General features: G+C 61.2%; 117 protein-coding genes and 2 pseudogenes (2 of these 119 only partly in view). 72 read left to right on the top strand and 47 right to left on the bottom strand.

Going from position 1 to position 110,074, the window contains the following annotated elements; translation table 11 throughout:
- Positions 1-28 carry the beginning of a TetR/AcrR family transcriptional regulator gene (locus QF043_RS20275; RefSeq protein ID WP_305458668.1) on the bottom strand. The gene continues 551 nt to the left of window position 1, outside the view, so 28 of the gene's 579 nt are visible here — the first part of the coding sequence; it begins with the start codon at positions 26-28; the stop codon falls past the left edge of the window.
- 134 nt (positions 29-162) lie between these two features.
- Between QF043_RS20275 and QF043_RS20270 the strand changes: the two genes are divergently transcribed.
- Together QF043_RS20270 and QF043_RS20265 are read left to right on the top strand one after the other, a co-directional pair.
- Positions 163-807 (top strand): GntR family transcriptional regulator, encoded by a 645-nt coding sequence (locus QF043_RS20270; protein ID WP_307419950.1) that lies wholly within the window; start codon positions 163-165, stop codon positions 805-807.
- Between the two features lie 15 nt (positions 808-822).
- Entirely contained in the window at positions 823-1,671 is an 849-nt protein-coding gene (locus QF043_RS20265; protein ID WP_099490042.1) for a DUF1989 domain-containing protein, read from the top strand.
- A gap of 19 nt (positions 1,672-1,690) precedes the next feature.
- Here the strand turns inward: QF043_RS20265 and QF043_RS20260 are convergent, their stop codons facing one another.
- Positions 1,691-1,858, bottom strand: a complete 168-nt coding sequence (locus tag QF043_RS20260; protein ID WP_017136085.1) for a DUF2897 family protein — start codon at positions 1,856-1,858, stop codon at positions 1,691-1,693.
- 111 nt (positions 1,859-1,969) lie between these two features.
- Positions 1,970-3,334: an ethanolamine permease gene (gene eat / locus QF043_RS20255; protein ID WP_307419949.1), complete on the bottom strand. Its 1,365-nt coding sequence runs from the start codon at positions 3,332-3,334 to the stop codon at positions 1,970-1,972.
- A gap of 414 nt (positions 3,335-3,748) precedes the next feature.
- On the opposite strand from eat, the gene kdpF reads away from it, so the two are divergent.
- The 6 genes from kdpF (at position 3,749) to QF043_RS20225 (ending at position 11,828) form a co-directional block, all read left to right on the top strand.
- Complete coding sequence (gene kdpF, locus QF043_RS20250) at positions 3,749-3,838, top strand: K(+)-transporting ATPase subunit F (RefSeq protein WP_003218754.1); 90 nt, start codon at positions 3,749-3,751, stop codon at positions 3,836-3,838.
- A gap of 9 nt (positions 3,839-3,847) precedes the next feature.
- Entirely contained in the window at positions 3,848-5,548 is a 1,701-nt protein-coding gene (gene kdpA / locus QF043_RS20245) for a potassium-transporting ATPase subunit KdpA (RefSeq protein WP_307419948.1), read from the top strand.
- A gap of 21 nt (positions 5,549-5,569) precedes the next feature.
- A complete protein-coding gene (kdpB, locus tag QF043_RS20240; protein ID WP_373460716.1) occupies positions 5,570-7,627 on the top strand; it encodes a potassium-transporting ATPase subunit KdpB in 2,058 nt (685 codons plus the stop codon).
- A 139-nt stretch (positions 7,628-7,766) separates the two neighbouring features.
- The gene (gene kdpC / locus QF043_RS20235) at positions 7,767-8,312 is read left to right on the top strand and encodes a potassium-transporting ATPase subunit KdpC (RefSeq protein WP_307419946.1); all 546 of its coding nucleotides are present in this window, start codon (positions 7,767-7,769) and stop codon (positions 8,310-8,312) included.
- Positions 8,313-8,449: 137 nt separating this feature from the next.
- Positions 8,450-11,101 (top strand): sensor histidine kinase KdpD, encoded by a 2,652-nt coding sequence (locus QF043_RS20230; protein ID WP_307419944.1) that lies wholly within the window; start codon positions 8,450-8,452, stop codon positions 11,099-11,101.
- Between the two features lie 37 nt (positions 11,102-11,138).
- Positions 11,139-11,828: a response regulator gene (locus QF043_RS20225; protein ID WP_307419943.1), complete on the top strand. Its 690-nt coding sequence runs from the start codon at positions 11,139-11,141 to the stop codon at positions 11,826-11,828.
- Between the two features lie 132 nt (positions 11,829-11,960).
- On the opposite strand, the gene QF043_RS20220 is transcribed toward QF043_RS20225, so the two are convergent.
- Positions 11,961-12,998, bottom strand: coding sequence for a patatin-like phospholipase family protein (locus tag QF043_RS20220; RefSeq protein WP_099549110.1), 1,038 nt, complete (start codon positions 12,996-12,998; stop codon positions 11,961-11,963).
- A 237-nt stretch (positions 12,999-13,235) separates the two neighbouring features.
- Between QF043_RS20220 and QF043_RS20215 the strand changes: the two genes are divergently transcribed.
- From QF043_RS20215 to QF043_RS20205, 3 genes are all read left to right on the top strand, one after another.
- Positions 13,236-13,514 (top strand): hypothetical protein, encoded by a 279-nt coding sequence (locus QF043_RS20215; RefSeq protein WP_010176194.1) that lies wholly within the window; start codon positions 13,236-13,238, stop codon positions 13,512-13,514.
- 42 nt (positions 13,515-13,556) lie between these two features.
- Positions 13,557-14,318: a CHAD domain-containing protein gene (locus QF043_RS20210; protein WP_307419942.1), complete on the top strand. Its 762-nt coding sequence runs from the start codon at positions 13,557-13,559 to the stop codon at positions 14,316-14,318.
- 90 nt (positions 14,319-14,408) lie between these two features.
- Complete coding sequence (locus QF043_RS20205) at positions 14,409-15,206, top strand: acyl-CoA thioesterase II (protein ID WP_307419941.1); 798 nt, start codon at positions 14,409-14,411, stop codon at positions 15,204-15,206.
- A gap of 5 nt (positions 15,207-15,211) precedes the next feature.
- Here QF043_RS20205 and QF043_RS20200 read toward each other — a convergent pair.
- The 3 genes and pseudogenes from QF043_RS20200 to QF043_RS20190 form a co-directional block, all read right to left on the bottom strand.
- Positions 15,212-15,460: pseudogene (locus QF043_RS20200) on the bottom strand (terminase); the annotation flags it as partial.
- Between the two features lie 109 nt (positions 15,461-15,569).
- Positions 15,570-17,051: a methyl-accepting chemotaxis protein gene (locus QF043_RS20195; RefSeq protein WP_307419940.1), complete on the bottom strand. Its 1,482-nt coding sequence runs from the start codon at positions 17,049-17,051 to the stop codon at positions 15,570-15,572.
- A 96-nt stretch (positions 17,052-17,147) separates the two neighbouring features.
- The gene (locus QF043_RS20190; protein ID WP_307419939.1) at positions 17,148-17,954 is read right to left on the bottom strand and encodes a TatD family hydrolase; all 807 of its coding nucleotides are present in this window, start codon (positions 17,952-17,954) and stop codon (positions 17,148-17,150) included.
- 236 nt (positions 17,955-18,190) lie between these two features.
- Here QF043_RS20190 and QF043_RS20185 point away from each other — a divergent pair, with 236 nt between their 5' ends.
- From QF043_RS20185 to QF043_RS20175, 3 genes are all read left to right on the top strand, one after another.
- Positions 18,191-19,612 (top strand): transglycosylase SLT domain-containing protein, encoded by a 1,422-nt coding sequence (locus QF043_RS20185; protein WP_307419938.1) that lies wholly within the window; start codon positions 18,191-18,193, stop codon positions 19,610-19,612.
- 103 nt (positions 19,613-19,715) lie between these two features.
- Positions 19,716-20,150: a DoxX family protein gene (locus tag QF043_RS20180; RefSeq protein ID WP_056857202.1), complete on the top strand. Its 435-nt coding sequence runs from the start codon at positions 19,716-19,718 to the stop codon at positions 20,148-20,150.
- A 260-nt stretch (positions 20,151-20,410) separates the two neighbouring features.
- Positions 20,411-20,719: a hypothetical protein gene (locus QF043_RS20175; protein ID WP_056857201.1), complete on the top strand. Its 309-nt coding sequence runs from the start codon at positions 20,411-20,413 to the stop codon at positions 20,717-20,719.
- A 7-nt stretch (positions 20,720-20,726) separates the two neighbouring features.
- On the opposite strand, the gene QF043_RS20170 is transcribed toward QF043_RS20175, so the two are convergent.
- From QF043_RS20170 to QF043_RS20160, 3 genes are read right to left on the bottom strand one after another with little or no spacing between them, the layout of a single operon-like run.
- A complete protein-coding gene (locus QF043_RS20170) occupies positions 20,727-22,448 on the bottom strand; it encodes a Gldg family protein (RefSeq protein ID WP_307419937.1) in 1,722 nt (573 codons plus the stop codon).
- A gap of 15 nt (positions 22,449-22,463) precedes the next feature.
- Positions 22,464-23,189, bottom strand: a complete 726-nt coding sequence (locus QF043_RS20165) for an ABC-2 transporter permease (protein WP_307419935.1) — start codon at positions 23,187-23,189, stop codon at positions 22,464-22,466.
- Positions 23,186-24,112 (bottom strand): ABC transporter ATP-binding protein, encoded by a 927-nt coding sequence (locus tag QF043_RS20160; protein WP_307421454.1) that lies wholly within the window; start codon positions 24,110-24,112, stop codon positions 23,186-23,188. Before QF043_RS20160 ends, QF043_RS20165 begins: the two co-directional genes overlap by 4 nt.
- A 238-nt stretch (positions 24,113-24,350) precedes the next feature.
- Here QF043_RS20160 and QF043_RS20155 point away from each other — a divergent pair, with 238 nt between their 5' ends.
- Together QF043_RS20155 and greB are read left to right on the top strand one after the other, a co-directional pair.
- Positions 24,351-25,451 carry a hypothetical protein gene (locus tag QF043_RS20155; RefSeq protein ID WP_307419934.1) on the top strand — a complete coding sequence of 367 codons (1,101 nt, stop codon included), beginning with the start codon at positions 24,351-24,353 and terminating at the stop codon, positions 25,449-25,451.
- 126 nt (positions 25,452-25,577) lie between these two features.
- Positions 25,578-26,051, top strand: a complete 474-nt coding sequence (greB, locus tag QF043_RS20150) for a transcription elongation factor GreB (RefSeq protein WP_307419933.1) — start codon at positions 25,578-25,580, stop codon at positions 26,049-26,051.
- Between the two features lie 43 nt (positions 26,052-26,094).
- Here the strand turns inward: greB and QF043_RS20145 are convergent, their stop codons facing one another.
- A complete protein-coding gene (locus QF043_RS20145) occupies positions 26,095-28,605 on the bottom strand; it encodes an ABC transporter permease (protein ID WP_307419932.1) in 2,511 nt (836 codons plus the stop codon).
- Positions 28,605-29,288: an ABC transporter ATP-binding protein gene (locus QF043_RS20140; protein WP_058422833.1), complete on the bottom strand. Its 684-nt coding sequence runs from the start codon at positions 29,286-29,288 to the stop codon at positions 28,605-28,607. Before QF043_RS20140 ends, QF043_RS20145 begins: the two co-directional genes overlap by 1 nt.
- 10 nt (positions 29,289-29,298) lie before the next feature.
- Between QF043_RS20140 and QF043_RS20135 the strand changes: the two genes are divergently transcribed.
- The 3 genes from QF043_RS20135 to QF043_RS20125 all read left to right on the top strand — a co-directional run bounded on the left by QF043_RS20135 (position 29,299) and on the right by QF043_RS20125 (position 31,309).
- Complete coding sequence (locus QF043_RS20135; RefSeq protein WP_307419931.1) at positions 29,299-29,904, top strand: arylesterase; 606 nt, start codon at positions 29,299-29,301, stop codon at positions 29,902-29,904.
- 58 nt (positions 29,905-29,962) lie between these two features.
- Positions 29,963-30,253, top strand: a complete 291-nt coding sequence (locus QF043_RS20130; RefSeq protein ID WP_017136142.1) for a hypothetical protein — start codon at positions 29,963-29,965, stop codon at positions 30,251-30,253.
- Between the two features lie 84 nt (positions 30,254-30,337).
- Positions 30,338-31,309, top strand: coding sequence for a L,D-transpeptidase family protein (locus tag QF043_RS20125; protein ID WP_219268071.1), 972 nt, complete (start codon positions 30,338-30,340; stop codon positions 31,307-31,309).
- A gap of 135 nt (positions 31,310-31,444) precedes the next feature.
- Here QF043_RS20125 and oprI read toward each other — a convergent pair whose 3' ends face one another.
- Positions 31,445-31,696 carry an outer membrane lipoprotei OprI gene (oprI, locus tag QF043_RS20120; protein ID WP_003172710.1) on the bottom strand — a complete coding sequence of 84 codons (252 nt, stop codon included), beginning with the start codon at positions 31,694-31,696 and terminating at the stop codon, positions 31,445-31,447.
- Positions 31,697-32,319: 623 nt separating this feature from the next.
- Here oprI and QF043_RS20115 point away from each other — a divergent pair.
- Positions 32,320-32,601, top strand: coding sequence for a GNAT family N-acetyltransferase (locus QF043_RS20115; RefSeq protein ID WP_003189869.1), 282 nt, complete (start codon positions 32,320-32,322; stop codon positions 32,599-32,601).
- Positions 32,602-32,715: 114 nt separating this feature from the next.
- Here the strand turns inward: QF043_RS20115 and QF043_RS20110 are convergent, their stop codons facing one another.
- Positions 32,716-33,792: a 3-deoxy-7-phosphoheptulonate synthase gene (locus tag QF043_RS20110; protein ID WP_307419929.1), complete on the bottom strand. Its 1,077-nt coding sequence runs from the start codon at positions 33,790-33,792 to the stop codon at positions 32,716-32,718.
- A 130-nt stretch (positions 33,793-33,922) separates the two neighbouring features.
- Positions 33,923-34,357, bottom strand: coding sequence for a PilZ domain-containing protein (locus QF043_RS20105; protein WP_307419928.1), 435 nt, complete (start codon positions 34,355-34,357; stop codon positions 33,923-33,925).
- Between QF043_RS20105 and QF043_RS20100 the strand changes: the two genes are divergently transcribed.
- From QF043_RS20100 to cysB, 5 genes are all read left to right on the top strand, one after another.
- Positions 34,356-34,742, top strand: coding sequence for a co-chaperone YbbN (locus QF043_RS20100; protein WP_065929723.1), 387 nt, complete (start codon positions 34,356-34,358; stop codon positions 34,740-34,742). The two genes, QF043_RS20105 and QF043_RS20100, sit on opposite strands and share 2 nt — an antisense overlap.
- Positions 34,739-35,692: a putative 2-dehydropantoate 2-reductase gene (locus tag QF043_RS20095; RefSeq protein ID WP_307419926.1), complete on the top strand. Its 954-nt coding sequence runs from the start codon at positions 34,739-34,741 to the stop codon at positions 35,690-35,692. The genes QF043_RS20100 and QF043_RS20095 overlap by 4 nt, the downstream gene beginning before the upstream one ends.
- 16 nt (positions 35,693-35,708) lie before the next feature.
- Positions 35,709-36,626: a 5'-nucleotidase gene (locus QF043_RS20090; RefSeq protein ID WP_307419925.1), complete on the top strand. Its 918-nt coding sequence runs from the start codon at positions 35,709-35,711 to the stop codon at positions 36,624-36,626.
- Positions 36,627-36,674: 48 nt separating this feature from the next.
- Entirely contained in the window at positions 36,675-37,175 is a 501-nt protein-coding gene (locus QF043_RS20085) for a universal stress protein (RefSeq protein WP_307419924.1), read from the top strand.
- Positions 37,176-37,277: 102 nt separating this feature from the next.
- The gene (gene cysB / locus QF043_RS20080) at positions 37,278-38,252 is read left to right on the top strand and encodes an HTH-type transcriptional regulator CysB (RefSeq protein WP_003189876.1); all 975 of its coding nucleotides are present in this window, start codon (positions 37,278-37,280) and stop codon (positions 38,250-38,252) included.
- Between the two features lie 119 nt (positions 38,253-38,371).
- On the opposite strand, the gene QF043_RS20075 is transcribed toward cysB, so the two are convergent.
- Positions 38,372-38,854 carry a GreA/GreB family elongation factor gene (locus tag QF043_RS20075; RefSeq protein WP_307419922.1) on the bottom strand — a complete coding sequence of 161 codons (483 nt, stop codon included), beginning with the start codon at positions 38,852-38,854 and terminating at the stop codon, positions 38,372-38,374.
- Positions 38,855-38,866: 12 nt separating this feature from the next.
- Positions 38,867-39,247, bottom strand: coding sequence for a hypothetical protein (locus tag QF043_RS20070; protein ID WP_307419921.1), 381 nt, complete (start codon positions 39,245-39,247; stop codon positions 38,867-38,869).
- A 132-nt stretch (positions 39,248-39,379) separates the two neighbouring features.
- Here QF043_RS20070 and earP point away from each other — a divergent pair, with 132 nt between their 5' ends.
- Together earP and QF043_RS20060 are read left to right on the top strand one after the other, a co-directional pair.
- Positions 39,380-40,513: an elongation factor P maturation arginine rhamnosyltransferase EarP gene (gene earP / locus QF043_RS20065; protein ID WP_307419920.1), complete on the top strand. Its 1,134-nt coding sequence runs from the start codon at positions 39,380-39,382 to the stop codon at positions 40,511-40,513.
- A gap of 49 nt (positions 40,514-40,562) precedes the next feature.
- Entirely contained in the window at positions 40,563-41,132 is a 570-nt protein-coding gene (locus QF043_RS20060; RefSeq protein WP_307419919.1) for an elongation factor P, read from the top strand.
- Positions 41,133-41,201: 69 nt separating this feature from the next.
- On the opposite strand, the gene QF043_RS20055 is transcribed toward QF043_RS20060, so the two are convergent.
- From QF043_RS20055 to QF043_RS20045, 3 genes are all read right to left on the bottom strand, one after another.
- Positions 41,202-41,621 (bottom strand): organic hydroperoxide resistance protein, encoded by a 420-nt coding sequence (locus QF043_RS20055; RefSeq protein ID WP_056857183.1) that lies wholly within the window; start codon positions 41,619-41,621, stop codon positions 41,202-41,204.
- Positions 41,622-41,858: 237 nt separating this feature from the next.
- Positions 41,859-42,311 (bottom strand): MarR family winged helix-turn-helix transcriptional regulator, encoded by a 453-nt coding sequence (locus QF043_RS20050; protein ID WP_065929728.1) that lies wholly within the window; start codon positions 42,309-42,311, stop codon positions 41,859-41,861.
- A gap of 79 nt (positions 42,312-42,390) precedes the next feature.
- Positions 42,391-43,341, bottom strand: a complete 951-nt coding sequence (locus tag QF043_RS20045; RefSeq protein WP_056857181.1) for a LysR family transcriptional regulator — start codon at positions 43,339-43,341, stop codon at positions 42,391-42,393.
- Positions 43,342-43,449: 108 nt separating this feature from the next.
- Between QF043_RS20045 and QF043_RS20040 the strand changes: the two genes are divergently transcribed.
- Positions 43,450-44,199, top strand: a complete 750-nt coding sequence (locus QF043_RS20040) for a sulfite exporter TauE/SafE family protein (RefSeq protein ID WP_307419918.1) — start codon at positions 43,450-43,452, stop codon at positions 44,197-44,199.
- Here the strand turns inward: QF043_RS20040 and QF043_RS20035 are convergent.
- The gene (locus QF043_RS20035) at positions 44,189-45,070 is read right to left on the bottom strand and encodes a LysR substrate-binding domain-containing protein (protein WP_056857179.1); all 882 of its coding nucleotides are present in this window, start codon (positions 45,068-45,070) and stop codon (positions 44,189-44,191) included. The genes QF043_RS20040 and QF043_RS20035 overlap by 11 nt on opposite strands.
- Positions 45,071-45,140: 70 nt before the next feature.
- On the opposite strand from QF043_RS20035, the gene QF043_RS20030 reads away from it, so the two are divergent.
- On the top strand, positions 45,141-45,347 hold the full coding sequence (locus QF043_RS20030) for a DUF1127 domain-containing protein (protein ID WP_305458691.1): 207 nt from the start codon (positions 45,141-45,143) through the stop codon (positions 45,345-45,347).
- 45 nt (positions 45,348-45,392) lie between these two features.
- A complete protein-coding gene (locus QF043_RS20025) occupies positions 45,393-46,610 on the top strand; it encodes a winged helix-turn-helix domain-containing protein (protein WP_307419916.1) in 1,218 nt (405 codons plus the stop codon).
- 171 nt (positions 46,611-46,781) lie between these two features.
- Here the strand turns inward: QF043_RS20025 and QF043_RS20020 are convergent, their stop codons facing one another.
- The gene (locus tag QF043_RS20020; RefSeq protein ID WP_017136160.1) at positions 46,782-48,128 is read right to left on the bottom strand and encodes a class II 3-deoxy-7-phosphoheptulonate synthase; all 1,347 of its coding nucleotides are present in this window, start codon (positions 48,126-48,128) and stop codon (positions 46,782-46,784) included.
- 124 nt (positions 48,129-48,252) lie between these two features.
- Between QF043_RS20020 and QF043_RS20015 the strand changes: the two genes are divergently transcribed.
- The gene (locus QF043_RS20015) at positions 48,253-49,008 is read left to right on the top strand and encodes a spermidine synthase (protein ID WP_307419915.1); all 756 of its coding nucleotides are present in this window, start codon (positions 48,253-48,255) and stop codon (positions 49,006-49,008) included.
- Positions 49,009-49,142: 134 nt separating this feature from the next.
- Here QF043_RS20015 and QF043_RS20010 read toward each other — a convergent pair whose 3' ends face one another.
- Positions 49,143-49,934: a crotonase/enoyl-CoA hydratase family protein gene (locus QF043_RS20010; protein WP_307419914.1), complete on the bottom strand. Its 792-nt coding sequence runs from the start codon at positions 49,932-49,934 to the stop codon at positions 49,143-49,145.
- Between the two features lie 424 nt (positions 49,935-50,358).
- On the opposite strand from QF043_RS20010, the gene QF043_RS20005 reads away from it, so the two are divergent.
- A complete protein-coding gene (locus QF043_RS20005; protein WP_017136163.1) occupies positions 50,359-52,032 on the top strand; it encodes a DEAD/DEAH box helicase in 1,674 nt (557 codons plus the stop codon).
- 195 nt (positions 52,033-52,227) lie between these two features.
- Here QF043_RS20005 and QF043_RS20000 read toward each other — a convergent pair whose 3' ends face one another.
- Complete coding sequence (locus QF043_RS20000; RefSeq protein WP_307419913.1) at positions 52,228-52,995, bottom strand: class III extradiol ring-cleavage dioxygenase; 768 nt, start codon at positions 52,993-52,995, stop codon at positions 52,228-52,230.
- A gap of 103 nt (positions 52,996-53,098) precedes the next feature.
- On the opposite strand from QF043_RS20000, the gene QF043_RS19995 reads away from it, so the two are divergent.
- Positions 53,099-53,755 carry a thiopurine S-methyltransferase gene (locus QF043_RS19995; RefSeq protein ID WP_307419912.1) on the top strand — a complete coding sequence of 219 codons (657 nt, stop codon included), beginning with the start codon at positions 53,099-53,101 and terminating at the stop codon, positions 53,753-53,755.
- Between the two features lie 157 nt (positions 53,756-53,912).
- Here QF043_RS19995 and htpX read toward each other — a convergent pair whose 3' ends face one another.
- Complete coding sequence (htpX, locus tag QF043_RS19990) at positions 53,913-54,800, bottom strand: protease HtpX (protein ID WP_307419911.1); 888 nt, start codon at positions 54,798-54,800, stop codon at positions 53,913-53,915.
- A gap of 304 nt (positions 54,801-55,104) precedes the next feature.
- Complete coding sequence (locus QF043_RS19985; protein ID WP_017136168.1) at positions 55,105-56,316, bottom strand: pyridoxal phosphate-dependent aminotransferase; 1,212 nt, start codon at positions 56,314-56,316, stop codon at positions 55,105-55,107.
- 202 nt (positions 56,317-56,518) lie between these two features.
- Here QF043_RS19985 and msrB point away from each other — a divergent pair, with 202 nt between their 5' ends.
- From msrB to QF043_RS19970, 3 genes are all read left to right on the top strand, one after another.
- The gene (msrB, locus tag QF043_RS19980) at positions 56,519-56,911 is read left to right on the top strand and encodes a peptide-methionine (R)-S-oxide reductase MsrB (protein WP_056857170.1); all 393 of its coding nucleotides are present in this window, start codon (positions 56,519-56,521) and stop codon (positions 56,909-56,911) included.
- A gap of 201 nt (positions 56,912-57,112) precedes the next feature.
- Positions 57,113-57,598 carry a glutathione peroxidase gene (locus tag QF043_RS19975; RefSeq protein WP_056857169.1) on the top strand — a complete coding sequence of 162 codons (486 nt, stop codon included), beginning with the start codon at positions 57,113-57,115 and terminating at the stop codon, positions 57,596-57,598.
- Positions 57,595-58,086 (top strand): MarR family winged helix-turn-helix transcriptional regulator, encoded by a 492-nt coding sequence (locus tag QF043_RS19970; RefSeq protein ID WP_307419910.1) that lies wholly within the window; start codon positions 57,595-57,597, stop codon positions 58,084-58,086. Before QF043_RS19975 ends, QF043_RS19970 begins: the two co-directional genes overlap by 4 nt.
- Here QF043_RS19970 and QF043_RS19965 read toward each other — a convergent pair.
- On the bottom strand, positions 58,040-60,349 hold the full coding sequence (locus QF043_RS19965; RefSeq protein WP_307419909.1) for a response regulator: 2,310 nt from the start codon (positions 60,347-60,349) through the stop codon (positions 58,040-58,042). The genes QF043_RS19970 and QF043_RS19965 overlap by 47 nt on opposite strands.
- 163 nt (positions 60,350-60,512) lie before the next feature.
- Here QF043_RS19965 and QF043_RS19960 point away from each other — a divergent pair, with 163 nt between their 5' ends.
- Both QF043_RS19960 and QF043_RS19955 read left to right on the top strand, forming a co-directional pair.
- Complete coding sequence (locus tag QF043_RS19960; protein WP_138816083.1) at positions 60,513-61,403, top strand: ATP-binding protein; 891 nt, start codon at positions 60,513-60,515, stop codon at positions 61,401-61,403.
- The gene (locus tag QF043_RS19955; protein ID WP_307419907.1) at positions 61,400-61,882 is read left to right on the top strand and encodes a GAF domain-containing protein; all 483 of its coding nucleotides are present in this window, start codon (positions 61,400-61,402) and stop codon (positions 61,880-61,882) included. The genes QF043_RS19960 and QF043_RS19955 overlap by 4 nt, the downstream gene beginning before the upstream one ends.
- 25 nt (positions 61,883-61,907) lie before the next feature.
- On the opposite strand, the gene QF043_RS19950 is transcribed toward QF043_RS19955, so the two are convergent.
- From QF043_RS19950 to QF043_RS19915, 8 genes are all read right to left on the bottom strand, one after another.
- Positions 61,908-65,543 (bottom strand): transporter substrate-binding domain-containing protein, encoded by a 3,636-nt coding sequence (locus QF043_RS19950; protein WP_307419906.1) that lies wholly within the window; start codon positions 65,541-65,543, stop codon positions 61,908-61,910.
- A gap of 8 nt (positions 65,544-65,551) precedes the next feature.
- Complete coding sequence (locus QF043_RS19945; RefSeq protein WP_056857163.1) at positions 65,552-66,178, bottom strand: response regulator transcription factor; 627 nt, start codon at positions 66,176-66,178, stop codon at positions 65,552-65,554.
- 256 nt (positions 66,179-66,434) lie between these two features.
- Positions 66,435-66,830 (bottom strand): response regulator, encoded by a 396-nt coding sequence (locus QF043_RS19940; protein ID WP_307419904.1) that lies wholly within the window; start codon positions 66,828-66,830, stop codon positions 66,435-66,437.
- Positions 66,831-66,995: 165 nt separating this feature from the next.
- Complete coding sequence (locus QF043_RS19935) at positions 66,996-68,327, bottom strand: deoxyguanosinetriphosphate triphosphohydrolase (RefSeq protein WP_056857161.1); 1,332 nt, start codon at positions 68,325-68,327, stop codon at positions 66,996-66,998.
- A gap of 71 nt (positions 68,328-68,398) precedes the next feature.
- A complete protein-coding gene (locus QF043_RS19930) occupies positions 68,399-69,562 on the bottom strand; it encodes an EAL domain-containing protein (RefSeq protein ID WP_307419903.1) in 1,164 nt (387 codons plus the stop codon).
- 92 nt (positions 69,563-69,654) lie between these two features.
- A complete protein-coding gene (locus QF043_RS19925) occupies positions 69,655-69,987 on the bottom strand; it encodes a hypothetical protein (RefSeq protein ID WP_017136180.1) in 333 nt (110 codons plus the stop codon).
- Positions 69,984-70,373, bottom strand: a complete 390-nt coding sequence (locus QF043_RS19920) for a phage holin family protein (RefSeq protein ID WP_017136181.1) — start codon at positions 70,371-70,373, stop codon at positions 69,984-69,986. The genes QF043_RS19925 and QF043_RS19920 overlap by 4 nt, the downstream gene beginning before the upstream one ends.
- A gap of 5 nt (positions 70,374-70,378) precedes the next feature.
- Complete coding sequence (locus QF043_RS19915) at positions 70,379-70,693, bottom strand: YqjD family protein (protein WP_056857159.1); 315 nt, start codon at positions 70,691-70,693, stop codon at positions 70,379-70,381.
- A gap of 373 nt (positions 70,694-71,066) precedes the next feature.
- Between QF043_RS19915 and QF043_RS19910 the strand changes: the two genes are divergently transcribed.
- Both QF043_RS19910 and QF043_RS19905 read left to right on the top strand, forming a co-directional pair.
- The gene (locus tag QF043_RS19910) at positions 71,067-72,275 is read left to right on the top strand and encodes an ammonium transporter (protein WP_058422871.1); all 1,209 of its coding nucleotides are present in this window, start codon (positions 71,067-71,069) and stop codon (positions 72,273-72,275) included.
- Positions 72,276-72,364: 89 nt separating this feature from the next.
- Complete coding sequence (locus tag QF043_RS19905) at positions 72,365-72,601, top strand: glutaredoxin family protein (RefSeq protein ID WP_056857158.1); 237 nt, start codon at positions 72,365-72,367, stop codon at positions 72,599-72,601.
- A 49-nt stretch (positions 72,602-72,650) separates the two neighbouring features.
- Here the strand turns inward: QF043_RS19905 and lysA are convergent, their stop codons facing one another.
- Entirely contained in the window at positions 72,651-73,973 is a 1,323-nt protein-coding gene (gene lysA / locus QF043_RS19900) for a diaminopimelate decarboxylase (protein ID WP_307419901.1), read from the bottom strand.
- A 151-nt stretch (positions 73,974-74,124) separates the two neighbouring features.
- Between lysA and QF043_RS19895 the strand changes: the two genes are divergently transcribed.
- The 3 genes from QF043_RS19895 to QF043_RS19885 all read left to right on the top strand — a co-directional run bounded on the left by QF043_RS19895 (position 74,125) and on the right by QF043_RS19885 (position 76,452).
- Positions 74,125-75,036, top strand: a complete 912-nt coding sequence (locus QF043_RS19895) for a LysR family transcriptional regulator (RefSeq protein WP_307419900.1) — start codon at positions 74,125-74,127, stop codon at positions 75,034-75,036.
- Between the two features lie 118 nt (positions 75,037-75,154).
- Positions 75,155-75,490 (top strand): hypothetical protein, encoded by a 336-nt coding sequence (locus tag QF043_RS19890; RefSeq protein WP_003189932.1) that lies wholly within the window; start codon positions 75,155-75,157, stop codon positions 75,488-75,490.
- 71 nt (positions 75,491-75,561) lie between these two features.
- Entirely contained in the window at positions 75,562-76,452 is an 891-nt protein-coding gene (locus QF043_RS19885) for a pseudouridine synthase (RefSeq protein ID WP_307419898.1), read from the top strand.
- A gap of 56 nt (positions 76,453-76,508) precedes the next feature.
- On the opposite strand, the gene QF043_RS19880 is transcribed toward QF043_RS19885, so the two are convergent.
- Both QF043_RS19880 and mobA read right to left on the bottom strand, forming a co-directional pair.
- The gene (locus tag QF043_RS19880) at positions 76,509-76,730 is read right to left on the bottom strand and encodes a YgdI/YgdR family lipoprotein (RefSeq protein WP_017136187.1); all 222 of its coding nucleotides are present in this window, start codon (positions 76,728-76,730) and stop codon (positions 76,509-76,511) included.
- A gap of 79 nt (positions 76,731-76,809) precedes the next feature.
- Entirely contained in the window at positions 76,810-77,412 is a 603-nt protein-coding gene (gene mobA / locus QF043_RS19875; RefSeq protein WP_307419897.1) for a molybdenum cofactor guanylyltransferase MobA, read from the bottom strand.
- Between the two features lie 76 nt (positions 77,413-77,488).
- Here mobA and moaB point away from each other — a divergent pair, with 76 nt between their 5' ends.
- Both moaB and glp read left to right on the top strand, forming a co-directional pair.
- Complete coding sequence (gene moaB / locus QF043_RS19870) at positions 77,489-78,028, top strand: molybdenum cofactor biosynthesis protein B (RefSeq protein ID WP_056857153.1); 540 nt, start codon at positions 77,489-77,491, stop codon at positions 78,026-78,028.
- Positions 78,029-78,074: 46 nt separating this feature from the next.
- On the top strand, positions 78,075-79,262 hold the full coding sequence (glp, locus tag QF043_RS19865) for a gephyrin-like molybdotransferase Glp (protein WP_307421453.1): 1,188 nt from the start codon (positions 78,075-78,077) through the stop codon (positions 79,260-79,262).
- Between the two features lie 118 nt (positions 79,263-79,380).
- Here the strand turns inward: glp and QF043_RS19860 are convergent, their stop codons facing one another.
- Positions 79,381-79,710 carry an EscU/YscU/HrcU family type III secretion system export apparatus switch protein gene (locus QF043_RS19860; RefSeq protein WP_056857152.1) on the bottom strand — a complete coding sequence of 110 codons (330 nt, stop codon included), beginning with the start codon at positions 79,708-79,710 and terminating at the stop codon, positions 79,381-79,383.
- Entirely contained in the window at positions 79,707-81,284 is a 1,578-nt protein-coding gene (locus QF043_RS19855; RefSeq protein ID WP_307419896.1) for a flagellar hook-length control protein FliK, read from the bottom strand. The genes QF043_RS19860 and QF043_RS19855 overlap by 4 nt, the downstream gene beginning before the upstream one ends.
- A 200-nt stretch (positions 81,285-81,484) precedes the next feature.
- Between QF043_RS19855 and ccmA the strand changes: the two genes are divergently transcribed.
- The 10 genes from ccmA (at position 81,485) to QF043_RS19805 (ending at position 88,851) form a co-directional block, all read left to right on the top strand.
- Complete coding sequence (gene ccmA, locus QF043_RS19850) at positions 81,485-82,120, top strand: cytochrome c biogenesis heme-transporting ATPase CcmA (RefSeq protein ID WP_307419895.1); 636 nt, start codon at positions 81,485-81,487, stop codon at positions 82,118-82,120.
- Entirely contained in the window at positions 82,117-82,785 is a 669-nt protein-coding gene (gene ccmB, locus QF043_RS19845) for a heme exporter protein CcmB (RefSeq protein ID WP_014717701.1), read from the top strand. The genes ccmA and ccmB overlap by 4 nt, the downstream gene beginning before the upstream one ends.
- 93 nt (positions 82,786-82,878) lie before the next feature.
- Complete coding sequence (locus tag QF043_RS19840) at positions 82,879-83,634, top strand: heme ABC transporter permease (protein WP_307419894.1); 756 nt, start codon at positions 82,879-82,881, stop codon at positions 83,632-83,634.
- The gene (gene ccmD / locus QF043_RS19835; protein WP_017136196.1) at positions 83,631-83,807 is read left to right on the top strand and encodes a heme exporter protein CcmD; all 177 of its coding nucleotides are present in this window, start codon (positions 83,631-83,633) and stop codon (positions 83,805-83,807) included. The genes QF043_RS19840 and ccmD overlap by 4 nt, the downstream gene beginning before the upstream one ends.
- The gene (gene ccmE, locus QF043_RS19830; protein ID WP_200432739.1) at positions 83,804-84,271 is read left to right on the top strand and encodes a cytochrome c maturation protein CcmE; all 468 of its coding nucleotides are present in this window, start codon (positions 83,804-83,806) and stop codon (positions 84,269-84,271) included. Before ccmD ends, ccmE begins: the two co-directional genes overlap by 4 nt.
- 3 nt (positions 84,272-84,274) lie before the next feature.
- Positions 84,275-86,263: a heme lyase CcmF/NrfE family subunit gene (locus tag QF043_RS19825; RefSeq protein ID WP_307419893.1), complete on the top strand. Its 1,989-nt coding sequence runs from the start codon at positions 84,275-84,277 to the stop codon at positions 86,261-86,263.
- On the top strand, positions 86,260-86,796 hold the full coding sequence (locus QF043_RS19820) for a DsbE family thiol:disulfide interchange protein (protein WP_219268110.1): 537 nt from the start codon (positions 86,260-86,262) through the stop codon (positions 86,794-86,796). The genes QF043_RS19825 and QF043_RS19820 overlap by 4 nt, the downstream gene beginning before the upstream one ends.
- Entirely contained in the window at positions 86,793-87,266 is a 474-nt protein-coding gene (locus tag QF043_RS19815) for a cytochrome c-type biogenesis protein (protein WP_017136200.1), read from the top strand. The genes QF043_RS19820 and QF043_RS19815 overlap by 4 nt, the downstream gene beginning before the upstream one ends.
- Complete coding sequence (ccmI, locus tag QF043_RS19810; RefSeq protein ID WP_307419891.1) at positions 87,259-88,443, top strand: c-type cytochrome biogenesis protein CcmI; 1,185 nt, start codon at positions 87,259-87,261, stop codon at positions 88,441-88,443. Before QF043_RS19815 ends, ccmI begins: the two co-directional genes overlap by 8 nt.
- Positions 88,444-88,458: 15 nt before the next feature.
- On the top strand, positions 88,459-88,851 hold the full coding sequence (locus QF043_RS19805; RefSeq protein ID WP_056857144.1) for a hypothetical protein: 393 nt from the start codon (positions 88,459-88,461) through the stop codon (positions 88,849-88,851).
- 162 nt (positions 88,852-89,013) lie between these two features.
- Here the strand turns inward: QF043_RS19805 and QF043_RS19800 are convergent, their stop codons facing one another.
- Positions 89,014-89,289, bottom strand: a complete 276-nt coding sequence (locus QF043_RS19800; protein WP_307419890.1) for a DUF6124 family protein — start codon at positions 89,287-89,289, stop codon at positions 89,014-89,016.
- Positions 89,290-89,877: 588 nt separating this feature from the next.
- Here QF043_RS19800 and phnC point away from each other — a divergent pair.
- The 13 genes from phnC to phnP all read left to right on the top strand — a co-directional run bounded on the left by phnC (position 89,878) and on the right by phnP (position 100,334).
- Positions 89,878-90,711: a phosphonate ABC transporter ATP-binding protein gene (gene phnC / locus QF043_RS19795; RefSeq protein ID WP_307419889.1), complete on the top strand. Its 834-nt coding sequence runs from the start codon at positions 89,878-89,880 to the stop codon at positions 90,709-90,711.
- Positions 90,712-90,743: 32 nt separating this feature from the next.
- Positions 90,744-91,745, top strand: a complete 1,002-nt coding sequence (phnD, locus tag QF043_RS19790) for a phosphonate ABC transporter substrate-binding protein (RefSeq protein WP_307419888.1) — start codon at positions 90,744-90,746, stop codon at positions 91,743-91,745.
- Positions 91,746-91,908: 163 nt separating this feature from the next.
- The gene (gene phnE / locus QF043_RS19785; RefSeq protein WP_307419886.1) at positions 91,909-92,691 is read left to right on the top strand and encodes a phosphonate ABC transporter, permease protein PhnE; all 783 of its coding nucleotides are present in this window, start codon (positions 91,909-91,911) and stop codon (positions 92,689-92,691) included.
- Between the two features lie 36 nt (positions 92,692-92,727).
- A complete protein-coding gene (gene phnF / locus QF043_RS19780; RefSeq protein ID WP_074854437.1) occupies positions 92,728-93,432 on the top strand; it encodes a phosphonate metabolism transcriptional regulator PhnF in 705 nt (234 codons plus the stop codon).
- Positions 93,433-93,435: 3 nt separating this feature from the next.
- Positions 93,436-93,873, top strand: a complete 438-nt coding sequence (gene phnG / locus QF043_RS19775; RefSeq protein ID WP_307421452.1) for a phosphonate C-P lyase system protein PhnG — start codon at positions 93,436-93,438, stop codon at positions 93,871-93,873.
- Positions 93,873-94,463, top strand: a complete 591-nt coding sequence (gene phnH, locus QF043_RS19770) for a phosphonate C-P lyase system protein PhnH (RefSeq protein WP_307419885.1) — start codon at positions 93,873-93,875, stop codon at positions 94,461-94,463. Before phnG ends, phnH begins: the two co-directional genes overlap by 1 nt.
- A complete protein-coding gene (locus QF043_RS19765; RefSeq protein WP_307419883.1) occupies positions 94,463-95,539 on the top strand; it encodes a carbon-phosphorus lyase complex subunit PhnI in 1,077 nt (358 codons plus the stop codon). Before phnH ends, QF043_RS19765 begins: the two co-directional genes overlap by 1 nt.
- Positions 95,532-96,398, top strand: coding sequence for an alpha-D-ribose 1-methylphosphonate 5-phosphate C-P-lyase PhnJ (locus QF043_RS19760; protein WP_307419881.1), 867 nt, complete (start codon positions 95,532-95,534; stop codon positions 96,396-96,398). The genes QF043_RS19765 and QF043_RS19760 overlap by 8 nt, the downstream gene beginning before the upstream one ends.
- Positions 96,359-97,168: a phosphonate C-P lyase system protein PhnK gene (phnK, locus tag QF043_RS19755; RefSeq protein WP_178076321.1), complete on the top strand. Its 810-nt coding sequence runs from the start codon at positions 96,359-96,361 to the stop codon at positions 97,166-97,168. Before QF043_RS19760 ends, phnK begins: the two co-directional genes overlap by 40 nt.
- Positions 97,165-97,887 (top strand): phosphonate C-P lyase system protein PhnL, encoded by a 723-nt coding sequence (gene phnL / locus QF043_RS19750; RefSeq protein WP_307419880.1) that lies wholly within the window; start codon positions 97,165-97,167, stop codon positions 97,885-97,887. Before phnK ends, phnL begins: the two co-directional genes overlap by 4 nt.
- Positions 97,877-99,022 carry an alpha-D-ribose 1-methylphosphonate 5-triphosphate diphosphatase gene (locus QF043_RS19745; RefSeq protein WP_307419879.1) on the top strand — a complete coding sequence of 382 codons (1,146 nt, stop codon included), beginning with the start codon at positions 97,877-97,879 and terminating at the stop codon, positions 99,020-99,022. Before phnL ends, QF043_RS19745 begins: the two co-directional genes overlap by 11 nt.
- Positions 99,022-99,594 (top strand): phosphonate metabolism protein/1,5-bisphosphokinase (PRPP-forming) PhnN, encoded by a 573-nt coding sequence (gene phnN, locus QF043_RS19740; RefSeq protein ID WP_307419878.1) that lies wholly within the window; start codon positions 99,022-99,024, stop codon positions 99,592-99,594. The genes QF043_RS19745 and phnN overlap by 1 nt, the downstream gene beginning before the upstream one ends.
- Positions 99,585-100,334, top strand: coding sequence for a phosphonate metabolism protein PhnP (gene phnP, locus QF043_RS19735; RefSeq protein ID WP_307419877.1), 750 nt, complete (start codon positions 99,585-99,587; stop codon positions 100,332-100,334). The genes phnN and phnP overlap by 10 nt, the downstream gene beginning before the upstream one ends.
- Before the next feature lie 764 nt (positions 100,335-101,098).
- Here phnP and QF043_RS19730 read toward each other — a convergent pair.
- Entirely contained in the window at positions 101,099-101,794 is a 696-nt protein-coding gene (locus QF043_RS19730; protein WP_307419876.1) for a helix-turn-helix transcriptional regulator, read from the bottom strand.
- A 74-nt stretch (positions 101,795-101,868) separates the two neighbouring features.
- Here QF043_RS19730 and QF043_RS19725 point away from each other — a divergent pair, with 74 nt between their 5' ends.
- The 3 genes from QF043_RS19725 to QF043_RS19715 all read left to right on the top strand — a co-directional run bounded on the left by QF043_RS19725 (position 101,869) and on the right by QF043_RS19715 (position 103,710).
- On the top strand, positions 101,869-102,990 hold the full coding sequence (locus tag QF043_RS19725) for a cytochrome P450 (protein ID WP_307419875.1): 1,122 nt from the start codon (positions 101,869-101,871) through the stop codon (positions 102,988-102,990).
- 115 nt (positions 102,991-103,105) lie between these two features.
- On the top strand, positions 103,106-103,294 hold the full coding sequence (locus QF043_RS19720) for a type II toxin-antitoxin system HicA family toxin (RefSeq protein ID WP_307419874.1): 189 nt from the start codon (positions 103,106-103,108) through the stop codon (positions 103,292-103,294).
- Positions 103,295-103,305: 11 nt separating this feature from the next.
- Positions 103,306-103,710: a type II toxin-antitoxin system HicB family antitoxin gene (locus QF043_RS19715; protein ID WP_307419873.1), complete on the top strand. Its 405-nt coding sequence runs from the start codon at positions 103,306-103,308 to the stop codon at positions 103,708-103,710.
- Position 103,711: 1 nt separating this feature from the next.
- On the opposite strand, the gene QF043_RS19710 is transcribed toward QF043_RS19715, so the two are convergent.
- Complete coding sequence (locus tag QF043_RS19710; protein WP_307419872.1) at positions 103,712-104,908, bottom strand: MFS transporter; 1,197 nt, start codon at positions 104,906-104,908, stop codon at positions 103,712-103,714.
- A gap of 178 nt (positions 104,909-105,086) precedes the next feature.
- Here QF043_RS19710 and QF043_RS19705 point away from each other — a divergent pair, with 178 nt between their 5' ends.
- Entirely contained in the window at positions 105,087-105,701 is a 615-nt protein-coding gene (locus QF043_RS19705; protein ID WP_307419871.1) for a DUF5666 domain-containing protein, read from the top strand.
- Between the two features lie 145 nt (positions 105,702-105,846).
- Here the strand turns inward: QF043_RS19705 and QF043_RS19700 are convergent, their stop codons facing one another.
- The 4 genes and pseudogenes from QF043_RS19700 to pyk all read right to left on the bottom strand — a co-directional run.
- On the bottom strand, positions 105,847-106,851 hold the full coding sequence (locus QF043_RS19700) for a sulfate ABC transporter substrate-binding protein (protein ID WP_307419870.1): 1,005 nt from the start codon (positions 106,849-106,851) through the stop codon (positions 105,847-105,849).
- A gap of 96 nt (positions 106,852-106,947) precedes the next feature.
- Entirely contained in the window at positions 106,948-107,772 is an 825-nt protein-coding gene (locus QF043_RS19695; protein ID WP_305458719.1) for an ion transporter, read from the bottom strand.
- Positions 107,773-107,803: 31 nt separating this feature from the next.
- A complete protein-coding gene (locus QF043_RS19690) occupies positions 107,804-108,676 on the bottom strand; it encodes an urea transporter (RefSeq protein ID WP_307419869.1) in 873 nt (290 codons plus the stop codon).
- 129 nt (positions 108,677-108,805) lie between these two features.
- Positions 108,806-110,074 (bottom strand): annotated as a pseudogene (pyk, locus tag QF043_RS19685) (pyruvate kinase); it runs 148 nt beyond the window's last position.

Below are 110,074 nucleotides of genomic sequence, written 5' to 3'. Positions count from 1 at the left end.
GGGCTTTGTGATCTGTTGAATAACGCATAGGGCGGCCTCTGGAACGAATGCGCATTTTAGCGAAGTTAAATCCTTTTTACCCATAGCGACAGCCTTGAGCGGGCCTGGCATGAAAAGTGATTACATCTGGCTCAGGCATTGTTCAACAATCGAGGCGCGGCGATGACGCTCAGTTTGTCTTTAGCCGATCAGATTGCCCTTGAGCTGCGCGCCGACATCATGGGTGGGCGGCTGTTACCGGGGATGGCGCTGGTCGAAGTGGAACTGGTCAAACGCTATAACGCCTCGCGCAATACCATTCGCGAAGCGTTACACCGTTTGGGGCAGGAGGGGCTCACCCGCTATGTGCGCAATAAAGGCGTGATGGTCCGGCGGGTGGCACGCGATGAAGTGCGTGACCTGTTCGTGGTACGCCGTACCCTTGAACTGCAGGCCATCGCCCAGAGCGGCACGCTGGCGGGGGACCACGACGTGCGCATGCAACACGCCATCGAAGCCACCACGCTGGCGCGCGAGCGTGAAGATTGGCGCGCCGTGGCCACTCACAGCCTGGTGTTCCACCAGCACATTGTCGGGTTGATGCGCAGCCCATTATTCGACGAGTTCTTCGCCCAAGTGATCGCTCAATTGCGCCTGGTGTTTTGCGCGGCGCCCGATGAACAACGCTTTCAGTCACCCTGGCTGGAGCGTGATCGTGAGATCTACACCTTGCTGGCAAACGGCAATAAATCAGCTGCGCAGGAGGCGATGAGCCTTTACCTGCACGATTCCGAACGCCTGTCCCTGGCGCTGTTTGATTACCCTTGATGGAGGATTTCACCCATGTACAAAGACTATCCGGCCGCCTATCAGGTCAGCAAAGGCTCGGCGCTGCAAGTGGACACGGCCTTCTACGCGCGTATTCGCGACCAGGCGGATAAACGCACATTGATCGAGCAGTTCGAAGTGCCGATTCGCACGGGCAGGGCGTGGAAAGTACCGGCTGGGCATGTGTTTCGCGTGACGACGCCGGTAGGCCCACAGGTCGGCGATTTCAACGTGTGGAACGCCAATGACCCACGCGAACGCCTGTGGGCGGCACGCACGCGGCAGTTGCAGGGCGCCCATGTCAGCACCCATGACCGGTTGTGGTCGAACCTGCCGTTCCTGCGCCCCCTGGTGACCATCACCGATGACAGCCTGGCGAGTTATGGCATCGATGAACACGGCGGGCGCCTGCACGATTTGCTCGGCACCCGCTGTGACCCGTACGTGAACCGCATGCTCACCGGCGAAGACTTCCACCACCACTGCCATTCCAACTTGACCCGCGCCGTGCTGCCCCATGGCCTGACTGAATTTGATGTGCACGACGTGTTGAATATTTTCCAGTGCACCGGCCTTAATCATGACGACATGTACTTCATGAAAGCCTGCCCGGCGCAGAAGGGCGATTACCTGGAGTTTTTTGCCGAGATTGATTTGCTCTGCGCCTTGTCGACGTGCCCGGGAGGGGATCTGTCGCTACCGATGTGGGGGCCGGACGCACAAGACCCCTTGACCGTGTGCCGCCCGCTGGGCGTAGAGATCTATCGTTTGGAGGAGGCGTTGCTCAACGGCTGGAGCCAGCCTGAGCGTGCTGCCTACAAGGGGCAGCACGGCTTGCATATTGCCAAGGCAGACTGGGAATAACGGGCGGGAGTAACCCGCCTCAGCGGTCCTGCGCATCCTTGGCATCTGCCTGGGCGTTGCGCTCGACCACGCGTTTGCGTTGTTCGTCGGTGAGTTCCACCTTGTTGGCGCTGTCACGCAGCATCAGCAGCCCACCGACGATCGACCCGATCGCTACCACTAAAATCAACCACGCATACCACGGCATAAGGCTCTCCTTGAGGCGGACCAGCGTCGGAGAATGTTCCCACGCTAATAACGGCTTTGAGTAACAGGCTTTCTGAGTAGTTCATTGTAGGCCTGTTCCGACTCGTTAACCTTAGCGCCCGGTCAACATCGCGTCAGCCGGTGCATCGGCACGGTCTTGGGCGGTCAGCTGGAAGTAGATGAACCCCGCCAGCATAAAGCCCAGGAATATCAGGCCGATCAGCGCATTGAACCAGGCCATGGCCACCAGGCACACCAGCGCCAATACCAGCGCGATAGCGGGCACGATCGGGTAACCCGGCGCGCGGAATGTGCGCTCCAGCAGCGGTTCGGTCTTACGCAGCTTGAACAGGCTGAGCATGCTCATGATGTACATCACGATGGCGCCGAACACCGCCATGGTGATCATCGCTGCGGTCAGCGTCATGCCACCCAGGTTGATCAGGCCATCGCTGTAGATCGCGGCGATGCCGACCACACCGCCGGCGATGATTGCCCGGTGCGGTGTTTGAAAACGCGAGAGTTTGGCCAGGAATGGCGGCAAGTAACCGGCACGGGCCAGGGCAAAGAACTGACGCGAATAGCCAAGGATGATGCCGTGAAAGCTCGCTACCAGGCCAAACAGACCGATCCACACCAGCATGTGCAGCCAGCCGGAGCCGGTGCCCACCACGCTTTTCATCGCCTGCGGCAACGGGTCGTTGATGTTCGACAGGGTGCGCCAGTCGCCCACGCCACCGGCAAAGAACATCACGCCCATGGCCAGGATCACCAAGGTCAGGATGCCGCTGATATAGGCTTTTGGAATGGTGCGCTTGGGGTCTTTCGCCTCTTCAGCCGCCATGGCTGCGCCTTCGATGGCGAGGAAGAACCAGATGGCGAAAGGAATGGCCGCAAACATCCCGGCAATCGCCGGCGCGCCGAAGGAGTCGGAACCCGCCCAGCCGTTCAGGGCGAAGTTGCTGAAGCTGAACGCCGGCGCGACCACGCCCATAAATACCAGCAATTCAGCGACGGCGAGCACGCACACCACCAGTTCAAAGGTCGCGGCGAGCTTCACCCCGAGGATATTCAGGCCCATGAACACGATGTAGGCCCCCACGGCCGCGTGTTTCGGGTCGAGCGCCGGGAATTGCACGTTCAGGTAAGCGCCGATGGCCAAGGCAATCGCGGGCGGTGCGAAGACAAATTCGATCAATGTCGCCAGGCCCGCGATCAAACCGCCTTTTTCGCCAAAGGCGCGACGGCTGTAGGCAAACGGCCCGCCTGCGTGAGGAATCGCAGTGGTCAGTTCGGTAAAACTGAATATAAAGCAGGTGTACATGGCGGCGACCATCAACGAGGTCACCAGAAAACCCAGCGTACCGGCCACGCCCCAGCCATAGCTCCAGCCGAAGTACTCGCCGGAAATCACCAGCCCGACGGCAATGCCCCATAAATGCAGGGTGCCCAAGGTGGGTTTGAGTTGTGTGTTCATCGTGTGGCGCTCCCTGAACGGTTTGGAATGATTACTGGGTGTTGCAGCGGCCATGCCATCGCCGGAACTCATGTCGTAAAGGCGCCGAACTGTCGCCACGGGGACGGTTTGGCGTTTGAATTTTTTACTGCGTTGCACCAGATGGGGGCGGTAGTGGCCGCACCGACGCCATCGCGGGCAAGCCCGGCTCCCACAGTGACCGAGGTGGCTTGGTGGGCAGCGATCAAAGGTGGGAGCCGGGCTTGCCCGCGATGAGGCCCGCCAAGACGCTGAAAATCCCCCTGTAAACCCCGCATAAACCCACTCTTTACGCCGTCTTTACGCCCCGCCCATACCCTCGCTCTCGTTCCTTTACGCCACTCCTGCCGACAATTGCCCCACACGCGGCAATCGCCGCAAAACGGAGAGACTTCCATGAGCGTTCTGGACGGGGTGTCACTGCTATTGGCCGTGGCGCTGTTCATTTATCTGCTGGTTGCGCTGTTACGCGCGGATCGGAACTAGGGGCAGGCTATGCACAGTTATGACTATTGGCTGATCATCGCCTTCTTTGCCGTGGTGCTGGTGCCGGCACCGTTCCTGGGGCGGTTCTACTACAAGGTGATGGAAGGTCAGCGCACCTGGCTCTCGCCGGTGCTCGGCCCGGTCGAGCGCGCCTGTTATCGCCTGTCCGGCGTGGACGAGCACCAGGAACAGAGCTGGCAGAAGTACACGCTGGCGCTGCTGGCGTTCAACCTGGCCGGTTTCGTGTTGCTGTTCGCCGTGCTGTTGTTCCAGGAATATCTGCCACTCAACCCGCAGAAATTGCCGGGTCAGGAATGGACGCTGGCCTTCAACACCGCGGTCAGTTTCATGACCAACACCAACTGGCAGAACTACAGCGGTGAAGCCTCCCTGAGCTACCTCAGCCAGATGATCGGCCTCACCGTGCAGAACTTCGTCAGCGCCGCTACCGGCCTGGCTGTGCTGGTCGCGCTGTGCCGTGGTATCGGGCGCAAGTCCACCAAGACCCTGGGCAACTTCTGGGTCGACATGACCCGCGCCACCCTCTACGGCCTGCTGCCGTTGTGCCTGGTGTTCGCGTTGTTCCTGGTGTGGCAGGGCGTGCCGCAAACCTTCGCGCACTATGTGAATGCCGTGACGATGCAGGGCGTGGACCAAGTGATCCCACTCGGCCCGGCCGCCAGCCAGATTGCGATCAAGCAACTGGGCACCAATGGCGGCGGCTTCTTTGGCGTCAACTCGGCGCACCCGTTTGAAGACCCGACCGCCTGGGCCAACCTGTTCGAGGTGTCGGCAATCATCCTGATTCCGGTGGCGTTGGTGTTCACCTTCGGCCACTACGTGAAGGACCTGCGTCAGAGCCGTGCGATTCTCGGCTGCATGCTGGCGCTGTTCCTGATCGGCGGCGCGACGTCGTTGTGGGCCGAATACCAGCCCAACCCGACGCTGAATAATCCTGCGGTTGAACAAACCGCACCGCTGGAAGGCAAGGAAGCGCGCTTCGGCACCACCGGCACGGTGTTGTGGTCGGTGGCCACCACAGCGGCGTCCAACGGTTCGGTCAATGGCATGCAAGACAGCCTCAACCCGCTGACCGGGATGGTCTCGCTGGTCAACATGATGGTCGGCGAAGTGATCTTCGGCGGCGTCGGCGCCGGTATGTACGGCATGTTGCTCAACGTGTTGATCGCGGTGTTCCTCGCCGGCCTGATGATCGGCCGTACCCCGGAATACCTGGGCAAGAAGCTGCAGGCCAAGGAAGTGCAATTGCTGGTGGTGACCTTGCTGGTGATGCCGCTTGGCACCCTGGTGCTGGGCGCCATCGCTGCCAGCCTGCCTGGCCCGGCAGGTGCCATCAGTAACCCTGGCCCGCACGGTTTCAGCCAGTTGCTGTACGCCTACACCTCGGCCAGCGCCAACAACGGCTCGGCGTTCGGCGGCTTCAGCGCCAATACCGCGTTCCACAACCTGATGTTGAGCCTGTCGATGCTGCTCGGCCGCTTCGGTTACATCCTCCCGGTACTGGCCCTGGCCGGCAGCCTGGCGATGAAGAAAACCGCACCGATTGGCCAGAATAGCTTCCCCACCCATGGCCCGCTGTTCGTGACCCTGTTGACCGTGACCATTTTGCTGGTGGGCGGCCTGACTTTCCTGCCGACGCTGGCACTGGGCCCAATCGCTGAACACCTGAGCATGGCTGCTCCTAAATAAAGAGCTAGAGGGGATATGAAAATGAATATGCCTGCAAAAAATGCGGCCCCTGTGACTACTCAGGAACCGGCCAAAACCGCCATCTCCGCTCTTTGGCGTCCGGCGCTGGTCCAGGCGTTCGTCAAGCTGGACCCACGCCAGCTGCAACGCTCGCCAGTGATGCTGGTGGTCGAGTTGACCGCCATCCTCACCACCGTGTTGTGCTTGGTGCCGGACACTGCGGTACCGACCTTTGTGGCCGTGCAAATCGCCGTGTGGCTGTGGTTCACCGTGCTGTTCGCCAATTTCGCCGAAGCCTTGGCTGAAGGTCGCGGCAAGGCCCGCGCCGACAGCCTCAAAGCCGGCAGCGAAGGCCTCAGTGCACGCCGCAAAGAAGCCGACGGCAGCTTCAAAGTCGTGCCCGCCACCAGCCTGCGCAAAGGTGACGTGGTGCGCGTCGCCGCCGGGGAAATGATCCCCGGTGACGGCGAGGTCATCGAAGGTATTGCGGCGGTCAACGAGGCGGCGATCACCGGCGAATCCGCGCCGGTCATCCGTGAATCCGGCGGCGACCGCTCGGCCGTCACCGGCAACACGCGGCTGGTGTCGGACTGGTTACTGGTGCGCATCACCGTCAACCCCGGTGAGTCCACCCTGGACCGCATGATCGCATTGGTGGAAGGCGCCAAACGCCAGAAGACCCCCAACGAAGTGGCGCTGGATATCCTGCTGATCGGCCTTACGCTGATCTTCCTGCTGGTGGTGGTCACCCTGCAGCCGTTCGCCCACTTCGCCAATGGCAGCTTGCCACTGGTGTTCCTGGTCGCGCTGCTGGTGACGTTGATCCCGACCACCATCGGCGGCCTGTTGTCGGCCATCGGTATCGCCGGTATGGATCGCCTGGTACGCCTCAACGTCATCGCCAAATCCGGGCGTGCCGTGGAAGCGGCGGGTGACGTGCATGTGCTGCTGCTGGACAAGACCGGCACCATCACCTTCGGCAACCGTCGCTGTGCCGCCGTGATCGCAGCACCCGGCGTCAGCGCTCGCGACCTGGCTGAAGGCGCGCTGCTGGCGTCCCTGGCGGACGACACGGCGGAAGGCAAATCCATCGTCGAATACCTGCGCACTCTGCACCCTCAGGCCGAGCCAACCCTGGATGAGCTGACCTCCGTGCCGTTCAGTGCCGAAACGCGCTTGTCGGGTGTCGACTACCAGGGGCGTGTGTTCCGCAAAGGCGCGGTCGATTCCCTGCTGGCGTTTATCGGCCAGCAACGCCGTGACCTGCAACCGGCACTCTCGCGGGAAATCGACAAGATCGCCCAAAGTGGCGGCACGCCATTGCTGGTATGCGCCGACGGCAAACTGCTCGGCGCGATCCACCTCAAGGACGTGGTCAAGCCGGGCATCCGTGAACGTTTTGCCGAGCTGCGCAAGCTGGGGATTCGCACCGTGATGGTCACCGGCGACAACCCGCTGACCGCCGCCGCGATTGCCGCAGAAGCCGGTGTGGACGACGTGCTGGCCGAAGCCACGCCAGAGAAAAAACTCGCACGCATCCGCCACGAGCAGAACGACGGTCGCCTGGTTGCCATGTGCGGCGACGGCGCCAACGACGCCCCGGCGCTGGCCCAGGCCGACGTCGGCATGGCGATGAACGACGGCACCCAGGCTGCTCGTGAAGCGGCGAACATGGTCGACCTCGACAGCGACCCGACCAAGCTGCTGGACGTGGTGCAGATCGGCAAGGAACTGCTGGTGACACGCGGCGCGTTGACGACCTTTTCCATCGCCAACGACGTGGCCAAATACTTCGCGATTTTGCCGGCGCTGTTTGCCTCGATCTACCCGCAACTGGGCGTGCTCAACGTGATGCATTTGCAGAGCCCGCAGAGCGCGATTCTCTCGGCCATCGTCTTCAACGCGCTGATCATTGTGGTGTTGATTCCCCTGGCACTGCGCGGTGTGCGCGTACAGGCGGCGAGTGCGGCGGCGTTGCTGCGCCGCAACCTGCTGATCTACGGGCTGGGCGGGATTCTGGTGCCGTTCGTGGGCATCAAGGCGATCGACATGCTCCTGACCGCGCTGCACCTGGTGTAACTGGATCGCACTTTTTTGTGGCGAGGGAGCTTGCTCCCGCTGGACCGCGTAGCGGTCCCGGATTCTACGGCCGCTACGCAGCCGAACGGGAGCAAGCTCCCTCGCCACAGTGGTTACTCGATTTATTGAGGATTTCAAGATGACTAACATGATCCGCCCGGCCCTGAGCCTGCTGGTCCTCATGACCCTGATCACCGGCGTCGCCTACCCATTGGTCGTCACCGGCGTTGCCCAAGTTGCGTTCCCGGAACAGGCCAACGGCAGCCTGGTGCGTGACGCCGAGGGCAAAGTGCGCGGCTCGAGCCTGATCGCCCAGGATTTTACCGGTGACAGCTGGTTCCACCCACGGCCATCGGCCGGCGCGTTTGCCACGGTCTCCAGCAGCGCCAGCAACCTGGGCCCCAGCAACCCGGCATTGGCCACGCGCATTTTTGACGATGCGAATAAACAGCGGGTGCCAGGCCAGGGGCCGGTGCCTTTGGCCTCCCTGACGACCTCCGGCAGCGGCCTTGATCCACACTTGCCACCGGCGGCAATTGCCTATCAACTGGCGCGAGTGGCGGCGGCGCGAAATGTGCCGGTGTCTACACTGCAGCGCTTGCTCGATGAGCACATCGAAAGCCCGCTGGTGGGGCCGCCGGTGGTGAATGTGCTGGCGCTGAACATGGCGCTGGAAAAACTCTGATCCCCTTGTGGGAGCGGGCTTGCTCGCGAATGCGGTGTAACAGTCAACTAATCTGTTACTGACAGACCGCATTCGCGAGCAAGCCCGCTCCCACATTGGATCTTCAGTGACCTGAATACCTGAAGGAACTCCAAAGCATGAGCGACTCCGGCCGCGCCGATGCCCTGCTAGCCGATCTGCCACGGGACGGCCGTGGCCGGCTCAAAGTCTTCCTCGGCGCCGCGCCCGGTGTGGGCAAGACCTACGCCATGCTCCAGGCCGCCCACACCCAACTGCGCCAGGGTGTGCGCCTGATCGCAGGCGTGGTGGAAACCCACGGCCGCGCCGAGACCGAAGCCTTGCTCAGCGGCCTGCCGCAGCAACCCTTGCTGCGCAGCGAATACCGTGGCGTGATGCTCGAAGAAATGGACCTCGACGGCCTGCTCGCCGCCAAGCCCAAGCTGGTGCTGGTGGATGAGCTGGCCCACAGCAACGCCCCCGGCAGCCGCCATGAAAAACGCTGGCAAGACATCCAGGAACTGCTCGCCGCCGGCATCAACGTGTTCACCACGGTCAACGTCCAGCACCTGGAAAGTTTGAACGATCAGGTGCGCGGCATCACCGGCGTGCACGTGCGTGAAACCCTGCCGGACTGGGTGCTGCAAGAGGCCGACGAACTGTTGCTGATCGACCTGCCGTCCCGCGAACTGCTGGAGCGCCTGCGCGACGGCAAGGTGTATGTGCCGGAACAGGCTCGCGCCGCCATCGACGCATTCTTCACCCAGACCAACCTGATGGCCTTGCGCGAGCTGGCCATGCAAACCGCCGCTGCCCATGTCGATGACGATTTGGCCCAAGGCTACCGCCAGCTCGGCCAGGCTGCCCCGGCGGTGCGCGGGCGTTTGCTGGTGGGTGTGGACGGTGATGCGCAGGCCGAACGCCTGGTGCGTCACGCCAGCCGCGTGGCCCAGCGCCGGCATTTGCCGTGGAGCCTGGTGCATATCGATAATGGCCGCGCACGCGATGAGCAATCGCGCCTGCGCCTGCAAAATGCCCAGCAACTGGCCGAACGGCTGGGCGGCGAAGTGGTGTTGCTGCGCGCCGGTGAAGTGGCCAAGACGCTGATCCAGCATGCCGCCGAGCGCCGCGCCAGCCTGGTACTGGTGGGGCAGTCGCGGATGCGCTGGCGGCGCAGGTTGTTCGGGGGTGGCTTGGCGGCACGCTTGCTGCGCAATGCACGGGGTCTGGAAATCAACGTGCTCGACAGCGACGACATGCCCGCGCCGCCGCGCCTGCCGGATGTACGCGGGCTGGTGTGGTTCGACTATGGCCTGGCGGTGGTGGCGACCATCGTCGCGGCTGCTTTGGCCTGGGCGGTAGCCAGTGTGTTGCCGCTGCCGAATATCTCGTTGGTGTTTCTCGCCGCAGTGCTGCTGGTCGGCGTGCGCAGCAGCCTGGGACCGTCGCTGGTGTGCGCGGCGCTGTCGTTCCTGACGTATGATTTCCTGTTTATCCCGCCGAATTTCTCCTTTTCCATCCAGCGCGAAGAAGACGTGCTGACCCTGTTGTTTTTCTTGCTGATGGCGGCGTTGACCGGCAACCTCGCGGCGCGTCAGCGTCGGCAGTTGCAGGCCTTGCGCGACACCCAGGAAGAAACCAGCGAACTGCTCGACCTGTCGCGCAAGCTCACGGCGGCCACTGATCGCCAGGCGGTGATCAGTGCGGCGGCCCATCATCTGCAAGGCTGGAGTGATCTGGAGCTGTGTCTGCTGAACCGCGACGGCCAGGGCGGCTGGAAAGTTGAAACCGGCGCCGCGCTTAACCTCACCGAAGCCGAACGCGCTGCCGCCGATTGGGCCTGGCAGCATGATCAACCGGCCGGTATGGGCACCGGCACCTTGCCGTTTGGGCGTTGGTGGTGGTGGCCGCTGTCGGGGGAGGAGGGGCCGTTGGGTTTGCTTGGCGTCAGCCCGAAACCCGGCCTGGAATTGAGCGGCCAACGCCGTCGTCTGCTCACCGCATTGAGCCAGCCATTGGCCCAGGCTCTGGCGCGCGCGCAACTGGCGCAGGAGCTGGAATCTGCGCGCCTGCACGGCGAAACCGAACAACTGCGCAGCGCCTTGCTGGCCTCGGTGTCCCACGATTTGCGCACGCCGTTGACCTCGATGCGCGGCAGCATCGACAGCCTGCTGGCGCTCGGCGAAGCCATCCCGCTGGAAGACCGCCGCGAATTGCTGGAAGGCACCCGCGATGAAGCCGAGCGCCTGGACCGCTATATCCAGAACCTGCTGGATATGACACGCCTGGGCCACGGCGCGCTGAAACTGGCGCGCGACTGGGTGTCGCCGGGTGATATTGTCGGCAGCGCCCTGGGCCGTTTGCGCGCAGTGCTGGCGCCGTTGCAGGTACACACCGACGTGCCGGCGCAGCTGCCGCTGCTGTATGTACACGCGGCGTTGATCGAGCAGGCCTTGGTCAATGTGCTGGAAAACGCCGCGCGGTTTTCACCGCCCCACGGCCGTTTGCAGGTGAGTGCCGGCGTGGCGGATGAGCAGCTGTTTTTTGCAGTGGCCGACGAGGGGCCGGGGATCCCCGAGGACGAGCGTGCGAAGATTTTCGATATGTTCTACACCGCCGCCCGTGGTGATCGCGGCGGGCAGGGCACAGGCCTTGGCCTGGCGATCTGCCAGGGCATGGTGGGCGCACACGGCGGGCATATCCGCGTCGAGGATGGTATAGAAGGGCGCGGCACCTGCATCAGCTTGTTCCTGCCGTTACCGACGCAACCTGGCCCGGAGCGCGAGCCTTGAGCTACCCTCTTTTTTCCACGGATTTTGATTGGACACCATGAGCCAGACCGCGACGATTCTAGTCATTGATGACGAACCGCAGATCCGCAAATTCCTGCGTATCAGCCTGGCCTCCCAGGGCTACAAGGTGATCGAGGCCGGCACCGGCAACGAAGGCCTGGCCCAAGCGGCATTGAGCAAACCGGACTTGCTGGTGCTCGACCTTGGCCTGCCCGACATGGACGGCCAGCAAGTGTTGCGCGAGTTTCGCGAGTGGTCGACGGTGCCGGTATTGGTGCTGTCGGTGCGCGCCAGTGAAGTGCAAAAAGTCGAAGCCCTGGACAGCGGCGCCAATGACTACGTGACCAAGCCCTTTGGCATCCAGGAGTTTCTTGCGCGTGTACGCGCCTTGCTGCGCCAGGCGCCAGCCGGAGAGGCTCCGGAAGCGGCGCTGAGTTTCGGCCCGTTGACGGTGGACCTGGCCTATCGCCGGGTGCTGCTGGACGGTGTCGAGGTGGCCTTGACCCGCAAGGAGTACGCGGTGCTGGCGCAACTGGCACGGCATCCGGGGCGGGTGATCACTCAGCAGCAATTGCTTAAGGATATCTGGGGGCCGACCCATACCGAAGACAGCCATTACCTGCGCATCGTGGTGGGCCATCTGCGTCAGAAACTGGCGGATGATCCGACGCAGCCACGGTTTATCGTGACCGAGGCGGGTGTGGGGTATCGGTTGTTGAATGCCTGAATTTATCGGTGCCTGAACCGGCGCCTTCGCGAGCAAGCCCGCTCCCACATTCGATAGCGTTCCACCTTTGGAATGCCGACAAATGTGGGAGCGGGCTTGCTCGCGAAGAGGCCATCAGCCACACCCACACTTTCAACCCTGCTCACTCTCATACTTGTCCAAGGTATCACTGGCAATTTCCCGCCCCAACGCGATCAACTCCGGCGCCTTGTAAAACTCGAAAAACCGACACACCCGCTTCGGCACGTTGATCAGTACGTCCGGCGGGTAACCGGCGATTTTGTACTGGGCCAACGAGGTCTGCATCACTTCGAAACTCTGGTTGATCAGGTCCAGCAGTGACGCCGGCCCAACGTTATCGATGATGAACGAGCCGGTGGCAGATTTCGGCGCACCTTGTTTTTCCGGGGCCGCCGCAGGTTGCTGGGCTTCGGGTTCGGCCGACTCCAGCCACGGGTTGATTTCGGCAGCCTGGGACTGCAAGGCTTCCTGCTCCAGCTTCATCAATTGCTCGGCCTGTTTGCGCCGAAACGGCAGGTGCGAACCGAGTGATTTGGCCAGGCTGTTGAAGCGGCTTTTGAACGCAGGCGGGCGCTGGATCACCGGCAGGTGGTAGTGCTTCTGGTTGGTGGCGTTGAGGTTGACCGCGATGATCAAGTCGCAATGGCTCGACACCACCGGCACGATCGGCAGCGGGTTGAGCAGGCCGCCGTCCACCAGCATGCGGTTGCCTTGCATCACCGGCGTGAACAGGCTGGGGATCGCCGCCGAAGCGCGCATGGCCTGGTGCAGGCAGCCTTCCTGGAACCAGATTTCCTGTTGGTTGGTCAGGTCGGTGGCCACGGCGGTGTAGGGAATGCGCAGTTCTTCGATATTGATCTCGCCGACGATCTTGCGGATTTGCCCGAAGACTTTTTCGCCACGTATCGCCCCCAGGCGAAAGCTCACGTCCACCAGGCGCAGCACGTCCAGGTAGTCGAGGCTCTCGATCCAGTTGCGGTATTCGTCGAGCTTGCCGGCGGCGTAGATCCCGCCGACCACGGCGCCCATGGAGCAGCCGGCGATACAGGCGATGTCGTAGCCGCGCCGTTCGATTTCCTCGATCACGCCGATGTGGGCGTAACCGCGGGCGCCGCCGGAACCGAGCACCAAGGCAACACGTTTTTTCATGAGCTGATCCTTCGCAAAACAGTGGCCCACAATGCGCTTACCGGCCGAGGGCATCAAAATATTTTTCCAGAATAGCCATAACCCTCGGGTATGCTCTGGCGGTAGGCATTTCTGAGCAGGCACTTCTGAAAGCACGTTTGAATGGACACTTCTGATTTCAGGCTGCCCACAAGGCACTTTTCCTTGGAGGCAACGTCTACAGCCTACGACTGTTTTTCTATATTTGAGGTGTCATTGATGAAAGCCTGGATGTGTGTGCCTGTGATCGTGTTGGCCCTGGCCGGTTGTGCCGGCAAAACCGCATACCGCGACAGCTGTGGCACGCAATTGGATGCGGCCTGGCACGAGTTGGATTTGGCCAAGGCCGAAGGCTTTGCCGGCACCGTGAGCTACTCTAAGGCGTTGTCGCTGTTGACCGGCGCCAAGACCCAGCAGCAATTCGAAGCGTTTGAAGGCTGTTCCAACAAGGCCGAGAAAGCGCGCTTCTACATTCGTGAGTCGCGCGCCGGGCGTTGATCGGTGAGCGGTGCCTAGGGTTTCATCGTTAAGGGGGAAGGGATGTCAGCGCTGGTTGATCAGTTAGTCGCTCAGGTCATTGGCCTGGAAGTAGGGTTACTGAGCTGCCAGGCTCGCCTTGCCGCCGTCACCGACGATGAAGCCTTGCACGACCTGCGCACCACCGTACGACGCCTGCGCAGTTTGTTGCGCCCCTTGCGCGGGCTGCCGGGTGTCGAGCAGCTTGAATTGGCCGCCAGTACGGTCGGCCAATTGACCACGCCGCTGCGTGACCGCGAGGTGCTGGCGGCATACCTGCACCAGCACGGCTATCACGCGGCGGCCGACCGGCGCCTGCGCTTGCAGGCCGATGCTTATCGCCAGGTGGCGCAAAGCCCGGAGCTCGCGCATTTGCTGCTGATACTGGATGCCTTCCCGCGTTTTATCCGCGCCTCCCAACACCAGAAACTGCTCAAAGGCCTGCGCCCGCGCATCGAGAAGCGTTTGGCCAAGCAATGGCAGAAGCTCGATGACGCCCTCAAAGACCCGGATCATGACCGCCACCGTCTGCGCCTGCTGATCAAGCGCGTGCGCTACGCGGCCGAAGCCTACCCCGAACTGGACAAACTGCCTGCCAAGGCGATGCAACGCCTCAAGCAAGCGCAAGGCGCTCTCGGCGATTGGCACGATTGCTGGCAATGGCTGGCCCAGGCTGAACATCAACCCGACCTGCAGCCGTGTGTTGCGGTTTGGCAGCGCACCATGGCCAAGGCTGAAGGCCAGGCGGATCGGGTGCTGGACAAGCTCAGCGCGGATTGTTTCTAAACCGGTCCGGCTTTTGGCCGGAATAGGCGCTGTGCCTGGCCAGCCCGCTGGGTAAGATCCCGGCATCGGTTTTCTGGATGTGAGGTTGCCATGCGCTTTAGTGATTTGCTCGATGCCGCCCGTAACAACCCGCTGGAAGTGACCATCCCCGCCGAATGGGCCCAGGGCCGCGCGACGTTTGGTGGCCTGGTGGCTGCGTTGCAATACGAAGCCTTGCGCGCGAAAGTACCGTCGGATCGGCCTTTGCGTTCACTGGCCATCACCTTTGTCGGCCCGGTCGCCCCGGATGTACCCGCCAGTTACCAGGTCGAAGTGCTGCGCGAAGGCAAGGCGGTCAGCCAGTTACTCGGCCGTGTGGTGCAAAACGGCGAAGTGGCGACCTTGGTGCAAGCCAGCTTTGGCGCAGCCCGCGAGTCGGTCATTGAGGTGGCGAGCGAGCCGCCGCCGGTGTTCAAGCACTGGGATGAGTGCCAGGAACTGCCCTATATCAAGGGGGTTACCCCCGAATTCATGCGCCACCTGGCGATGCGCTGGAGTGTCGGCGGCCTGCCATTTACCGGTACTAAATCCCGCGACATGGGCGGTTGGGTGCGTTTGCGTGGGGACGTGAAGGAAGAGCCGCTGACCGAGTCGCATATTCTTGCTCTGGTCGACGCCTGGCCACCGGCCTTGCTGCCACACCTGACCAAGCCCGCGCCGGGCAGCACCTTGACCTGGACCATCGAGTTCATCCAGCCGCTGCAAAACCTGACCACCCTCGACTGGTGCCAGTACTACGTCAACATCGAGCACGCCCGCGACGGCTACGGCCATGCCGCTGCCGCGCTGTGGAGCCCGAGCGGCGAGTTGATCGCCATCAGCCGCCAGACCGTGGTGGTCTTCGCCTAGCCTCAGAAGTGCGGGCTGCCCTGGGCTTCCAGCGTGCGGCCGTGGCGTTGCAGCGCCACGCCCGCCAACAGGCCGACCACGCCGATGGCAAAACTGGCCAGGCTGAAGCTGAACACGCCTGACACCATCAACAGAAAACCAATGATCAACAAAGGCACGGCAAGCAGTTGCAGGCCCAGGTTGGTGGGGTGCTGGTGAGCCTGTGGCTGAGTGCGCCATTGCCAGGCGGGGAAGTTGGGGTGACGTTTGCCCATGATGATTAATCCTCTGTCCGTTGAAACAACATGGACAAAGTTTAGGTCGCAGGCACCTGGGACGGCGAATCAAGGCTCGCTATGGAGGTCATAGCCAGCCTTGTTTGGCTTATAGCTTCAATTGCCCGATCGCCTTGCTCAATTCCCCGGCCAAGGTCGCCAGCTCATTGCTGGTGGTGGCCGACTCCACAGTCTGCTGCACGGTGTTCTCGGTCACATCGCGAATGCTCACCACCGCGCGGTTCATCTCTTCGGCAACATGGCTCTGCTGTTCGGCGGCTACGGCAATCTGGGTGTTGCTCTCGCGCATCTGGGCCACGGCACTGGTGATTTCGGCCAGTGCGGCACCGGCATCCTGGGCTTGTTGCACACAGTCGTCGGCCTTGAACGAGCTTTCCTGCATGAAGTCCACCGCGTCTCGGGTGCCGGCTTGCAGCGCCGAGACCATGCGGGTGATTTCATCGGTGGAGCTTTGCACACGCTTGGCCAAGTTGCGTACTTCGTCGGCGACCACGGCAAAACCACGGCCCATTTCGCCGGCGCGGGCGGCCTCGATGGCGGCGTTGAGGGCGAGCAGGTTGGTTTGTTCGGCGATGCTGTGGATCACGCCGACCACCCCGTTGATTTTCTGACTGTCTTCGGCGAGTTTCTGGATCATTTCGGCCGTCTGCTGCACGCCGGTGGACAGGCCTGCGATAGAGCGTTGCACCCGGGTGACTACTTCCTGGCCGCTGCCGGCGAGGGTGTCGGCGGTCTGGGACAGGTCGCGGGTCGCGCCGGCATGCTGGGCGATATGGTAGACGGTGGCGGTCATCTCATTGATGGCGGTGGCCGCCTGGTCGGTTTCACTTTGCTGGCCGAGCATGCCGTGCTGCACCTCGTTCATGCTGCTGGCCAGGCGTGCGGCGCCATCGTCGAGTTGCTGGGCGGTGCGCGCCACGGTGCTGACCACGCGCTGATAACCGGCTTGCATGGCGTTGAAGGCGCTGGCCATCTGGCCCACCTCGTCCTTGCACGCCAGGGGCACGCGGGCCGACAGGTCGCCGGTCTTCTCCACGTGCAGCATCACGTCCTTGAGGGTGTTGAGTTGGCTGAGCAGGAAGCGGATCAGCAACTGTGAGGCCCCGAGCATCGCCAGCATCAGGATCAATACGGCCACGGCGTAGTTGGCGAAGCGTTCGCCGAAGACTTGGCTGAGGCTGCGGCCGTAGGCCAGCACAGCGATCTGTTGGCCATCGGCCCGTGTGAGGACTTCGGCACCGATCAGTGGGTGTTCCCCGAACAAGGGCATGTGATTGAGTTCGACCCAACCGCTGGCGGTACTCAAGGCGGACAGATCCTGATCAGCCAGCGCTGGGGTTTGGCCGCGGGCAAAGGTCAGCCAATGTTCATCTTTGGGTAATGGGGTGTTGGCCGGCCAGGCACCGAGTAGTCGCGCCTGGGCCTGCGCCGAGGCCCGCGACGCCTCGCTGCGGGCCTGTTGCTCGAGCTGCACGGCATACAGCACCAGCAGCAGGGTGGTGATGAAGGCGACCGCATTCACGGCCCAGAATTTGTATTTCAGCGAGATATTGCTAAGCCAGGCACCCATGGAAGGTTTTCTCTGATAGCGGAAACAGCATTGGCAAGGTGCCATTATTGTGCCGCTACTCAGGAAACCGTTTTTGACATGGGTCAATGCGCCGCATCAATCCACTTGGGGCAGCCCAAAAAACGCACGGGCGCAGGCGGTGCTGTGTTCGGCCAGGTCCTCCAGGGTTTCATTGCGATGCAGTGCCACTTCACGCAGCACTTCGGGTAAATAAGCCGGCTCATTGCGGCCATTTTTCGGCTTGGGCCGCAAGGTGCGCGGTAGCAAGTACGGCGCATCACTTTCCAGCATCAGGCGGCCACGGGGAATTTCCCTGACCAGCGGATGCAGGTGCGTCCCACGGCGCTCGTCGCAGATCCAGCCAGTGATGCCGATATGCAAGTCGAGGTCGAGGTAGCTGAACAGCGCCTGTTGTTCGCCGGTAAAGCAATGCACCACGGCGGCGGTCAGGTGGTCGCGGTAATCCTTGAGAATCTCCAGCAGGCGCTGGTTGGCGTCACGTTCGTGCAGGAACACCGGCAGTTTCAGCTCGACCGCCAGTGCCAGGTGCTCCTCGAGGACTTTTTCCTGCTGCGGGCGCGGGGAAAAGTCGCGGTTGAAGTCCAGCCCGCATTCGCCCACCGCACGCACGCGGCTTTCGCTGAGTAACCCGCGCAAACGCTGGGCGCTGTCGCCGTGCCAGTCACTGGCCGAGTGCGGGTGAATGCCGGCGGTGCTGAACAGGCGTTGGCCGCTTTCATCGAGTTTTACGCACAGTTCCAGCGCCTGTTCGCTGCCGTCGACGCTGGTGCCGGTGAGCACCAATTGATGCACGCCGGCGGCGTAGGCTCGGTCGAGAACGGCCTGGTGCCTCTCGTCGAAACTGGGGTTGGTCAGGTTGACGCCGATATCAATGAGTTGCATGGTGCTAGCTCCGCCTGCGGCCGGAAAGCATATCAGAGCTGTAGATTTATAAGAAAAACTAAGAACTACAACGCGTTATAGCTGTCTTTGAACGTCGCAAGTGACATTGTGGCTGGCCCATCGCCTGCCCCGACGCCACCGTTGCGTGCCTTGCCAGCGCTTGAAGCGCTCTGTTTCTGACCTCCAGCTTCTCGTCTTTCACGAGATGGCTGGCCAGTATTCTTTCCGGAGAGCGGATGATCCGACCCTCGGCGTTGCTTATGTTGTGCCTCACGTTACTGCTGCCCACGGCGGCGGTCGCGCGTCTCGACGGGCCGCTGGAGGTGACCAAGCCCGGCAAGGTCCGTGATTTGGCGCAGATCCGTTCCAGCCGCACCCTGCGTGTGCTGGTCAACCAGAGCCGTAACAGTTCCGGTGAGGTCCAGGGCCAGGCCATCGGGGTCGAATACCATCGTCTGCGAGCCTTCGAGCAATACCTGAACGGCCACGCCCGGGATGGAGAAGCCATCAACCTCAAGATCATTCCCAAGGCCAAGGACCAATTGCTTGGCGCGTTGGCCCGTGGCGAAGGCGACTTGGTGGCGCCGGGTGAATTGCTTGATGTGAAGGCCACGCACAAGATCAGCGCCAGCGACCCGATTGCCAGTGGTGTGCCGCTATGGCTGGTGGGCGTGAAGGGGGAGCGACGGTTTACCAAGCTGGAGCAATTGTCCGGGCGCACCCTGGCGTTGACCACCGGCAGTGCGGCGGCGGATGCGATCAGTCAGGTCAACCAGCAACTGGCGCTGCACAAGCGCCCGCCCGTGAAGGTGGAGTGGGTGGACCCGACGCTGGCCGTGGAGGACGTATTGGAGATGGTCCAGGCCGGGATCTTCCACCTCACCATCGTCGAAAAACCGATTGCCGAGCGCTGGTCAAAAATCCTGCCCAAGTTACGCTTTGATCGGCAGGTGGTCATCAGCGAACCGGGCGATGAATACTGGTTTGTGCGCCAGGATGCCTCGATGCTGCGGGCCAGTATCGATCGCTTCCTCAAGACTTATCGTACGCCGGCCGACCAGGACGTGGCGTTCCAGCGTATTTATCGACGTCTCTACCAGGTGCGCAATCCGCTGGCCCGCGCCGACCGCCAGCGTCTGGAGAAACTGCGTCCGGTGCTGCAAAAGCACGCCCGTGAGCAGGGCATGGACTGGCTGAACCTGGCCGCGCTGGCGTTCAAGGAGTCGGCCCTGGACCCTGGCGCGCGTAACAGCGGCGGGCCTACCGGCCTGATGCAGATCACGCCATCGGCGGCGCAGCGGGTGGGGGTGAACAATATCGAGAGCCTGGACAGCAATGTGCAGGCCGGTGCGCGCTACCTGGCGATGATCCGTCGCAAGTTCTTCGCCAGCCCCAAACTCAACGAGCGCGAGCGCATGGCCTTTGTGCTGGCGGCTTACAACATGGGGCCGGAGCGGGTCCAGGGTATGCGTGCAGAGGCTCGCCGGCGGGGCTTGAACCCCAATCAGTGGTTCTTCCAGGTCGAGCGTATTGCCATGGAGCAGGTGGGAATGGGCGGCGTCAGCTATGTTAATAGCGTGAACAAGTATTACTTGGCGTTTGATCGGGAGCGTGACTCCTTGGAGCCGTCGGCGCCGAAAATTGCCTCACGAAAATAATCGGTTTTATCGATAAGTATTAGGCGATTTTTGCGCTTTTATCATTGTCTGATCCGATTAATATAGCGGCCAACCAACCCCTACTTTGAAAAGGATTCTCACCATGAGCCCACTGATCACTCGCATTCTGTCCACTCGCGCCGGTTACGGCCTGACCATCCTGCGAATTTTTGTCGGCATCGTTTTCGCCGCCCACGGTTCGCAAAAACTGTTTGGCTGGTTTGGCGGCGGCGGTTTGGCCGGTACTGCGCAGTACATGGAAAGCCTCGGCCTGACCCCAGGCACGCTGATGGCGGTGTTGTCCGGCGGCACGGAGTTCTTCGCCGGCCTGGCCCTGATCATCGGCTTGCTGGCGCGCCCAGCGGCGTTGGGCCTGGCCTTCCTGTCGCTGGTGGCGATCTTCTCGGTGCATATCCATAACGGCCTGTTCATGGCCAACAACGGTTATGAGTTCGCCTTGGCCTTGCTCGGCGGTGCGCTGGCGGTGTTGTTCGAAGGCGCCGGCAAACTGTCCGTCGACCGTGCCATCGCCCACTGATCAGTCGCGTAACCCCCTGAAAAAGCCCGCCATGAGCGGGCTTTTTCATTGCTCGGGATTCTTGACATCGCCCCACCGGCTTCTCTAGGATGCTGCTCATGCGCCGATTTAAACAGCTAATTGCGGGGCGCCACTGGGACTCAATGCAGCCCGACAGAAGCATGCACTCATCACGAGTCAGGTTTCGAAATACCGCTAAAGCGCTGGTTCGGTGTTGCCTCTCACCTGCCCGCAGACTTTTGAGGCAGAGACACGACACGATGAATGCACTACGCCCCCTCATACGCCTGGCCCCGATCACTGCGGACCTGACTCAACGCAACCCCAAGATCCTGCTGGGTGGCAAGCATCAGCCGACCTTGTTGCGTTACCTCGACGGTTGGCCGCGCCGCACAGGGCGCCCTTCAGCGTTTCTGATCCAGTTTGTGGAAGATGGCGATTCCCTGGCACGATTTGCCAGCAACAGCTTTGATCTTGCCGTTATCCAGGCGCCCAGTGCGGGCGATGCCGAGGAAGTGATCCGCCAACTGACGCGCATCGCCCGGCAAGGGCTGATTGCGCGCCGTTGACGGCTGATCAGTGAACGACAGCCGCCGATCGACGCCGCCGGTGGTAGAGGAACACTGCACAGGCGATCAGGCATAACGGCAACGGCACCGCGCCGATCATCAATAACTTGAGATTGCGCTCCATTTGATTCACGGATGCATACGCCTGGACCTTGAGTGCCTGCAACTCCATGGGCAGGCGCAGGCGTTCCTTGTTGAGCGCCTGCAATTGGATCGTCGTATCCACCGCGCGGGTGCCGAAGCCGATACTCGGTGGATTCAAGCGCAGCCATTCCTGCTCGGTGTGCTCAAGCCGCCTTTGCAGTTCGCCGGCCTTTTGCGCATAAGCCCGCTCTGCAGCCTCGCGCAGTTGCTCCAGTGCGTGGGGAGAATCGCTGACCCTGCTACGCGGTTGAATGTTTGCGAGCACGTCGGGAGCCGCAAGGTTATCCAGGGTATTCAAGACAAACATCACGTTGCTATTGGGCGCAGAGTCGATCACAGCGTCCATCAACAAATCGGTATCGGCGACTACCACCACCTCGATATGCGCAGCCTTTTGCAGACCGGCACCTTGTTCGTCAACGCCATCTGGAAAGGCCGAGTAGGCGGGGCCTTCGAGGCGCGCCGCGATCATGTGGGGTTGCGTGGCAGCCGGTATCCCTTCAGCCAGTAAGTCGGCTGCAGACGTTGCTGCAAAGCGGCCTGAGTCCAGCAGGGTGGAGCGCCTGGAACTCTGCAACAGAGGCGTGAGCGTGGTGCGGCTTTTTCTCACGCGCGACAGCGCACCGCTGCTCGATACGATGACCGTATCCAGTTTCCAGACACTCACGTCGTTGGCGGCCATCGCGCGCCGAGGCAGGTTCAGCCTGGCCGGGTGCCGTACTGCTGGCGCGCCTGAACCAAAAGCGTGATCGATCAATAGTTTGTCCGCCGGCATCTGAATGCCCCAAGCCGCCAATAGCCCGTCCAGCTTTGTGTCGGCGGGCTTGGCGTTTGTCTCGGCCTCGCTCACCGGGTCAATAAAGAGCATCAGTTTGCCACCCCTCAATACAAACTGGTCAATCGCATACAGGGTTTGTTCCGGCAGGGCGCGCGGGTGCACAACCATCAGGGTTTGGATCGATTCGGGCACTGTCGGGGTGCTTGATGCCAGGCCTATCAAATCGAAATGCTGATGCATGTGTGCCAGCACTTGTTCGCCAGACGCGTTCAATGCCAACCCCGTCAATACGCCGACGGTGGGGGGCTCGGGGTGCATCAGTTGATGGATCAGATGGCTGATTTCGTACTCAAGCAAGGGCTCGTCATCCGGGCGCAGTACTTTGATACGTTGTGCGGGCTGGCCAGCGCGGGTGCCGATGAGGCCAAGAAAACCTTGCTTGTCGTCCAATCCGAACAGGCCGGCCTTGTAGGCATCCTCTGAATAAGGTGTCGGATCTATAACATGCAGGTTAATCATGCCCTTTGACGCTTTTTCGAACTCTTTGAGTAAATCTTCCACTCGTTTGCCATAGCGGTTTATTGCCTGGCTTCTTCTCGCGTCATTACTTGAGTTGAAGTAATACAGATCCAGTGGGTGTTCCAGCGTGGCAAGCAGTTGTCGCGCAGGGGACGATAAAGTGTGGATTTTCTGCTGTGAGAAGTCCCAGCGGATATTCGGTAGTTTGCCGACCCAGGCGAGATTAAATGCAAGGAAAAGCAGCAATATGACCAGTAGCGTCATACCTGTACTCAGAGTGGAACGCATCGTTTGCTTTCCTTCTCAACGGGTTTTGTAATTGAGCGTGACTGTGGATGCCGAGAGAAAGGCAAGGATCATGCTGATGTAGTACAAGCCGTCATGCAGTGTCAGTTTGCCGTTGTCGATAGCACCGAAGCGCGAAATCGGATTAATCGAGACCAGGCTGTCTATGACCCAGATCGGCGCCTGATGCTCAAGTGCGTCGAGAACCGATAAAAGTCCGCTGGCTGCCAGTAACATCACTACCGTTATAAGGAACACAGCCAAGCGTTGATGGATCAGGGTAGAAGTAAAACATCCGACAGAAAGATAGGCGCCAGCCAGCAACCAACTGGCTAGAAACTGTGAAGAGATAACACCGTTGTCGGCGGTGCCGAGGTAGTTGGCGAGGATCACCAGTGGGAACGTCAGCAACAATGCGATACCGCACACGACCCACGCAGCCAGAAACTTTCCGATAACCCGCTCTGCGCCGGTGATAGGCAGGGTTTTCAGCATGTCGCGCATGCCGGCGTGGTGTTCGTCCGACCACAAGTGTGTCGACAACATGGGAATCAGCAGCAGGTAGAGCCAAGGGTGCAATTGGAAAAACACCTGTAGGTCGCCACTGTCCTGTTCCAGCCACTTGCTTGTATACAACCCCAGGGCGGCGCACAACACCAGAAACGCGGCAATACCCAGGTACGTGCTGGGTGTACAGGCATAACTGGCGAGTTGGCGCTTGAAAATGACAGGCAGCAGTTTCAAAGGGTGACCTCGTGGCTCAGATGCTGAACGACTTCGTTCAGGCGACCTGGCTCCAGATTCAGTGACGTTATGTTCCAGCCGCGGCTGGCGATAAGTGCGTTGATATGGGGGTAGATGGCGTGCCCGGGCATGGCCAGGACGGTCACGGTGCCGGGTGCATGCCGGTCCTCTTCTATACCTGCCACGCCGGGTAATACGGCAAGGGCGAGTAAATCCAGGGGTGTTTCTGCGGCCAGCGTCACGGCTCGGTAATGCCGGGAGTTGCGCTGCAAGTCGGGCAGTGGGGTATCTGCCACAAGGTGCCCGCCGGCAATAACCAGGGCGCGCGTGCAAAGGCCGGTCAGGTGATCGCAGTGCCGGGAGGCAATGATGACGGCCATGTCTTCGCTCAGCGTCTGGATAAGTGCCTTGAACCTGAGCAGTTGATCCGGTGTGAGCCCCTCGGTCGGCTCATCCAGCAACAGCAGGCCGGGGCCGTGCAGGATCGCCTGGGCGATGGCTACTCTGCGTTTCAAGCCGATCGAAAGCGCGGCAATCGGTGTATCGAGCACCCGTGACAGCTCCAGGCGCATGGCAGCCCGATCGACACGGCTACGTTTTTCGGCACCGCTGAAGCCGCGTACGGCGGCAATGAAATTGAGCACGCCTTTGACCGACAGTGTCTGATGGCTGAGGCCGCCCTGGAGCTGATAACCAAGGTTTTGTTGCGCCTGCAGTGGCTGCGTCTGAGTGTCGAAGCCCTGGACAGTCACATGCCCCGCAGAAGGTTTGGCGAACCCGGCTATCACGTTCAGTAGAGTGGTCTTGCCTGCGCCATTCTCCCCGAACAGGCCTATGCATTCCTGGCGTTGGGCACAAAACGAGACATTAGTGATGATGTTTCTTTTACCCAAACGCTTTGTCAGGCTGCTTATCTCGAGCATCTTTTTACCGAATAAGTTTTGCGAGGCGTAGGAACTTGTACCGTCATGCACGGTAAGCGCCGAGAAAGATACGTTTAATCATTGGACTTGGGAACAAGGGGACATGTTTATCAGATAATTCCTACGCCGAATCAGATAACTTGCTGAAACAATTACGTTGTTCCGAGGCTTGTTAACGGCCAGGTGTTTATCTGGCGTTCATATAAGGTTTACTCTTTTGCCATAAGGCCTGAATATCATGATGCTTCTTCGCACGCTTGTTCTTGAACGCAGCGGTCAGGACACGCCGATCAACGGTGCATTACTTTGCGGATTTGCCGTTGCACAGACCGATTCAAACTTTCTGGTCTATAGCCTGGATGAAGAGACCGAACCTGGTAACTCCAGGGTCTATATCGCGGCGCTCCGCAAAAAACTCGAGCGGTATTTCCTGAGTGGGGTCGAGTCCAAGGAAGATTTGCAAGTTGCCATGCAAGTGTTCAAGCAAATCCTGATGGCGGCGGCAGCATCCGGAACCAAGACCGGCACTGTTAGCGAATCTTCGATCCCTTTCCATTTTATTGATTTGAAGGGCTGCAAGTTGCCGCCCGCCAGACCGGAAGATCATCATTCAATGATCATCAAGAAGGCCCTGGTCATGAAGGTTATTACGCTGGGCATGTCTGCGCCCGCACTGCCGGCCATCGAAAGTGCTTCGTTGATCGTGCCTTCGATTCGCTTCTCATCGCAGATGATTTCCCCGCCCAGGCCCACGAACCCAGCCAACTCCGCTGAGTCTCCGGTTTCCGAGCCGCTCAAGGCACAACCGCTGGCGGCACCCGTCGCGATTGCTCAGGAGCAGGCATTGGAGCCAGAACCAAAGCCAGAACCAGAACCAGAACCAGAACCAGAACTAAAGGCGGAACCAAAGGCGGAACCAAAACCGGAGCCGGAACCGGTTCCGGTCGAGCTCAGTGCGCCCCCGGTTCAGGTTGAGCCAGCCGCGCCTGCACCGCGCCCACCTGCCCCCCAGATGGAACATGCCTCGTTGCTCGAGGTCGACAGCACGCTGACCAGCCTGGCCAAGGTCGCCCAAGAGCTGTCACAGCAGCAGCAAGCGACAATCGAGCGAGAGCAGATGCTTGAGCAGTGGCAAACCCGACTCGAACAGGAGCAATGCGAGTTGGAGGAAAGGAACCGAGAGTTGCAGCAGCACACAATGCAGTTGCAGGCGCGAAACCTTGAGGTTGGCCAGAAGGCTGAGAAATTGACGCTGGCGCTTTCGCATGTATCAGGGATACGCGAGCGTCTGCAAGGTGTGCTGCTGGAGCTGGATCAAGCATTGGATGGTCACGCGTGAAGCCGATGTGTTCTGCGGTCTGGCTACTTTTCAGGGTTCATTTATCATCAACCCCAGCCGGCCGGCGCCAGGGCATGCTGCCTTGGCGTATCGGCACCATTGGACATTGTCTGGGGATGCACGCGTTTGAGTACCAAGCTGATTACCAAAGAAGGTCATGAGGCGCTGAAAAAAGAGCTGGATTACCTGTGGCGTGAAAAACGCCCGTATACCACGCGCAAGGTGACCTGGGCGGCGTCTCTCGGAGATCGCAGCGAGAACGCGGATTACCAGTACAACAAGAAACTGCTGCGTGAGATTGATCGGCGGGTGCGTTACCTGCGCAAGCGCCTGGAAGATATGCGGGTGGTGGAGTACATGCCCGAGCAGGAGGGCAAGGTGTTTTTCGGCGCCTGGGTCGATATCGAAAATGAGCAGGGCGAGACCAAGCGGTTTCGGATCGTTGGCTATGACGAAATTTACGAGCGCATGGATTACATCTCCATCGACTCACCCATGGCACGGGCGCTGCTGCGCAAGGAGGTCGACGATGAGGCCATTGTGCAGACGCCGACCGGCGAGGTGTGCTGGTGGATTACCGGTATCGAATATGTGAAATAAACGCTGGCCGGCACGCCGTCGGGCGTGCTGGCCACCGCTGGTTTCAACCTTCGCGCAATACCGTCAACGGGCTGGCATTCAGCGCGCGCCGTGTACCGAAGACGCCGGCGCCACCGATGAGCACGGCGCCGATCACCGGCAGCAGCAGCAGCCACGCATGCGGATGCCAGGCCAGGTCAAAGGCGTAGCGGTACAGCACCCAGGTCACCAACTCGGTGCCCAGGGCTGCCAGCAGGCCACTGACCGCGCCGAGCAAGCCGAACTCGATGCGTCGCGCCTTGACCAGCAATTTGCGCTCGGCCCCTAGGGCACGCAATAGCGCGCCTTGGCGAATCCGCTCATCCAGGGTGGCCTGCAGGCCCGAAAACAACACGGCCATGCCCGCCGCCAGCACAAACAGCAACACGTACTCCACCGCCAGGGTCACCTGGGCGAGGATGCTGCGCAACTGCTCCAGCAAGGCTTCGACCTGCAGGATGGTGACGGCCGGGAAGGCCCGGGACAGGTCGACGATCTGCTGGTCATGCCCCGGCGCCAGGTAGAAGCTGGTCAGGTAAGTGGCGGGCAGGTCCTTCAAAGTGCCCGGCTGGAAAATCATGAAGAAGTTGGGCTGGAAGTTGTCCCAGTTGATGGTCCGCAGGCTCGTGACCCGTGCTTCGCGGTTCTCGCCACCGACGGTGAACACCAAGTGGTCATCGAGCTTCAGCTTCAGGCTTTCAGCGACCTTGGCTTCTACCGACACCCCTGGGATGCCATCGCCCGGCTGCTGTGACCACCAAGCGCCTGCGGTGAGGAGGTTGCCCGGTGGCAGGTCGGCCGCCCAGGTCAGGCTCAGGTCACGCTGTACGGCGCGGTCACCGCTGGAATCCTTGCTGACAATCTCCTGCACCGGCTCGCCATTGATGCTGATCAAGCGGCCCGGCACCACCGGGTACAGCGGCGCCGCTTGCGCTTGCAACTCCAGCAGGCGGGCGCCAAAAGCGTCTTTGTCGGCCGGCAGGATGTTCAGGGCGAAATAATTGGGGGCATCCTTGGGTAGCTGGTTTTGCCAGGTGTCGAGCAATTCGCCGCGCAGCAGGGCGATCAAGCCCATGGACAACAGGATCAAGCCAAACGCCAGGGACTGCCCGGCCGCTGCCAATGGATGGCGCAGCAACTGGCCCAGGCCCAGGCGCCAGGGCAGGGAAGCGCGGGCCAATAAACGACGCAGGCTTTGCAATAACAACAGCAGTAAACCACCCAGAATCAGCGCCGCCATCACGCCACCGCCGAGCAAAGCGAAGGTCAGCACCAGGTCGAGGCTCAGGCGCCACATGATCAGGCCAAGCGCGAACAACGCAGCGCCATAGACCATCCAGGTGCTGGAAGGGATCGGCAGCATGTCGCGTCGTAATACCCGCAGCGGCGGCACCCGGCCCAACGCTGCCAGTGGCGGCAACGCGAAGCCGGCGAGGGCGACCAGCCCGGTGCCGATGCCCGCCACTGCCGGCAGCAACCCGCCGGGCGGCACGTCGGCCGGCAGCAAGTCATGCAGGAAATAGAACAGGCCAAATTGCGCCAACCAGCCGAGCACGGCGCCGGTGAGGCTGGCCAACAGGCCCAGTACGCTCAATTGCAGGCTGAACAGCAGCATCGTTTCGCGGCGTGACAAGCCAAGGCAGCGCAACAGTGCGCTGGCGTCGAAACGGCGGCTGGCGAAGCGGTTGGCCGACAGCGCCACGGCCACGCCGGCCAGCAGCACTGCCACCAGGCTGGCCATGTTCAGGTAACGCTCGGCCTTGCCCAGGGCGCCGCCGATCTGCTGGTTGCCGTCACGCGAATCCTGCAGGCGCTGGTTGGCGGCAAGGCCCGGCTTGACCAGGTCGCGATAGGTTTGCAGCGCCGTGCTGCCCTGGGGCGCACGCCATAGTTCGCGATAGCTCACGCGGCTGCCGGGTTGCACCACGCCGGTGGCATCCAGGTCGGCGAGGTTGATCATCACGCGCGGCGTGAGGCTGTAGAAGTTACCGGCGCGGTCGGGCTCGTAGGTCAGGATATGCGTCAGGCGCAGGGTCTTCATGCCCACGTCGATGCTATCGCCGACTTTGAGGTCCAGCGCGGTCAGCAGCCGGGCCTCTACCCAGGCTTCGCCGGGTTTGGGGCCGCCTCCCGCCGTTTCTGCGCCGAACGGCTGCGTGGCGCTTTTGAGTTCGCCGCGCAACGGGTACTGCTCGTTGACCGCCTTGATGCTGGAGAGCTGGATGCCATTATCGGTAGTGATAACGCTGGAGAACTCAACAATGCGCGCGTGATCCAGGCCCAGCTCTGTGCCTGACCTGATTTGCTCGGGGCGGGCCGGCGAGCTGCCTTCAAGCACCAGGTCGGCACCGAGGAATTCGGTGGCCCGCAACAGCATGGCGCCGTTCAGGCGTGCACCGAAGTAGCCGATGGCGGTACTGGCCGTAACCGCCACCAGCAGGGCAAAAAACAACACGCGCAATTCGCCGGCGCGGGCGTCGCGCAACAATTGACGCATGGCAAGGCTGAACAGGCGCAACAGCGGCAAACGTGCCATCAAGGCTCCAGGGGCGCGACCATCAGGCCGGCTTCAAGACGGATCAGGCGTCGGCAACGGTGGGCCAGGCGCTCGTCATGGGTGACCAGCACCAGGGTCGTGCCGCTTTCTTTGTTGAGTTCGAACAGCAGGTCGCTGATGCGCTCGCCGGTGTGGCTGTCGAGGTTGCCGGTGGGTTCATCGGCAAACAGCACATCCGGTTCGGCGGCGAAGGCCCGGGCGATGGCGACACGCTGTTGCTCGCCACCGGAAAGCTGGCGCGGCGAGTGGGTCAGGCGTTGGCCCAGGCCCACCCGCTGCAGCAGGTGGGTGGCGCGTTCGCGGGCGTCTTTGCGGCCGTCCAGTTCCAGCGGCAACATGACGTTTTCCAGCGCGTTGAGGCTGTCGAGCAGTTGGAATGACTGGAAGACAAACCCCACGTGCTCGGCGCGTATGCGTGCGCGCTGGTCTTCGTCGAGGGTGCTCAAGGCTTGCCCGGCCAGGGTGACTTCACCGCTGCTGGGCAGATCGAGGCCGGCCAGCAGGCCGAGGAGGGTGGATTTGCCGGAACCGGAGCTGCCGACGATAGCCAGGCTATCGCCCTTGTTCAGTTCCAGGCTCAGTTCGTGCAGGATAGTCAGTTCACCTTCCGCGCTGGGAACCACTTTGCTAAGGTTCCGCGCGGTGAGAATGCTTGCGCCCATGGAGAATCCGATGCGAATGTGGTTTTTGAGTGCTGGCCTGGCCTTGATGTGCATGGCCCAGAACGCAGCGGCGGGTACAGTCCTGATCGTTGGCGATAGTATCAGTGCCGGTTTCGGGCTGGATACCAGCAAAGGGTGGGTAGCGTTGCTGGGACAACGGCTCAAGAGCGAAGGTTTCGACGATAAAGTGGTCAACGCTTCCATCAGCGGCGACACCAGTGCCGGAGGCCTGGCGCGGCTGCCGGCGGCGCTTGCAGAGCATAAACCGGATGTGGTGATTCTCGAGTTGGGCGGCAATGACGGCCTGCGTGGGCAGCCGCCAGCGCAATTGAAACAAAATCTTGCGTCGATGATTGACCAGTCCAAGGCCGGTGGCGCCAAGGTGCTGTTGCTGGGGATGCAGTTACCGCCTAACTACGGCCCGAAATACACCACTGCGTTTGCTGAGGTCTACGCTGCGTTGGCCAAGGAAAAAAACATCCCGTTGGTGCCGTTTTTCCTTGAAGGCGTGGGCGGTCATCCCGAGTTGATGCAAGCCGACCTGGTTCACCCGGCAGTCGGTGCACAGGGCAAGTTGCTGGAAAATGTCTGGCCGACGCTAAAACCGCTGCTATGACGCTTTTCTACCGGCAGGCTTTCGGCTAAGGTGGCGCCCCCCCGATCTGGAGCCCCCGATGTCGCGCCCTGCCTGGTCCCTGTTCAACTACCAACTGATCGAGCCTGACGAGCAGCTGGATCTGTTCGCCTGCCAGGAAGTCCGGGTGCATCTGGTTGCGCGTCAACTGGAGTTGGGTGGCTCGATCGACCGCACGCTCTGCGGCACGTTATTGCCGGCGCAACCGCGCTGGTCATCGGTGGATCGTGCTATTTTTCAGGACCAGCGCCTGTGCCCGCTGTGCCGGGCGATTCTCGAATCGCAAAAGCGTGGCACGCCGCTGATCTGGCCCGAGCTGCGCTTCGAGTAGCAGCGGGGCAGGGTGATGCCTGGATCGCGCTTCACGTATACAATCAGTGTTTTCCTACCCGTCGTTCTGCGAAGGATTTTCCGGATGTTGTCGCGCCTTTCCGTCGTTACCTGCTGCCTGTCTCTTGCTGCCCTGTGTGCAGCCGGTTCGGCGTCAGCCTTGCAGTTGCCCTTGCCGCCGCCGGGTGAAGACATCGTCGGTCAGGTCCAGGTGATCAAGGCCAAGTACGAAGACACCTTCGCCGACCTGGGCACCACCTATGACCTGGGCTATTCGGAAATGGTCGCGGCCAACCCCGGCGTGGATGCCTGGTTGCCGGGTGCGGGTACCGAGATAGTGCTGCCCACGCGGTTCATCCTGCCGCCCGGCCCGCGCGAAGGTATCGTGATCAACCTGGCGGAATACCGGCTCTATTACTATCCAAAGGGCCAGAACGTGGTGTACACCTTCCCGTTGGGCATTGGCCGTGAGGGCTGGGGTTCACCGGTCGCGCACACCACCATCACCGGCAAGATCCCCAACCCGACCTGGACTCCGCCTGCGTCCATCAAAGCCGAGCACGCCGCCAATGGCGACCCGCTGCCCAATGTGGTGCCGGCCGGGCCGGATAACCCGCTGGGGCCATTCAAGTTCACCTTGGGCACGCCGGGTTACCTGATCCACGGTTCGAACATGAAATTTGGTATCGGCACGCGTACAAGCCACGGCTGCTTCCGCATGTTCAACAATAACGTGCTGGAGATGGCCGACATGGTGCCGGTCGGCACATCGGTGCGCATCATCAACGATGCCTACAAGTTCGGCAGCAGTGGCGGCAAGGTCTATCTTGAGGCGCATACGCCGTTGAACGACGATGGCACGCCTTCGGTAGTCGACAAACACACCGCCGTTATCAATGCCCTGCTCAAGCGCGAAGACCTGGCCAACAACTTGCGCGTCAATTGGGATCAGGTGCGTGACGTGGTGGCCGCCGAAGATGGCCTGCCCACCGAGATTGGCGTACCGGGTGCCAACACGCCGGTGGTGTCGAGCACGCCAGTCGATCTGCAGCAATAAGCCTGTTCGATCACAAGCCCGCCCAGGCCTTGCGCTGCGGCGGGCTTTTTATTGCGCCGGATTCAGGGCTGAATGCCGGGCAATAAAAAAGCCGATCCAAGAATGGATCGGCTTGATAACAACCCCGAAGGATTATTACTTGCGGCTTGCTTTTTCAAGCATGCGCAGAGCGCGCTCGTTAGCTTCGTCAGCAGTCTGTTGTGCTTTTTGAGCAGCAGCCAGCGCTTCATCAGCTTTACGGTAGGCTTCGTCTGCACGAGCCTGGGAGCGAGCTGCTGCGTCTTCAGTTGCAGTCAGACGAGCTTCGGTTTCTTTGGAGACGCTGCTGCAACCGGTAGCCAGAACTGCGGCCAGAGCCAGAGCAGAGAATTTCAGAACGTTGTTCATCGTGTTCCCCTTCAAGGACTTTCTATTAAATGGCTACTTTCTCAGGGTGAGCTGATAGCCGGCGTACATACTACTCATTACTTGTAGTAAGTAAACTGACGTAGCGCAAGAAGCAAAAAAAATTCTTGTGCCGTATCTATTTTGGCTAATCTTTTGGAGGTTTGTATAAAAACTGCCCAGAAATTTTCATTTCGGCGGGAACTGGATCCAAGCTGAGAGGTCCGGCCAGCCTGTATCCCGCTGGGTAAGCGGGTGTAAATTTATATATCTACGATGACACTTTTTTTCACTGGGTCTTTGCCTGGCCCGGCCATCTTTTGCGCATGTGGGCGCATCTAGAGGTGACTTTAAGAGCGGCAGTTCGTCTCAAGCTTCAACTGCCGGCAATGTTCAGGCTATCGGTCATCGATTGATCGAAGCCCTTTCTGTAACCGCCAGCGGCAAGGGATGACGAGTGCGCCTTGAGCTATTGCAGCATTGGTGCCTACTATTCTCTACGTGCTGGTTGTGAGCGCTATAGGTTTTCTCGTTGTCGAAACCGGCACGGGGTGGCGTAGATGTTCCTTCGCCGGAAAAACATCGGTAAGGTAGGGGTCGAAATCCAAGACCCGCGAGGAGTAGTGATGAGCGAGGCGTTGTCCATCCACCATGACCAGGCTGGTCATCAGTTCGAGACCAATGTGGACGGTCATCGTGCCTATCTGACCTATATGGACCTGGGCAAACAGACCCTGGACATCTATCGCACCTTCGTGCCCAACGCATTGCGCGGGCGCGGCATTGCTGCTGCGTTGACCGAGGAAGCGTTGAAGTTCGCCGAAGAGGCCGGGTACACCGTGATTCCTTCGTGCTCTTACGTAGAGCGCTACATGGAGCGCCACCAGCGCCATGCCGCGAAGCTCTGAATATTGAGGCAGGCGGGACGCGCAGCGTCCATGGCTGCATTCCCACGACGATTAAAAGCAACGATCAAAAAAACGCCGGGCTAAGCCCGGCGTTTTTGTGTGCGCAGTTTAAGGTCAGGTGCGTTTGCGCTTGGGCAACACGTCCTTGAGCTTGGCATGCATGCTGCGCAGGGTAGTCTCGGTGGCGGACCAGTCGATGCAGGCATCGGTGATCGACACGCCGTATTGCAAGTCGGCCAGGTCTTTTGGAATCGACTGGCAGCCCCAGTTCAAATGGCTTTCGACCATCAAACCGATAATCGACTGGTTGCCTTCGAGAATCTGGTTGGCGACGTTTTCCATCACCAGCGGTTGCAGGGCCGGGTCCTTGTTGGAGTTGGCGTGGCTGCAGTCGACCATGATGTTCGGCTTGATGCTGGCCTTGTTCAGCGCCTGTTCGCACAGCGCCACGCTGACCGAATCATAGTTGGGCTTGCCGTTGCCGCCGCGCAATACCACGTGGCCATAGGCGTTGCCCTTGGTGGTGACGATGGACACGCCACCTTCCTGGTTGATACCCAGGAAGCGGTGCGGGCTGGACACCGATTGCAGGGCGTTGATCGCAACCGTCAGGCCGCCATCGGTGCCGTTCTTGAAGCCCACGGCCGACGACAGGCCGGACGCCATTTCGCGGTGGGTCTGGGACTCGGTGGTGCGTGCGCCGATGGCCGACCAGCTGATCAGGTCCTGCAGGTATTGCGGGGAGATCGGGTCCAGCGCTTCGGTCGCGGTCGGCAGGCCCATTTCGGCCAGGTCCAGCAGCAATTGACGACCGATATGCAAGCCGTCCTGAATCTTGAACGAGTCGTCCAGGTACGGGTCGTTGATCAAACCTTTCCAGCCGACGGTGGTGCGTGGTTTCTCGAAATAGACGCGCATCACCAGGTACAAGGTGTCGGACACTTCAGCCGCCAGCACTTTAAGGCGCTCGGCGTATTCGTGGGCGGCCTTGAGGTCATGGATCGAGCAGGGGCCGATCACTACAAAAAGGCGGTGGTCGGTGCCGTCGAGAATGTCACGAATGACTTCGCGGCCTTTGGTCACGGTCTGCAGGGCAGCATCGCTCAAAGGGATTTCGCGCTTGAGCTGATCAGGGGTGATCAGGGTCTCGTTGGATTCGACGTTAAGGTCATTGATCGGTAAATCAGCCATCGTGTTACTCGCCAGGGTCACGGGTGCCGGCCGCCAGCTATCCCCGTGCGGCGGGCACAGCATGATTTGAATGCAGGGGGGAGGAACCTTAGCGCGTAACACGGGGCCGCGACAATGGGCAAAGCCGGCTTTAATCCAGCACCGGCGCCACAAAGGTGTCGTGGGCGAACTCACTGGCATGGCGCGAAACCCACTCACGGGCCATGGTCTCGAGCTGGGCAGGGGTTGGCTCGGCGTCTTCGTGCAGGCGGCAGTAGCGTTCGATCTGGCACACTTGCTCGCCCATGCGCGCCCCGAACAAGGCATGTTCATCGGTAAAGGAAATGCCGATACGGTAGCCATTTTCGACTGTGCGACACCAGGCTACATAGCCCGGATAACGGGCGCTGGCGCCCAGGGACGGGATACGCAGATCAACCGCCGTGCCCTGGCGCCAGGCACGCGGGCAATTGCAGGCGACGCCGCCCAGGCCGATAGTGTGCAGGCGTTGGCGGGGAAGAGCGGGGGCGGGACGTTGGATTAACTCGACAGCGACATCATCAGGGTGAGGTAAAAAACGACCCATGTACACGGACTCCGAGCACCGTCCAATTGACGGCAGTGGCAGCAGTATAGTGAAGGAACTGGAATTGACCGACCTGGATATTGACCAGCAATTGCTGGGATTGCCAGGTATTTCGCTGTTGGTGTTTACCAGCGCAGGCTGTTCCAGTTGCCGTTGGGCACGCCAGCAACTGCCCGGCTGGCGGTTGCCGGTTGAGCGCGTGTGCTGGGTGGATGCCGGGCACAACGGCGGTGCGGTCGAGCGCTACCAGATCTTTCATTTGCCTGCGTTGTTCCTCGTGTGCGAGGGTCAATTCCTTGGGCAATTACACACGCGTCTTACCCAGCCCGAGCTTGCGGACGCGATTAATCAAGCACTTACCCGTACTCCAGAGGATCTGCCATGACACCACAGTCGCCCCGCATCGGCATTATCGGCACCGGTGCCATCGGTGGTTTCTACGGCCTGATGCTGGCGCGTGCCGGGTTCGATGTGCACTTTCTGTTGCGCAGCGAATACGCGGCGGTCGCCGAGCGCGGCCTGCACCTCAACAGTACCTTGCACGGCAAGCTGCACCTGCACCCGGTGCAGGCCTATGCCCAGGCGGCCGATATGCCGGCGTGCGATTGGCTGCTGGTCGGCACCAAATCCACCGGCAACGTGGAGCTGGCCCCGACCCTTGCCCAGGTTGCCGCACCGGGCGCCAAGGTGGTACTCCTGCAAAACGGCCTCGACGTCGAAGACAGCCTGCGCGAACACCTGCCAGCGTCGCTGCACCTGTTGGGCGGCCTGTGTTACATCGGCGTGCACCGTTCCGGGCCGGGTGTCGTCGAGCATCAGGCGCTGGGCCGTGTGAATCTTGGCTATCACAGTGGCACGGCGGCCGATGATGAGGCGCAGCAGAAAGCCATTGTCGAGGAGGGCGCCGCGCTGTTTCACCAGGCCGGCATCGAGTCCCAGGCCATGGCCAATGTGCACCAGGCGCGGTGGCATAAATTGGTCTGGAATGTGCCGTTCAATGGCCTCTCGGTGTTGCTGGGCACCGGCACGAGCGCGATGATGGCCGATGAGTCCAGCCGCGAACTGATCCAGGCCCTGATGACTGAAGTGGTGAAGGGCGCCCATGCCTGCGGCCATGAAATTCCCGGCAGTTACGTCGAGCAAATGCTCACCATGACCGACACTATGGCTGACTACCTGCCCAGCATGTACCACGACCACGTGCACAAACGCCCCCTGGAACTGGCAGCGATCTACGCTCGGCCATTGGCCGCTGCCAAAGCGGCGGGCTGTGAATTGCCACGCATGCAGGCGCTCTACCAGGCCTTGAGTTTTATTGATCGGCGCAATCGCTGAATGGGGGAGAAACACCATGGCGAAGGGATTGGGCGACAAACTGGTGCTGGCGATTTCGTCGCGGGCACTGTTCGACCTGAGCGACAGCCACAAGGTCTACCTGACCGAAGGGGTGGAGGCGTATCGCAAATACCAGATCGAACACGAGGAAGAAACCCTCGAACCCGGCGACGCCTTCCCGTTGGTCAAGAAGCTCCTGAGCCTCAACGCCAGCCTCGGGCGTGCCCGCGTCGAAGTGGTGTTGGTGTCACGCAACAGCGCCGACACCGGTTTGCGCGTGTTCAATTCGATCCAGCATTACGGCCTGGATATTTCCCGCGCCGCTTTCGTCGGTGGGCGTAGTCCCTATCCTTATTTGGCCGCGTTTGGTTGCCATCTGTTTTTATCGACCCATGCTGAAGATGTGCGCAGCGCTCTGGACGCTGGTTTCGCTGCGGCGACGATTCTGTCCGGCGGCGCACGCCGGGCATCGAGTGAAGAACTGCGCATTGCGTTCGACGGCGATGCGGTGCTGTTTTCCGATGAATCCGAGCGGGTGTATCAAACCGGCGGGATAGCGGCGTTTCATGCCAGTGAGCGCGAGTCGGCGCGCGAGCCTTTGCACGGTGGTCCGTTCAAGGGCTTCCTGGCAGCGCTCAACCTGTTGCAGCGCGAGTTTTCGGACGACGCCTGCCCGATCCGCACCGCCCTGGTCACTGCGCGTTCGGCGCCGTCCCATGAGCGGGTGATTCGCACCTTGCGCGAATGGGACATCCGCCTGGATGAGTCGCTGTTCCTTGGCGGCCTGGAGAAATCCGCGTTTTTGGAAGCGTTCGCCGCCGATGTGTTTTTCGATGACCAGGCCGGTCATTGTGAGAAAGCCAGGGAGGTGGTGACCACCGGGCATGTGCCCCATGGCATCAGCAATGAGTTGAAAATCCAGAGCGAGCACTAGCTGCTAAGCTCAATCAATCCCCGCCATCCTGGCAGTCCAGGAGGTTCTATGATTCGTTCGATGCTGTATGCCACGGACCTCGGTCTGTATGCGCCGTATGTCATGCAACATGCGCTGGCGCTGGCCCGAACGTTCAAGGCGGATTTGTATGTGATCCATGTGGTTGAGCCGATCGGGTTGTTCGCCGAATCGGTGTTGCAAAGCTACCTTGATGAGAAGGCCCTGAGTGAATGGCAGAGCCAGGGCGTGAACACGGTGATGGCGACCATCGAGCAACGGGTGCTCGACAGTTTCCGCGAGGAGTTGGGGGAGGGCGAGCAAGACCTGCAGTTGATTCGCTCGGTGCGCGTGATCCAGGGGGACCCGTGCGAGGTGATTCTCGATGAGCTGCGTAAACTTTCCGTGGACCTGTTGATCGTAGGTAGTCATAGCCACGCAACCGCGGCCGCCACACCGCTTGGGCGCACGGCGGCGCGGGTGCTGCAACTGGCCACAGTGCCGGTTTACATGGTGCCGTCGCTGCAGCGTCGACGCAGTGATGACGTGTGATTGGTGAAAACGATAAAAAGTTCTAGATTTATCTGTCTGACCTTTAATATAGTTATATACCGTCGCTGATACCGTGGCGTCTATCCGCTTTGAGGGACATATATGAAGCTTCAACAACTGCGCTACATCTGGGAAGTGGCGCACCACGACCTCAACGTTTCCGCTACCGCTCAAAGCCTTTACACCTCGCAACCCGGTATCAGCAAGCAGATCCGCCTGCTCGAAGACGAGCTGGGCGTCGAAGTGTTCGCGCGCAGCGGCAAGCACCTGACCCGAGTCACCCCGGCCGGTGAGCGCATCATCACCACCGCCGGCGAGATCCTGCGCAAAGTCGAAAGCATCAAGCAGATCGCCCAGGAATTCTCCAACGAGAAGAAAGGCACCCTGTCGATCGCCACCACCCACACCCAGGCGCGTTATGCCTTGCCGCCGGTGATCCGCGATTTCATCAAGCAATACCCCGATGTGGCCCTGCACATGCACCAGGGTTCGCCGATGCAGATCGCCGAGATGGCCGCTGACGGCACCGTCGATTTTGCCATCGCCACCGAAGCCCTCGAGCTGTTCGGCGACCTGGTGATGATGCCGTGCTACCGCTGGAACCGTTGCGTGGTCGTGCCCCAGGGCCACCCGTTGGCCAAGCTGCCGAAACTGACCCTCGAAGCCCTGGCTGAATACCCGATCGTCACTTACGTGTTCGGTTTTACCGGCCGTTCCAAGCTCGATGAAGCCTTCAGCCATCGCGGTCTCACGCCGAAAGTGGTGTTCACTGCCGCCGACGCCGACGTGATCAAGACTTACGTACGCCTGGGCCTGGGCGTGGGCATCGTCGCCAAGATGGCGGTCGACACCAACCTCGATAAAGACCTGGTGGTACTCGACGCCAGCGAATTGTTCGAGTCCAGCGTGACCAAGATCGGCTTCCGCCGTGGCACCTTCCTGCGGGGTTTCATGTGCGACTTCATCGAGAAGTTTGCGCCGCACCTGACCCGTGAAGTCATGGCCAAGGCCATCCAGTGCCATAACAAGCAGGAACTGGAAGAGCTGTTTGACGGGGTTGAATTGCCCGTCCACTGATATTGAATATTGCTGGTGTGGCGAGGGAGCTTGCTCCCGCTCGGGTGCGTAGCGCCCGCAAGTTTTTTGGGGCTGCTACGCACCCGAGCGGGAGCAAGCTCCCTCGCCACAGGAGTGGCTTATTTGGCCTCGGTAACCGTGAAGTGTTGCCGGGCGCCCGCCACCAGAATCTCCACCTCATCACCCTCGAACTTGCCCAGCAGGCTTTTGCCCAGGGGCGAGCGCGGGGTGATGACGGTCACCGGCTGGCCCACCACATCGACTTTCAAGCCGGCTGCATCCGGCGCCAGGAACAGCCACTGCTGGCGGCCGTTCTCGTCCTCCAGGCCCAGTAGCGTGCCGACCTCTATCCCGCGTTGATCATCGTAGGCGCGTAGTTGCAGGTTCTGGCACAACGCCAGCGCTTGTTTGATCTCTTCGACGCGTTTGGCCTGCCCGGCTGCGAGGTAGGAAGCTTCCAGCCCCAAGGTGTCGTATTTGTTCTCCGCGATGTTTTCTTCGTGGGTCGCGGTTTCGTAGGCGGTCTGCGCGGCACGCTGGGCGACGTCGAGGTCGACGCTGAGTTTTTCCAGGATCAACTGGTGAACGGCATGTTTATTCATGGGTGTGCTGGGTCATTCGCAAAATTGCAGGACATTCGCCTTGCTCTTTTCATTGGGCGCGTTCTGGTCTTGTTGCAGCCAGAACTGGCATTTGGGGTTGGACAGGTTGCGCGCATTGTTGCGCGCCTGGTCCAGGGTTTGTTGCTGTTCCTGCTTGCGCAGGTTCTCGGTGTACTGCTCGAACATACGGTTGGGCGGCTCCGGCGCCACAGCGGCCGGTTTGCCTATTTGTTGAACGGCTTGTTGAACCGCTTGAGCCACGGGGGCGAGGCTTTGCGGGAACAGGTAGCGCGAGGCCAGCCAGGCGGTCAGCACAATGGCGATAAACCCCAGCCACAGGCCAAAGGCCACGGAAGCACTGAGCTTGAACAGCGACAACGGACGTTCAGACATGTTGGCCTCCTGGCAGGCATTGACGGCGTGGCGGCGATTGTCGCACAGCCACTGTGCAGAATAATCGCGATCAAGCCTTCTGCATCGGCGCATTTATGCGGACAATCGAGCCTTTGAAGGTTGGAGCCCGGAATGAAAGCCCGCTGGGATATTTTTTGCAGCGTCGTCGACAACTACGGCGACATCGGCGTGACCTGGCGCCTGGCCCGGCAGTTGGTGGTGGAGCACGGGTGCGAAGTGCGCTTGTGGGTCGACGACCTGCGCGCCTTCGAGCGCATGTGCCCCGAAATCGATGTGCAACTCGATCAGCAATGGCAGGAGGGCGTTGAAGTGCGCTACTGGCCGGCTGACTGGCCGCAAACACCGTCAGCCGACGTGGTGATCGCCGCCTTCGCTTGCCAGTTGCCGCCCGATTATATGGAAGCCTTGGCCGCGTGCGAGCACACGCCGTTGTGGATGAACCTGGATTACCTCAGCGCCGAAGATTGGGTGGTGGGTTGCCACCGCCTGCCGTCGGTGAAGTTCAAGGGCGTGCAGAAGTACTTCTTCTTTCCGGGGTTTCGTCCGGGCACGGGCGGGCTTTTGCGTGAAAGCGGCTTGTTGGAACAGCGTCAGGCATTTCAGCAAGACGGCGCAGCGCAACAACAATTCCTACAGTCCATAGGCGTCGTTCCGGCAGCCGGTGCGCGGCTGATGTCGTTGTTTGCCTATGAAAATGCCGGGCTCGCCAGCTGGCTGGAGGTGTTGGCGACGGATGGGCATGCCACTCATCTGCTGGTGCCGGAAGGCCGCATCCTCGGCGACGTGCAGCGCTGGCTCGGTGTCGAGGCGCTGGCGGTGGGCGATGTGCATCAACGCGAGGCGCTGACCGTGCAGGTGCTGCCGTTCGTGCGCCAGGAGCAATATGACCGCCTGCTGTGGTGCTGCGACTTCAACGCCGTGCGCGGCGAAGACTCGTTCGTGCGTGCCCAATGGGCCGGGCGGCCGTTGCTGTGGCACATCTACCGCCAGGACGAAGACATCCACCTGGACAAGCTTGATGCCTTTCTAGCGCTGTACACCGCCGCCTTGTCGCCCGCCGCCAAGGTCGCTGTGGTGACCCTGTGGCAAGCCTGGAACGCTGATGGCGATATGGCTCAAGCGTGGAAAATGCTCATGGAACACTGGCCGGAGGTACACCTGCACGCGCAAACCTGGTGTCTGGAACAGGGCTTGCAGGCCGATCTTGCGACGGCGCTGGTACAGTTTTATGAAAGTTGGATATGATACGCCACCTTGAATTTTGTAAATCCCATCCAAATTTCGGATATATGCAATGAAAACTGGTAAAGAACTGAAACCCGGTATGGTCATCCGTATCGACAACGATCCATGGTTGGTTCAGAAAGCTGAGTTCACCAAGTCGGGCCGCAACAGCGCGATCATGAAGACCAAGCTGAAGAACCTGCTGACCGGTTACAAGACTGAAACCGTTTACAGCGCCGATGACAAACTGGACGACGTGATCCTCGACCGTAAAGAAGCGACACTGTCCTTCATCAGCGGCGACTCCTACACGTTCATGGATACCAGCGACTACACCATGTACGAGCTGAATGCTGAAGACATCGATGCTGTTCTGCCATTCGTGGAAGAAGGCATGACCGACGTCTGCGAGGCCGTCTTCTTCGAAGACCGCTTGGTTTCCGTAGAGCTGCCGACCACTATCGTGCGTCAAGTTGATTACACCGAAGGTTCCGCTCGCGGTGACACTTCGGGCAAGGTGATGAAGCCTGCCAAACTGAAAAACGGTACCGAACTGAGCGTTGCTGATTTCATCGAAATCGGTGACATGATCGAGATCGATACCCGTGAAGGTGGTTCTTACAAGGGCCGCGCTAAATAAGCGCTGCTTCGAACCAGATTCACAAAAAAACCCGACTTAGCGTCGGGTTTTTTTATGGGCGTCTATAAATCAAACGGTCACGTGCAGGCGCACATCGACGTTGCCACGGGTGGCGTTGGAGTACGGGCAGACCTGGTGCGCAGCGTCGACCAGGCTTTGCGCCTCGTCTTGTGCCAGGCCCGGCAAGCTGATGTGCAGGTCGATATCCAGACCGAAACCGCCGGGGATTTGACCGATGCCGACGTGGGCGGTGATCGAAGCGTCATCCGGGATTTTGCGTTTTGTCTGGCTGGCGACGAATTTCAGCGCGCCGATAAAGCAGGCCGAGTAGCCGGCGGCAAACAGTTGCTCCGGGTTGGTGGCCTGGCCGCCAGCGCCGCCCAGTTCTTTGGGCGTGGAGAGTTTGACGTCGAGGATGTTGTCGCTGGAAACAGCGCGACCATCACGGCCGCCAGTGGCGGTGGCTACTGCGGTATAGAGCGTTTGCATGGTGTCGTCCTCTTGGGTGTTTAGCGCTAAATGTTTGCGCGCTAAGTAGTTGGTGAGGCGAATATATAGCGCTAATATTTAGTGCGCAAGATAAATTTACAAAAATATTTGGCTTAACAAAAATCCAGTGTGGGAGCGGGCTTGCCCGCGATAGCGGTGAATCAGTTAGCACATCTGGCGACTGACACACCGCATTCGCGAGCAAGCCCGCTCCCACATTTTTATGCGATGTTGCCTTTAGACAGCACCCTGCAAATGACTACGCAACGCAATCAGATCCGCCTGCAGCTTGCGCAACTGCTCAAGCTGCATGCCGCTCGCCCCCAGAATGCACTGCGGAATCCCCATCGCCTTTTCCTGCAGGGCACGTCCCGCTTCGGTCAGTTCCACCACTACCACCCGTTCATCTTCGCGCTTGCGGGTGCGGCTGAGCAGGCCTTCGGCTTCCAGGCGCTTGAGCAATGGCGTGAGGGAGCCCGGGTCGGTGAGCAGGCGGTGGCTGATTTCGCCCACGGTCAAGCCGTCCTCTTCCCACAGCACCATCATGGCCAGGTATTGCGGGTAGGTCAGGCCGAGGGCCTGCAGCAGCGGCTTGTAGACTTTGGTCATCAGCAGCGACGTGGAGTGCAGGGCGAAACACAGCTGGTTGTCCAGCATCAGGTTTTCGCACGGGTTGGGATTTTTACTCATGGTGATGCCTTAAAAAGCGTGTCTGCCCTGGAATCTAGCGGGCAAACCTTTAATGCGCCAGATAATTCTGGCGCATCGGTCAGACCAAGCCGCTTTGCAGCGCCAGATCCCATGGCGGCACGGGGCTGAAACGCGATTTGAGGTATTCCAGCAGCAAGCGGCTGCGCGCATTGGGTTGCTGTTCCAGGCGCAACGCGTAGATGCCGGCGGTTTCCGGGCTGGGCAGTCCGTTTTCGCAAAACAGCGGCAGCAGCTCGCCGCGCACCAGGTATTCGCTGGCCAGCCACGTGGGCAGGTGGGCGATGCCCAGCCCGGCCAGGGCGCCAGACAGCAGGGCTTCGGCATTGTTGGCGCTCATGCGGATACGCCGCGGCCGGTAGAGGGTACGGCGCCCATCCAGTTCGAAGCGCCAGGCGAACATCGGCGCCAGGCCGTCCCAGTCCAGGCCATCGTGCTCGCTCAGCTCGCGTGGGTGGCTGGGCGTGCCATGGCTTTTGAGGTACGCCGGGCTCGCGCAGGCGATGCGCACAATGCTCGCCAGGGGCGTGGCCACCAGGCGCGTGTCAACGATATGCCCGGCGCGCAGCACCAGATCGACTTTGCCCAGGTGCGCACCCTGCATATCGACAAAGCTGTCGATCAAGTGCAGGTGCACATCGAGCCCAGGGTACACATTCAAAAAGTCGGCAATCACCGGCGCCAAGTGCCGTCGACCAAAAGCGGCGGGGGCGTCGACCCGGATCAAGCCTTCCGGCGCATGGCTCAGGGACACGGCTTCGGCGCGGGCCAGTTGCAATTCGCTGACGATCCGCCGGGCCCGCTCGGCGAAGGCCAGGCCCGCCGGCGTAGGCACCACCGCGTGGGTGCTGCGCTGGAACAGACGGCTGCCCACCGAGCTTTCCAGGCTGTCGATGCGCCGCGCCACCGCCGAGGGTGTCAGTGGATGGCGGCGCGCGGCGGCGGAAAAGCTGCCGGCCTCCAATACATCCAGAAACAGGCTCAGTTGCTCGGTCAGGGTGTTGGGGTTCATGGGCGTGTGCTTATGCGAGATTGGCACAGCCATTGTGCGTTGCTGTGCGTTTCCGCGCTAGAGCCGACTGCGTAGCATGCAAGGCCTGGGCATCTGGAGTGGTGAGCTGTGGTGGATTTGGCGATGTATCTGGTATTGGGCGCGGCGCTCGGCACGGTCGGCGGCCTGTTTGGCATTGGTGGCGGGCTGATAGCAATCCCGGTACTGGGCGTGTTGTTCGGTCTGGATCAACAAATTGCCCAAGGCACGGCCTTGGTGATGGTCGTGCCCAACGTGATGCTGGCGTTGTGGCGTTACCACCAGCGCAACCGGATTGAATTGCGCCACGCGTTGCCGCTGGGGGTCATGGGCTTCAGCTTTGCCTGGCTGGGTTCGATCTGGGCGGTGGGCCTGGACGCCGGGGCGATGCGCATCGGCTTCATCGCGTTCTTGCTGACGCTGGCGGCGTACAACCTGCTGCGCCTGTTTACCCGCAACGCGCCGCCAACCGCGCAAATGCGTTATTCCTGGCCATGGCTTGGCGTGCTGGGTGCCGCGTCCGGTTCCATGGGCGGCTTGTTCGGCGTGGGCGGCGCGGTGGTAGCCACGCCGGTGCTGACCAGTCTGTTCGGCACCACCCAAGTGGTTGCGCAAGGCCTGTCACTGGCCCTGGCATTGCCCAGCACCGGCGTGACGCTGGTCACCTACGCCTGGCACCATGAGGTGGACTGGATGATCGGCGTGCCGTTGGCGGTGGGCGGCCTGCTGAGCATCAGCTGGGGCGTGAAAGTCGCCCATGCACTGCCCGAGCGTGTGTTGCGCGGGCTGTTCTGCGCCTTCCTGGCGGTGTGTGCGGTGATGTTGACCTTTAAAGTCTGAAACCTTCGACGATGTAGTCCGCCAGGCATTCGGTGATCGGCGAGGTCATCGCCGGGTTGCGCAACAAGTGCAGGTTCATCGAGGGCAGTGGCGGGAAGCCTTCGTCACTGCTCAGGACTCGCAAGTCGTCGGTCACCAGGCTTTCCATGCACACCATCACGGCCAGGCCCGCGTTGACCACCGCCTGGATCGCCGCCACATTAGAGCTGTGGTAGGCCATGCGATAATCACGCCCGGCCGCATCCAGCGCTGCGCGGGTCCACTGGTAGTAGAGGCAGTCAGTACCGGAACCGGCCAGGGGCAGTGCCTCGTGCTCGTCCACGCAGAAGCACGGCGCCGCCGCCCACACCATGCGCTCGGTACGCAGCAACTCGCCGATTTCCTTGCCGGGCTCGCGGCTGATGACGGTCAGCGCCAAGTCTCTGCGCTGCATCAACACCGATGACGACTCACAGTGCATCTCGATCTGGATCAGCGGGTAGGCCTTGGAAAACTGTTTGAGAATGCCCGGTAGAAAACGCATCACGTAGTCATCCGGCGTACCGATGCGCACCAATCCCACCATATGCGGCTCGCGCAGGGTGTTGAACACTTCACTGTGCAGTTTCAGGATGCGCCGTGCGTAACCCAGTAATACCTCGCCTTCCGGCGTGAGCCTGACTTGTCGGCCATCACGCTCGAACAGCTTGCGTTGCAGCACGTCTTCTTCCAGCCGCTTCATCTGCATGCTCACTGCCGATTGCGTGCGGTTGACCAACTCGCCGGCGCGGGTAAAGCCGCCCTGGTCGGCAATGGCGACGAAGGTGCGCAGCACGTCGGTGTCGATGCTTGGGTAGCCGGACAATTGATCAATCTCCGAGATGTATTGCATAAGAAACATTCGTTGGATTGATCATAAGGCCAGGCACACACTTGCGCCATCCCCACTGGAGGGCGAGAAGATGAAAGGTCAGAAAGGTTTTGTGTTGCTGGGCAAACGCCCGTTTTCCGGGCTGTTGCGCACAGTCGCCCGTTGGCAGGCGCTGCATGAAGAGCGTCATACCCTGGCAAGCTTGAGCGATGAAGCGCTCAAGGACATCGGGCTAAATCGCGGCGATGTCGAGCAGGAGCGTCACCTGCATTTCTGGCAAGACCCGCTGCGAAAATGACCCAGGATGCAGTAGGGTGGTCGGCGAGCCCACACGGAGAGACCCATGCCCGCCGACCTGTCCTTTTCCCTCAAGCAAGCACGCCGCATGGCGCTGGCGGCCCAGGGTTTTTCCGGGCGCCAGGCGCCAGCATTGATCAAGGCTGCGCACCTCAACCGTTTGATTGAGCGGTTGGGTGTATTGCAGATCGATTCGGTCAACGCTGTAGTGCGTTCCCATTACCTGCCGCTGTTTTCGCGCCTGGGCCATTACTCCCCGTTGATCCTTGAACACGCTGCCTGGAGCCAGGGCCGGCGCCGCTCGTTGTTTGAGTATTGGGGCCACGAGGCCTCTTTGCTGCCCATGGCGCTGTACCCGTTGATGCGCTGGCGCATGGAGCGGGCGAAGTTGGGGCAGGGCATCTATTCGCAGATGGCGCGTTTTGGGCGTGAGCAGCAGGCCACCATTGAGCGCGTGCTGCACACCGTCGAGCAGCAGGGCGCACTGGGCGCGGGCAGCTTGTCGACCCGCGAGGAGCGTGCCGGACCTTGGTGGGATTGGAGTGAGGAAAAACACGCGCTGGAATGGCTGTTCGCTGCCGGTTTGGTCACCGTCGCGGGGCGGCGCGGTTTTGAGCGGCTTTATGATTTACCGGAACGGGTCATTCCCGCCGACATTCTTCAAGCGTCGGTGAGCGAAGCCGAAGCTCAGCGCGGCTTGCTGCTGCACAGCGCGACCGCATTGGGCGTCGCCACCGAAAAAGACCTGCGCGACTATTTCCGCCTGGGCCCCGCCGACAGCCGTGGCCGCCTGGCCGAGTTGGTCGAGGATGGGCAGTTGCAGCTGTGCCAGGTGCAAGGCTGGAAGCAGCCGGCGTACTGCCTGCCTGAACCCAAAGTGCCGCGCAAAGTGCCGGCAAGCGCCTTGCTCTCGCCGTTCGATTCATTGATCTGGGAGCGCAGCCGCACCGAGCGTTTGTTCGACTTCCGTTACCGGCTGGAGATCTACACCCCGCAACACAAACGGGTATATGGCTACTACGTACTGCCGTTTTTGCACAACGAACGGATCGCCGCCCGCGTTGACCTGCGCGCCGAGCGCGCCAATAGGCGCCTGGCGGTGCACGCGGTGCATGAGGAGGAGCCGGGGTTGGATGAGCAAGGGATGCAGGCGTTGGCCCTGAATCTGCGGCAGATGGCGGCCTGGCTGGGGTTGGAGCAGGTGCAGCTCAATTGCCAGCGGCCGAGTGCGGCGCGGCTTCGGGTGGCGATGTTGCAAACTTGAGTGGTCCAGGGCTTTTGTGGCGAGCGGGCTTGCCCCGCGTTGGGCTGCGAAGCAGCCCCATTACAAACACCTCGGTATATCTGGAAGAACAGGGTGGCTGGTTTTAGGGTGGCTTCGCCACCCAACGCGGGGCAAGCCCGCTCGCCACAACAAGCCCATCAAACCCATGAGTCAGCGTTTGACTTGCTTCAACGTCTCGGCAATCAGAAACGCCAATTCCAGCGACTGATCGGCATTCATCCGTGGGTCGCAATGGGTGTGATAACGGTCCGACAAACCATCTTCGGTAATCGGCCGCGCGCCGCCGATGCATTCGGTGACGTTCTGCCCGGTCATCTCGATATGAATCCCGCCGGCATAGCTGCCTTCGGCCTGGTGCACCTGGAAGAACTCCTTCACCTCGCCAAGAATCTGCGCAAAGTCGCGGGTCTTGTAGCCACTGCTGGCCTTGATGGTATTGCCGTGCATCGGGTCCGAACTCCACAGCACCTGCTTGCCCTCGCGCTGTACCGCACGAATCAGGTTGGGCAGGTGGTCGCCGACCTTGCCGGCGCCCATGCGCGCGATCAGGTTGAGGCGGCCTGGGTCGTTGTCCGGGTTGAGGATGTCGATCAGGCGGATCAGGTCCTCAGGCTTCATGCTCGGGCCGACCTTGACCCCGATCGGGTTGTTGACCCCACGCAGGAACTCGACGTGGGCGCCGTCCAACTGGCGGGTGCGGTCGCCGATCCAGAGCATATGGGCCGAGCAGTCGTAGTAGTCGTTGGTCAGGCTGTCGCGGCGCACGAAGGCCTGTTCATAGTTCAACAGCAGCGCTTCGTGGGCGGTGAAAAAACTGGTTTCGCGCAGTTGCGGCGAGCTGTCCATGCCGCAGGCGCGCATGAATGCCAGGGTTTCGTCGATGCGGTCGGCCAGTTGGCTGTACTTTTCGGCCAGCGCGGAGTTGGCGATAAAGTCCAGGTTCCACTTATGCACCTGGTGCAGGTCGGCAAACCCGCCCTGGGCAAACGCACGCAGCAAATTCAGGGTGGCAGTGGACTGGTGGTAAGACTGCAGCAGGCGGTCCGGGTCCGGCACGCGGCTTTTTTCGTCGAAGCCGATGCCGTTGACGATGTCGCCCCGGTAGGCGGGCAGGGTGACGCCGTCGATGGTTTCATCGTTGGCCGAGCGCGGCTTGGCGAACTGGCCGGCCATGCGCCCGACCTTGACCACCGGGCAACCGGCGGCGAAGGTCATCACAATCGCCATTTGCAACAGCACTTTGAAGGTGTCGCGGATTTTTGCCGCAGAAAACTCGGCAAAGCTCTCGGCGCAGTCGCCACCCTGCAACAGGAAGGCGCGGCCCTGGGTCACTTCGGCAAACTGGCGGCGCAATTCGCGGGCTTCCCCGGCAAACACCAGTGGCGGGTAGCTGGCCAGGCTTTGCTCCACTTGCAGCAAGTGCGCAGCGTCCGGGTACTGGGGTTGTTGCTGGATCGGCAGGGCGCGCCAGCTGTCGGGGCTCCAGGGTTGGCTCATCATGAACTCGATAGGTTGATTGACGGTCGGGCGCCAATGTTAGCAGCAATTAGTGCGTGACCTGTTGCCGCCGCTTGGCCGACAATCGCGCCTTTGCCGTGCGGTAAACCCATTAGGAGTAGTGATGAGCGAGGAGCGTGTCGAGCGCCTGCTGGCCGAAGTCCATGATGATTTCGGCATGATCCGTGTGCTCGAAGTGGCCGATTACCGTTTTCTCGAGTTTGGCGATGCCATCGAGCAAAGCTGCGTGTTTACCGCCGACCCGAGCTGGCTGGAGTACGACTACACCCGTGCGATGTTGATTGGCGCGTTGTGCCATGAGCAACCGGAGAGCGCGCTGTTCCTCGGCCTGGGCGCCGGCACGCTGACCCAGGCGTGCCTCAAGTTCCTGCCGCTGGAAGACGTCGAGGCCATTGAACTGCGCCCGGATGTGCCGCGCCTGGCCATCGAGTACCTGGGGCTGGATGACGACCCGCGCTTGTACATCCGCATTGGTGACGCGCTGCAATTGCTCGATACTGCCGAGTCGGCCGACCTGATCTTTGTCGACCTGTACACCGATGTCGGCCCAGGCGTCGGGCACCTGGCCTGGACCTTCCTGGAGAACTGCCAGAAAAAACTCAACCCCGGCGGCTGGCTGGTGATCAACCAGTGGGCGACCGATGACGGTAAACCATTGGGCGCGGCGTTGTTGCGCGGGTTGTATCACCGGCATTACTGGGAATTGCCGGTGAAGGAGGGCAATGTGATTTTGCTGGTGCCTTCGGAGCTGGATCAGGAACTGGATATGGGTGCCCTCACAGCGCGCGCCGAGGCGTTGGCGCCGCGGTTGGGGTATTCGTTGCAGGCGTTGATCAAGGCGATTCGGCCGGCGACTTAGTGGCCTGTTCTGACGCCATCGCGGGCAAGCCCGGCTCCCACATTCGACTGCATTCCAAAGGATGTATGCGTACAAATGTGGGAGCGGGCTTGCTCGCGAAGAGGCCATTCCTGTAGACAGCTATTCCAGGGTATTCAAATCCCCTTGAACACCCCCGGCCGCTTCTCAACCATGGCCCGCACGCCCTCTTTGGCATCCTCACTGTTCAACAATTTCTCCACCACCGCCTGCAACCCGGCTGCCGCCACGGCTTCACCTTCCATGCGCGCCTGACGCGCCGACATCAACGTTGCCTGCACGCCCAGCGGTGCCTGGCGGGCAATGCGGTTGGCCAACTCGATGGCGCGCGGCAGCAGGTCTTCACTGGCCATCACTTCCTGCACCAGCCCCAGGCGCAGCGCCTCATGGGCGTCGAATTCATCGCCGGTCAGCAGCCAGCGCATGGCGTTGCCCCAGCCGGCAATCTGATGAAAACGCAGGGTCGCGCCGCCGAACGGGAAGATCCCGCGCTGCACTTCCATCTGGGCAAAGCGCGTGTTGCTGGCACAGAGGTTGATATCCGCCGCCAGCATCAACTCGATGCCGATGGTCAGGCAGTAACCCTGGGCCGCGACGATCACCGGTTTATTGACGCGCGGGCCGGCAAACACGCCCCACGGATCGCAGCCGCCCAGGGGGGGTTGCCAGCCTCCCGACATCACGCTACTGACATTGGCCAGGTCCAGCCCGGCGGTAAAATGCTCGCCGTGGGCAAATACCACGGCCACCCGAGCGTCGTCGTTTCGATCAAATTCGCCATAGGCCAGGCTCAGCTCATTGAGCAGGTCCAGGTCAAAGGCGTTGCGCTTGGCCACTCGATCCAGCCCCAACAGCAGGACATGACCCTGTAATTCACGGCTGACGCGACTGCTGCTGGCTTGATTCATCGGGGGTGGCCTCGGGGGCTTGAGTAGGTTTTCAGACCCACGGGTCTTGATGCACAGGTGAACCGTTTAAGTGTTGTGACCAACAGGGCCGGGCCTTTGAAAAATAGACCTTGGTGCGGGTATACGCAAAGGCTGTGACGCAGCGCGGTATATCGGCACTTTCGGATAAAAAAAGCTCCCTTTTTCAGCTATTTCCGGTATAGTGCGCGCCGGCCTTTAACCGGGCCGCGTTTAGGTAGCGCAATTCCCCGAAGTCAGCTTCGGCTGCACGTCCGCACAGCGGACTCTCCCTTGACGAATCTTTTTCATTCATTCGTTTTCGCAAATCCCCGCCGACAAAGCAGCCAGGGCGACTCTTGAGTCTCAACACGGCATGCGCAGCTTTGGAGCATGGGTCTTTGCGGATGCACTTAGAGGCAGACCCATGACCCAGGAAACCGGCGGCTTCGCCGCTTTTAATCTTAACCCGAACATTCTTGCTGCCGTCATCGCGACCGGCTACGAAGAACCTTCGGCTATTCAGCAGCAATCGATCCCGATCATCATGGCCGGCCAAGACATGATTGGCCAGGCGCAAACCGGTACCGGTAAAACCGCCGCGTTCGCCCTGCCTATCCTGCACTGCATCGATCCTGCCAAGCGCGAGCCGCAAGCCCTGATCCTGGCGCCAACCCGTGAGTTGGCGCTGCAAGTAGCAACCGCTTTTGAAACCTACGCCAAGCAAATGCCAGGCGTAACCGTTGTGGCCGTTTACGGCGGCGCGCCTATGGGCCCACAACTGAAAGCAATCCGTAACGGCGCACAGATCGTTGTCGCCACCCCGGGCCGTCTGTGCGACCACCTGCGTCGTGACGAGAAAGTGCTGTCGACCGTGAACCACCTGGTTCTGGACGAAGCTGACGAAATGTTGAAGCTGGGCTTCATGGATGACCTGGAAGTCATCTTTAAAGCGCTGCCACCGACCCGTCAGACCGTCCTGTTCTCGGCCACTCTGCCACAGTCGATCCGTGCCATTGCCGAACGCCACCTGCGCGATCCGCAACACGTGAAGATCCAGACCAAGACTCAGACCGTTACCGCGATCGAACAGGCTCACCTGTTGGTTCACGCTGACCAGAAGACCTCGGCTGTATTGAGCCTGCTGGAAGTCGAAGACTTCGACGCCCTGATCATGTTCGTGCGCACCAAGCAAGCGACCCTGGACCTGGCCAGCGCCCTGGAAGCCAAAGGCTACAAAGCCGCTGCGCTGAACGGTGACATTGCCCAGAACCAACGTGAGCGCGTGATCGATTCCCTCAAGGATGGCCGTCTGGACATCGTTGTGGCGACCGACGTTGCCGCCCGTGGCCTCGACGTTCCACGTATCACCCACGTGTTCAACGTTGACATGCCTTACGATCCAGAGTCCTACGTTCACCGTATCGGCCGTACCGGCCGTGCGGGTCGCGAAGGTCGCGCACTGCTGCTGGTGACTCCACGTGAGCGCCGCATGCTGCAAGTGATCGAGCGTGTAACCGGTCAGAAAGTTGCCGAAGTCCGCCTGCCGGATGCCCAGGCCGTTCTCGATGCGCGCATCAAGAAACTGACCAACAGCCTGTCGCCGCTGGTGGCTGACGCTGAATCGACCCACGGCGACCTGCTGGACCGCCTGACTGCCGATATCGGTTGCACCCCACGTGCCCTGGCTGCAGCTCTGCTGCGCAAAGCCACCAACGGTCAGGCCCTGACCCTGGCAGCGATCGAGAAAGAACGCCCACTGGTACCGAACAACGCGCCACGCGGTGATCGTCCAGAGCGTACTGGCGACCGTCCGGACCGTGGTGATCGTGAGCGTCGCGCTCCGGTTCCATTGGCTGAAGGCCGTGCTCGTTGCCGTACCGCGCTGGGCGCGCGTGACGGTATCGCCGCCAAGAACCTGCTGGGCGCTATCCTCAATGAGGGTGGCCTGGCACGTGAAGCCATCGGTCGCATCCAGGTGCGTGACAGCTTCTCCCTGGTGGAGCTGCCGGAAGACGGTCTGGAAAAACTGCTGGCCAAGCTCAAAGACACTCGCGTTGCCGGTAAGCAGCTGAAGCTGCGTCGCTACCGCGAAGATTGATCCGCCTTTGGGCTGATTGATCGCACATAAAAAATCCCCGACTGGTTCGGGGATTTTTTTTGCCTGGCATTTCTTTCGAATCAGCACCCGATCAAATGTGGGAGCTGGCTTGCCTGCGATAGCATCAACTGTGTGCCACTGATAGACCGAGGTGTCTGCATCGCAGGCAAGCCAGCTCCCACTTTTAGATCTCCATCAGCCGAAACGATAGATGTCCATCCCCAGCGCGCCCAGGGTGAACCCCTGATGCGCCACACTGAAATCCCCTCCAGCGCCCCGTGCAAAGTACAACGGCAACAAGTGCTCATCGCTGGGATGGCTGCGCACGGCGTGTGGCGCCTGGCGGCGGTAGTCGTGCAGGGCCGCTTCATCGTTGGCGGCAAGTTTATCCACCACCCAATCACGAAAATCCCGTGCCCAGGGCTCGATGCTCCCGGGTCCGGCACGCCAGTTCAGCTCACCCAGGTTATGAGTGATGCTGCCGGAGCCAATCAACAGCACACCCTGTTCACGCAAGCTCGCCAGCGCATGCCCGACTCGGGTTTGCAGCGCCGGACCCATGCGGCTGGGCAGGGACACCTGCACCACCGGAATATCCGCCGCCGGGTACATCAGTGACAGCGGCACCCAGGTGCCGTGGTCGAAGGGGCGACGCGCATCGAGTTGCGTATCCAGGCCATCGGCTTGCAACAGCTCGACGATCTGCGCGGCCAGCTGCGGGTTGCCCGGTGCCGGGTACTGCACGGCAAACAGTTCGGCAGGGAAGCCACCGAAGTCGTGCCAGGTTTCTGGGGCGGCGCTGCCAGTGACGAGTAATTCGTGGCTTTCCCAATGCGCCGATACCACCACAATCGCCTTTGGCCTTGGCAGTTCGGCCGCCAAACGGTTCAGCGCCGGGCCACTGGCACCGGGTTGCAGAGCAAGCATGGGCGAGCCGTGTGAGATAAACAGGCTGGGGAGCATAAGTCGGTTCCAGAGGGTTAACATAGGCCCATCTTCAATCAGATCATTGATCTAAATCTAATATAAGTTTTAGCGCCTTTTGATCGAATTTTCAGGGTGATTTATGGAGCCTAAGTTTTGGCAAGAGCGCTGGGCGCGCAATCAGATTGGCTTTCACCAGCCTGACGTCAACCCTTACCTGCAACGGCATTGGCCGAAACTGGCACTGCCGGATGGCGCAAAAGTGCTGGTGCCGTTGTGTGGCAAGAGCCTGGATTTGATCTGGCTCGAAAGCCTTGGGTATCGCGTAATGGGCGTCGAACTGTCGGAGCAGGCGGTTGAAGCCTTCTTCAATGAGCAGTCGTTGACGCCGCATATCCGCCAGCAAGGCGCATTCAAGGTGTATGTGTCCGGCTTGATCGAGGTGTGGTGCGGCGACTTCTTCGCCATCGACGCCGAGGCGGTGAGCGATTGCACTGCACTCTATGACCGCGCGGCGTTGATCGCTCTGCCGCCGCTGATGCGGGCGCGATACGCGGAGCATCTGAATACGCTTGTGCGCCCTGGTTGCAAGGGGCTGCTGATCACCCTGGACTATGATCAGACGCAGAAGGCGGGACCGCCGTTTGGGGTGACTGACGAAGAAGTCAGGGTATTGCTGGGCTTGCGTTGGAGCCTGACTGTACTTGAAGAGCAAGACATCCTGGGCGAGAGCTGGAAGTTTGTGCAGGACGGCGTTACGCGGCTGGAGGAGCGTGTGTATCAACTGACTCTGCGTTGACTATTGCATCGCCATCGCGGGCAAGCCCGGCTCCCACATTGGAATGCGTTCACTGTGGGAGCCGGGCTTGCCCGCGATGGCGTTATCAGCACCCACAAAAAAGGGGCGATCAAATCGCCCCTTTCTGTGTCACTGCAAAGCCGTCACTGCTGAGCTATCAGCCCCGACGACGCAGCGCATCGATACGCTCCTCCAGCGGCGGGTGGCTCATGAAGAAGCGGGCAAAGCCTTGCTTGATGCCACCGTTGATGCCAAACGCGGTCAGGCTGTCGGGCATGTGCACCGGCAGGCCCTGTTCGGAGCGCAAGTGTTGCAGCGCTGCGATCATCGCCCCGGTGCCGGCCAGGCGGGCGCCGGCTTCGTCTGCGCGGAACTCGCGTCTGCGCGAGAACCACATGGTAATTGCACTGGCCAGGAAGCCCAGTACCACTTCGGCAAAGAGGGTCGCCACGAAGTAAGCGATACCGCGGCCTTCTTCGTTCTTGAAGATCACCTTGTCGACAAAGTTGCCGATGATCCGTGCGAAGAACATCACGAAGGTGTTCACCACGCCTTGTACCAGCGCCAGGGTGACCATGTCGCCATTGGCCACGTGGCCGATCTCGTGGGCCAGCACGGCCTTCACTTCATCGTAGGAGAAGCGTTCGAGCATGCCCTGGCTCACCGCAACGAGCGCGTCGTTCTTGTTCCAGCCGGTGGCGAAAGCGTTGGCTTCATAGGCGGGGAAGATCCCGACCTCAGGCATCTTGATGCCGGCCTCGCGGGACAGTTGCTCAACGGTTTGCAGCAACCATTGCTCATGCCGGGTGCGTGGCTGGGTGATGACCTGGGTGCTGGTGCTCATCTTCGCCATCCATTTGGAGATGAACAGCGAAAACAGCGAGCCGGCAAAACCAAAGACCGCACAGAAAACCAGCAGCTGATTGAGGTTCAGATCAACCCCGTTGGCCGCCATGAACCCGTTGAAGCCGAAAAGGCTCAGGGTGATGCTGGCAATCAGCACGACCGCCAGGTTAGTGGCCAAGAACAGCAGGATGCGCATCATGGTTGTAGAGTTCTCCTCATGCTTAATATGTCGCGTACTGCGGGGTATATAAGGTGCGGCCTGGGGTGATTCAACCGAGCGACTATTTCAAACTGTGTCCTACAGCATCAATGTAGAGCCCTGAAGGGAAATTCTGACCTGAAAAGTGACCGCTGATCACCACGCTCATGCCTTGGCGCCCTGTAATTACAAGGGCTGACCGGTCCGTGGTGTGCAGCGGCAAGCGAGGAGGGGAGGCAGGCTAGAGAAGTGTTGCCAGATACTCGCTGTACGACCAAATGGCGGTCGTACAGCGACTTTTACATTACTGGCGATAGGACTTGAGGAAGTTGCCGATGCGACCAATGGCCATATCCAGGTCATCCACACGCGGCAAGGTCACCACGCGGAAGTGATCCGGCCACGGCCAGTTGAACGCCGTTCCCTGCACCACCAGCAGCTTTTCCGACAGCAGCAGGTCGAGCACGAATTTCTCGTCGTTGAGAATCGGGCAGACTTTCGGGTCAATGCGCGGGAAGGCATACAGCGCGCCCATGGGTTTCACGCAGCTGACGCCCGGGATCGCGTTGAGCAGTTCCCAGGTGCGGTTGCGTTGTTCCAATAGACGGCCCTGGGGCAAGACCAGGTCGTTGATGCTCTGGTAGCCGCCGAGGGCGGTCTGGATCGCATGCTGGCTCGGCACGTTGGCGCACAGGCGCATATTGGCCAGCATGTCGATGCCTTCGATGTAGCTCTGGGCGTTGTGCTTGGGGCCCGAGATGGCGATCCAGCCGGAGCGGAAACCCGCCACCCGGTAAGACTTGGACAGGCCGTTGAAGGTCAGGCACAGCAGGTCCGGCGCGAGGGAGCCGGTGCAGATGTGCACGGCGTCGTCGTAGAGGATCTTGTCGTAGATCTCGTCGGAGAACACCACCAGATTGTGCTGGCGCGCCAGTTCGAGCATGCCCAGCAGTACTTCCTTGGAATACACGGCGCCGGTGGGGTTGTTCGGGTTGATGATTACCAGGGCCTTGGTGTTCGGGGTGATCTTGGCCTTGATGTCGGCCAGGTCCGGGAACCAGTCCGCGCCTTCATCGCACAGGTAGTGCACCGGGTGGCCGCCGGCCAGGGTCACGGCGGCGGTCCACAGCGGGTAGTCGGGCGCCGGCACCAGCACTTCATCGCCATTGTTGAGCAAGGCCTGCATGGACATTACGATCAGCTCGGACACGCCGTTGCCCAGGTAGATGTCTTCAATGCCGACACCTTCCACCTGCTTTTGCTGGTAGTACTGCATCACGGCTTTACGCGCGCTGAACAGGCCTTTGGAGTCGCTGTAGCCCTGGGCGGTCGGCAGGTTGCGGATCACGTCCTGGAGGATTTCGTCCGGCGCTTCGAAACCAAAGGGCGCCGGGTTGCCAATGTTCAGCTTGAGGATGCGATGGCCTTCCTCTTCCAGGCGTTTGGCGTGCTTGAGCACTGGGCCGCGAATGTCGTAGCAGACGTTGGCGAGCTTGTTCGATTTGCTGACCTGCATGGCGATGTGATCCTGAAAATGAACGATCCAGACGGCGTGGACACTACCGTACTGCGAAACCTACGGGGCCCGCACCCATAAATACGTTTGAATGCCGGTAGCGCGGGTGCCAGACTGGCGTTTTGAAGAGGCGCAATCATACGTGCCGCCTGATCCATGGAAAAGACACAGATCAGGGTTTTTCAGTTGCCGAGGTGTACCGATGGATAAGTTGCAGAAAACCGTTGAAGAATGGAAGGCGATGCTCGATCCGGAGCAGTACAACGTGTGCCGTCTCAAAGGCACCGAGCGACCTTTCAGCGGCAAATACAATGGCACCAAGACTGATGGCGTGTACCACTGCATTTGCTGCAATGAGCCGCTGTTCGATTCCACCACCAAGTTTGATTCCGGCTGCGGCTGGCCGAGCTTCTACGCACCGATTGCCGACAGCGCGATGATCGAGATCCGTGACGTCAGCCACGGCATGATCCGCACCGAAGTCACCTGCGCCAAGTGCGACGCGCACCTGGGGCATGTGTTCCCGGATGGCCCGCCGCCCACCGGCCTGCGTTACTGCATCAACTCGGTGTGCCTGGACCTGGTTCCACGCTAGGGCCGATAGCACTCTCCAATGTGGGAGCGGGCTTGCTCGCGAATGCGGTGTATCAGTCGATGTATCAGGAGACTGACACACTGCATTCACGAGCAAGCCCGCTCCCACATTCGTATCAGGTGTTATGTCGGTCAATTAAATTGCACACAATTGAATTGCCTACTATCTTTGCAGTTCTTTCCCCGTATCCGAGGCGCTGCCATGAGCGACAACCTGCTGAGCATCCCGTGCACCACCATCAAGGGTGAGCAAAAGACCTTGGCCGATTTTGCCGGCAAGGCCATTTTGGTGGTCAACACCGCCAGCAAATGTGGCTTCACCCCGCAGTACAAGGGCCTGGAGCAGGTGTGGCAGCAGTACAAGGACCAAGGTCTGGTGGTGCTGGGCTTTCCCTGCAATCAGTTCGGCAAACAGGAACCTGGCAACGAAGGGGCGATTGCCGAGTTCTGTGAGCTGAACTTCGGCGTCAGCTTCCCGCTGTTCAAGAAGATCGACGTGAATGGCAGCGACGCCCACCCGCTGTTCGTGCAACTGAAAAAACAAGCGCCGGGGCTGCTGGGCTCCCAACGCATCAAGTGGAACTTCACCAAGTTCCTGATCGGCCGTGATGGCAAGTTGGTCAAGCGTTTTGCCCCGACCACCAAGCCCGAAGCCCTGACCCAAGAGATCGAAGCCCTGCTCAAATGACCGACGTGCCCCGTGTGTCCCTGGCCCTGGACGACCAGCTGTGCTTCAAGCTCTATGCCGCGTCCCGCGCGGTGACGCGGGCTTACAAGCCGATGCTTGACCTGTTGGGCCTGACCTACCCGCAATATGTGGCGATGCTGGTGTTGTGGGAATGGCACGCCGCGACCCCGGCGCAACCCACGGTCAAAGCCCTGGGCGAGCGCCTGATGCTCGACTCGGGCACGCTGACGCCGCTGCTCAAGCGCCTGGAACAGTTAGCGTTGGTGCAGCGTCGGCGCAGCGCGCTGGATGAGCGCGAGGTGCACCTGAGCCTGAGCCCCGCGGGCGTGCAGTTGCGCGACCAGGCCCATGCCTTGAAAACCCGGCTGCTGTGCGACAGCGGTGTCGACCTGAACCAGGCCGACGTCTTGCGCAAGGGGCTGGACGAGTTGCTGGCGCAGATCAAAGGCTTGTCGAGTTCCGCACCCACAGGTCCAGCAGGGCCTTGAGCTCTTCGCGGCGAAACGGTTTGGCCAGGTAGTCATCCATTCCGGCCGCCCGGCAGCGCTCGCGCTCCTCCGCCAGGGCGTTGGCGGTCAGGGCGACAATAGGCAGGTCCGGCCAGCGTCCGCTGCGACGAATTTGCCGGCTGGCCTCGTAGCCGTCCATCACCGGCATATTGCAGTCCATCAACACCATGTCGAAGCGCTGTTCTTCCAGCAATTTGAGCGCTTCGCCGCCATGGGCCGCCACGATCACTTCGCAGCCGAGCTTGCTGAGCATGCCCTTGGCCACCAGTTGATTGACCGGGTTGTCCTCCACCAGCAGGATGCGCGCGCGATGTGCCAGGGGCGCGGCGTCCATCTGGACGGGGTCGAGGATCAGTTGCGCTTCGCTGCGCAGGTTGCGTTGCAGAATCTGGTACAGCGCATTGCGACTCAGCGGGCGTGCCTGTTGCTGCAGCGGCATCAGGGCCGCGACTTCTTCGCTGGGCATGAAGTTGCCATAGGCCGTCACCAGCAGGATCGGCGCGCTGATACCTGGGCGCAGGCGGAACAGGCACTCCGGGCAATCGGTAATCAGCAGGTCGGGGCGCAGCCCGGTCAAGTCATCGTCCTGGGAATAGCAGCGCAGCGCCAACCCCCAAGCCGGCAGCAAGGTGCCGAGCAATTCCGCCAGGCCACTGCCGGCGTTGGTGATGGCGATGACTTCGCCCGCGAGTGGCGCTTGGCGTGCGGCCGGCAAATGTGTGGGCAGCGGCAGGTCGGCGCAGAACTGGCTGCCAAAGCCGACTTCCGAGCTGATGCTCAAGCGGCCCTTCATCGCTTCACACAGGTTATGCGTCAACGCCAGCCCCAGCCCGGTGCCGCCGAACTGGCGCGTAATACCCGCACCTGCCTGGGTAAACGGCTGGAATATCTTCACCTGCGCTTCCTGGGCAATGCCGATGCCGGTGTCACAGACTTCGATTTTTACCCGGTCATCCTCGGCACTGAGGCGCACGTCCACGCGGCCGAAGCGGGTGAACTTCAAGGCATTGGACAGCAGGTTGCTGACGATTTGCCGTACCCGTGTCGGGTCGCCAATCACCTGCGCCGGAAACAGCGGGTCGATCAGGCAGGTCAACTCGACACTCGGCGCCGCGTTCTGCGACAGCAGGTTGGCGGTGTCTTCCACCAATGAGCCGAGGTCGAACGGGATGCGTTCGAGCTCCAACTGGCCGGCGTCGAATTTCGACAGGTCGAGGATGTCGTTGAGCAGTTCCACCAGCACCTTGCCCGAATCGTGGGCGATGGACAGTTGCTGGCGTTGTTCGGCGTTCAGCGGGCTGTCCAGCGACAGCGCGATCATGCCCAGCAAACCATTGAGCGGCGTGCGGATCTCATGGCTCATATTGGCCAGGAACGCGGCGCGCGCCTGGGCCATGGCCAGGGCGGTCAATTTGGCGGCTTCGAGCTCATCGTTGGATTGGCTCAAGCGCTGGTTGCTGGCCTTGAGCTCCAGGGTGCGTGCCGAGACGATATCTTCCAGTTGGCCCAGGTACTCGGTGAGGCGGTCCTCGGCATGGCGCCGTTGCTGGATTTCGGTCTGCATGTTTTCGAATTGCTGGTTGGCGACGTTCACCAGCACGCCGATTTCATCGTTCTCGTGACCCGGCGGGCAATCCAGGCGGGCCTGCTTGCTGGTGCTCAGCGCACGGATGATGCGCACCAGCGGCTGGGTCAGCATCACGTAGAACAGGCCCAGCAGAATGCCTGTGAGCAGCAGGCTGCGGGCGAACCCGTTGAGCAGGGTGATCTCGGCACGGTGCAGGAAACGGCTGCCAAAGGCGTAGGTGTCGACGTCCAGGCGCAGCACGCCGAGGGAGTCGTTAGGCATGTGGCTGAGGAACAGTCGGTCTTCAAACAGGCGGTTGGCACCAAACAGGAAGTCACTGATGGGCCGGTACGCGCTTTCTTTGCGCGGCCGGTTCACGTCGGCCAGCACCACGCCATTGTTATCGACCAGTTGCGCGTGGGTGACGGCCGGCGAGTGCAACAGGCCCAGGGCCAGTTCCTGGGCGAGTTCGGCGTCAATGTTGTAGGCGATACGTGAAGCAGGGTTATGACTGATTTCGATCAGTGAGCGTATTTCACGGTTGATCGAGGCGTCTTCGCTGACATAATCAATGCCGATTTGGATCAGGCTGAGCAAGGTTCCCAAGACAAATCCGACTAGCACAGTCAATCGAGCTTGTTTATAAGACAAGCGGTGGGCGAACTTGATATCCATCGGGTGTTGAACCACTTCACGTTTCCCTTCGCCCGGCAAGCATAGCTGAACATCCACAGGCTATCGCTTGGCCGGCATGAATCGTTTTATACGCAGCCTCGTGGGGTCTGCCACAGGGTTGCCAATACGCCATCTTTTGCAAGAACTTGCCAGAGGAATAATCGTGGACTCTCGATTGAATGCTTTTCTTGAGCGGGCCGATGCGGTTCTGGCTCGCCTGGAACCGCTGTTACCAGCACCGCGTCAAGCCATCGACTGGAATAATTGCCTCGCCGCCCGTTGGCAGCGCGAAGGCCGCAGCGGCTTTTTGCTGCCGTTGGAAGTGAGCCTGGACATGCGCCTGTCCGACTTGATCGGCGTGGACAAGCAACGTGAGCAACTGGCTCGCAACACTCAGCAATTTCTTGATGGCCTGCCCGCCAACCATGCGTTGCTGTGGGGCTCGCGCGGCACCGGCAAATCCTCCATGGTGCGCGCCTTGCTGGCCCAGCATGCCAAGGCCGGTTTGCGCCTGATTGAAATCGAGCGCGACCACCTGGCTGACCTGCCGCGCGTGGTCGAGCAACTGCTCAAGCTGCCGCAGCGGTTCATCCTGTTCTGTGACGACCTGTCTTTCGAAGCGGGTGAGGGTGATTATCGCGTACTCAAGAGCGTGCTGGACGGCTCTCTTGAGCAAGCGCCGGAAAACGTGTTGCTGTATGCCACTTCCAACCGTCGTCACCTGGTGCCGGAAAACCAGAGCGACAATGACAATTGGAAGCGCGTGGACGGTGAGTTGCACCCCAGTGAGGCAGTGGAAGACAAGATTGCCTTGTCCGACCGTTTTGGCTTGTGGCTGTCGTTCTACCCGTTCAGCCAGGAACACTTCCTGGACGTGGTCGAACACTGGATCGGCGAACTGGCCAGCAAGGCCGGCTTGCAGTGGCAGCGTGATGAAGCCCTCGATATCCTGGCCGTGCGCTGGGCCACCGGGCGTGGCAACCGCAACGGCCGGTGCGCGTATCAATTCGCCCGTTACTGGGTGGGTCTTAAGTTGTTGGAGCGTCAACCATGATCGATTTACAACAGGCCGGCACCGGCCTGGACGGCTATGCCATGCTCTGCGCGCAGCTGGAATCGCTGCTCGCCGATGAGCGTGATTTTATCGCCAACAGTGCGCAGTTCTCGGCGTTCCTGTTCAACCAGTTGGACGACTTGAACTGGGCGGGCTTCTACCTCAACCGCCATGAAGAACTGGTACTTGGCCCGTTCCAGGGCCAGATCGCTTGCGTGCGTATCCCCTTCGGGCGTGGCGTCTGCGGCGCGGCGGCGGCATCGCGCCAAACCCAGCGGGTGGAAGATGTGCATGCGTTCCCGGGCCATATTGCCTGTGACAGCGCTTCCAACAGCGAACTGGTGGTGCCATTGGTCAAGGATGGCCTGCTGGTGGGTGTGCTGGATCTGGACAGCCCGTCGCTGGCCCGTTTCAGCGAGCAGGACCAGGCAGGCATCGAGCAGTTGGCGGCGATTTTCCTGCGGTTGACCGACTGCTGATCCAGCAGGAGAGGGCGGGTCGCCGTTATTGACTGCCCAGTTTATGGAGCTGCACTTGCAGCGTCCTCTCCAGTTCCAGCATGAGTTTTTCCAGGGCCTTGACCCCCACGTCCAGCGTGGGGCGCGCTTCGTTGCGGGCACAGGCCTGTTCCAGTGCTTCGCATTGCGCCGCCAATGCACTTGCCTGGACGATGCGCGCGGCGCCCTTGATCTTGTGGGCTTGCTCAATGATGGCCTGGGGCGCCGCTTGGCGGGCCATCAAGGCCACCAGGTCCTCGCGGTCCTGACGGCTGCTGCTCAACAGTTCCGCCAGCAAACGTCGGCTCAATTGCGGGTCGCCGCCGGTCAGTGCGTCCAGGCACTCAAGTTCCAGCGGCTGGCCGCTGGATTGCGGTTTGATCTGCGCCAGATGCTGCTCCAGTGCCGTGAGGCTGATGGGCTTGAACAGGCAGTCATTCATGCCCGCTTGCGCACAGCGAAGTTTTTCCTCGGGTTGGGCATTGGCGGTGAAACCGAGGATCACGCAGGGCAGCTGTTGCTCTCGCTGCTCGTATTCACGGATCGAACGGCTCAACTCATAGCCATTCATCACGGGCATGTTGCAGTCGGCAATCACCAGATCGAAGTGCTCCTGGCGCCAGGCCTGAAACCCGGCGGCGCCATGTTGGGCCGCCGTGAACTGGTGCCCCAGGTAACCCAATTGCTGGCACATCAGCAAACGGTTCGCCGGGTGGTCGTCCACCACCAGCACATTAAGCACCGCCGCGGCTGTCGGCGCCTGGGACTTGAGCTCGTCCAGCGCTTCAATGGGCTTGAGGCAGGTCATCCTCAGGCTGACCTGTACTTGAGTGCCCACCATGGGCACGCTGCTCAGGCTTAGTTGCCCGCCCATCATCTCGCACAGGCTGCGACAGATCACCAGCCCCAGGCCCGCTCCACTCCTGGCCAGGTGCCCGGAGTTGTCCGCCTGGGCAAAGGGTTCGAACAGGCGCAGTTGGTCGTCGCGGCTGATGCCGATGCCCGTGTCCTCGACCACCAGCTTCATCTGCACCTCGTGGGGCTGCTCGGTGGCTTGCACCTGCACCTTGATCTTCACTTGCCCACGCTCGGTGAACTTGATCGCGTTGCTGACCAGGTTGGACAGCACCTGCTTGAAGCGCAGCGGGTCGATCAGCACGGCGGTGTTATCGAGGTGGGTGTCGAATTCGAGCAACAGGCTGAGGGTTTTCTGGCGGGCCAGGCCGTCGAAGACGCGCACCACCGACTCGATCACTTCGCGCAGGTTCACGCGCTCGGGAGCCAGGCTCAGGCGGCCGGATTCGATGCGTGCGATGTCGAGGATATCGCCGATCAGCTCCAGCAGGTCCTTGGCCGAGTTGTAGGCAACTTCGATCGCCGGGCGGTCGAGATGGCCCTGATCGGCGCGCTTGAGGGTCAGCTCCAGCATCCCGATCACGGCATTCATCGGCGTGCGGATTTCATGGCTCATGGTGGCGAGGAAGGTGCTTTTGGCCCGGTTGGCCTCGTCGGCGCGTTCCTTGGCGGTGCGCAACTCGTCGAACAATTGGCGCCGGTCACTGATATCGATCCAGCCGCCGATGATGCCCTGCACTTCGCCGTCCGAGTCGCGATAGGGCAGGATCCAGTGGTAGATCGTGAGTTTTTTGCCGTGAATGTGCAGGGTGCGATCGAGGATCAGCGGAGTGCCTTCCACCACTACCCGTTGGTAGTCGGCATGGTACTGCGCGGCCTCAGGGGCCAGCGCCATGTCCATTTGCACCACACTCTTGCCGATCACCTCTTCGCGTTTGACCCCGAACACTTGCAGGTAGCTGTCATTGCAGGTCTGCAACAGGCCCTTGCGGTCGCGTACGTAGATCGGGTGCGGTGTTTCATTGACCAGTGCGCGCATGAACTCGAACTGGTCATTGAGGGCGCGCTCGGCCATTTTGCGATGCTTGATCTGGCGGCGCATGTAGGCGTTCCAGGTCAGGGAAATCAGCAGCAGCAACCCGGTGCCAACGATGATTTGCGCAATCAGTTGGTGGTAATTGCGCCAGTAGCTGTCGGAGGCCGGCGTGTAACCGCGCCAGCGGCTGTTGATCACGCCCATTTCGTCCGGGGCAATGCTCAGCAGCGCCTTGTCCAGGATTGAGCTCAGTTCAACGGCACCGCGTGGCGTGGCCAACGCGAAGGTCGCGGGCAGTGTGCCGATGCTGGCGCTGATCTGCAGTTTGTCCTGGAACACCTGGGAGGCGAGGAAATAGTTGGCGATGACCAACGAGTTCACCGCGCCGTCCACACTGCCTTGGGCCAGCATTTCCGAAGCCTTGAAGGTATCACTGACTTCCACCAGGCGAATCTGTGGGAAGTCCTCTTGCAAGGTTTTCTCCAGCGGGTTGCCCAGGGTGATTGCCAGGCGCTTGCCTGCCATCTGCTCCAGGTTTACGGCCGCGTCGGGTTCCTTGCGGGTCAGCAGGACGTAGGAGTTTTCCAGGTAAGGGCGGCTGAAGCTGAGCTGAGCCTCGCGTTCGGCGCTGGGGACGATGGCCCCGATGACATCGGCTTTACCCGTGGTGAGCTGCTCGATCATGGTGCTGACTTCGCGACTGCGCTGGATTTCAAAACGCAGGCCGGTGCGCAGGCGGATCAGTTCCAGCAGGTCGGCGGTAATACCGCGAAAGTTGCCGTCGGCATCGAAGAACGTCAACGGCGCGAACGTCTCATTGACCACGACTTTGACCACCGGGTGTTCTTTGAGCCAGCGCTCTTCACGCTGGGTCAGTTGCAGTTTCTTGTCGGTGAGCAGGATGTCGCTGCCGGCGCTCCAACGCTTGGCGATGCTGTCGCGCTCATTAATGGGGACGGCCGCCAGCACCGCATCGACGATGCTCAGTAGAACGTCCTGATCGTGGCGCAAGGCGAAGCTGAAGCCATAGGCTTCATGCTTGCCGAAGTTGGCCATGTGGATGTTTTTCAGGTAGCCCTTGTTGATCATGTAATGGGTGGAAATAGTGTCCCCCAGGAACACGTCCGCCTGATCGAAAGCCACGGCATTGAGCGCGTTCTGATAAGAGGGAAACGCGCGGATATCCGCCTGCGGGTACAACTTTTCCACTTCGCTCAACGGCAGGTAGTGATAGACAAGGCTCAAGCGCAGGCCAGCCAGGCCATCGCTCAAACTGCGGGTTTCACCTTCGCGGGTCACCAGTACGGGCTGGTCCACCGCATACGGCTGCGACAGCATGAGCTTGGGGTTGGCAGCCTCAAAGCCGTTGGAAGAGCCCAGCAGGTCGATCTCCCCGGTCTCAAGCGCATGGATCGCGGCGTCTCGTGTCGGATAGCGCAACACCTTGACGGGCAAGGCCATGGCTTTAGCCAGCAGCCCTGCGTAATCGGCGGTCAGGCCCTCATAGTCGCGACCGCTGGAGGTGAGGTCGAAGGGCGGATAGTCGGGTGCCGAGGTGCCCAGTACCAGCTCGCGTTTGTACAGTAGCCACTGGCGCTGGGCCTTATCCAGTTGAGTATCGAGTTGAACGGTACCCGCGCGGCTCAATAAGGTGAAGTGTTCCGGTCCGATTTGATGGGCTGCGGGCACGGTAGTGCTCAAGCACATGCCGGCCAATAATATAATCAGATAGTCCTTTATACGCCTGGGCATCCGCTTTCTCACACTAGCGCGTTTCGTTTTGCCATCTCGATAAGTTCTACCAAGGACTTGGCTTTAAGTTTTTGCATCAGCCTTTTTTTGTAAGTGCTTACTGTCTTGTTACTTAGAAACATACCTTTGGCGATTTCTTTGTTCGTACGACCTTGTGCGAAAAGTTGCAATACCATCAGTTCGCGGTCGTTCACGGCCTTGAACAGTTCAAGTTCCAGTGCGTCCTTGCTGTCGACGCCATTGGAATTGAGTGCCTGGCTGGGGAAGTAGTTGTAACCCGACAGCACCGCACGAATGGCGCTCAGCAATTCGCTCAGGTCGCCTTCCTTGCACACATAGCCGTCTGCACCCGAGCGCATGCAGCGCGTGGCAAACAACGTCGGGCTCTGGGCCGTGAGGATCAGGGTTTTCATCGAGGTGTTCATCGCGTTGAATCGGCAGAGCACTTCGAGGCCGTCGAGTTTGGGAATACTGATGTCCAGAATGATCAGGTCGGGCAGGCATTCGCGAACCATCTGTATTGCGTCACACCCGTTGTCCGTTTCGCCAACGATTTTATAACCCTCGTGTTCCAGCAACATGCGAATGGCCAGCCGGATAACCGGATGGTCATCAATGATAAAAACCGTGTTCATAATCATAGTCCATGCAAGTGCAAATAAAGCGGGCACATTAGCTCAGAAGATGAGGGAGGAGGATGAGCGTTGGGGGGAGTAGATATAAAACAGGAGAATTCCTACATAATAAAAGGTAACGACCTACCGATCGATAAGGCTTTGCGTCGTCGGATGTAAGCAATAGTTGAATCAGTCAGCCCTGGAGCGGTGTCAGGGATTCAACGAGGGTGTTGCCGCGATAATTGACCCGTGAACAGTGTTTATAGTCCTACATTTATATCGAGAGCAGTGGCGCAATCAATTCCGCCAGCGCCTCTTTATTCAGCGGCTTCAGTAAGTAACCCAGCAGTGGCAAACCGCGCTGCCGGGCCTGGAGTGTCAGGTTGGACAACTCTGTTGCCGGCAGGCTGCTCAATAAGATGGCGCCGGTGATGAAGTGTCCGCGATGGGCAATGTCTACCAGTTCCAGCCCAGGCAGGTCAGGCAGGCATTGATCGCACAGCATCAAGTCAAAGGGGCGGGTGGTGCAGGACATCGAGCGGATCGCCTGTTCGGCATTTTCCGCAAGGGTCAGTTGCTCGAAACCGAAGCTCTTGAGCAGGCACTGAGTGGCCAGGAGCTGAAAGGGATGATCCTCCACCAATAGGATTCGAAGACAGGGTATGGGCATAGAAGGCACATGGCTCAGTCAGAGGGGCGTGACGTAGGAATTGTGTGTCAGGTTCGCAAGAAGCCTGCGCGATTATTCCTCGAGCCGATGTGCGAATTCGATCAGGCCGCTCTGTTCCCGTCGTAGGTAAAGTCTGTACGAGACGCAGGCGGCGAGATCTAAGTTTTATTGTGGGCTGGAGCGCCCGGTCATCTCCCGTGCCATTTCGGTGGCGTAGCTGTCGGTCATGCCGGCGATAAAGTCGATCATGCGCAGAAACGAAGCGTGCAGCGACCAGGCTGGGTTCGGCGCACTGTTGCCCAGCAAGTCAAGGATGCGCCGGTTCTTGAACGACGGCGTGCGCCCGCCGTGCTGCTCCAGGGCGGCACCGCAAAAGGCGTTCAGCAGGATTTCCAGGGTGGTGTAGGCGCCGATTTCGTGCAGGGTCTTGCGCTTGTCCTGGAAGATTTTCTTGCGCGCCATGTCCTTGGCGTCCAGTACACAGCGCTTGGCCGGGCCGTGCATGTGTTCCACCAGGTCGCCTGGCAGCGTGCCGGCGAGCAAGGCGTCCTGCTGCTCGACGAAGGCGCGTGCGGCGGCATTGGTCAGGTGCTCGATGGCCTTGCCGCGCAAAATCGCCAGCTTGCGCCGACGTGAATCCTGCGGGCCCAGTTGCCGGTAGGTCTGGGGCAAATCGTCACCCACCAGGTCGAGCAGCAGCGACTCGACTTCGGCATAGTCGAGCAGCTCCATTTCCAGGCCGTCTTCGAGGTCGATCAAGGCGTAGCAGATATCGTCGGCCGCCTCCATCAGGTAGACCAGCGGATGACGCGCCCAGCGCTGCTCTTCCAATTGCGGCAGGCCGAGCTTGTGGGCAATCTGCTCAAGGATCGGCAGCTCACTCTGATAACAGCCGAACTTGTGCTTCTTGTAGCCCAATGAATCCGCGTGGCGGGCGGTCCAGGGGTACTTCAGGTAAGTGCCGAGGGTGGCGTAGGTCAGGCGTGTGCCGCCGTCGAACTGATGGTATTCCAGTTGGGTGAGCACCCGGAAACCTTGGGCGTTACCTTCGAAATTGAGGAAGTCATTGCGCTCGGCCGTGCTCATGTCATCCAGCCAGCCGCGTCCGGCCGCCTGCTGGAACCAGTGGCGAATGGCATCTTCACCCGAGTGCCCGAACGGCGGGTTGCCGATGTCATGGGCCAGGCAAGCCGATTGCACCACCATGCCCAGGTCGCTTGGCTCGCACCAGTCGGGCAGGGCGCTGCGCAGGGTTTCGCCGACGCGCATGCCAAGGGAGCGGCCGACGCAGCTGACTTCCAGGGAGTGGGTCAGGCGCGTATGGATATGGTCGTTACTGGACACCGGGTGCACCTGGGTCTTGCGGCCCAGGCGGCGGAACGCGCCGGAGAAAATAATCCGATCGTGGTCTTTGTGGAACGGGCTACGGCCGAGTTCTTCCGGGCTGTGCAGGGGTTTTCCAAGACGTTCGCGGGTAAGCAGGGTGGGCCAATCCAAGGCGGTTACTCTCCGTGCGGTGAATGACCCTCCCAGCTTCCCGGTTCGGCGCGGCATCGGCAAGCAAAAATCTACAGGCCGGCCGCATCGATATCGATTAACAGCAAGCGCTGACCGTTATCGAAGAACTGTCCGGCGGTGAGGCAATACTGGTTGGTGGTGGCATCGCGGTAGGTCGACGACAGGGTCAGGCGCCGCTCCTCCCAGCCTTCGGCGAGCAGGTAATAGAAATACGGCCGCCATGACCAGTTGTGGCCCAGGTAGCGGCTGTCGGCCTGCCAGGCATCCTGGCGCCACTCGAAGTTGGGCGTCAGCTGGGTGCCATGGCGGTCGCACTGGTAAAAGCGCAGCAGCCATGGAAAGTCGGGCAATTGGGGCAGTTGATCGAGCGGCGCGCGGGCCTGTGCCCAGCGTTGCAGGATGCTCATCAGTTCGGCCAATTGCACGCGCAACTGCATCACACGGCCACGCTCGGCGAGTTTGTGTTGCACATAAACCCTGCGCAGTTGGGCAAAGCGCGCGACGAACGCATCGGCCGCAAACCAGTCCAGTTGGGCCTGGGCAAACAGGTAGCCCTGCACATAACGTGCGCCGCACTCCAAGGCAAAACGCAGTTGTGCCTCGGTTTCCACGCCCTCGGCGATGATCCAGCAGCCGGTTTTTTCGGCCATTTGCGCCAGTGCCCGCACCACGTCACTGCTCGGCCCACCTTTAGCGGCTTCCTGGAACAGGCGCATGTCGAGCTTGAGAATATCCGGCTGCAGCGCCAGTACGCGGTCGAGTTGCGAATAGCCGGCGCCGAAATCATCGATGGCGATGCGTGCGCCGGCCTCTCGGTAGCGTGCCACCACCTCGGCCAGGCGCTGGATGTCGCCGCCCAGTTCGGTGATTTCAAACACAATGCGCCGCGGATCAACCTTGTGCGCCTGCAGTTGTTTCAGGCTGGGCAAGGCTTGGCCAGGGCGCAGGCGGTTGATCCAGCGGGGTGAGATATTCAGGCTCAGAAACCAGTCGACGGGTGCTTCATGCAGGCGGCTCAAGGCGTTTTCGCGGATCTGCCGGTCCAGGCGGCGCAGGGCTACGCCGGGTGTGCGCGGGTCGGCAAACAGCGGGCCCACCGACTGCAAGTGACCATCGGCCTGACGCAGGCGGCCCAGGGCTTCGACGCCGGCAATGCGCCCGGTGGCGGTATCGATGAAGGGTTGGAAGCAGGCGAGCGGTTGCCCGTCGATCACGGGGCCTCCTTAACAGAGCTGGCGAAAAAAGGCCCGGCCCTCAATGACGAGGGCCGGGCCGATTCTGTTTGCAAGAATGCAGCCAGCCAGCTTCAGCCTTTACGCTGCATGGCCAATTTGATCAGCGGGATCAAACCGGCACCCAGCCGCACCAGGCGCGTCAGGCTGCTGATGCCGCCGCCCTTGGCGCCCTTGCCGGTAAAAAAGCCCATCAAGGTCACCGCCGCCACGCCCCACAGCGGCGCGTGCTTGATGCCCAGGCTGTCTTGCCAGTTGTGGCGCATGTCGCGCATTTTGTTCAACGGCGCCATCAGTTGTTGGGACTCGTGACGGATCTCCTGGCGATGCATTTCCATGCGCAGGCGAATCAACGCCTTGCGCATTTCCCGGCGCGAGGTGTTTTGCGGGATTTCAGTCATGCTCATGGCAGCAGGCGCTCCCGATCATTGGCCAGCTCTTCGAGGGTGGCGTGGAAGGGCGTGGACTCATCGAACACCGCCGCTTTCAAACGCACCCCACAAAAGGCCGCAGCCAGGCTGTAGAACACGCAGAGGCAGATGATCCCGGTCAGGCGGTAACCGGTGTCCCACACCAGGATCATCACCAGCGTCGACAACCCCACCAGCAATAACAGGGCAAACACCAACGCCAAGCCTGCAAACAACAGCAGGCTCACGGTGCGGGCCTTCTGTTCCTGCAACTCGATGCCAAATAATTCGACGTGGCTGTGCAGCAAGCCCAGAACGGCTGCGCCCAGGCGTCGTGAAGTGGAACTTGTGCCCGTGGACGAGCCGGTTTCGCCGATAGACATGATAGTTAGCGCCTTGTAGCCAGCAGACCAATCAGGAAGCCCACGCCGGCGGCAATGCCCACCGACTGCCAAGGGTTGGCCTGCACGTAATCTTCCGTGGCCGTGACCGCCGCCTGGCCGCGTTCACGCAGGGAATCTTCGGTCAGTTGCAGGGTTTCACGGGCTTTGAGCAGGCTTTCGTGAATCTTGCTGCGCAGCTCATCGGCCTGGTCACCGGCGAGTACCGCGGTGTCGTCGAGCAACTTTTCGGTGTCGCTGACCAGGGTTTGGAAATCCGCCATCAGTATTTCTTGAGCAGTCTGAGCAGTTCTTCTGGCCATGGGTATCTCCGTGATTGGCTGATTCTGTATGTCTTGAGCGTGCGTGGTTTGTGTAGATGAGTTTTCGAGTCACCGACTTCGGTGAAGGTTCACTTCAATTGTCTGGTACAGCTTTTGCTTTGCCTTGGTGCGCAGGCCCTGGGGCTTGCGCCGAGTCAGGGCGGATCGAGGCCAATGCCTGGAAAAACCTTACCCTAAATCACACAAACTCGCGGAAAAACCCTGCGGCAACGGCCCGTTGTGTTGATCGCTGCGCTAAAGCGGTTCACGCCTCCTCAAGAGAGGCGGGACCGGTGGTGCCAATTTAGTGCGCGCAACCCTGGCTTGAACCGCTTTGGTGCTTTTTGCCTTGAATGCAGGCCTGCCAACCTCCATGGAAAATTTGCAAAGCGCAGTGGACACCCTCGTCCACAGCTCCAACACCCTGTTTATCCTGATTGGTGCGGTCATGGTCCTGGCCATGCACGCCGGCTTCGCGTTCCTGGAAGTCGGCACCGTGCGCCAGAAAAACCAGGTCAACGCCCTGTCGAAAATCCTCAGTGACTTCGCCATCTCGACCCTGGCTTATTTCTTTATAGGCTATTGGATCTCCTACGGTGTGAGCTTTATGCAGCCGGCCGCGGTAATCAGCGCCGATCACGGCTATGGCCTGGTGAAGTTCTTCTTTCTGTTGACCTTCGCCGCAGCGATCCCGGCGATCATTTCCGGCGGCATTGCCGAGCGCGCCAAATTCGCCCCGCAATTGTGTGCCACCGCGCTGATCGTGGCGTTTATCTACCCGTTTTTCGAAGGCATGGTGTGGAACGGCAATTTCGGCCTGCAAGCCTGGTTGCTCGCGCGCTTTGGCGCCAGCTTCCATGACTTTGCCGGCTCGGTGGTGGTGCACGCCATGGGCGGTTGGCTGGCGCTGGCGGCGGTGCTGCTGTTGGGCCCGCGCAATGGGCGCTACAGGGAAGGGCGGCTGGTCGCATTTGCGCCGTCGAGCATTCCGTTCCTGGCGTTGGGTTCGTGGATTCTGATCGTCGGCTGGTTCGGCTTCAACGTGATGAGCGCGCAAACCCTCAACGGCGTCAGCGGCCTCGTGGCGGTCAACTCACTGATGGCGATGGTCGGCGGCACGGTCGCGGCCTTGGTGATCGGCCGCAACGACCCAGGCTTCTTGCACAACGGCCCGCTGGCCGGGCTGGTGGCGATTTGCGCCGGTTCCGACCTGATGCACCCGGTGGGCGCGCTGGTCACCGGCGTGATCGCCGGTGGGCTGTTCGTGTGGTGCTTTATCGCCGCCCAGGATCGCTGGAAAATCGACGATGTGCTGGGTGTATGGCCGCTGCATGGCCTGTGTGGCGTGTGGGGCGGCATCGCCTGCGGCATCTTTGGCCAGACCGCACTCGGTGGCCTGGGCGGCGTCAGCCTGATCAGCCAGTTGATCGGCACAGCACTGGGCGTGGCCGTGGCGCTGGGCGGCGGCTTGCTGGTGTACGGCGTGATCAAGCGCGTGCACGGGCTACGCCTTAGCCAGGAGCAGGAGTATTACGGGGCGGATTTGTCGATTCACAAGATTGGTGCAGTCAGCCAGGATTGATCGGCTGCCTGGCAACCGGCTGGCCCGCTCGCCACAGTCGAGTGGGTGGGCTTAGAATGGATGCCTGTTTTTGATCGGGTCCATTCGCCATGCTGCCTGAATGCCAGTTGTTCGGCACCCTGGGTTGCCATCTTTGTGAGGTTGCCGAAGACGAAATCATGCCGCTCGTCGAACACGGTTTGCTGGTGGAGTTGGTGGATATCACCGACCCTGCCGATCTCACCGAAGTCTACGGGCTGCGCATCCCGGTGCTTCGGCGCCTGGATACCGGGGCGGAGCTGGACTGGCCGTTCGAGACCGAACAGGTGGTCAACTTTCTCAAATAGCGCAGGCCCGGTGGTTTGTCGACCACCAGGCTTTGGGTGTTCAAGCGCCTTAAGTGTTCTCCAGACCGCAGCGCTCATGCGCGATCAAGTCATCGTGGGTTTCGCGCCGCCGTATCAATCTGGCGTGTGCTCCCTCCACCAGCACTTCTGGTGGACGCCCTCGGGAGTTGTATTGGCTGGCCATGCTCATCCCATAAGCGCCACATGAGAAAATCGCCAATAAGCTTGCGTCTTCCAGGACGGGCAAAGGCCGACCTAATGCGAAGTGATCGCCGGTTTCACAAATGGGGCCAACAATGTCGATTTCTTCCAGAGGCGTGGCTCCCGCCATACGGACGCTCTCGCTCAATGCCGTCCAATGGCCGGAAAAGTCGCCAAATCGGGTTGGCCAGATGACGTGATTCGCGCCGTATAAAGTGGGGCGCAGCAGAACATTCATACCCGCATCAACAATCGCAATCTTGCGGTCCCAGCCTTGTTTGATGTACTCGACCGTGGTGAGTAAAACGCCCGCGTTCGCGCTGATCGAACGGCCCGGCTCAATGATGAAGCGCAGATCACGACGTTTCAGTTCTTGCAGACGCTCACAAATAAGCGCTCCCGTTTCAGTCAATGAACAGACGAGATTGCTTTCGTTGCCGTATTGCGCTGGAAAACCTCCGCCGATATTGATGAACTCAATCGAGCAGTCAGCGGCCTGAAGCCGGTTGACCATTGCTTCAATCTTGTCGATGGCACACAAGTAGGTGTGGGCCGACGGGATCGGGGACCCGAGATGAATATGAATGCCAACGACATCGACGCTCGCGTAACGCTTTGGGGCAAACAGTTCATAGGCGCGTTCAATCGGTATGCCAAATTTGGTCTGACGGCCGCCGGTGGCCGTTTTCTCATGGGTGCCGGCATCCGCCACATCCGGGTTGATCCGAATGGCCACCTTTACCCGCTTGCCGGCCGCCGACGCGACCGCATCCAGGCGCAGCAGCTCTGCCTCGGACTCCACATTAAAAAGGAACACGCCCACGTCAACGGCATAGCTGATTTCTTCACGGGATTTGCCGACACCCGCGAACACTATCTTGTCTGCGGTCACGCCTGCCATCAGTGCGCGGTAGAGTTCACCGCCACTGACCACGTCGAGGCCGGAACCTTGATCGACCAGCAGCTTGAGGACGCTGAGATTGCTGCAGCTTTTAACCGAGAAACAAATCAAAGGCGACAGTGCAGAAAATGCGTTTTGGAGTACGGCATAGTGATTTTTCAGCGACTGTGCCGAATAAAGATAAACAGGGCTGCCGTGCTGTTCGACAATGGCACGTACATCCACTTGTTCTGCATGTAAATGGCCGTTGATAAAATTAAAATGGTCCATCTTCCTACCTCGATTAACGCACTGACAACTTTCTCAGCGCAGACGATGCAAGTGTGCATGGCGAAAAAATAAAGAAAAAATATCAAAATGATGGCCATCTATTCATTTCTGATATGGTTCGACCCATTCAATTCAGTGCGTGGGTTTGCTCATGAATTTCAGTTTTCGCCATGTGGAAGTGTTCTGGGCGGTCATGACCACCGGCAGCGCAACCGCTGCCGCAGCGCTCCTGCATACTTCGCAGCCCACTATCAGCCGCGAGCTCAGTCGCTTTGAAACCTTGACTCAGTTGACGCTGTTCAAACGCGCAGGCGCAAAACTGATTCCCACCGAGCATGGCCTGATGCTCTTCGATGAAGTTCAGCGCAGCTATGTGGGCCTGGCGCGCGTCAAGAACGCTGCTGAGGCGATCCGTCACTTTCGCCAGGGGCAAATTTCGCTGACCTGCCAGCCGGCGTTTTCGAATGCCTTGCTGCCGCAGGTGTGCCAGGATTTTTGTAATAAATTCCCGGGTGTCAGCATTAATGTCACGCCGCAGGAGTCTCCCGCGCTGGAAGAGTCGCTGACGGCTCAGCGTTATCATTTGGGGCTCACCGAGACCCTTGAGACGCCACCTGGAACCTACAGCGAAACCTTGTTAAACCTTGATGTGGTGTGTGTCTTGCCGTCTCACCACGTGCTCAATGCAAAAGCGGTCCTCACACCAGAGGATTTCAATGGGCAAAATTTTGTTTACCTGGCGGCGGATGACCCTTACAGGATCAAAACCGACGCGATTTTTCACCAGGCGGGCATTGAAAGACGGCTGGTGGTGGAAACGCATAGCGCCAGTGCTGTGTGCGCGACCGTAAACCTGGGTGTCGGCGTTGCAATCGTCAATCCACTCACCGCCCTGGACTATGTGGGCAGAGGTTTGCAGATCCGGCGTTTTTCCCATTCGATTTCTTACTGTGTGAGTGTTGTGCGGCCGCTGCACCGTCCGGAATCGTCCAACGTCGTTCACTTTGTGGAGGTGCTGCGCAGCAATTGTCAGCGCATCAGTGCTCAGTTGCAGAACCTCTGAGCAGGCTCGCCGGGTGTGCTCTGCCCAGCTTGATCGCACAGGCGCGTTTTCGCGATGGCGAGTTTCCAAATATTACGTTACTGTATGTTTGTACAGCGATTGAATAGAGGGAACGCCCATGGTGAATGTTGAACAACTGAAAAGCAGCGTCAATCGCATGTCCGCCGACGTCGTGCGCGACGCGGTGAACGAGCTGCGCCTCGACGGCCTGGTCACGGAAGGCAAGACGCCGTTTAACAAAGTGCATTTCAATACCTGCTTTGCTGAAATCGAGGCGTTGTTCCAGCGTGCCGGTTACCACAAGCAGCTGGATGTGGTGGGTTATCAGGGCTTGTTGTACGCGCTTTATGATCCTGGCCGCTGGGAAGCGGTGGATGTGTTGCGTTGGCTCAAGGAGTTCACCGAGGCGGCCAGTGCTTCGCCAGTACTGCGGGCGCAATTGGCCAAGGCCTGAGATCCGCCCTAGGCTCAATCGCGTTCCATGCGGGATAATGGCAGCCGGTTTATTCAGGTTTAGAGCATTGCATGTCCACATCCGGTTTCTCTGCGTCCCAGCATCAAGCCAGCACCTTGTACCTGCCGCCCGGCCCCTGGGCGACGGTGCTCGATTGCCTGTGCGAGCACTTCCCGGCGATTGGCCGTGAGCAGTGGCTGGACCGCATCGCCCGTGGCCGGGTGCTCGACCTCCATGGCCAACCGATCAGCCAGGAACTGGCCTACAAGGAAGGGCTGTGCATTTACTATTTTCGCGAAGTGCCGAATGAGAAGGTGATCCCGGTTCAGGAAACCATCCTGTATGCCGATGAGCACTTGGTGGTGGCCGACAAGCCACACTTTCTGCCGGTGACCCCGGCCGGCGAATACGTCGAGCAAACCCTGTTGCGCCGCCTGATTCGTCGCCTGGACAACCCCGCGTTGGTGCCCTTGCATCGCATTGATCGGCACACGGCGGGGCTGGTGCTGTTCTCGGCCAACCCGCAAACCCGGTCGGCGTATCAGCAGCTGTTTCCCACGCGACGCATCGATAAATTCTACGAAGCCATTGCCCCGGCCTTACCCGACCTGACCTTTCCGCTGGTGCATAAAAGTCGCCTGGTCGATGGCCACCCGTTCTTTCGCATGCAGGAAGGGCCGGGCGCCAGCAACACCGAAACGGCGGTGGAAGTGCGCGAGAAAAATGGCGATCTGTGGCGCTACGGCCTGTTCCCCGTGACCGGCAAAAAGCACCAGCTGCGGGTACACATGACGGCGCTGGGGGCGAGTATCTGCAACGATCCGTTCTACCCCGACGTGCTCAAGGATGCCGAGGATGACTACGCCAACCCGCTCAAACTGCTGGCCCAGGGCGTGCGTTTTATCGACCCGGTGACCGGTGAACAACGCGACTTTCGCAGCCGCATCACCCTCGACTGGTAACCGCCAGAAACAACAAGGCCCGCACATGGCGGGCCTTGTGGGCAAACGCTTAAGACTTACAGGTCTTTAACGGTGCGAACCTGATCCTTGTTGATACGGGTCTGCTTGCCGTCAAGTTGTTCGAACTCGTAGAAGCCCGAAGCCTTGTCGTATTTAGGGGTGTCGACGGCCTGGATTTCGCGACCGTCATTCAGGGTGATCACTGTAGGCGAAGCGCAACCGGCGAGAGTGGCGAGGCCCAGTGCAAGCATGAGAGCGGCGATGGTCCGTTGAGTCATGAGTTTGTCTCCAAGAGAATTCTTTTAAATAGCTGACCTTGTGACGCGCATGGCGTCGACAAAGTTCCTTGTGCGAGGTTCATTCTGACACGCCAGACCCAGGGTGCAACAGCTCGGGTGTATTCAAGTTGGCCAGGCGTGGGTCATCGGCGGGGCATTCCAGGCCCACTGCGCCCAGCTGCAGGAAGATCTTGCGCGGGCTGCGCTCACCGGCGTCCCAGGCCTGTTGTACCGCGGTTTTGAGGTGGGTGGGGATGATACAGATCAAGGGTTCCCAGAACGCGCCATGGCGTACCATCACCGGCAGCTGCGGGTTGCGGCGTGCCGCCTCACACAAATCGCCCAACAGCCCTACGTCGATGTTGGGTACGTCACACGGCAGTATCAGCACATGCGCATGCTGCGCGGCGGCCAGGCCCGCGCGGATGCCCGCCAGCGGGCCGGGGAAGTCCGGGCTGTCGTCGCTCACCAACTGGTCGGCATACGGCGCGTACTGCTCATGGTTGCGGTTGCACGAAATGATCAGGTCATCGGTGAGTGGGCGCGTCAGGCGCTGCAAATGGGCAACCAACGGCTGGCCGTGCCAGGGCAGCAGGCCTTTGTCCTGGCCGCCCATGCGTTGGCCACGGCCACCGGCCAGCAGCAGGATCGAACAGGGCAGGGGCGAAGAATCAAGCGACATGGTGGTTCCGCTGCGGCAGGCAAATAGGGGCCTGTGATATAACATCGGGCTGTTTATTCGACAACCGGACCGAGCCATGAAAGCCAAGGCTGATGCGCCTTTCGTACCCCTCAATATCGCAGTGCTGACCGTCAGCGACACCCGCACCCTGGACACCGACACCTCCGGCCAGGTCTTCGTCGATCGCCTGACCGCCGCCGGCCACAACCTGGCCGAGCGTGTGCTGCTCAAGGACGACCTGTACAAAATCCGCGCCCAGGTCGCCCACTGGATCGCCGAAGATGTGGTGCAAGTGGTGCTGATCACCGGCGGCACCGGCTTCACCGGCCGCGACAGCACGCCCGAAGCCGTCAGTTGCCTGCTGGACAAGCAGGTCGATGGTTTTGGCGAGCTGTTCCGCCAGATCTCCGTGGCCGATATCGGCACCTCCACCGTGCAATCACGCGCGCTGGCCGGCCTGGCCAACGGCACGCTGGTCTGCTGCCTGCCGGGTTCGACCAACGCGGTGCGCACCGGTTGGGATGGCATCCTTGCCGAGCAACTGGATAACCGCCACCGCCCGTGCAACTTTGTGCCGCACCTGAAGCAGGCCGAACCCTGCGAATCCCGTGGGTAAGCCCTTGGATAAGCCTTTGCATAAGCCCGGCAAGACTGGCGCTCTGATGCCGGTGGAAGACGCGCTGCGCCAGCTGCTGGACATGGCCGACGCCACGCCGATCCGCGAGCCGCAAGTACTGCCCCTTGCCGATTGCGATGGCCGCGTGCTGGCGCAAGACCTGATCTCCACCCTCGACCTGCCGCCCTGGCCGAATAGCGCCATGGACGGTTACGCCCTGCGCCTGGCCGACTGGACCGGCGAGCCGCTGCCCGTGAGCCAGCGCATCTTCGCCGGCCAGGCGCCACAGCCACTCGCCGCCGGCACCTGCGCGCGCATCTTTACCGGCGCGCCGGTACCTGAAGGCGCCGATTGCGTGGAGATGCAGGAAAACGCCGTGGTCCACGCCGACGACCGCGTGAGCTTCACCGAGCGTTTGCGAGCCGGCCAGAACATCCGCCCCCAGGGCCAGGAAACCACGGTCGGCGAGTTGGTGTTAAACGCCGGCACTCGCCTGGGCCCGATTGAACTGGGCCTGGCGGCCTCCCTCGGGCATGATTGTTTAAGTGTGGTGCGCCGGGTGCGCGTGGCCGTGCTGTCCACCGGCGACGAACTGATCGAACCCGGCCTGCCGCTGGGGCCGGGGCAGATCTACAACAGCAACCGGCGTGTGTTGTGCAGCTGGCTTGTGCGCATGGGCTGTGAAGTGATCGATGCCGGGATTCTTCCGGATGATCTGGAAAAGACCCGCACACGCCTGGCAAGCCTGGGCAGTGTCGACCTGATCCTGTCCACCGGCGGCGTCTCGGTCGGCGAGGCGGATTTTCTCGGCATCGCCCTGCGCGAAGAGGGCGAACTGGCCCTGTGGAAACTAGCGATCAAGCCGGGCAAGCCGCTGACCTTCGGGCACTTTCGCGGTGTGCCGGTGATCGGCCTGCCCGGCAACCCGGCCTCGACGCTGGTGACTTTTGCACTGCTGGCCCGGCCTTATCTGCTACGCCGCCAAGGTGTGCAGGACGTGGCGCCGCTGCGTTTCGAAGTGCCGGTGGGGTTCGTATGGCCTCAGCCGGGCAATCGTCGCGAGTACCTGCGCGGGCGTCTCGAGCAGGGCCGGGCGATTATCTACCGCAACCAGAGCTCCGGCGTGCTGCGCAGCGCGGCGTGGGCCGAAGGGTTTGTGGAGGTGTTGGAGGGGACGACACTCGATATTGGCGACCGCGTCAATTTCATTCCGTTAAGTGAAGTCCTGAACTGACAATAGAGACCGACTGTGGGAGCTGGCTTGCCTGCGATGCAGACACCTCGGTACATCAGGTACACCGAGTTGATGCTATCGCAGGCAAGCCAGCTCCCACATTTGGATTTGCGTGTAGCTAGTAATCATCCCCACGCTCAGTCACATCCCGCTCCACCGGCTCGGCATTCGGGTCATAGCCCACCGGGAATTTGCCCTTGAGCGTCCACGCGAACGCAATAATCTCGGCCACCGTGCGGTACAACTCCTCCGGGATGCTGTCGCCCAACTCCATGCGCGCCAGCAGTTTCACCAGCTCGGCATTCTCATAGATCGGCACTTCATTTTCCCGCGCCAACTTCAAAATGGCTTCGGCCAAGGCATCGTCGCCCTTGGCCGTCAGGGTTGGCGCTTGCTGGCCGTCGTACTTGAGGGCAATCGCCTGGCGTGGCGGAAGGGAGTTTTTCATGCGGTTTCATCCACCCAGCGTTGCTCCAATCCGGTTCGTGGCCCGCGTGGCGGGGTGCCGAGGTGGCAGTCCAGGTCGCCGACATTGATACCCGAGGTCACCAGGCGCTCGCGCAAGCTGCCCAAATGGCTTTCGATCAGGCTGGCGGTGAACGGGCGCGAGGCCCACAGCTGACTGGACAATTTGCCCTGGGTCAGTTGCGCCTGCACCTGCAACGGGCCCAGCGGCTCCATGTCGAAGGCCAGCTCGACGCGCCAAAGCATTTGCTTGGGGTCTTTCTTGTCCTTGCGCTCCGGTTGGTCCTTGTCCGGCGGCGGCTCTTCACGCTGGAACTTGACCTGCAACGGCACAATGTCCTGCAAGGTGCGCATGGGGATTTCCAGCTGCCAGGTGGTTTGCAGCCGGCCATCGGCGGTGGTGCCGGTTTGCTCCAGGCTCGACAGCTGATGGCTTTGCAGCCGGGAAATCGCCCCGGCGGCCAGACGCAGCAGGTTTTCCAGGTCGCCTTCGCCTGCCAGTTTCGCCATCAGCCGGTCCGGCAGCGGAAAGCCCGCCGGGGCTTGTCGGGCGCCGATCTGGCCGAGTGTGCTGAGCGGGTTACGCACGAAATTGGGCAGTACCTGGGCCAGGGTATTGGCGGCGAGAATGGCATTCAGATTCGTCGCGGCGGGCAGGGTCGGCAGCAAATCGGCAACCAGGCGCAGCAGCGCGCCCTTCATGTCCAGAGGCGGAATCTGCGGATCTTGCCCGGCCAACAATTTGGCCTCAAGAAACACCCCGCTGTTTTGTACCAGCTGCGCCAGCACCTTGGGGTTGCTGACTTGCGCCAGGTCGGGCAGGGCATTGAGTAAACGCGCGGCGGCAGCGCGCAGGTCGCTGGAGGTGGTGTCGCCGGCAGGCAGGCTCTGCAGCGCGGTGAACAGCACATCCAGTGAGCCTTGGCGACTTTGCTGGGTCGACAGCTGTTGCGCCACGGCCAGTTGATCCTTCAGACCGCTTAGCGGCACGAAATTCAGGGTTTGCGCATTTTGCACCACGGCGCTGAGCAAGCTGCCGACCCGCAGCGGCTGCGGGCTTTCCAGGCTCAGCGTAGTGCCGGCCAGGGCGTTATTGAGCACGCTGACCAGTGAGCGATAAATCGCCGGTTGTGCGCTGCCTTGCGGCAGCATCTGAGTGGTCAGCACCTTGGCCTGCAACAGGGTGCCCACCGGCATTTGCGTGGTGTCGATGCGCGTCAGCGCGGCCACATTGGCGCTCAAGGCTTGCTGCAAAGTGATGCTCAGGTTGCCGGTCGGCGTCTGGCTCACCGCCACATTGCTGCCCAGGGGCAACGGCTGGGCACTGCTGGCCTGCACCAATGTCTGGCGGCCGCCGTCGAGGGTCAACTTGAGCAACAGCTGAAACGCGTCACCGCCTTGTTTAAGCGCAATCACCTCGGCGTTGGCGGTTTTCCCGGGGTCGATCAGGCCGGTCTGCGGCTCCAGCAGTTTCAACAACTCGCCGGTCGGCGGCAGCGGGGCAGGCCCGGGCGTCGGGGCTGGCGGCAGCGTAGGAAGGTTGATCTCACCGGTCATCGTGCGCGTCGTCTCTGGGGAAATTGCCCTCTTTAGAGTAGGGCATCACATGTATAATGCCGCCCGTCTGCAAAGAGAGCGGTAAAAACCTCACAACTATTTGATCCAGCTCTCTAAAATCGGTCGCCAAAGCCGTTATTGTGCATTTCTCTATAACGGCCGCTGCACCGCCGACTTGAACCGTAAAGGCCCGCGATCTTTTGACCAGCCCTCTTCTAGAAGCCGTAGCGCTTGCCTGTGAACGCGACCTGCGCCTGCTGTTCGAGCACCTCGAACTGCGGCTGGCGGGCGGCGACATGGTGCAGATCAGCGGCCCCAACGGCAGCGGCAAGACCAGTTTGCTGCGCCTGCTGGCCGGTTTGATGCAGCCGACGGCCGGTGAGGTTCGACTCAACGGCAAGCCCCTTAACGAGCAACGCACCGAGCTTGCGCGCAACCTGATCTGGATCGGCCACGCCGCTGGCATCAAGGACGTGCTCACGCCCGAAGAAAACCTCAGCTGGCTTAGCGCCCTGCATCATCCGGCGCCCCGCGATGCCATCTGGCAGGCACTGGCCGCGGTCGGCCTCAAGGGCTTCGAAGACGTGCCTTGCCACACTTTGTCCGCCGGCCAGCAGCGCCGCGTGGCGCTGGCGCGTTTGTATCTGCCAGGCCCGCCGCTGTGGATTCTCGACGAGCCTTTCACCGCTCTCGACAAGCAAGGCGTCGCCCAGCTTGAGGAACACTTGGCCCGGCACTGCGAGCAGGGCGGCCTGGTGCTGCTCACCACCCACCACACGCTGGCGCGCAGGCCCGCCGGTTACCGCGACCTGGATTTAGGGCGGTGGTCGGCATGAGTGTGTTCGCGCTGTTAGTCGCCCGTGAAGCCCGCCTGTTGTGCCGCCGCCCGGCCGAATTGGCCAACCCCTTGGTGTTCTTCGCCATCGTCATCGCGTTGTTCCCGCTGGCGGTCGGCCCGGAGACTAAACTGTTGCAAACCTTGTCCCCAGGATTGGTGTGGGTGGCCGCGCTTTTATCGGTGCTGCTCTCGCTGGACGGGCTGTTTCGCAGTGATTTCGAAGACGGTTCCCTCGAACAGTGGGTCCTTTCGTCGCACCCCTTGCCACTTCTGGTACTGGCCAAGGTGCTGGCACACTGGGTTTTTTCCGGCTTGGCGCTAGTATTGCTCTCGCCGCTGCTGGCGATGATGCTCGGCTTGCCCGTCGAGTGCCTGCCGGTGTTGCTCCTGTCCTTGTTACTCGGTACGCCGGTGCTCAGCCTGTTGGGGGCGGTGGGCGCAGCGTTGACCGTCGGTTTGAAGCGGGGTGGCCTGTTGCTGGCCCTGCTGATTCTGCCTTTGTACATCCCGGTGTTGATCCTGGGCAGCGGCGCCTTGCAGGCCGCGCTCATGGGCATGCCGGCGACCGGTTACCTGCTGTGGCTTGGCAGCCTGACCGCCCTGGCGGTAACCCTGACACCCTTTGCTATAGCGGCTGGCCTGAAGATCAGCGTCGGCGAATAATGAGGTCTGGTTAAGCGACATAATCAGCTCTTCAACATAAGAAAGACCCTGAGCTTTGCGCAATGACGCACAGCCACCGTGATGGAAACAGCAATGAACTGGACCTGGTTTCACAAGCTCGGCTCGCCCAAATGGTTTTACGGCATCAGCGGCAAGTTGCTGCCGTGGTTGAGCGTCGCCGCCATTTTGCTGATCGGCATCGGCCTGGTCTGGGGCCTGGCCTTCGCGCCGCCGGACTACCAGCAAGGCAACAGCTTTCGCATCATCTATATCCACGTGCCCGCCGCCATGCTGGCGCAGTCCTGCTACGTGATGCTGGCCGTGTGCGGCATCGTCGGCCTGGTGTGGAAGATGAAACTGGCCGACGTCGCCCTGCAATGCGCCGCGCCCATCGGCGCGTGGATGACCGCCGTGGCGCTGGTCACCGGCGCGATCTGGGGCAAACCCACCTGGGGTTCGTGGTGGGTGTGGGACGCGCGGCTCACCTCCATGCTGATCCTGCTGTTCCTGTACTTCGGCCTTATCGCCCTGGGCAATGCCATCAGCAACCGCGACAGCGCGGCCAAGGCCTGCGCGGTGCTGGCGATTGTCGGCGTGGTCAACATCCCGATCATCAAATACTCGGTGGAGTGGTGGAACACCCTGCACCAGGGCGCCACCTTCACCCTCACCGAGAAACCGGCGATGCCCGTGGAAATGTGGGCGCCGCTGCTGCTGATGGTGCTGGGGTTCTATTGCTTCTTCGGCGCCGTGCTGCTGATGCGCATGCGCCTCGAAGTGCTCAAGCGTGAAGCCCGCACCAGCTGGGCCAAGGCCCACGTGCAAAACAGCCTGGGAGCCCGTGCATGAACTTCAACTCGTTCAGTGAATTTCTCGCCATGGGCCATCACGGCCTGTATGTCTGGACGGCCTATGGCATCTGCCTGGCGGTGCTGGCCCTCAACGTCGCCGCGCCGATCCTGGCCCGCAAGCGTTACCTGCAACAAGAGGCGCGTCGTTTGCGCCGGGAGACCGATAAGTGAATCCGCTGCGTAGAAAGCGTCTGTTGATCATCCTCGCCATCATGGCCGGCGTCGGCATTGCCGTGACCCTGGCCCTGAGCGCCTTGCAGCAGAACATCAACCTGTTCTACACCCCGACCCAAATCGCCAATGGCGAAGCGCCAGTCGACACGCGCATCCGCGCCGGCGGCATGGTCGAGAAGGGCTCCTTGAAGCGTTCCGGCGATTCCCTCGACGTGACCTTTGTGGTCACCGACTTCAACAAAGCCGTGACCATCACTTATCGCGGCATCCTCCCGGACCTGTTCCGTGAAGGCCAGGGCATCGTCGCCCTGGGCAAGCTCAACGCCGACGGCGTGGTGGTGGCCGATGAAGTACTCGCCAAACACGATGAGAAGTACATGCCGCCCGAGGTCACCAAAGCCCTCAAGGACAGCGGCCAATCGGCCCCTGGCTCAAATGCACAGCCTGCCAAGGAGGGCTAAGCCATGACGTCCGCACTGTTTATTCCGGAGCTGGGCCAGTTGGCGATGATCCTCGCCCTGTGTTTTGCCATCGTCCAGGCCGTGGTGCCGTTGCTCGGCGCCTGGCGCGGCGACCGCCTGTGGATGAGCCTGGCGCAGCCGGCTGCCTGGGGCCAGTTCGCGTTCCTGGTGTTCGCATTCGGCTGCCTGACCTACGCCTTTATGACCGACGACTTTTCTGTCGCCTACGTGGCCAATAACTCCAACAGCGCCTTGCCGTGGTACTACAAGTTCAGCGCCGTGTGGGGCGCCCACGAAGGTTCGTTGCTGCTGTGGGCCTTGATCCTCGGCGGCTGGACCTTTGCCGTGTCGGTGTTCTCGCGCCAACTGCCGCAAGTCATGCTGGCCCGCGTGCTGGCGGTGATGGGCATGATCAGCATCGGCTTCCTGCTGTTTTTGATCATGACCTCCAACCCGTTCACGCGCATCCTGCCGCAGATCCCGGCGAACGGGCATGACCTCAACCCGTTGCTGCAAGACATTGGCCTGATCGTGCACCCGCCGATGCTCTACATGGGCTACGTCGGTTTTTCCGTGGCCTTTGCGTTCGCCATCGCCGCCTTGCTCGGCGGGCGCCTCGATGCAGCCTGGGCGCGCTGGTCGCGGCCGTGGACCATCGTCGCCTGGGCGTTCCTTGGTATCGGTATCACCCTCGGTTCGTGGTGGGCTTACTACGAACTTGGCTGGGGCGGCTGGTGGTTCTGGGACCCAGTAGAAAATGCGTCCTTCATGCCTTGGTTGGTCGGCACCGCCTTGATTCACTCGCTGGCGGTCACCGAAAAACGCGGCGTGTTCAAAAGCTGGACAGTGTTGCTGGCTATCGCGGCGTTTTCCCTCAGCCTGCTGGGTACTTTCCTGGTGCGTTCGGGCGTGCTCACGTCGGTGCATGCCTTTGCGTCCGACCCGGAGCGCGGCGTATTCATCCTGATCTTCCTGCTGTTTGTGGTCGGTGGCTCGCTCACCCTGTTTGCGTTGCGTGCGCCGGTGGTCAAGAGCCAGGTCGGCTTTAACCTGTGGTCGCGCGAAACCCTGCTGCTGGGCAATAACCTGGTGCTGGTGGTGGCCGCCTCGATGATCCTGCTTGGCACCTTGTACCCCTTGGTGCTCGACGCTTTGAGCGGCGCCAAGCTGTCCGTCGGCCCGCCGTACTTCAACGCGTTGTTTATCCCGTTGATGGGCCTGTTGATGGTGGTCATGGCCGTTGGTGTGCTGGTGCGCTGGAAAGACACACCGGTGAAATGGCTGGCGGGCATGCTGATGCCGGTGCTGCTGGGCAGTGTGGCTTTGGCGGTGTTCGCTGGTTTCGCTTATGGCGACTTCAACTGGGCGGTGCTGGCCACCTTCCTGCTGGCTGCCTGGGTATTGCTGGCCGGCGTGCGCGACATCTTCGACAAGACCCGCCACAAAGGCCTGATCAAAGGTCTGCCAACATTGACCCGCAGTTACTGGGGCATGCAGGTCGCCCACATCGGCATCGCCGTGTGCGCCCTCGGCGTGGTGCTGTCCAGCCAGAACAGCGCCGAGCGCGACCTGCGCCTGGCGCCGGGTGAGTCCATGGACCTGGCCGGTTACCACTTTATCTTCGAAGGCGCCAAGCACTTTGAAGGCCCGAACTTCACGTCCGACAAAGGTACTGTGCGGGTGGTGCGCAACGGCAAGGAAGTGGCGGTGCTGCACCCGGAAAAACGCCTGTACACCGTGCAAAGCTCGATGATGACCGAAGCCGGTATCGACGCCGGTTTCACCCGCGACCTGTATGTGGCGCTGGGTGAACCCTTGGGCGACGGCGCCTGGGCAGTACGCGTGCATGTGAAACCGTTCGTACGCTGGATCTGGTTCGGCGGCCTGCTCACCGGTTTCGGCGGGTTGCTGGCCGCGCTGGATCGGCGTTATCGGGTCAAGGTCAAAAGCCGCGTGCGTGAAGCCCTCGGCCTGCAAGGAGCGGCGGCATGAAGCGTTGGTTGATGGTGTTGCCGCTGGCGGCCTTTCTGGTGATGGCCGTGTTTTTGTATCGTGGCTTGTACCTGGACCCGGCCGAGTTGCCTTCGGCGATGATCGGCAAACCCTTCCCGGCGTTCAGCCTGCCGACGGTGCAGGGCGATAAAACCCTGACCCAGGCCGACCTGCTGGGCAAACCGGCGCTGGTCAACGTGTGGGGCACCTGGTGCATCTCCTGCCGCGTTGAACACCCGGTGCTGAACAAACTGGCCGAGCAGGGCGTGGTGATCTACGGCATCAACTACAAGGACGACAATGCGGCGGCCTTGAAGTGGCTGGCCGAGTTCCACAACCCTTATCAGCTGGATATCCGCGATGAGGACGGCAACCTGGGCCTCAACCTCGGTGTGTACGGCGCCCCGGAAACCTTCTTTATCGATGCCAAGGGCGTGATCCGCGACAAGTATGTCGGCGTGATCGACGAAGTGGTCTGGCGCGAGCAACTGGCGGCCAAGTACCAGGCACTGGTCGATGAGGCCAAGCCATGAAGCGTCTGTTAGCCGCTGCTGTGTTGGCACTTGGACTGGTTGGCGTTGCCCATGCGGCCATCGACACCTACGAATTCGCCAAGGACGGTGACCGCGAGCGTTTCCGCGAACTGACCAAGGAACTGCGCTGCCCCAAATGCCAGAACCAGGACATCGCCGACTCCAACGCCCCGATCGCCGCTGACCTGCGCAAAGAGATCTTCCGCATGCTGGGGGAGGGCAAGGACAACCAGCAGATCATCGACTTCATGGTCGACCGCTACGGCGATTTCGTGCGTTACAAACCGGCCCTCACCGGCAAGACCGCGCTGCTCTGGTTCGGCCCTGCCGGGCTGTTGCTGGCCGGTGTAGTGGTGATGGCCGTGATCGTGCGCCGCCGCCGCGCCGCGCCTACTGATGGTTCCGATGCGCTGTCTCCCGATGAGCGCAAACGCCTCGACCAATTGCTGGACACCAAGACTGATGATTGATTTTTGGCTCGCAGCAGGGTTGCTGCTCCTGATTGCCCTGAGTTTCCTGTTGATCCCTGTACTGCGCGGCCGCCGTGCCCAGCGTGAAGAGGATCGCACCGCGCTGAACGTGGCGCTCTACCAAGAACGTGTGGCCGAGCTGCAAGTGCAGCAGGACGAAGGTGTACTGAATGCCGCGCAACTCGACACCGGCCGTGCCGAGGCTGCGCGCGAGTTGCTGGCTGATACTGAAGGTGTGGAAAAGCCGCGTGAATCGCGCCTGGGCAAACCACTGCCGTTATTGGCGGCGTTTCTCGTGCCGGTCCTGGGCGTTGCGCTGTACCTGCATTACGGGGCGAGCGACAAGGTCGAACTGACCCGCGAATTCTCCCAGCCGCCGGTGTCGATGCAAGACATGACCCGCCGCCTGGAGCGCGCCGCCGCCGCCCAGCCGGACTCGGCGGAGGGCTTGTACTTCCTCGGCCGCGCCTACATGGCTCAGGACCGTTCGGCCGATGCCGCCAAGATCTTCGAACGCACCGTCGCACTCGCCGGTCGCCAGCCCGAACTGCTCGGCCAGTGGGCGCAGGCGCAGTACTTTGCCGACAACAAACAATGGTCGCCCAAGGTGCAGGCGCTGACCGATGAAGCCTTGAAGCTCGACCCCAAGGAAGTCACCAGCCTCGGCCTGTTGGGTATCGCCGCCTTTGAAGGCCAGCGTTATCAGGAAGCCATCGACTACTGGAACCGCCTGTTGGCCCAGTTGCCACCGGAAGACAACTCCCGTGTCGCGCTGCAAGGTGGTATCGACCGCGCGGCCGAGAAGCTCAAGGAAAGCGGTGGCACCGTTGCGGCAAAAACCGTGATGAAAGTGCGCGTGGACCTGGCCCCCGAGGTGAAGGCCAAAGCCCTGCCTACAGACAGCGTGTTTATCTTCGCCCGTGCGGTAAACGGCCCACCGGCGCCGTTGGCGGCCAAGCGTGTCACCGTGGCTGAACTGCCGGTCACCGTCGAACTGGGCGATGCGGACGCAATGATGCCGCAGTTGAAACTGTCGAACTTCCCCGAAGTCCAACTGGTTGCGCGCATATCCCGGGCCGGTCAGCCGACCACTGGCGAGTGGATCGGCCGCAGCCAACCCTTGGCCAGCACCACCACTGCGCTGCAGCAGCTGACCATCGACACTCCGGACAAATAATTCGAGGAAACGCCTATGACCGCATTTGCACGCATCACCTTGCTCAGCCTGGTACTCGGCTTGAGCGCTTGTGCGGTCCACCGGCCTCCCGCGCCCACCGGCCCGACCATCCCGCCGTCGGGGCCTGCAACCCAGCCGGGCACCAAGCCGTCCGGCCCGGTAACGCCGCCGCCGAAACCTGTGCCAAGCAAATCGCCGACCTTCGCCCCGCCGCCTGGGGCTGCCAGCCACTGGGACGGCAAGATGCAGGTGTACGTGCTGGACGAACAGCCCGACACCTTCTACCGCCAGCGCACCTACTACCGCTGGAGCAACGGCTGGAGCCGCTCCATCAGCCCGAATGGGCCGTGGGAAGACACCGATGTGCACGGCGTGCCGCCGGGGTTGAGCAAGCAGTACGCGCAATGACAAAAGGCGACCTTTGAAAGGTCGCCTTCTTTATTCCCGACTTGAAACGCAATCCCCTGTGGGAGCTGGCTTGCCTGCGATAGCGGTGTGTCAGCGACCCATCTGCCAAATGACCCACCGCCATCGCAGGCAAGCCAGCTCCCACAGGGGTTCACCGCGCTATCAAGCGACGGGACACTCCCGATTCAGCGCTTGATCCACCAACAACTGCGCAATCTCAACCATCTGCACCACCGCCAGCACCTGTTTGCGGCTTGAGCCGTCCAAATGCTCGGCACAGTCGTAGGCACACACCGTCGCCGATTCCAGCATCTCGCTGGCATTGCTCAAGGCAACTTCGGTACTGAGGCCGGGGCGGACGGTGAAGATGAGGTTGGGTGGGGATTGTGGAGTGTCATCCGAAGTGGATGGCGGAGGGTTAGGCGTGAGTTTTTTCATGGTGAAGCTCCTATGAATGAGCACCTCCATCTCGCTACCACACGATGTAAGGAGGCGACTGTACACGGGGTGGTAGACCGGTCATAGAAACCCGGCAGGCCGAAGCCTCCCATGCACAGCCGCCACAAAGCAGCCCGCACAAAAAAACGCCCGTAAGCGTTTTGGGGATCTATGAAAGAACCGGGCTACCACACCCGTTCGCTGATTTTGCAGCGACCCGCGAAGGTTAGCGGCGAGGTTGCTCGGACGCAACCTGAAAGATGTGTAGGGCAGGTCCCACAACTGCCCCCCCCCACCCTGTGGCGAGGGAGCTTGCTCCCGCTGGACTGCGCAGCAGTCCCAACCCAGCCACCTTCGATCCACCTGACACACCGCGCCCGTCGTTTTTTGGGGCCGCTTCGCAGCCCAGCGGGAGCAAGCTCCCTCGCCACAGGGGATTGCGGTGGCTTGGCAACCTTTCACAAAACCTTCATCAATCCGCCCCCGTGCAGTCATGTGCAAGTAATAGCACTGACACCTCCCGCGCCTACTGTCGTTTGAACTCAACCGCAGCCCTTGTGTGGCTGTTCAAACCAGACAGAGAAGCCCATGACTCACGCTATCCATGTCGATCACTTGAACAAGACCTTTGCGAAGAAATCCGCATTGGTCGACCTCGAACTCACCATTGCATCCGGTGAGATGGTCGCGCTGATTGGCGCTTCCGGCTCCGGCAAGTCCACCTTGTTGCGCCACTTGGCCGGCCTGGCCTGTTGCGACAAGAGCAACGGCGGCAGCGTCACGGTGTTGGGCCGGGAGGTGCAGGCCAGTGGACGCTTGAATGGCAAGGTGCGGCGGTTGCGCGCAGACATCGGCTACATCTTCCAGCAGTTCAACCTGGTCAATCGCCTGAGCGTACTCGACAACGTATTGCTCGGCTGCCTGGGCCGTATGCCGCGCTGGCGCGGCAACCTCGGTGTGTTCAATGCCGAGGAAAAGGCGTTTGCCCTCCAATCCCTCGCCCGCGTGGGCTTGGCCGACCTCGCCGGGCAGCGCGCTTCGACCTTGTCCGGCGGCCAGCAGCAGCGTGTGGCGATTGCCCGCGCATTGACCCAGCGCGCCGAAGTCATCCTCGCCGATGAGCCTATTGCCTCGCTGGACCCGGAGTCGGCGCGCAAGGTCATGGAGATCCTCGCCGACATCAACCGCCGCGACGGCAAGACCGTGGTGGTGACCCTGCATCAAGTCGATTACGCCATGCGTTATTGCCCGCGTGCCGTGGCCCTTAAAGGTGGGCGGATTCATTTCGACGGGCAGGGCAGCGCCATGAGCAGCCAGTTCCTCAACGATTTGTACGGTGCCGACGTCGACACCAGCCTGATGTTTTCCGACCAGACCCGCACAGCCGTCGCCACGCCTCGGCTGGCCATGGCGCGCGCTTGAAACCCTACTCACGACCCACAGGAATTCCGTCCATGTTGAACCGTATCGGCCACGTGTTTCTGTCTGCGGTGTTGCTGGCCGGCGCCGTCATGGGCACTGCCCAGGCCGCCGACAAAGCCATCAACTTCGGCATCATGTCCACCGAGTCTTCGCAGAACCTCAAGAGCATCTGGCAGCCATTTTTGGATGACATGCACAAGAAGACCGGCCTGACCATCAACGCCACCTTCGCCTCCGACTACGCCGGGTTGATCCAGGGCATGCGCTTTAACAAGGTCGACGTGGCCTGGCTGGGCAACAAGGCCGCGATGGAAGCGGTGGACCGTTCCAACGGCGAGATCTTCGCCCAGACCGCCGCCGCCAACGGCGCTGCCGGTTACTGGAGCGTGCTGATCGTGCGCAAGGACAGCCCGATCAACAACGTCGACGACATGCTCAAGAACGCCAAGAACCTGACCTTCGGCAACGGTGACCCGAACTCCACCTCGGGCTACCTGGTGCCGGGCTACTACGTGTTCGCCAAGAACCATGTGGATGCCGCCACCGCGTTCAAACGCACGCTCAACTCCAGCCATGAAGTCAACGCACTCAGCGTGGCCAAGGGGCAGTTGGACGTGGCCACCTTCAACACCGAAAGCTGGGACCGCCTGGAAGTCACCCAGCCGGACAAAGCCGCGATGCTCAAGGTGATCTGGAAATCGCCGCTGATCCCGGCTGACCCCATGGTGTGGAGCAAGGCGCTGACGGACAGCGAGAAAACCAAGATCCGCGACTTCTTTGCCCACTATGGCGACACCGATGAAGAGAAGGCGGTGCTGAAGAACATGCAACTGGGCAAGTTCCTCGCCTCCAACGACGACCAACTGCTGCCGATCCGCCAGCTGGAGTTGTTCAAGCAGCGCACCACCATCAGTGCAGACGACAAGCTGGAAGCGGCCGACAAAGCCAAGAAGCTCGCCGACATCGATGCTGACCTGGCCAAGCTGCAACAGCGCATCTCCGAGCTGGACAAGAAGACCGCAGCCAACGGCTAACCCCCTGTAGGAACCGGGTCAATGTGGGAGCGGGCTTGCTCGCGAAAGCGGTGTGTCATTCAACACATCCAGCGACTGATACACCGCATTCGCGAGCAAGCCCGCTCCCACACAAGCCTGCTCCCACATTAAGCCCAGTTCCAACCTTTACCGAGAGTGACCCATGACTACCTTGCATGCCGAAGCAGTGGGTAAAAGAACCTGGCCGCAATACCTCGGCTGGGGCCTGTTCCTGGTCCTGCTGGCTTGGGCCTGGCACGGCGCCGAGATGAACCCGCTGGCGCTGTACCGCGATTCCGGAAACATGGCGACCTTCGCCGCCGACTTCTTCCCGCCCGACTTCCATGAATGGCGCTCCTACCTCAAGGAGATGATCGTCACCGTACAAATCGCCCTGTGGGGCACGGTGCTGGCCATCGTCTGCTCGGTGCCGTTGGGCATCTTGTGCGCCGACAACATCACCCCGTGGTGGGTCCACCAACCGCTGCGCCGCGTGATGGACGCCTTCCGCTCCATCAATGAAATGGTGTTCGCCATGTTGTTTGTGGTCGCCGTCGGCCTCGGTCCTTTCGCCGGTGTTTTGGCCTTGTGGATCAGCACCACCGGCGTGCTCGCCAAGCTGTTTGCCGAAGCCGTCGAAGCCATCGACCCAGGCCCGGTAGAAGGTGTGCGTGCCACCGGCGCAAGTGCCTTGCAGGAAGTGATCTACGGCGTGATCCCGCAAGTGATGCCGCTGTGGGTGAGCTACGCGCTGTACCGCTTCGAAGCCAATGTGCGCTCGGCCACCGTGGTGGGCATGGTCGGCGCCGGCGGGATCGGCGTGATCCTCTGGGAAAACATCCGCGCCTTCCAATTTGTACAAACCTGCGCGGTGCTGCTGGTGATCATCGTGGTGGTGAGCAGTATCGACGTGCTGTCCCAACGCCTGCGCAAGCAGTTCATCTGACGCCGGAGGGGTGCCCGCGCGGCGCTTTTTTTAAGCATGCAGTTGTCTAGACAAGATGAGCCGGTGTACCGCGAACTCGCGGATATCCTGCGCCGTGAATTGAGCAGCTACCAGGCCGGTGACTTCCTGCCCGGCGAGGTGCACATGGCCGAGCGTTTTGGCGTCAACCGCCACACCTTGCGCCGCGCCATCGACGAGCTGGTGTTCGAAGGCAGCCTGTTGCGCCGTCAGGGCAAGGGCACCCAGGTGCTCGACCGCCCGCTGATTTACTCGATGGGCGCCGAGACCTCCTACAGCCAATCGCTGTCGGCCCAGGGCGTGGGCGTTGAGGCGGTGTTGCTCAAGCGCCGCTACTGCTACGCCAGCCGCGACGAAGCCGAGCATTTGGGCATCGCCGAGATGGCGCCGATGATCGAACTGCAAACCCTGCGCAAGCTCGACCACCAGCCCGTCAGCCTGATCCGCCATCGCTACTGCGCCAGCCGTGCGCCGTTGCTGGCCGATTACACCGGCGGCTCCCTGCGCCAGTACCTGCGTGAACGAGCGCTGCCGCTGACCCGCACCCAAAGCCTGATCGGGGCGCGGTTGCCCAACCGTGATGAAGCCGCGCTGCTGATGATGCCTCGGCACTTGCCGGCCCTCACGGTGTTTACCCTTTCCTGCGATCGCGACGGCCGCCCGGTGGAGCTGGCGCAGTCCACCAGCCGTTCGGATCGCTTTCAGTACCAAGTGGTGACTTGAATGATGAATGTGTCCCCGCGACAACATTGGATCGGCGTATTAGCCCGCGCCCAGCTCAATGAACTGCAACCCTTTGAGGCCGCGTTGAAAGACGCCGATTACCAACTGATCCGCGCCCCGGAAATCGGCATGACCCTGGTGCGCGGGCGCATGGGCGGTGACGGCGCGGCTTTCAACGTCGGCGAAATGAGCGTGACCCGCTGCGTGGTGCGCCTGGCCGACGGCCGCACCGGCTACAGCTACCTGGCCGGGCGCGACAAGCTGCATGCCGAGCTGGCCGCGTTGGCCGATGCCCATCTGCAAGGCACGCAACCGAGCCTGTGGCTCAGCGACTTGATCACCGCATTGGCCACTGCCCAAGCCAAACGCCGCGCCGAAAAACAAGCCGACACCGCTGCCACCAAGGTCGAGTTCTTCACCCTGGTGCGAGGAGAAAACTGATGAACGCTCAACTGTTGCAACCGGCGTTTGTCGAGCCGGTGCTGGATGCCCAACGCGGTTTTCGTGCGGCCCTCAAGGCGCTGGCCGAACCCGGTTTGATCCAGCCTCTGCCGTGCGCGCCATGCCTCGACGGCCTGGCGCCCGCTACTTACGCGCTGTGCCTGGCGCTGCTGGATATGGACACGCCGCTGTGGCTGGCGCCGAGCTTCGACACGCCGCTGATCCGCGCCAACCTGGCCTTCCACTGCGGTTGCGCGCTCACCGATAAACGCGAAGACGCGGTGTTCGCGCTGCTGGGCGAGCAAGACCTGCTCGACCTCGGCGGCTTCGACCACGGCAATGACCGTTACCCGGATCAGTCCTGCACCTTGCTGGTTCAGCTCACCGACCTGGAATCCGGTCGCGGCCTGCACTGGCGCGGCCCAGGAATCAAAACCCAGCGCCTGGTCAACCTGCCGGTGCCGCAAGCCTTCTGGCAAGAGCGCCAACGCCGCGAAGCCTTCCCGCGTGGTCTGGACCTGTTGTTCACCGCCGGCCACCACCTGATCGGCCTGCCGCGCAGCAGCCGCATTGCACAGGAGCACGCCTGATGTACGTAGCCGTCAAAGGTGGCGAACAGGCCATCGACAATGCCCACCGCCTGCTGGCAAAAAAACGCCGGGGCGATACGGCCATTCCTGAATTGAGCGTGAGGCAAATCCGCGAGCAATTGCCGCTGGCGGTGGCGCGGGTAATGACCGAAGGCTCGTTGTTCGACCAAGAGCTGGCTGCGCTGGCGATCAAGCAGTCGGCAGGGGATTTGGTCGAGGCGATCTTCCTGCTGCGCGCCTACCGCACCACGCTGCCGCGTTTCAGCCCGAGCCTGCCGATTGATACGTCGCAGATGTGCTTGAGCCGGCGCCTGTCGGCCACCTTCAAGGACGTGCCCGGCGGCCAACTGCTCGGCCCGACCTTCGACTACACCCACCGCCTGCTGGATTTTTCGCTGCTGGCCGAAGGTGAATACCCAGGCCCGCAGACCACGGCGGATGCGCAGGTTGAAGCTTGCCCACGGGTGCTCGGTTTGCTCGCCAAAGAAGGCTTGATCAAAAACGAAGCCGACGACAACGCCAGCGTCGCCGACATCACCCGCGACCCGTTGGAATACCCGGCCAGCCGTGCCGAGCGCCTGCAAGCCCTGGCCCGTGGCGACGAGGGTTTTCTGTTGGCGCTGGGCTATTCGACGCAACGCGGTTACGGCCGCAATCACCCGTTTGCCGGTGAGATTCGCATCGGCGACGTCGAGGTGTGGATCGACCCCGAAGAGCTGGGCTTTCCCATCTGCCTGGGCAGTATCGAAGTCACCGAGTGCGAGATGGTCAACCAGTTCGTCGGCTCGGCCACTGAGCTGGCGCAGTTCACCCGTGGTTACGGCTTGGCGTTCGGGCATGCCGAGCGCAAGGCCATGGGCATGGCGCTGGTCGACCGCTCGCTGCGCGCCGGGGAGTACAACGAAGAAGTTGTTTCACCGGCCCAGCGTGAAGAATTTGTGCTGGCCCACTGCGACAACGTCGAGGCGGCGGGTTTTGTCTCGCACCTCAAATTGCCTCACTACGTGGACTTCCAGTCCGAGCTGGAACTGATCCGCAAACTGCGCCAACCGGCCGAGGGCACCCGCCATGAATGACTTGACCCAAGCGGCTGTGCGCGACCCGGCGTACAACTTCGCCTACCTCGATGAACAGACCAAACGCATGATCCGCCGCGCCTTGCTCAAGGCCGTGGCGATCCCCGGTTACCAAGTGCCGTTTGGCGGCCGCGAAATGCCATTGCCCTACGGCTGGGGCACCGGCGGCATGCAATTGACCGCCGCGATCCTGGGTGATAAGGACGTGCTCAAGGTGATCGACCAGGGCGCCGACGACACCACCAATGCCGTGTCGATCCGGCGCTTTTTCGCCCGCACGGCGGGGGTTGCCACCACCGAAGCCACGCCCGACGCCAGCGTGATCCAGACCCGCCACCGCATCCCGGAAACGGCGCTGCAGGCCGGTCAGATCATGGTTTACCAGGTACCGATTCCCGAGCCGCTGCGCTTTATCGAACCCTCGGAAACCGAGACGCGCACCATGCACGCCCTGAATGATTACGGGGTGATGCACGTCAAACTCTTTGAGGACATCGCCACCTTCGGCCATATCGCCACCAGCTACGCGTACCCGGTGATGGTCGATGAGCGCTACGTGATGGACCCGTCGCCGATCCCCAAATTCGACAACCCCAAACTCGACATGAGCCCGGCGCTGATGCTGTTCGGCGCCGGTCGCGAAAAACGCCTGTACGCGGTGCCGCCGTACACCCAGGTCACCAGCCTGGACTTTGAAGACCATCCGTTCGAAGTGCAGCAGTGGCAACACAACTGCGCCATTTGCGGCAGCCACGATTCCTTTCTCGATGAGCTGATTCTCGACGACGCGGGCACCCAGAGTTTTGTGTGTTCCGACACCTGGTATTGCGCCCAACGGGTCAAGGAGAACAACCAGTGAGCCAGCCGTTATTGCAAGTGCGTGACCTGTCGCTTTTGTATGGCCCGGAGAAGGGTTGCCAGGGCGTGAGTTTCGATCTGTACCCCGGCGAAGTGCTGGGGATTGTCGGCGAGTCCGGCTCGGGTAAATCCACCTTGCTCTCGCTGCTGAGCGGGCGTTTGCCGCCGCAAGCCGGCAGCATCGGCTACCGCAGCAAGGACGGCGAATGGCTGGATTTGTACAGCGCCAGTGAAGCCGAACGCCGCACGTTGCTGCGCACCGAATGGGGTTTTGTCGAGCAGAACCCACGGGACGGCCTGCGCATGGGCGTGTCAGCCGGCGCCAACATCGGCGAACGCCTGATGGCCCAAGGCGTGCGCAACTATGCGCAACTGCGCGGCGCCGGTCTGGATTGGCTCGGCCAGGTGGAAATCGACCCGCAGCGCATCGACGATTTGCCGCGCACCTTCTCGGGCGGCATGCAGCAGCGCCTGCAAATCGCCCGCAACCTCGTCTCCAGCCCGCGCCTGGTGTTTATGGACGAGCCCACCGGCGGCCTGGACGTGTCGGTGCAAGCGCGCCTGCTCGACCTGTTGCGCGGCCTGGTGCGTGAGCTGGATCTGGCGGTGGTGATCGTCACCCACGACCTGGCCGTTGCGCGTTTGCTCGCCGACCGCCTGATGGTGATGCGCCGCTCCCGCGTGGTGGAAACCGGGCTCACTGACCAGATCCTCGACGATCCACAGCACCCTTACTCTCAACTGCTGGTGTCTTCGGTATTGCAACCATGACAAATGCCTTGATCGAGGTCCGTGACCTCTCGAAAACCTTCACCCTGCATCAGCAACACGGCGTGGTGCTCAACGTGCTGCGCGGTGTGGCATTCAGCGTGCAGGGCGGTGAATGCCTGGTGCTGCATGGCCAGTCCGGCGCGGGTAAAAGCACCTTGCTGCGTACCCTGTACGGCAACTACCTGCCGGCGGGCGGCAGCATCCGTGTGCAGCATGCCGGTGCGTGGCTGGAGCTGGTCGGCGCCGAGCCGCGTGACATTCTCCAGGTGCGCCAGCAGACCCTTGGTTATGTTAGCCAGTTTCTGCGCGTCATCCCTCGCGTGGCCTGTCTGGACGTGGTGATGGAGCCAGCCCTGGCGCGTGGCTGGTCGAAGGCCGATGCGCAGGCCCGCGCCGAACTGTTGCTCACGCGCCTGAACATTCCGCAGCGCTTGTGGCAATTGGCGCCCGGCACCTTCTCCGGTGGCGAACAACAGCGCGTCAACATCGCCCGCGGCTTCATGGTCGCCTGGCCGGTCATGTTGCTGGACGAACCTACCGCGTCCCTGGATGACAACAACCGCCAGGTGGTGCTGGAACTGATGAACGAAGCCAAGGCCGCCGGCGCGGCGCTGATCGGCATCCTCCACGACCGCGCCGCCCGTGAAGCGGTCGCCGACCGCCATTTCGACATGACCCCTGCAGCCGTTGCCGAAGAGGAATACGCCCATGCCCGCTGAACAGATCCTCACCAATGCCCAGGTCGTCACGGCTGAGCGCATGTTCCTGGGCACGGTGGTGCTGCGCGACGGCAAGCTTGTCGACATCGCCGAAGGCCGCAGCCAGTTGCCCCAGGCCCAGGATTTGGGCGGTGATTGCCTGCTGCCGGGCCTGGTGGAGCTGCACACTGACAACCTGGAAAAACACATGACCCCGCGCCCCGGCGTGGACTGGCCGTCGATCTCGGCGGTGCTCAGCCATGATGCGCAAATCATCGCGGCGGGGATCACCACGGTGTTCGACGCGGTGTCGATCGGCGATGTGAACCCCAAGGGCAACCGCATGAAGAAGCTGCCGGCGATGCTCGATGCGATCGCCCAGGCCGAAGATGCCGGCTTGACCCGCGCCGAGCACCATCTGCACCTGCGCTGCGAGCTGTGCCACCCGGACACCCTCAGCGTGTTCCGCGACCTGGTGGAAAACCCGCGGGTGCGTCTGGTGTCGGTGATGGACCATTCGCCGGGCCAGCGCCAGTTCGTGCTCGAATCCAAGTACCGTGAGTACTACATGGGCAAGTACCACCTCAACGACGAAACCATGGACGCGTTTATCGTGCTGCAAATGGCCAATTCCAAGGAATACAGCGACCGCTATCGCGCCGCCATTGTTGCGCATTGCCTGGAACGCGGCCTGTCGGTGGCCAGCCACGACGACGCGACGCTGTCGCACGTGGAGGAGTCGGCGGGCTATGGCATGACCATTGCTGAATTCCCCACCACGCTTGAGGCGGCCAAGGGCTGCCAGGCACTGAACATGAAAGTGTTGATGGGCGCGCCGAACGTGGTGCGCGGCGGGTCGCACTCGGGTAATGTGGCCGCCGCCGGCCTGGCCGCCGAGGGATTGCTGGATATACTTTCCAGTGATTACTACCCGGCCAGCCTGTTGCAGGCGGCCTTTGTGCTGGCCGATCAACAGGATGGCGGCGACCTGTCGCGGGCCGTCAAGATGATCAGCCTGGCGCCTGCGCGAGCGGCAGGCCTGGCGGATCGCGGTGAAATCGCGCTAGGCCTGCGAGCGGATTTGGTGCAGGCCCGTCGCTGCGAGGGGCTTCCTGTGGTGCAACAAGTCTGGCGACAGGCGAAGAGGGTGTTTTGATGGCAGGCAGGTTGATCTATCTCATCGGGCCATCCGGTTCGGGCAAGGACAGCCTGCTGGATGCCGCACGCCCGCGCTTGGCCGAGCGCGGCTGCCGCATTGTGCGCCGGGTGATCACCCGTTCGCCGGAAGCGGTGGGCGAGGCCGCGCAAGGGGTGAGCCCGGAACAGTTCGCCGCGCTGCTGGCCGAGGGCGCGTTTGCCCTCAGTTGGCAGGCCAATGGCTTGTCGTATGGCATTCCCAAGGCCATCGACGAATGGCTGGCGGCGGGGGACGATGTGCTGGTCAATGGCTCGCGTGCGTATCTGGCGCAAACCCGTGAGCGCTATCCGAGCTTGCTGGTGCTGCTATTGACGGTGGATCAGGCCGTGTTGCGCCAGCGCCTGACGGCGCGCGGGCGCGAGTCCCAGGCCGATATCGAGGAACGCCTGGCGCGCAATGCGCGGTTCACCGCCGATTTGATCGCGGGCAATGGCGCCGGCTTGTTCGTGCTCGACAATTCCGGCCCGCTGGAAAACACCGTCGAGCGCTTGCTCTGCTGCCTCGATCACGGGCATACCGCATGCGCCTGACCTTGCTGGGCACCGGTGACGCGCGGCAAGTTCCGGTGTATGGCTGCGAGTGCGCGGCGTGCGGTTTGGCGCGCACCGATGCCAGCCTGCGCCGCCGCCCGTGCAGCGCGTTGATCGAGTGCGGCGACCAGCGCTGGTTGATCGACAGCGGCTTGCCCGACCTCTGCGAACGCTTCCCGCCGCGCAGCTTCAACGGGATTTTGCAGACCCACTATCACGCCGATCACGCTCAGGGTTTGTTGCACTTGCGCTGGGGCCAGGGCTTGATCATTCCGGTACACGGCCCCGCCGACCCGGAGGGTTTGTCCGACCTTTACAAACATCCGGGCATTCTCGATTTCAGCCAGCCGTTTGCCGAGTTTGAAACACGCACGTTTGGCGAGTTGAGCGTCACTGCATTGCCGTTGCAGCATTCAAAGCTGACCTTGGGTTATCTGTTGGAAGGCGAGGGGCGGCGCATCGCCTACCTCACCGACACGGTGGGCTTGCCGCCGGCCACGCGGGCCTGGTTGCAACGGGAACCGTTGGACGTGTTGGTACTCGACTGCTCCATGCCGCCGCAGCCGCAAGCGCCGCGTAATCACAATGACCTGACGCTGGCGTTGCAGAGCATTGGGCAGACGGGGGCGAAATTGGGCGTGCTGACCCATGTAGGGCATACGTTGGATGCGTGGCTGCTGGAGCACCGACGCGAGTTGCCACGGCATGTGACGGTGGCGTGGGATGGCCGGATTATTTGAACCCCGCATAACCCTGTGGGAGCTGGCTTGCCTGCGATGCAGACACCGCAGTACATCAGGTATACCGAGGTGTCTGCATCGCAGCATGGGTATTGCTGCGCTGGGCGTTCTTCGGTGGTGTACATATCCGTTATTTAGGTAACGGCGGCCTATGGTTCCGCTCTTACAGCGGGTCACTTTTGCAAGGACCGGAATGCCGGCCCAGTCAAAAGTAACCAAAAGGTCCTCGCCCCAACACTCGGTGCCTCGCTGAGGCTCGGCATGCCCGCAATCCGCCAGTGATTTGGGGGGCCGCCGCCACGCGCCATCCATGGCGCGGGGCGGCTAAACCGGCATCCCTGCCGGTTTACCCCCCAAATCCCTGTCAGATTCCGGCCATCGTGTTTGACGGGGCGATTTCAGATCAAGATCAAAAGCGCAGATCAAAAGACCGCTGACTTCGTCATCGAAAAGGATGTAAGGGCCGGAGCAACAGCAACAGAGCCATACTCGGTCAAAGGTGGGAGCTGGCTTGTCGAATCGTCGCACCGCTGCGATGGCATCAACTCGGTGTGCCTGATACACCAAGGTGTCTGCATCGCAGGCAAGCCAGCTCCCACAGAAAAGCAGTTCTTCGGTGCATGCAAATCCGCAGCCGACCTCATATTCAAAACTGCATGCGGTCAACTGTGGGAGCGGGCTTGCTCGCGAATGCGGTGTGTCAGTGACAGATGAGCTGACTGACCCACCGCATTCGCGAGCAAGCCCGCTCCCACCTTTGGTCTTTATTGTCCGGCAGGTTGTATTCCAAAGCGGGCTGCAAACGCTTTGCGCCCCTTGGCCGTGACCCCCAGCGCCCGGCTGTCAAGATCCTGGGTGACCCAGCCGCGATGGATCGCGCACTGCAAAACCGCTGCGCCCAAGGCCCCAGCCAAATGCGGGCGGCGCATGCTCCAGTCCAGGCAGGCACAGGCGAAACGCCGACGCTGCGCACGCACCGCAGGCAGATCCAGCCCCAACGCGATCATCGCGGTTTCGCCGGGCGCCGTCAGTGTGTAGGTGCCGTCGCCAATCAGCCAACCAGAGGCGATGAAATGGTCGTGCAGTTGCACCGCCAGCGTCCCGGCCATGTGGTCGTAGCAGGTGCGTGCGAGCTGCAGGCGGTTGGGCGTGCCGGGCACAAATGCTTGGGCGGTGTTGCGGCTGATCACCATCAACCCTTCGATGGCCTGGGCCACGTGCGCGCCGGCGAGGCTGTAGTAACGATGGCGGCCCTGGGTGTGGAGCGTGAGCAGGCCATCGTCCTTGAGCCTGGCCAAGTGGGCGCTGGCCGTCGAGGTGCTGACGCCGGCAATCACGGCCATCTCGGTGCTGGTGCGCGCATGGCCATCCATCAAGGCGCAGAGCATTTTTGTGCGCGCAGGCTCTGCTATTGCACCGGCGATTTGTGAGAGTGCCGCGTCATCATTAAAGGCGTTCATATTTCGTTCCTGAACGAATCATTGCTGCGTGGGAGCACCGATAGTAACGCTTCTTCAAGCACAGGACGTCCCGGATGACACCGCTGCAAGCCGCAACCCATGTAGATCCCTATCCGTATTACGCAATCCTCAGGCGCGATAAAGAACTGATGTTCGATGCCGAACTGGGCCTGTGGATCGCCAGCCGCGCCAAGACGGTGGAGTCGGTGCTGGCACACCCGGATTGTCGCGTACGCCCGTTGCATGAGCCGGTGCCCAAGGCGATTGCACAGGGTGCGGCGGGACAGGTTTTTGCGCGGTGGATGCGCATGAACGAAGGCCCTGCACATCGATGCCCACGGGCGGCGATTGAGCCGGCGTTAGCGGCTGTGGCGGCGACGGCCATCGCCGAGCGGGTCGCTCGGTTGATCGACAGCGTGCAGAGCCTGGATGCGCTGATGTTTACCTTGCCCGTCTCGGTGGTCGCGTCGCTGCTGGGGTGCCCGGCGCCACAGTTGGCGCGTGTCGCTGGGCTAACGCGGGAGTTTGTCGCCGGCCTTTCACCGCTGAGCAGTGAAGCACAGTTGTGCAATGCGCAGGCCGGCGCGTCGCAGTTGCAGCAGGTGTTCCGTGATGTCTTGGAGGAAACCGCACTGCTGGCCCATATCCGCAGCGGCAACTGGGAGGACACGCAGGTATTGACGGCCAATCTGATCGGGCTGCTGTCGCAGACCTGCGAAGCCAGCGCCGGGTTGATCGGCAATTCACTGGTGATGCTCGCGCGCCAACCTGGTGTGGTGGCGCAGATTGTGCGCACGCCAACCCTCGCCACTGCGCTGGTGGAAGAAGTGGCTCGTTACGATTCACCGGTGCAAAACACACGGCGATTCGTGGCGGCGCGCTGCACCATCGGCAACCAGGTGTTGGCGGCGGGAGAGAGTGTTTTAGTCCTGCTGGCGTCGGCCAATCGGGACGCTGAGGCCAACCCCAATCCTGACAGCTTCCTGTTGGAGCGCGTGCAACGGCGCCTGTTCAGCTTTGGTATAGGGCGCCATCAGTGCCCAGGCCAACAGATGGCGTTGACGATCGCCGCGCAAGCGCTGTTGGCCTTGCTGCGTTATCAGCCCGATTTGCTGGCTGACGCTGACCGGTTTTGCTACTGGCCCTCGCTTAACGGTCGTATCCCCAGGTTCAGTGCTGCGACGCTAAGCCAGTAACCCTTCTGCATTTCAATATTCAGCAAAACACCCGGCAGTCCGACTAACAAAAACTGTGCTTGAGTAAAGATAACTCTAGGGTTACTTTTGTTCGGGCCAAGCCAAGGAGGCTGGGGTGCAAAGCAGGTTATTGATCAAGGAGCTGCAAGAAGCGGGATGGGTGCTGGATCGGGTTACGGGCAGTCATCATGTTTTTACCCACCGCTATAACCCGTACACGATCCCGGTGCCTCATCCCAAGAAGGACCTGCCTTTGGGCACTGTCCGCAGCATCCGCAAGCGCGCCGGGCTGTTTCAGTTTTAAGGAGAGCATGCATGCAATACCCAATGTGTATCGAATGGGGCGATGACTTCACTGCCACCGGTATTCAGATCCCCGATATTCCAGGCGCGGTCACCGCCGGGGACAGTTTTGAAGAGGCGTATAACGCTGCGGTAGAAATTGCCCACATCATGCTGCAAGAGATCGCGGCCGAAGGCGGGGTGATTCCGATGCCGACGTCAGTGGCCAACCACCATGCCCACGACGATTACGCGGGCATGGGCTGGGGGATGTTGGAGTTGGATATCTCGCCCTATCTGGGCAAGACCGAAAAGGTCAATGTGACCTTGCCCGGTTACGTCATTCAGCGCATCGACCGCTATGTGCGCGAGCACAAGGTCAAAAGCCGCTCGTCATTTCTGGCGGATGCGGCGTTGGAGAAGTTGGTCCGTTCTTAACTTAAGCGGTGGTCACCTGGCCCTGGCGCGAAGCGCTCAGGAACCGCAACAACGCCACCAGCGGGAACGCACTGCCCACCAGCATCACGCCCAGCCAGCCGCCGTGTTCATACACGCTGCTGGCAATCGCCGAGCCGAAAGCGCCGCCGATGAAGATGCTGGTCATGTACAGCGCGTTCAGGCGGCTGCGACTGTTGGCGTCGAGGGCGTAGACGGCGCGTTGGCCGAGCACCATGTTCATCTGCACACAGAAGTCCAGGACCACGCCGGTCACCGCCAGGCCGATCACGCTGTACAACGGGTGCACCAAGGCTGGCAGAAAACTCAACGCGGCAAACACCATGGCCAGCAGTGAGGCGCGGTGCGTGTGCCCGGCATCCGCCAGGCGCCCGGCGATAGGTGCGGCGATGGCACCCAGGGCGCCGACCAGCGCAAACAGGGCGATTTCGCTTTGGCTCAGGCCATGGTTACGCGCCAGCTCCAACGGGGCAGCGGTCCAGAACAGGCTGAAAGTGGCGAACATGCAGCCCTGGTAGAAAGCCCGTTGACGCAGCACCGGTTGCTTGCGCAGCAAAGTGCCCAGTGAGCCCAGCAGTTGGCCATAGCTGGCATTGTGGTCGGGCTGGCGCTTGGGAATGGTCAGCATCAGCACCGCACTGATAAACACCATCACCGCAGCCGCCGCCATGAACATTGCACGCCAGCCAAAGTGGTCAGCCACCAGGCTGGACACCGGCCGCGCCAGCAGGATGCCCAGCAACAGGCCGCCCATGATGCTGCCGACCACGCGGCCTCGGGACTCGGCGGGCGCCAGGTGCGCGGCCAGCGGGATAAGAATCTGCACCGACACGGAACTGAATCCGATCAGCAGCGAAACAAGCAGGAACACATTCGGCTGCTCGGCAAACGCTGCACCCAGTAGGCTGGCGATGGCCACCAGGTTGGTGATGATCATCAGCTTGCGGTTTTCCAGCAGGTCGCCCAGCGGCACCAGAAAGAACAGGCCCAGGGCATAGCCGATTTGCGTGAGTGAGACGATCAGGCTGGCCAGTGCCGGGGTGAGGCCGATGTCCGGCGCGATCAACTCGATGATCGGCTGGGCGTAGTAGATGTTGGCAACAATGGCGCCGCAACAGAACGCAAACAGCATCACCATGCCTCGGGTCATGGTGCTTGAAGCGTGTGAGGTAGCCGTCATGGTTTTCTCGTTAAAGCGAAGGAAGGTGGCGTGCGAGAGTAAAGACAACGCCAGCGCCGGTGTAGAGCGCGCGCATTGATATCACTCATGCCGCAAATTAATGACTCAATCGTTAACTTTTGGGGCGAGCGCCAATGATACATTCAGACATAACTGTCGAAACAGGAAATCCATTGCGATGAAAATCACGCTGAACAAGATGCTCCTGGCCTCCACCCTGGCTGCGGCCATGGCCATTGGGCTGGCCAACGCCGCCGAGGCCCCACGGGTTGGCGTACGCGGCGCCATTACTGCGATGGACGGCGACGCGATGCACGTCAAGGTCAACAGTGGCGAAGAGGTGGTGGTGCATCTCACGCCGGCCACCCAGGTACGCGCCGTCACCCTGGCCAAGATCGATGAGATCAAACCCGGCAGCTACATCGGCTCGGCCGCCATGCCGAACGCCGATGGCACCCTGACTGCGCTGGAAGTCCACGTATTCCCACCGGCCATGGCCGGCACTGGCGACGGGCACCGCGCGTTCGATTTGAAAGAAGGCAGCAGCATGACCAACGGCACGGTGGGCGACCTGGTGGTCAGCCACGGGCGCACCCTGACCGTGAAGTACAAAGGCGGCGAGCAGAAGATTGTGGTGCCGGAGGATGTGCCGATCGTGAACCTGGAGCCGGGGGATCGCAGCTTGCTCAAGGCGGGCGTGAAGGTGGTGTTGTTTGCGGCGCAAGCGCCGGATGGGACCATTACGGCCCAGGCGATCTCGGCCGGCAAGGACGGGGTGACACCGCCGATGTAACTACCAAACACAAAAAAAATGTGGGAGCTGGCGTGTGTGGGAGCTGGCTTGCCTGCGATAGCATCCCCTCGGTGTAACTGACACACCGAGGTGATTGCATCGCAGGCAAGCCAGCTCCCACATTTTTTTTACCGCGTGCCTTCAGTTATTGACCCGAATAGATCTGGTCAAACACCCCACCATCATTGAAGTGGGTCTTCTGCACGGTGCGCCAGTCACCAAAGGTCTTCTCCACCGACAGGAAGTCGACTTTCGGGAAGCGGTCGGTGTACTTGGCCAGCACTTTAGGATCACGTGGGCGCAGGTAGTTGTTGGCGGCAATTTCCTGGCCTTCCGGCGACCACAGGTACTTCAGGTAATCCTCGGCTGCGACGCGGGTGCCTTTCTTGTCGACCACTTTGTCGACCACCGACACCGGCGGTTCAGCTTCGGCGGAAACGCTTGGGTAGATCACTTCGAACTGATCACGGCCGAATTCACGGGCGATCATTTCGGCTTCGTTCTCGAAGGTCACCAGCACGTCGCCGATCTGGTTGGTCATGAACGTGGTGGTGGCCGCACGGCCGCCGGTGTCCAGCACTGGCGCGTGTTTGAACAGCTCGCCGACGAATTTCTTGGCCTTGTCTTCATCACCGCCGTTTTTCAGCACATAACCCCAGGCCGACAGGTAGGTGTAGCGGCCATTACCCGAGGTTTTCGGGTTGGGCACGATGACTTGCACGCCATCTTTGAGCAGGTCGGGCCAGTCTTTCAGGGCTTTGGGGTTGCCCTTGCGCACGATAAACACGGTGGCGGAGGTGAACGGGGCGCTGTTGTCCGGCAGGCGGGTCACCCAGTTGTCCGGCACCAGTTTGCCGTTATCCGCCAGGGCATTGATGTCGGTGGCCATGTTCATGGTGATCACATCCGCCGGCAGGCCGTCGATCACCGAGCGCGCTTGTTTGCTGGAACCGCCGAAAGACATCTGCAGGGTCAGTTTGTCGTTCGGGTGCTCGGCCTCCCAGTGCTTCTGGAAGGCGGCGTTGTAGTCCTTGTAGAAGTCGCGCATCACGTCGTAGGAGACGTTAAGCAGTGTGACCGGTGCGGCTTGCACGGCACCGGCCAGGGCAAGGCCCGCGGCCAGAAGAGAGGCGCTGAGGATTTTTTTCACTGCTCATTCCTTGTTGTTCGAGAGAAGACTGGGGGCAATTTGCCAGCAACTATAGCCGGGCCTGCATAGGCGTTTAAAGATTAAAACGTACTGTGCTTATTCCACTTTATGAAACAGGTTGCTGCCGCAGCGCGAGCAAAACGCCGCGTTGGGCTCGTGGCTGTTTTTCTTGCACACCGGGCAATCGTGTTCCAGTTGTTCACCGCGCATGGCGCTCGCCAGTTCAGCGGTAAAAATCCCGGTGGGCACGGCGATGATCGAGTAACCGGTGATCATCACCAGCGACGAAATCACCTGGCCCAGCGGCGTCTTCGGCACGATATCGCCAAAGCCTACGGTGGTGAGGGTCACGATCGCCCAGTAGATGCCCTTGGGAATGCTGGTGAACCCGTGCTCCGGGCCTTCAATCACATACATCAGGGTGCCGAAAACCGTGACCAGGGTGCACACGCTGACCAGGAACACCACGATTTTCTGCTTGCTGCCGCGCAGCGCCGCCATCAAGTAGTTGGCTTGCTTGAGGTACGGGCTGAGCTTGAGCACGCGGAAAATCCGCAGCATCCGAATGATGCGGATAATCAGCAGGTATTGGGCGTCGCTGTAATACAGCGCGAGGATGCCGGGCACGATGGCCAGCAAGTCCACCAAGCCATAAAAGCTGAAGGCATAGCGCAACGGTTTGGGCGAGCAGTACAGCCGCAAGCCGTACTCGATGGCGAAGATCAGCGTGAAGCCCCATTCGATGTAGGCCAGCACATTGGCGTAGTTCTGGTGGATTTTGTCGATGCTGTCGAGCATCACAATGACAATGCTGGAGAGAATGATCAGTAGCAGGATGCCGTCAAAGCGCCGCCCGGCTGCGGTGTCGCTTTGGAATACCATCACATAGAGGCGCTGACGCCAGTCGCTGTTGCTGTCCATAAAACCTGCCTGAATCGAATATCGAGCAAGCCTAGGGGGATTCGAACGGGCTGTCCACGCGGGCTTTGAACATCCGCCGCGTGGCGCGCACCAGCCAGCAGGCGAGGATAAACGGCGCAGTCAACGCAGGCAGGTGCAGGGCGGCAAAACCGGGCGTGAGCATGATCGCCAGCAGGATGCCCACCAGTGGCAGCCACGGCTGGCGGCGTGATTGGCTCAAGGCCAGTGCCGCCAGGGCTGGGTTGTAGCTGTGCAGGCCGAGCAGGGCGCTGGCGGGCTCGCCCATCAGTAACGCCATCAGCACGCCGGCCACGGCGCCGATCAACGCCCACAGCGCGGCGCGACGGTTGGCCAGCAACAGACCGAGCGCAATCAAGACGCCGGCCAGGGGCTGGTCCAGCAGCATGACTTGCGCAAGGCCGGTAAAGGGCGCACTGACTACAGACAGAACGTCGGGCTCGACCAGCGCGAACGCAGGCTGAGGCACGCTGCCGATCAGCAGCCAACCCAGGCCGACAAAGGGCGCGGTGTACGCAGACAAGTCATCCGGCTGGCGGGCATGTTTCAACCATTGCCGTGTGAGCATCGCACTCAGGCCGCCGCCCGCCAGAATCAGCGGCGGCAGCAACGCCGAACAGGCGAAGTGCTGGCTGATCAACACACCCAGCAGCACGCCGTTGTAGCTGTACAAGCCAGCCTGGCGTTCGGCCTTTGGGTAGCCCCGGCGTTGGGCCGTGAGCAAACCGGCGAGGCCACCCAGCAACGCCCCACCGAGCAAGGCCGGGGCGCCGATCAGGATGGCCAACAGGCACAGCAAGCCACACAGCGGCTGGCGCTGCAGGAATATCTGGCTGAAGCCGTTGAGCAGCGCCTCGGCCCAGTCGGGGCAGGTTGGGTTGTGCATGAATTGAGTTTCTGCAGGTGAACACCAACCCTGTGGCGAGGGAGCTTGCTCCCGCTGGGCTGCGAAGCGGCCCCAAAAGATGGGCCGGCTACGCCGTCCAACGGGAGCAAGCTCCCTCGTCACAGGGGGTTAGATCAACGTCTCGATACGCAACGAATTGGTCGACCCCGGCTGCCCGAACGGCACTCCCGCCGTAATCACCAGGGTGTCCCCACGCTGCGCCATGCCCTGCGCCTGGGCGATCTCCAGCGCCGTCGAGCACACCTCATCGACCTGGCGCAGCCGGTCATTGACCACCGAATGCACGCCCCAGGCCACGCTCAAACGCCGTGCCGTGGCCAGGTTCGGCGTGAGGTTGAGGATCGGCGCCACCGGCCGTTCCCGCGCCGCGCGCAAGCTGGAACTGCCGGACTCGCTGTAGTTCACCAGCACCGCCACCGGCAAAATGCTGCTGATGCGCCGGATCGCGCAGCTGATCGCGTCCGACACCGTGGCATCCGCCTTGGGCCGGCTGACGTCCAGTTGCGCCTGGTAATCCGGGCCGTTTTCCACTTGGCGGATGATCTTGCTCATCATCTGCACGGCTTCCAGCGGGTATTCGCCCGAGGCGGTTTCGGCCGAGAGCATCACCGCGTCCGCGCCTTCAGCCACGGCGTTGGCCACGTCGGTCACCTCGGCGCGGGTCGGTGCCGGCGAGAAGCGCATGGATTCGAGCATCTGCGTGGCCACCACCACCGGCTTACCCAATTGGCGGCAAGTGCTGATGATGTCTTTCTGGATCTGCGGCACGCTCTCGGCGGGCACTTCCACGCCCAGGTCGCCTCTGGCCACCATGATCGCGTCGCTCAGTTCGGCAATTTCCCGCAAGCGCATTACAGCTGAGGGCTTTTCGATCTTGGCCATCAGGAAGGCCTTGTCGCCGATCAGTTCGCGGGCTTCGCGGATATCTTCCGGGCGCTGCACAAACGACAGCGCCACCCAGTCCACGCCCAGCTCCAGGCCGAAGCTCAGGTCGCGGCGGTCCTTGGCGGTCAACGGGCTGAGCTCCAACAGCGCTTGCGGCACATTCACGCCTTTACGGTCGGACAGCTCGCCACCATTGAGCACGGTGGTGTCGAGGGCGTCGACGTGTTTGGTGATCACCCGCAGGCGCAGCTTGCCGTCGTCTAGCAGCAGGTCCATGCCCGGCTCAAGCGCTGCGATAATTTCCGGGTGCGGCAGGTTGACCCGGCGCTGATCGCCCGGCGTCGGGTCCAGGTCCAGGCGCAAGGCCTGGCCGCGCACCAGTTGTACTTTGCCCTCGGCAAAACGCCCGACCCGCAACTTCGGCCCTTGCAGGTCCATAAGAATGCCCAGCGGATAATTGAGCTGGCGCTCCACCTGGCGAATCCACTGGTA

Origin of the sequence: Pseudomonas sp. W3I7, from assembly GCF_030816095.1 — a bacterium.
Lineage (GTDB): Bacteria > Pseudomonadota > Gammaproteobacteria > Pseudomonadales > Pseudomonadaceae > Aquipseudomonas > Aquipseudomonas salomonii.
Note: the sequence above shows the minus strand (reverse complement) of the source record. Positions and strands in the feature narration are given on the sequence as shown.

Coding starts and splice junctions, on each gene's coding strand:
- QF043_RS19880 (WP_017136187.1), bottom strand. CDS start 76,730: ATGACTCAACGGACCATCGCCGCTCTCATGCTTGCACTGGGCCTCGCC.
- phnD (WP_307419888.1), top strand. CDS start 90,744: ATGTTGAACCGTATCGGCCACGTGTTTCTGTCTGCGGTGTTGCTGGCC.
- QF043_RS20045 (WP_056857181.1), bottom strand. CDS start 43,341: ATGAACCCCAACACCCTGACCGAGCAACTGAGCCTGTTTCTGGATGTA.
- earP (WP_307419920.1), top strand. CDS start 39,380: ATGAAAGCCCGCTGGGATATTTTTTGCAGCGTCGTCGACAACTACGGC.
- QF043_RS19690 (WP_307419869.1), bottom strand. CDS start 108,676: ATGCACAACCCAACCTGCCCCGACTGGGCCGAGGCGCTGCTCAACGGC.
- QF043_RS20105 (WP_307419928.1), bottom strand. CDS start 34,357: ATGGGTCGTTTTTTACCTCACCCTGATGATGTCGCTGTCGAGTTAATC.
- QF043_RS20005 (WP_017136163.1), top strand. CDS start 50,359: ATGACCCAGGAAACCGGCGGCTTCGCCGCTTTTAATCTTAACCCGAAC.
- QF043_RS19995 (WP_307419912.1), top strand. CDS start 53,099: ATGGAGCCTAAGTTTTGGCAAGAGCGCTGGGCGCGCAATCAGATTGGC.
- QF043_RS19885 (WP_307419898.1), top strand. CDS start 75,562: ATGTCCACATCCGGTTTCTCTGCGTCCCAGCATCAAGCCAGCACCTTG.
- QF043_RS20265 (WP_099490042.1), top strand. CDS start 823: ATGTACAAAGACTATCCGGCCGCCTATCAGGTCAGCAAAGGCTCGGCG.
- QF043_RS20090 (WP_307419925.1), top strand. CDS start 35,709: ATGGCGAAGGGATTGGGCGACAAACTGGTGCTGGCGATTTCGTCGCGG.
- QF043_RS20195 (WP_307419940.1), bottom strand. CDS start 17,051: ATGGGTGCCTGGCTTAGCAATATCTCGCTGAAATACAAATTCTGGGCC.
- phnG (WP_307421452.1), top strand. CDS start 93,436: ATGAATGTGTCCCCGCGACAACATTGGATCGGCGTATTAGCCCGCGCC.
- QF043_RS19950 (WP_307419906.1), bottom strand. CDS start 65,543: ATGCCCAGGCGTATAAAGGACTATCTGATTATATTATTGGCCGGCATG.
- QF043_RS20260 (WP_017136085.1), bottom strand. CDS start 1,858: ATGCCGTGGTATGCGTGGTTGATTTTAGTGGTAGCGATCGGGTCGATC.
- QF043_RS20125 (WP_219268071.1), top strand. CDS start 30,338: ATGTTGTCGCGCCTTTCCGTCGTTACCTGCTGCCTGTCTCTTGCTGCC.
- QF043_RS20130 (WP_017136142.1), top strand. CDS start 29,963: ATGTCGCGCCCTGCCTGGTCCCTGTTCAACTACCAACTGATCGAGCCT.
- eat (WP_307419949.1), bottom strand. CDS start 3,334: ATGAACACACAACTCAAACCCACCTTGGGCACCCTGCATTTATGGGGC.
- QF043_RS19855 (WP_307419896.1), bottom strand. CDS start 81,284: ATGACCGGTGAGATCAACCTTCCTACGCTGCCGCCAGCCCCGACGCCC.
- ccmI (WP_307419891.1), top strand. CDS start 87,259: ATGATTGATTTTTGGCTCGCAGCAGGGTTGCTGCTCCTGATTGCCCTG.
- QF043_RS19745 (WP_307419879.1), top strand. CDS start 97,877: ATGCCCGCTGAACAGATCCTCACCAATGCCCAGGTCGTCACGGCTGAG.
- kdpF (WP_003218754.1), top strand. CDS start 3,749: ATGAGCGTTCTGGACGGGGTGTCACTGCTATTGGCCGTGGCGCTGTTC.
- htpX (WP_307419911.1), bottom strand. CDS start 54,800: ATGATGCGCATCCTGCTGTTCTTGGCCACTAACCTGGCGGTCGTGCTG.
- QF043_RS20030 (WP_305458691.1), top strand. CDS start 45,141: ATGAAAGGTCAGAAAGGTTTTGTGTTGCTGGGCAAACGCCCGTTTTCC.
- msrB (WP_056857170.1), top strand. CDS start 56,519: ATGGATAAGTTGCAGAAAACCGTTGAAGAATGGAAGGCGATGCTCGAT.
- QF043_RS20095 (WP_307419926.1), top strand. CDS start 34,739: ATGACACCACAGTCGCCCCGCATCGGCATTATCGGCACCGGTGCCATC.
- ccmB (WP_014717701.1), top strand. CDS start 82,117: ATGAGTGTGTTCGCGCTGTTAGTCGCCCGTGAAGCCCGCCTGTTGTGC.
- QF043_RS19705 (WP_307419871.1), top strand. CDS start 105,087: ATGAAAATCACGCTGAACAAGATGCTCCTGGCCTCCACCCTGGCTGCG.
- phnC (WP_307419889.1), top strand. CDS start 89,878: ATGACTCACGCTATCCATGTCGATCACTTGAACAAGACCTTTGCGAAG.
- QF043_RS20155 (WP_307419934.1), top strand. CDS start 24,351: ATGATGCTTCTTCGCACGCTTGTTCTTGAACGCAGCGGTCAGGACACG.
- glp (WP_307421453.1), top strand. CDS start 78,075: ATGCCGGTGGAAGACGCGCTGCGCCAGCTGCTGGACATGGCCGACGCC.
- QF043_RS19715 (WP_307419873.1), top strand. CDS start 103,306: ATGCAATACCCAATGTGTATCGAATGGGGCGATGACTTCACTGCCACC.
- QF043_RS20220 (WP_099549110.1), bottom strand. CDS start 12,998: ATGAAAAAACGTGTTGCCTTGGTGCTCGGTTCCGGCGGCGCCCGCGGT.
- oprI (WP_003172710.1), bottom strand. CDS start 31,696: ATGAACAACGTTCTGAAATTCTCTGCTCTGGCTCTGGCCGCAGTTCTG.
- QF043_RS20075 (WP_307419922.1), bottom strand. CDS start 38,854: ATGAATAAACATGCCGTTCACCAGTTGATCCTGGAAAAACTCAGCGTC.
- QF043_RS20035 (WP_056857179.1), bottom strand. CDS start 45,070: ATGCAATACATCTCGGAGATTGATCAATTGTCCGGCTACCCAAGCATC.
- QF043_RS19890 (WP_003189932.1), top strand. CDS start 75,155: ATGGTGAATGTTGAACAACTGAAAAGCAGCGTCAATCGCATGTCCGCC.
- QF043_RS19925 (WP_017136180.1), bottom strand. CDS start 69,987: ATGAGCATGACTGAAATCCCGCAAAACACCTCGCGCCGGGAAATGCGC.
- QF043_RS20185 (WP_307419938.1), top strand. CDS start 18,191: ATGATCCGACCCTCGGCGTTGCTTATGTTGTGCCTCACGTTACTGCTG.
- QF043_RS19825 (WP_307419893.1), top strand. CDS start 84,275: ATGACGTCCGCACTGTTTATTCCGGAGCTGGGCCAGTTGGCGATGATC.
- QF043_RS19840 (WP_307419894.1), top strand. CDS start 82,879: ATGAACTGGACCTGGTTTCACAAGCTCGGCTCGCCCAAATGGTTTTAC.
- QF043_RS20135 (WP_307419931.1), top strand. CDS start 29,299: ATGCGAATGTGGTTTTTGAGTGCTGGCCTGGCCTTGATGTGCATGGCC.
- QF043_RS19860 (WP_056857152.1), bottom strand. CDS start 79,710: ATGAAAAACTCCCTTCCGCCACGCCAGGCGATTGCCCTCAAGTACGAC.
- QF043_RS20205 (WP_307419941.1), top strand. CDS start 14,409: ATGCGCTTTAGTGATTTGCTCGATGCCGCCCGTAACAACCCGCTGGAA.
- QF043_RS20160 (WP_307421454.1), bottom strand. CDS start 24,112: ATGCTCGAGATAAGCAGCCTGACAAAGCGTTTGGGTAAAAGAAACATC.
- cysB (WP_003189876.1), top strand. CDS start 37,278: ATGAAGCTTCAACAACTGCGCTACATCTGGGAAGTGGCGCACCACGAC.
- phnP (WP_307419877.1), top strand. CDS start 99,585: ATGCGCCTGACCTTGCTGGGCACCGGTGACGCGCGGCAAGTTCCGGTG.
- QF043_RS19965 (WP_307419909.1), bottom strand. CDS start 60,349: ATGGATATCAAGTTCGCCCACCGCTTGTCTTATAAACAAGCTCGATTG.
- QF043_RS20010 (WP_307419914.1), bottom strand. CDS start 49,934: ATGAATCAAGCCAGCAGCAGTCGCGTCAGCCGTGAATTACAGGGTCAT.
- QF043_RS20050 (WP_065929728.1), bottom strand. CDS start 42,311: ATGAGTAAAAATCCCAACCCGTGCGAAAACCTGATGCTGGACAACCAG.
- ccmD (WP_017136196.1), top strand. CDS start 83,631: ATGAACTTCAACTCGTTCAGTGAATTTCTCGCCATGGGCCATCACGGC.
- kdpA (WP_307419948.1), top strand. CDS start 3,848: ATGCACAGTTATGACTATTGGCTGATCATCGCCTTCTTTGCCGTGGTG.
- QF043_RS19945 (WP_056857163.1), bottom strand. CDS start 66,178: ATGAACACGGTTTTTATCATTGATGACCATCCGGTTATCCGGCTGGCC.
- QF043_RS20085 (WP_307419924.1), top strand. CDS start 36,675: ATGATTCGTTCGATGCTGTATGCCACGGACCTCGGTCTGTATGCGCCG.
- QF043_RS20230 (WP_307419944.1), top strand. CDS start 8,450: ATGAGCGACTCCGGCCGCGCCGATGCCCTGCTAGCCGATCTGCCACGG.
- QF043_RS20145 (WP_307419932.1), bottom strand. CDS start 28,605: ATGGCACGTTTGCCGCTGTTGCGCCTGTTCAGCCTTGCCATGCGTCAA.
- QF043_RS20190 (WP_307419939.1), bottom strand. CDS start 17,954: ATGCAACTCATTGATATCGGCGTCAACCTGACCAACCCCAGTTTCGAC.
- QF043_RS20020 (WP_017136160.1), bottom strand. CDS start 48,128: ATGAGCCAACCCTGGAGCCCCGACAGCTGGCGCGCCCTGCCGATCCAG.
- QF043_RS19895 (WP_307419900.1), top strand. CDS start 74,125: ATGAATTTCAGTTTTCGCCATGTGGAAGTGTTCTGGGCGGTCATGACC.
- QF043_RS20225 (WP_307419943.1), top strand. CDS start 11,139: ATGAGCCAGACCGCGACGATTCTAGTCATTGATGACGAACCGCAGATC.
- QF043_RS20175 (WP_056857201.1), top strand. CDS start 20,411: ATGAATGCACTACGCCCCCTCATACGCCTGGCCCCGATCACTGCGGAC.
- phnL (WP_307419880.1), top strand. CDS start 97,165: ATGACAAATGCCTTGATCGAGGTCCGTGACCTCTCGAAAACCTTCACC.
- mobA (WP_307419897.1), bottom strand. CDS start 77,412: ATGTCGCTTGATTCTTCGCCCCTGCCCTGTTCGATCCTGCTGCTGGCC.
- QF043_RS19940 (WP_307419904.1), bottom strand. CDS start 66,830: ATGCCCATACCCTGTCTTCGAATCCTATTGGTGGAGGATCATCCCTTT.
- kdpC (WP_307419946.1), top strand. CDS start 7,767: ATGACTAACATGATCCGCCCGGCCCTGAGCCTGCTGGTCCTCATGACC.
- QF043_RS19910 (WP_058422871.1), top strand. CDS start 71,067: ATGGAAAATTTGCAAAGCGCAGTGGACACCCTCGTCCACAGCTCCAAC.
- QF043_RS19955 (WP_307419907.1), top strand. CDS start 61,400: ATGATCGATTTACAACAGGCCGGCACCGGCCTGGACGGCTATGCCATG.
- QF043_RS19820 (WP_219268110.1), top strand. CDS start 86,260: ATGAAGCGTTGGTTGATGGTGTTGCCGCTGGCGGCCTTTCTGGTGATG.
- QF043_RS20025 (WP_307419916.1), top strand. CDS start 45,393: ATGCCCGCCGACCTGTCCTTTTCCCTCAAGCAAGCACGCCGCATGGCG.
- QF043_RS20215 (WP_010176194.1), top strand. CDS start 13,236: ATGAAAGCCTGGATGTGTGTGCCTGTGATCGTGTTGGCCCTGGCCGGT.
- QF043_RS19805 (WP_056857144.1), top strand. CDS start 88,459: ATGACCGCATTTGCACGCATCACCTTGCTCAGCCTGGTACTCGGCTTG.
- QF043_RS19725 (WP_307419875.1), top strand. CDS start 101,869: ATGACACCGCTGCAAGCCGCAACCCATGTAGATCCCTATCCGTATTAC.
- phnE (WP_307419886.1), top strand. CDS start 91,909: ATGACTACCTTGCATGCCGAAGCAGTGGGTAAAAGAACCTGGCCGCAA.
- QF043_RS20100 (WP_065929723.1), top strand. CDS start 34,356: ATGTACACGGACTCCGAGCACCGTCCAATTGACGGCAGTGGCAGCAGT.
- QF043_RS20115 (WP_003189869.1), top strand. CDS start 32,320: ATGAGCGAGGCGTTGTCCATCCACCATGACCAGGCTGGTCATCAGTTC.
- QF043_RS20180 (WP_056857202.1), top strand. CDS start 19,716: ATGAGCCCACTGATCACTCGCATTCTGTCCACTCGCGCCGGTTACGGC.
- QF043_RS19905 (WP_056857158.1), top strand. CDS start 72,365: ATGCTGCCTGAATGCCAGTTGTTCGGCACCCTGGGTTGCCATCTTTGT.
- QF043_RS19695 (WP_305458719.1), bottom strand. CDS start 107,772: ATGGACAGCAACAGCGACTGGCGTCAGCGCCTCTATGTGATGGTATTC.
- moaB (WP_056857153.1), top strand. CDS start 77,489: ATGAAAGCCAAGGCTGATGCGCCTTTCGTACCCCTCAATATCGCAGTG.
- QF043_RS19765 (WP_307419883.1), top strand. CDS start 94,463: ATGTACGTAGCCGTCAAAGGTGGCGAACAGGCCATCGACAATGCCCAC.
- kdpB (WP_373460716.1), top strand. CDS start 5,570: ATGAATATGCCTGCAAAAAATGCGGCCCCTGTGACTACTCAGGAACCG.
- QF043_RS19730 (WP_307419876.1), bottom strand. CDS start 101,794: ATGAACGCCTTTAATGATGACGCGGCACTCTCACAAATCGCCGGTGCA.
- QF043_RS20140 (WP_058422833.1), bottom strand. CDS start 29,288: ATGGGCGCAAGCATTCTCACCGCGCGGAACCTTAGCAAAGTGGTTCCC.
- QF043_RS20270 (WP_307419950.1), top strand. CDS start 163: ATGACGCTCAGTTTGTCTTTAGCCGATCAGATTGCCCTTGAGCTGCGC.
- QF043_RS20055 (WP_056857183.1), bottom strand. CDS start 41,621: ATGCAAACGCTCTATACCGCAGTAGCCACCGCCACTGGCGGCCGTGAT.
- QF043_RS19920 (WP_017136181.1), bottom strand. CDS start 70,373: ATGTCTATCGGCGAAACCGGCTCGTCCACGGGCACAAGTTCCACTTCA.
- QF043_RS20015 (WP_307419915.1), top strand. CDS start 48,253: ATGAGCGAGGAGCGTGTCGAGCGCCTGCTGGCCGAAGTCCATGATGAT.
- phnN (WP_307419878.1), top strand. CDS start 99,022: ATGGCAGGCAGGTTGATCTATCTCATCGGGCCATCCGGTTCGGGCAAG.
- QF043_RS19760 (WP_307419881.1), top strand. CDS start 95,532: ATGAATGACTTGACCCAAGCGGCTGTGCGCGACCCGGCGTACAACTTC.
- QF043_RS19815 (WP_017136200.1), top strand. CDS start 86,793: ATGAAGCGTCTGTTAGCCGCTGCTGTGTTGGCACTTGGACTGGTTGGC.
- QF043_RS20110 (WP_307419929.1), bottom strand. CDS start 33,792: ATGGCTGATTTACCGATCAATGACCTTAACGTCGAATCCAACGAGACC.
- QF043_RS19710 (WP_307419872.1), bottom strand. CDS start 104,908: ATGACGGCTACCTCACACGCTTCAAGCACCATGACCCGAGGCATGGTG.
- QF043_RS19985 (WP_017136168.1), bottom strand. CDS start 56,316: ATGCAGGTCAGCAAATCGAACAAGCTCGCCAACGTCTGCTACGACATT.
- QF043_RS20000 (WP_307419913.1), bottom strand. CDS start 52,995: ATGCTCCCCAGCCTGTTTATCTCACACGGCTCGCCCATGCTTGCTCTG.
- QF043_RS19915 (WP_056857159.1), bottom strand. CDS start 70,693: ATGGCCAGAAGAACTGCTCAGACTGCTCAAGAAATACTGATGGCGGAT.
- QF043_RS19970 (WP_307419910.1), top strand. CDS start 57,595: ATGACCGACGTGCCCCGTGTGTCCCTGGCCCTGGACGACCAGCTGTGC.
- phnF (WP_074854437.1), top strand. CDS start 92,728: ATGCAGTTGTCTAGACAAGATGAGCCGGTGTACCGCGAACTCGCGGAT.
- phnH (WP_307419885.1), top strand. CDS start 93,873: ATGAACGCTCAACTGTTGCAACCGGCGTTTGTCGAGCCGGTGCTGGAT.
- QF043_RS20170 (WP_307419937.1), bottom strand. CDS start 22,448: ATGCGTTCCACTCTGAGTACAGGTATGACGCTACTGGTCATATTGCTG.
- lysA (WP_307419901.1), bottom strand. CDS start 73,973: ATGGACCATTTTAATTTTATCAACGGCCATTTACATGCAGAACAAGTG.
- QF043_RS20070 (WP_307419921.1), bottom strand. CDS start 39,247: ATGTCTGAACGTCCGTTGTCGCTGTTCAAGCTCAGTGCTTCCGTGGCC.
- QF043_RS20210 (WP_307419942.1), top strand. CDS start 13,557: ATGTCAGCGCTGGTTGATCAGTTAGTCGCTCAGGTCATTGGCCTGGAA.
- QF043_RS19975 (WP_056857169.1), top strand. CDS start 57,113: ATGAGCGACAACCTGCTGAGCATCCCGTGCACCACCATCAAGGGTGAG.
- QF043_RS20060 (WP_307419919.1), top strand. CDS start 40,563: ATGAAAACTGGTAAAGAACTGAAACCCGGTATGGTCATCCGTATCGAC.
- QF043_RS19800 (WP_307419890.1), bottom strand. CDS start 89,289: ATGAAAAAACTCACGCCTAACCCTCCGCCATCCACTTCGGATGACACT.